Source organism: Paenibacillus sp. FSL H7-0690 (genome assembly GCF_037980415.1).
In the GTDB taxonomy this organism is placed as follows: Bacteria; Bacillota; Bacilli; order Paenibacillales; family Paenibacillaceae; genus Paenibacillus_AQ; species Paenibacillus_AQ odorifer.
Map to the genome: position 1 here is coordinate 1557132 of NZ_CP150281.1, position 115343 is coordinate 1672474.

Annotated in this window: 84 protein-coding genes and 2 pseudogenes (2 of these 86 cut by a window edge); 69 read left to right on the forward strand and 17 right to left on the reverse strand. The window is 44.6% G+C overall.

The window, feature by feature from the left end; translation table 11 throughout:
* Positions 1–872: the 5' portion of an endospore germination permease gene (locus tag MHI32_RS06970; RefSeq protein ID WP_340012073.1), read on the reverse strand. The gene continues 232 nt to the left of window position 1, outside the view; only the first 872 of its 1104 coding nucleotides appear in the window; the start codon lies at positions 870–872; its stop codon lies beyond the left edge, outside the window.
* Between the two features lie 145 nt (positions 873–1017).
* On the opposite strand from MHI32_RS06970, the gene MHI32_RS06975 reads away from it, so the two are divergent.
* From MHI32_RS06975 to MHI32_RS07050, 16 genes are all read left to right on the forward strand, one after another.
* The gene (locus MHI32_RS06975; RefSeq protein WP_076125412.1) at positions 1018–2532 is read left to right on the forward strand and encodes a spore germination protein; all 1515 of its coding nucleotides are present in this window, start codon (positions 1018–1020) and stop codon (positions 2530–2532) included.
* Positions 2529–3752 carry a Ger(x)C family spore germination protein gene (locus tag MHI32_RS06980; RefSeq protein WP_339190011.1) on the forward strand — a complete coding sequence of 408 codons (1224 nt, stop codon included), beginning with the start codon at positions 2529–2531 and terminating at the stop codon, positions 3750–3752. Before MHI32_RS06975 ends, MHI32_RS06980 begins: the two co-directional genes overlap by 4 nt.
* 6 nt (positions 3753–3758) lie before the next feature.
* The gene (locus tag MHI32_RS06985; RefSeq protein ID WP_076218299.1) at positions 3759–3989 is read left to right on the forward strand and encodes a hypothetical protein; all 231 of its coding nucleotides are present in this window, start codon (positions 3759–3761) and stop codon (positions 3987–3989) included.
* 239 nt (positions 3990–4228) lie between these two features.
* On the forward strand, positions 4229–5788 hold the full coding sequence (locus tag MHI32_RS06990) for a helix-turn-helix domain-containing protein (RefSeq protein WP_339190012.1): 1560 nt from the start codon (positions 4229–4231) through the stop codon (positions 5786–5788).
* The gene (locus tag MHI32_RS06995) at positions 5785–7575 is read left to right on the forward strand and encodes a sensor histidine kinase (RefSeq protein ID WP_339190013.1); all 1791 of its coding nucleotides are present in this window, start codon (positions 5785–5787) and stop codon (positions 7573–7575) included. Before MHI32_RS06990 ends, MHI32_RS06995 begins: the two co-directional genes overlap by 4 nt.
* Positions 7576–7759: 184 nt before the next feature.
* Positions 7760–9061, forward strand: coding sequence for an extracellular solute-binding protein (locus MHI32_RS07000; RefSeq protein WP_076125404.1), 1302 nt, complete (start codon positions 7760–7762; stop codon positions 9059–9061).
* A 228-nt stretch (positions 9062–9289) separates the two neighbouring features.
* A complete protein-coding gene (locus MHI32_RS07005; RefSeq protein ID WP_232061505.1) occupies positions 9290–10102 on the forward strand; it encodes a sugar ABC transporter permease in 813 nt (270 codons plus the stop codon).
* On the forward strand, positions 10102–10923 hold the full coding sequence (locus MHI32_RS07010) for a carbohydrate ABC transporter permease (RefSeq protein ID WP_036675882.1): 822 nt from the start codon (positions 10102–10104) through the stop codon (positions 10921–10923). Before MHI32_RS07005 ends, MHI32_RS07010 begins: the two co-directional genes overlap by 1 nt.
* Positions 10924–10960: 37 nt before the next feature.
* A complete protein-coding gene (locus tag MHI32_RS07015) occupies positions 10961–14032 on the forward strand; it encodes a glycoside hydrolase family 2 TIM barrel-domain containing protein (protein WP_340012074.1) in 3072 nt (1023 codons plus the stop codon).
* A gap of 157 nt (positions 14033–14189) precedes the next feature.
* Entirely contained in the window at positions 14190–14900 is a 711-nt protein-coding gene (locus MHI32_RS07020; RefSeq protein ID WP_076308038.1) for a lantibiotic protection ABC transporter ATP-binding protein, read from the forward strand.
* Between the two features lie 60 nt (positions 14901–14960).
* Positions 14961–15644, forward strand: a complete 684-nt coding sequence (locus tag MHI32_RS07025; protein WP_340012075.1) for a lantibiotic immunity ABC transporter MutE/EpiE family permease subunit — start codon at positions 14961–14963, stop codon at positions 15642–15644.
* A 2-nt stretch (positions 15645–15646) separates the two neighbouring features.
* Positions 15647–16408, forward strand: a complete 762-nt coding sequence (locus MHI32_RS07030; protein WP_340012076.1) for a lantibiotic immunity ABC transporter MutG family permease subunit — start codon at positions 15647–15649, stop codon at positions 16406–16408.
* Between the two features lie 15 nt (positions 16409–16423).
* Complete coding sequence (locus tag MHI32_RS07035; protein ID WP_076125504.1) at positions 16424–17083, forward strand: response regulator transcription factor; 660 nt, start codon at positions 16424–16426, stop codon at positions 17081–17083.
* Positions 17084–17184: 101 nt separating this feature from the next.
* Positions 17185–18447: a HAMP domain-containing sensor histidine kinase gene (locus MHI32_RS07040; RefSeq protein WP_340012077.1), complete on the forward strand. Its 1263-nt coding sequence runs from the start codon at positions 17185–17187 to the stop codon at positions 18445–18447.
* 289 nt (positions 18448–18736) lie between these two features.
* A complete protein-coding gene (locus MHI32_RS07045) occupies positions 18737–19510 on the forward strand; it encodes an SDR family NAD(P)-dependent oxidoreductase (RefSeq protein WP_036675873.1) in 774 nt (257 codons plus the stop codon).
* Positions 19511–20007: 497 nt separating this feature from the next.
* Entirely contained in the window at positions 20008–20367 is a 360-nt protein-coding gene (locus tag MHI32_RS07050; protein WP_036675871.1) for a hypothetical protein, read from the forward strand.
* A gap of 64 nt (positions 20368–20431) precedes the next feature.
* Here MHI32_RS07050 and nrdF read toward each other — a convergent pair whose 3' ends face one another.
* From nrdF to MHI32_RS07075, 5 genes are all read right to left on the reverse strand, one after another.
* Positions 20432–21391, reverse strand: a complete 960-nt coding sequence (gene nrdF, locus MHI32_RS07055) for a class 1b ribonucleoside-diphosphate reductase subunit beta (protein WP_076099522.1) — start codon at positions 21389–21391, stop codon at positions 20432–20434.
* 39 nt (positions 21392–21430) lie between these two features.
* Positions 21431–23515, reverse strand: coding sequence for a class 1b ribonucleoside-diphosphate reductase subunit alpha (gene nrdE / locus MHI32_RS07060; RefSeq protein ID WP_340012078.1), 2085 nt, complete (start codon positions 23513–23515; stop codon positions 21431–21433).
* Entirely contained in the window at positions 23502–23861 is a 360-nt protein-coding gene (nrdI, locus tag MHI32_RS07065; protein WP_036675861.1) for a class Ib ribonucleoside-diphosphate reductase assembly flavoprotein NrdI, read from the reverse strand. The genes nrdE and nrdI overlap by 14 nt, the downstream gene beginning before the upstream one ends.
* A 403-nt stretch (positions 23862–24264) precedes the next feature.
* Positions 24265–25914: a helix-turn-helix domain-containing protein gene (locus MHI32_RS07070; protein ID WP_340012079.1), complete on the reverse strand. Its 1650-nt coding sequence runs from the start codon at positions 25912–25914 to the stop codon at positions 24265–24267.
* A gap of 30 nt (positions 25915–25944) precedes the next feature.
* A complete protein-coding gene (locus MHI32_RS07075; protein WP_081383302.1) occupies positions 25945–27768 on the reverse strand; it encodes a sensor histidine kinase in 1824 nt (607 codons plus the stop codon).
* A 227-nt stretch (positions 27769–27995) separates the two neighbouring features.
* Between MHI32_RS07075 and MHI32_RS07080 the strand changes: the two genes are divergently transcribed.
* The 4 genes from MHI32_RS07080 to MHI32_RS07095 all read left to right on the forward strand — a co-directional run bounded on the left by MHI32_RS07080 (position 27996) and on the right by MHI32_RS07095 (position 38080).
* Complete coding sequence (locus MHI32_RS07080; protein WP_036675860.1) at positions 27996–29339, forward strand: sugar ABC transporter substrate-binding protein; 1344 nt, start codon at positions 27996–27998, stop codon at positions 29337–29339.
* A gap of 99 nt (positions 29340–29438) precedes the next feature.
* Positions 29439–30377, forward strand: a complete 939-nt coding sequence (locus tag MHI32_RS07085; protein ID WP_036675858.1) for a sugar ABC transporter permease — start codon at positions 29439–29441, stop codon at positions 30375–30377.
* Positions 30378–30392: 15 nt separating this feature from the next.
* Positions 30393–31232 carry a carbohydrate ABC transporter permease gene (locus MHI32_RS07090; protein ID WP_081383301.1) on the forward strand — a complete coding sequence of 280 codons (840 nt, stop codon included), beginning with the start codon at positions 30393–30395 and terminating at the stop codon, positions 31230–31232.
* Positions 31233–31381: 149 nt separating this feature from the next.
* Positions 31382–38080, forward strand: a complete 6699-nt coding sequence (locus MHI32_RS07095) for an S-layer homology domain-containing protein (RefSeq protein ID WP_340012080.1) — start codon at positions 31382–31384, stop codon at positions 38078–38080.
* A 167-nt stretch (positions 38081–38247) separates the two neighbouring features.
* On the opposite strand, the gene MHI32_RS07100 is transcribed toward MHI32_RS07095, so the two are convergent.
* Positions 38248–39084 carry an AraC family transcriptional regulator gene (locus MHI32_RS07100; RefSeq protein WP_051490882.1) on the reverse strand — a complete coding sequence of 279 codons (837 nt, stop codon included), beginning with the start codon at positions 39082–39084 and terminating at the stop codon, positions 38248–38250.
* A 180-nt stretch (positions 39085–39264) separates the two neighbouring features.
* Between MHI32_RS07100 and MHI32_RS07105 the strand changes: the two genes are divergently transcribed.
* From MHI32_RS07105 to sigK (MHI32_RS07125), 5 genes are all read left to right on the forward strand, one after another.
* Entirely contained in the window at positions 39265–40407 is a 1143-nt protein-coding gene (locus MHI32_RS07105) for a DUF2264 domain-containing protein (protein WP_076220723.1), read from the forward strand.
* Positions 40408–40480: 73 nt separating this feature from the next.
* On the forward strand, positions 40481–42289 hold the full coding sequence (locus MHI32_RS07110; protein ID WP_340012081.1) for a hypothetical protein: 1809 nt from the start codon (positions 40481–40483) through the stop codon (positions 42287–42289).
* 72 nt (positions 42290–42361) lie between these two features.
* On the forward strand, positions 42362–43498 hold the full coding sequence (locus tag MHI32_RS07115; protein ID WP_340012082.1) for a glycoside hydrolase family 88 protein: 1137 nt from the start codon (positions 42362–42364) through the stop codon (positions 43496–43498).
* 10 nt (positions 43499–43508) lie between these two features.
* A complete protein-coding gene (locus MHI32_RS07120) occupies positions 43509–45368 on the forward strand; it encodes a DUF2264 domain-containing protein (protein ID WP_340012083.1) in 1860 nt (619 codons plus the stop codon).
* Between the two features lie 207 nt (positions 45369–45575).
* Entirely contained in the window at positions 45576–46277 is a 702-nt protein-coding gene (gene sigK / locus MHI32_RS07125; protein WP_036675850.1) for an RNA polymerase sporulation sigma factor SigK, read from the forward strand.
* A 367-nt stretch (positions 46278–46644) separates the two neighbouring features.
* Here sigK (MHI32_RS07125) and MHI32_RS07130 read toward each other — a convergent pair whose 3' ends face one another.
* From MHI32_RS07130 to MHI32_RS07150, 5 genes are all read right to left on the reverse strand, one after another.
* Positions 46645–48210: a histidine kinase N-terminal 7TM domain-containing protein gene (locus MHI32_RS07130; protein ID WP_076125377.1), complete on the reverse strand. Its 1566-nt coding sequence runs from the start codon at positions 48208–48210 to the stop codon at positions 46645–46647.
* A gap of 409 nt (positions 48211–48619) precedes the next feature.
* The gene (locus tag MHI32_RS07135; RefSeq protein ID WP_076125375.1) at positions 48620–49609 is read right to left on the reverse strand and encodes a family 43 glycosylhydrolase; all 990 of its coding nucleotides are present in this window, start codon (positions 49607–49609) and stop codon (positions 48620–48622) included.
* Positions 49610–49638: 29 nt separating this feature from the next.
* Positions 49639–50472 (reverse strand): carbohydrate ABC transporter permease, encoded by an 834-nt coding sequence (locus tag MHI32_RS07140; protein WP_076125501.1) that lies wholly within the window; start codon positions 50470–50472, stop codon positions 49639–49641.
* A gap of 16 nt (positions 50473–50488) precedes the next feature.
* Complete coding sequence (locus MHI32_RS07145) at positions 50489–51385, reverse strand: sugar ABC transporter permease (protein ID WP_042185833.1); 897 nt, start codon at positions 51383–51385, stop codon at positions 50489–50491.
* 85 nt (positions 51386–51470) lie between these two features.
* Positions 51471–52808: an extracellular solute-binding protein gene (locus MHI32_RS07150; RefSeq protein WP_042185834.1), complete on the reverse strand. Its 1338-nt coding sequence runs from the start codon at positions 52806–52808 to the stop codon at positions 51471–51473.
* Between the two features lie 263 nt (positions 52809–53071).
* On the opposite strand from MHI32_RS07150, the gene MHI32_RS07155 reads away from it, so the two are divergent.
* Positions 53072–54136, forward strand: a complete 1065-nt coding sequence (locus MHI32_RS07155) for a GntR family transcriptional regulator (RefSeq protein ID WP_076125373.1) — start codon at positions 53072–53074, stop codon at positions 54134–54136.
* A gap of 789 nt (positions 54137–54925) precedes the next feature.
* Here MHI32_RS07155 and MHI32_RS07160 read toward each other — a convergent pair.
* On the reverse strand, positions 54926–58084 hold the full coding sequence (locus MHI32_RS07160) for an amidase family protein (RefSeq protein ID WP_340012084.1): 3159 nt from the start codon (positions 58082–58084) through the stop codon (positions 54926–54928).
* An 896-nt stretch (positions 58085–58980) separates the two neighbouring features.
* Here MHI32_RS07160 and sigK (MHI32_RS07165) point away from each other — a divergent pair.
* Positions 58981–59454 (forward strand): annotated as a pseudogene (gene sigK, locus MHI32_RS07165) (RNA polymerase sporulation sigma factor SigK); the annotation flags it as partial.
* Positions 59455–59865: 411 nt separating this feature from the next.
* Here sigK (MHI32_RS07165) and MHI32_RS07170 read toward each other — a convergent pair.
* Positions 59866–60831, reverse strand: coding sequence for a nitronate monooxygenase (locus tag MHI32_RS07170; protein WP_076219033.1), 966 nt, complete (start codon positions 60829–60831; stop codon positions 59866–59868).
* A 248-nt stretch (positions 60832–61079) separates the two neighbouring features.
* Between MHI32_RS07170 and MHI32_RS07175 the strand changes: the two are divergent.
* From MHI32_RS07175 to MHI32_RS07230, 12 genes and pseudogenes are all read left to right on the forward strand, one after another.
* Positions 61080–61397, forward strand: a pseudogene (locus MHI32_RS07175) (sigma factor); the annotation flags it as partial.
* Between the two features lie 504 nt (positions 61398–61901).
* The gene (locus MHI32_RS07180) at positions 61902–62060 is read left to right on the forward strand and encodes a hypothetical protein (protein ID WP_254847731.1); all 159 of its coding nucleotides are present in this window, start codon (positions 61902–61904) and stop codon (positions 62058–62060) included.
* Positions 62061–62316: 256 nt separating this feature from the next.
* The gene (locus MHI32_RS07185; RefSeq protein ID WP_248547962.1) at positions 62317–62931 is read left to right on the forward strand and encodes a Gfo/Idh/MocA family oxidoreductase; all 615 of its coding nucleotides are present in this window, start codon (positions 62317–62319) and stop codon (positions 62929–62931) included.
* 501 nt (positions 62932–63432) lie between these two features.
* The gene (locus MHI32_RS07190; protein WP_076125364.1) at positions 63433–64065 is read left to right on the forward strand and encodes a carbohydrate-binding family 9-like protein; all 633 of its coding nucleotides are present in this window, start codon (positions 63433–63435) and stop codon (positions 64063–64065) included.
* A 224-nt stretch (positions 64066–64289) separates the two neighbouring features.
* The gene (locus tag MHI32_RS07195; RefSeq protein WP_248547757.1) at positions 64290–65168 is read left to right on the forward strand and encodes an ABC transporter ATP-binding protein; all 879 of its coding nucleotides are present in this window, start codon (positions 64290–64292) and stop codon (positions 65166–65168) included.
* Positions 65165–67624 (forward strand): hypothetical protein, encoded by a 2460-nt coding sequence (locus tag MHI32_RS07200; protein ID WP_339172229.1) that lies wholly within the window; start codon positions 65165–65167, stop codon positions 67622–67624. Before MHI32_RS07195 ends, MHI32_RS07200 begins: the two co-directional genes overlap by 4 nt.
* Positions 67621–68313 carry a hypothetical protein gene (locus MHI32_RS07205; RefSeq protein WP_076302149.1) on the forward strand — a complete coding sequence of 231 codons (693 nt, stop codon included), beginning with the start codon at positions 67621–67623 and terminating at the stop codon, positions 68311–68313. Before MHI32_RS07200 ends, MHI32_RS07205 begins: the two co-directional genes overlap by 4 nt.
* Before the next feature lie 26 nt (positions 68314–68339).
* Positions 68340–68933, forward strand: coding sequence for an RNA polymerase sigma factor (locus MHI32_RS07210; protein ID WP_076125358.1), 594 nt, complete (start codon positions 68340–68342; stop codon positions 68931–68933).
* Entirely contained in the window at positions 68908–69885 is a 978-nt protein-coding gene (locus MHI32_RS07215) for a hypothetical protein (protein WP_340012085.1), read from the forward strand. Before MHI32_RS07210 ends, MHI32_RS07215 begins: the two co-directional genes overlap by 26 nt.
* A gap of 12 nt (positions 69886–69897) precedes the next feature.
* On the forward strand, positions 69898–70548 hold the full coding sequence (locus tag MHI32_RS07220; RefSeq protein ID WP_340012086.1) for an ABC transporter ATP-binding protein: 651 nt from the start codon (positions 69898–69900) through the stop codon (positions 70546–70548).
* Between the two features lie 438 nt (positions 70549–70986).
* Positions 70987–71328 carry a hypothetical protein gene (locus tag MHI32_RS07225; RefSeq protein WP_076221106.1) on the forward strand — a complete coding sequence of 114 codons (342 nt, stop codon included), beginning with the start codon at positions 70987–70989 and terminating at the stop codon, positions 71326–71328.
* A 413-nt stretch (positions 71329–71741) separates the two neighbouring features.
* Entirely contained in the window at positions 71742–72401 is a 660-nt protein-coding gene (locus tag MHI32_RS07230; protein WP_340012087.1) for a hypothetical protein, read from the forward strand.
* A gap of 55 nt (positions 72402–72456) precedes the next feature.
* Here the strand turns inward: MHI32_RS07230 and MHI32_RS07235 are convergent, their stop codons facing one another.
* On the reverse strand, positions 72457–72873 hold the full coding sequence (locus tag MHI32_RS07235; RefSeq protein ID WP_340012088.1) for a MerR family transcriptional regulator: 417 nt from the start codon (positions 72871–72873) through the stop codon (positions 72457–72459).
* A 120-nt stretch (positions 72874–72993) separates the two neighbouring features.
* Here MHI32_RS07235 and MHI32_RS07240 point away from each other — a divergent pair, with 120 nt between their 5' ends.
* From MHI32_RS07240 to MHI32_RS07255, 4 genes are all read left to right on the forward strand, one after another.
* The gene (locus tag MHI32_RS07240) at positions 72994–74043 is read left to right on the forward strand and encodes an NAD(P)-dependent alcohol dehydrogenase (protein WP_076185356.1); all 1050 of its coding nucleotides are present in this window, start codon (positions 72994–72996) and stop codon (positions 74041–74043) included.
* Positions 74044–74612: 569 nt separating this feature from the next.
* Positions 74613–76013 (forward strand): sugar ABC transporter substrate-binding protein, encoded by a 1401-nt coding sequence (locus tag MHI32_RS07245; RefSeq protein WP_340012089.1) that lies wholly within the window; start codon positions 74613–74615, stop codon positions 76011–76013.
* 85 nt (positions 76014–76098) lie between these two features.
* The gene (locus tag MHI32_RS07250; protein WP_340012090.1) at positions 76099–77016 is read left to right on the forward strand and encodes a sugar ABC transporter permease; all 918 of its coding nucleotides are present in this window, start codon (positions 76099–76101) and stop codon (positions 77014–77016) included.
* Positions 77013–77882: a carbohydrate ABC transporter permease gene (locus tag MHI32_RS07255; RefSeq protein ID WP_076125340.1), complete on the forward strand. Its 870-nt coding sequence runs from the start codon at positions 77013–77015 to the stop codon at positions 77880–77882. The genes MHI32_RS07250 and MHI32_RS07255 overlap by 4 nt, the downstream gene beginning before the upstream one ends.
* Positions 77883–78096: 214 nt before the next feature.
* On the opposite strand, the gene MHI32_RS07260 is transcribed toward MHI32_RS07255, so the two are convergent.
* Entirely contained in the window at positions 78097–79626 is a 1530-nt protein-coding gene (locus tag MHI32_RS07260) for a helix-turn-helix domain-containing protein (RefSeq protein WP_340012091.1), read from the reverse strand.
* Positions 79627–79821: 195 nt separating this feature from the next.
* Here MHI32_RS07260 and MHI32_RS07265 point away from each other — a divergent pair, with 195 nt between their 5' ends.
* From MHI32_RS07265 to MHI32_RS07350, 18 genes are all read left to right on the forward strand, one after another.
* The gene (locus tag MHI32_RS07265; protein ID WP_076125336.1) at positions 79822–80073 is read left to right on the forward strand and encodes a hypothetical protein; all 252 of its coding nucleotides are present in this window, start codon (positions 79822–79824) and stop codon (positions 80071–80073) included.
* 11 nt (positions 80074–80084) lie between these two features.
* Entirely contained in the window at positions 80085–81833 is a 1749-nt protein-coding gene (locus tag MHI32_RS07270) for a CocE/NonD family hydrolase (protein WP_076125334.1), read from the forward strand.
* Positions 81834–81850: 17 nt separating this feature from the next.
* Positions 81851–82234: a holo-ACP synthase gene (locus tag MHI32_RS07275; RefSeq protein WP_076125332.1), complete on the forward strand. Its 384-nt coding sequence runs from the start codon at positions 81851–81853 to the stop codon at positions 82232–82234.
* Complete coding sequence (locus MHI32_RS07280) at positions 82235–83239, forward strand: phosphate acyltransferase (protein WP_340012092.1); 1005 nt, start codon at positions 82235–82237, stop codon at positions 83237–83239. It begins immediately after the preceding gene.
* Positions 83240–83243: 4 nt separating this feature from the next.
* On the forward strand, positions 83244–84377 hold the full coding sequence (buk, locus tag MHI32_RS07285) for a butyrate kinase (RefSeq protein WP_340012093.1): 1134 nt from the start codon (positions 83244–83246) through the stop codon (positions 84375–84377).
* Positions 84370–85293 (forward strand): alpha/beta hydrolase, encoded by a 924-nt coding sequence (locus tag MHI32_RS07290; RefSeq protein WP_340012094.1) that lies wholly within the window; start codon positions 84370–84372, stop codon positions 85291–85293. The genes buk and MHI32_RS07290 overlap by 8 nt, the downstream gene beginning before the upstream one ends.
* A complete protein-coding gene (locus tag MHI32_RS07295; protein WP_218641635.1) occupies positions 85293–86771 on the forward strand; it encodes an FAD-dependent oxidoreductase in 1479 nt (492 codons plus the stop codon). The genes MHI32_RS07290 and MHI32_RS07295 overlap by 1 nt, the downstream gene beginning before the upstream one ends.
* A gap of 3 nt (positions 86772–86774) precedes the next feature.
* On the forward strand, positions 86775–88913 hold the full coding sequence (locus MHI32_RS07300) for an FAD-dependent oxidoreductase (protein WP_081386478.1): 2139 nt from the start codon (positions 86775–86777) through the stop codon (positions 88911–88913).
* 2 nt (positions 88914–88915) lie between these two features.
* Entirely contained in the window at positions 88916–90277 is a 1362-nt protein-coding gene (locus tag MHI32_RS07305) for an NADH-ubiquinone oxidoreductase-F iron-sulfur binding region domain-containing protein (RefSeq protein WP_076125325.1), read from the forward strand.
* A gap of 50 nt (positions 90278–90327) precedes the next feature.
* Entirely contained in the window at positions 90328–90771 is a 444-nt protein-coding gene (locus MHI32_RS07310; protein WP_076125323.1) for a hypothetical protein, read from the forward strand.
* Between the two features lie 40 nt (positions 90772–90811).
* Positions 90812–91780: a 2-keto-3-deoxygluconate permease gene (locus MHI32_RS07315; RefSeq protein ID WP_076125321.1), complete on the forward strand. Its 969-nt coding sequence runs from the start codon at positions 90812–90814 to the stop codon at positions 91778–91780.
* Positions 91781–91790: 10 nt separating this feature from the next.
* The gene (locus MHI32_RS07320) at positions 91791–92756 is read left to right on the forward strand and encodes a flavodoxin family protein (protein ID WP_076125319.1); all 966 of its coding nucleotides are present in this window, start codon (positions 91791–91793) and stop codon (positions 92754–92756) included.
* Between the two features lie 45 nt (positions 92757–92801).
* On the forward strand, positions 92802–93812 hold the full coding sequence (locus MHI32_RS07325) for a 2-oxoacid:acceptor oxidoreductase family protein (RefSeq protein ID WP_076218363.1): 1011 nt from the start codon (positions 92802–92804) through the stop codon (positions 93810–93812).
* 26 nt (positions 93813–93838) lie between these two features.
* Positions 93839–96145, forward strand: coding sequence for a thiamine pyrophosphate-dependent enzyme (locus MHI32_RS07330; protein WP_340012095.1), 2307 nt, complete (start codon positions 93839–93841; stop codon positions 96143–96145).
* A gap of 1099 nt (positions 96146–97244) precedes the next feature.
* Positions 97245–97982 carry a CPBP family intramembrane glutamic endopeptidase gene (locus MHI32_RS07335; protein ID WP_076276587.1) on the forward strand — a complete coding sequence of 246 codons (738 nt, stop codon included), beginning with the start codon at positions 97245–97247 and terminating at the stop codon, positions 97980–97982.
* 114 nt (positions 97983–98096) lie between these two features.
* Entirely contained in the window at positions 98097–99248 is a 1152-nt protein-coding gene (locus MHI32_RS07340) for a DUF4163 domain-containing protein (RefSeq protein ID WP_340012096.1), read from the forward strand.
* A gap of 396 nt (positions 99249–99644) precedes the next feature.
* Positions 99645–101042, forward strand: coding sequence for an MATE family efflux transporter (locus tag MHI32_RS07345; RefSeq protein ID WP_076302143.1), 1398 nt, complete (start codon positions 99645–99647; stop codon positions 101040–101042).
* A gap of 322 nt (positions 101043–101364) precedes the next feature.
* Entirely contained in the window at positions 101365–102171 is an 807-nt protein-coding gene (locus tag MHI32_RS07350) for an ATP-binding protein (protein WP_175619978.1), read from the forward strand.
* Positions 102172–102273: 102 nt separating this feature from the next.
* Here MHI32_RS07350 and MHI32_RS07355 read toward each other — a convergent pair whose 3' ends face one another.
* Positions 102274–103311, reverse strand: a complete 1038-nt coding sequence (locus MHI32_RS07355) for a LacI family DNA-binding transcriptional regulator (RefSeq protein ID WP_076125304.1) — start codon at positions 103309–103311, stop codon at positions 102274–102276.
* A 465-nt stretch (positions 103312–103776) separates the two neighbouring features.
* Between MHI32_RS07355 and MHI32_RS07360 the strand changes: the two genes are divergently transcribed.
* From MHI32_RS07360 to MHI32_RS07395, 8 genes are all read left to right on the forward strand, one after another.
* Positions 103777–104697: an ABC transporter permease subunit gene (locus MHI32_RS07360; RefSeq protein ID WP_076185370.1), complete on the forward strand. Its 921-nt coding sequence runs from the start codon at positions 103777–103779 to the stop codon at positions 104695–104697.
* 17 nt (positions 104698–104714) lie between these two features.
* On the forward strand, positions 104715–105596 hold the full coding sequence (locus tag MHI32_RS07365) for a carbohydrate ABC transporter permease (protein WP_036675818.1): 882 nt from the start codon (positions 104715–104717) through the stop codon (positions 105594–105596).
* Positions 105597–105657: 61 nt separating this feature from the next.
* Entirely contained in the window at positions 105658–107271 is a 1614-nt protein-coding gene (locus MHI32_RS07370; RefSeq protein WP_076193509.1) for an ABC transporter substrate-binding protein, read from the forward strand.
* Positions 107272–107328: 57 nt separating this feature from the next.
* Complete coding sequence (locus tag MHI32_RS07375) at positions 107329–108810, forward strand: glycoside hydrolase family 32 protein (RefSeq protein WP_340012097.1); 1482 nt, start codon at positions 107329–107331, stop codon at positions 108808–108810.
* 21 nt (positions 108811–108831) lie between these two features.
* Positions 108832–109707, forward strand: coding sequence for an ROK family protein (locus MHI32_RS07380; RefSeq protein ID WP_280752631.1), 876 nt, complete (start codon positions 108832–108834; stop codon positions 109705–109707).
* A 112-nt stretch (positions 109708–109819) separates the two neighbouring features.
* Positions 109820–113623, forward strand: a complete 3804-nt coding sequence (locus tag MHI32_RS07385; RefSeq protein ID WP_340012098.1) for a GH32 C-terminal domain-containing protein — start codon at positions 109820–109822, stop codon at positions 113621–113623.
* A 309-nt stretch (positions 113624–113932) separates the two neighbouring features.
* The gene (locus MHI32_RS07390) at positions 113933–114922 is read left to right on the forward strand and encodes a LacI family DNA-binding transcriptional regulator (RefSeq protein ID WP_248547745.1); all 990 of its coding nucleotides are present in this window, start codon (positions 113933–113935) and stop codon (positions 114920–114922) included.
* A gap of 21 nt (positions 114923–114943) precedes the next feature.
* A protein-coding gene (locus MHI32_RS07395) for a BadF/BadG/BcrA/BcrD ATPase family protein (protein WP_076125294.1) crosses the window boundary here: on the forward strand, positions 114944–115343 show its 5' end (the start). It continues 581 nt past the right edge of the window; 400 of the gene's 981 nt are visible here — the first part of the coding sequence; it begins with the start codon at positions 114944–114946; the stop codon falls past the right edge of the window.

Sequence of the window (115343 nt, forward strand, 5' to 3'; positions counted from 1 at the left end):
GCATAGTAATAAACTGCTGTTTTGAAGTACGTGCTGATAATCCATGCTGTAGCCATAAGCGCTTCAATACGTTGCAGAGAATTAGCAATATTAATTTTTTGAGCAAGAATATAAGCGGCATAAAATTGATGTTCAGAAGCGTAAACACCTAGAACGGTAAGGGAAAACAATAAGATGAGGTTAAGGCCCAGAGCTCCGATGATCAAGGCTATGAAAATATCCCGGCTTGTTTTGCTATTTTTCTGAGCATAAGGATATATCATTAGAAACACGCACAATTCGCCAAAAGGATAAAAAACACCATACATCAAAGTATGAAGCATGTCCGGTACTGGTGTGTTCAAGATGGGGTATAAACGTTCCATTTTGACATCGGGGGTCAGCAGGAGCAGCAGACCGATCAAAAAAACTGCAAATAAAGGGAAAAAAAGCTGAGCTGCCCGGCCCAATGTTTCTAGGCCAAGTCGTACCCCATATACCAGCAGGAAAATGGCCATGAAACGAATAACCCCACCGGGTGTTTTCTCGTAAATCTGTGTACACATGAAATCTTCAATTTCTCTTATGTAGGTGGAGGCAGCAATCAGGAAGAACCCTAAATAGAATAAGGCCACAGCAGTTCCGACCCATTTCCCTAAAATTTGTAGGCTAAGCTCGATAATATTCTTGTTGGGTTCAAGGTCTGCTAAGCAGAGTAACAGTTTTATGGTCACTAGACCCAAGGGAATACTAATCAAAGCAGCAATCCATGCATCTTGTTTCGCTCCTGATATCATTAAAGCCGGATACACAAGCGCCATATCCCCAATAAATGTGAATAGCCCGAGTATAATCATTTGATTGGTACTAATTCGATCTTTCTCCAAACTCATATACCCCCTCAAATTTATTGGACTAGTTTTAGTATGGTTGTAGTTACCAGAATTATGCCATCCCGATTTTTTAATCCGAAGGAATAATTATCATAATTAACATCAAACTATACTCATCTATCTATGGAGAAGTGGAGGCTGCATCATGAAAGATACGGAGATTGGTACATTATCAAGCCGGTTGGAAGTTAATATTGCTAATTTGTACCAATTGATGGGTGAAAGCTCTGATGTAGTGATAAAAGAGTTGCAGATAGAAGAGAACACTCATATTTCTTTGATTTACATAGACGGTCTTGTGGATACTCAGGTGCTGCATAATTCAATTTTGTATTCCTTGCAGGAACACATTCCTTACGAACAGCTGAGGGGGCTTTCTCCCGAGCAGAAGTTTGAGATGATTAAGAAACAGATATTAATAGCCGGCGATATAGCCGTCATTGACGATTACAGCCAATTTATTCATCATTTATTGTCCGGTAATATAATGCTGCTGCTTGACGGGTTATCCAGCGCTCTGCGGATCGGCTTACCAGGCTGGGAAGATCGTAATGTAGGGGAGCCTAGCTCACAGTCGGTTGTTCGGGGTCCAATGGAAGGATTCACTGAGAATTTACGGACGAATACGGCACTGGTTCGGCGAAAAATCAAAGATAGCCATTTATGGCTGGAAACCGTTCAGATCGGAAGGGTGACTCAAACCAGCGTATCCATTATGTATCTAAGTAACATCGCCAATAAGGAACTGGTGCAAGAGGTAAAGCGCCGTCTGAATAAAATAGATACAGACAGTATTCTCGAGAGTGGATATATTGAAGAGTTTATTCAAGAGACGGCAGTTACACCTTTTCCTACCGTATACAACAGTGATCGTCCGGATACGATTGCAGCGGGTATTTTGGAAGGAAAAGTGGCCATTCTTGTTGATGGAACTCCTTTTGTACTGCTGGTGCCCACATTTTTTGTGGCATTTTTTCAGTCAGCTGAGGATTATTACCAAAGGGCCGATATTGGAACATTGCTGAGATTAGTTCGTTTTATTTCATTTTTTATTACTTTGCTTGCCCCTTCATTGTATGTTGCGATTACTACCTATCACCAGGAGATGATACCGACCAATCTTGTAATCAGTTTAGCTGCCCAGCGGGAGAGTGTTCCTTTTCCTGCTTTTGTTGAGGCGCTGATCATGGAAATGACTTATGAGATTTTGCGGGAAGCCGGGGTGCGGATACCCAAAAATATTGGTCAGGCGATTTCCATTGTCGGAACGTTGGTGATTGGACAAGCCGCGGTAGCAGCGGGTTTTATTTCATCCGCAATGGTCATTATTGTATCGCTAACAGCTATTTCTAGTTTTGTTATTCCGGAGACAGGAATGTCTATTGCTGCGCGGATGATCCGTTTTGTGCTTATAGCTTTGGCCGGATTCATCGGATTATATGGAATTCTCTTCGGTATTTTCATCATCGTATTGCATTTGTCGAGTCTGCGTTCTTTCGGAATGCCTTATATGAGTCCGCTCGGACCGTATAATTCCAAAGATTTAAAAGACTCTATTTTTCGCTTTCCGTGGCCGTTTTTAAAGACAAGGCCTGCTGAGAATAAGACGCAGAACCTGTTTCGTCAAAGCACATCCAGTGATAAGGAACCAACCAAATGAATAAAAAATTAGCTAGAGGCGTTCTTCGATTAATGCTAGCTCTCCAATTTACGTTAGTGCTAAGCGGCTGTTGGGAAAGAAATGAGCTGAATGAGATAGCTTTTGTCTTGGGGATAGGGATTGACAAGGCAGAAAAAGGTTATACCGTTTCGATGCAGGTCGTTATTCCATCTGCGATTACCTCCCAAACGAATGGAGGAGGGGGAGGCAGTGGAGTCCCAGTGGTTGTATATAAATTTACTGTACCTACGTTTTATGATGCGCTGCGTAAGCTGAATCTGGATAGCTCTAGGTCAAGTTATCTCGGTCATATCCGGGTGTTGGTGATTGGGGAGGAGCTTGCCCGCACCGGAGTGGGTGAGATACTCGATGTATTTAAAAGAAGTCGGGAACCCCGGATGGATTTCTACGTTATGGTTGCCAGAGATACAACCGCCAGCAATGTCTTGAATGTCCTTACACCTATGGATAAATTACCAGCGAACAAATTATTTAGCTCCTTGGATAATTCTTATAAAGATTCAGCAAAAACAGTCGCTGTCACGCTGGATGATTTTATTGAGAATTTATTGTCTGAAGGCGAGAATCCTGTGCTAACCGGAGTGAAAATTATAGGCGATCCCAAAGATGGAGAGGACAAAAGCAATGTAGAGCGAACAATGCCTAAGGCAAGATTGGAATACCATACTGTAGCTGTGTTCAAAAAAGACAAGTTGATCGGTTGGCTAACCGAGGGAGAAACGATTGGTTACAATTATATCAACGATAAGGTAACCGCACATTCTGGCCCGATCGCAGGGGAAGACGGAAAGCCCATTGTAATCGAAGCGATCCAGGCTACAACTAAACGCAAAGTGAAAATCATTAATGGGGAGCCGCATATTTACCTTAGTGTTAAGACGCTTTGCAATATTGAAGAAGTGCAAAGTGTAGAAAATTTGGAATCGGAAAGGACTATAAAACGTTTGGAAAAGGAAACAGAGGAGCGGATTATAGAGCGGATGCAAAAAACTGTGGAGCATGTAAATGATCGTTTCAATGTTGATATTATGGGATTCGGACAATCGATCTACCATGCCAGCCCTAAAGCTTGGGCAAAGCTGCAGCAACAAAAGGGTGACGATTATCTTAAATCATTGCCCATCCATTACAAAGCCTCAGCAGTTATTAACCGCGTGGGTCTCACAGATAATTCTTTTCTTGAAAAAATCAAGGAGTGAAGTAAAATGCTAGTACTGTTATTCTTGGTGATTGCTGTAGGTTGTATGGCACTTGATTTGCCTAAATTAATGCGAAAGCGCCGAGTGCCTGATCTTAGCATATATTTTATTTTTTGGATTTTGGGTCTAGGTGCGACCTTCTGCTCGTTGTTAAAATTGAACATCCCCAGTCCGCTGTTTCTTATTATTTTTATCTATAAGCCAATAAATAATTTATTTGGATTATTGTTTCATTAACAAAAAAGCTGCAATTATCGCAGCTTTTTTTGTTGTATCATCTAGAAGTTATTTACTTAAATTTAAGAATATTTCATGGGATGAAAAATGAGAGGTTGACCATATTTGTCGGTGGGGCATATGATTTGGAATGAACAATTTTTAAGTAAGCTTACGGCTTTACTTGTCTAGAAGCTTGCTCCTTGTTGGATGTATTGTATACTAACAAATGGAAAGAAAACGGTTACAAGGGGGAAGAAATGAAACCAATATTCAAAATTATGATTGTTGATGACGAGATGCTAGTAAGACAAGGAATCAAACATCTTTTGGATTGGGAGAATGAAGGGTATCGAATTGTTGGTGAGGCTGCTAACGGGCTTGAAGCACTAAATATGATGGATGAGGTCAGTCCCCATATCATCATTACAGATATTGTTATGCCAATCATGGGCGGAGAGAAACTGGTTAAGATTGTTAAGGAGAAATACCCTCATATTGAAGTAATCGTCTTAAGTAGTTTCAGTGAATACGATTATGTCCGATCCACATTTCAAAGTGGGGTAGCGGACTACATTCTGAAGCCAAAGCTGGAAGCTGACTATTTGTTATCCATCCTAAATAAAACCACTGCTAAATTGGTAGGGATGGAGATGTCCGATCAAGGAACGGATCCTGGCGAAAAGCAAATTTTGCTAGTTATCGAGAAGCTTATGACCGGATATGAGTCTGGGCTTGAACCTGCTTTGCTTCATGCGAAGTTTCCACACCCACTATTCGCTTTCTTCGGAGCGGATATGAGACATATTAAAGATTCTGGGGATAGGTTAACTTTCACACAGAAAATAGAAAAAGGGCTTAGTACGCTCCCTTTGGGTGATACAGTGTTTATTCGGTTGAAGTTTGTCAATGATTCAGTTATTTATTTGCTTAATGCAAACCCGGAACAGTGGGACGAGCTTGTTATAGAGCTTCGATATCTGGTCTCGGAAATGGATCATTGGGCGAGAGAAACACATTTCGTTATCAGCCAAAGCTTTACGGATTTTAATAAGCTGGGAGAGATTTATCGAGACAATTATTTAAAGCTTACACGATACAGTTTCTACTTGCCGGATCGAAGCTTAATTGAAAACGATCATTTGCCCAGCCTTCCGAGAGCCTATCAGGAATATGATATGGGCGAATTAATGGAACAACTGAAACGTAAGCAATACCAGAAGGCATTTACTGGATTTCTGGAATATGTTCATCTCCGTTCGATGGATTATAGGACCGATATTTTCGAATTCAAATCGTTGTTGGGGAATTTCATATTTAACGTAGCGACCACACTTGGAAAAATGAAGTACGAGACTGGAGGCTTGGAGGCATCCAAATACGATTTCTTTCGAAAAATAGATGAAGCGATGTATGCCGGAGACGCAATTGCTGTTGCTGAAGCCTTTATTCGCGAAGCTGAACGTGCGATTGGTGAGACGAACCTAACGATCAATCCCAATATGACCCGATTGCTTGAATACATTCAGACTCATTACGCTGATCCCATCACGTTGACTGGGGTTGCACGGCAGTTTCATTTCAACGCTTCTTATTTATCGAGCCATTTCACTGCTCAGAATGGTGAAGGATTTAATGAATATTTGAACAAGGTCCGGTTGGAGAAAGCCATGGAGTTACTCGTGACGACGGAAAAAACAATTTCTGATATCAGCGCTAGTGTGGGGTATTCGGATCAGAGTTATTTTACTAAAGTGTTTAAGAAACAGGCAGGTATTTCTCCGAGCCAGTACCGAAGACGGGACGTAGAGCGACCATGATAGGAACTATCATTAACAAGATTAGAAAGCAGGGCCTATTTCTTAAGCTTTTTCTTGTGACCCTCATAAGCATTGTTGCTGTATCCCTGCTGACTTTGTCTATTACCATCCGTATGTCAGAAAATTTATTCTTAAAGACCTTCAGCATAACGAATGGCAAACTACTAAATCAGATGAAGACAAACTTGGAGTCCTACAACAACGTTGTAGCTACGGGTGCTACAATGACAGCTCAGAAAGGTGCCATCCGCAGCTATTTGTCTGGGGGAGAGACGGATTCATTGACACTCGCTATCAAAACCTACCAGATGACAGAAAGCATGCGGGCAGTCCGCTCCAACCTAAGTGCTTTTGATGTGGGGATTATGATTGTAGGTGCGAATGGCAGAAGTTACTCAACTGACCCTTGGTATTGGTCTGCTACTGCTGAAGAATTGAAGAACCACCCGATTACGAAAGCGACAGTGGCTCATCCGCAGCAAATTCTGTACCAGCTTTATCAAAAAGAGGATGGTCAAACCCATAAGAAAGAGATCTTGTTAGTGGCTTCTAAAGCTCTATTTGATCATTCGACCGGCAGTATCTATGGCACTATGTACATTGCAATTCGTGATAGCGATTTCAAGGCCTTCTATGCCAATTTTACGAGTGAAGGTAATGATGTTGTGTTGCTGAATGCAAAAGGGCAAATCGTATCCAGCAACAGGACAGAGCTGATTGGACTGAACGATCAACAGCTGCTTCAAGAAGTAGTTGATGAACAGAGCACAGGAGACAATGGAGAATCTGTCTATGTGATGGGGAATGAACGGGTAGTATTCTCGGAATACTTGCCTGAATTTGATGTTTATTTGGTGAATCTGATCGATAAAAAAGCTGTGACCGGGCAGATGGTTAATGCCAAAGCAGTGTCGTTGACGATCATGGCTATCGTAGCCATTTCGCTTATTATTGTATTTTTAATTACAAGGAAAATGACGAAGTCCCTGCGTGTACTCGTTGAACAGATGTCGAGTATTCCTAAGGGGGGATTCGATAACCACGTGGATGTCGCTACTAGTAGTTATGAAGTTAAGGAGCTAGGCAATGCCTTTAATTTTATGCTTGATTCCCTACATGATTATGTTGATCGGTTGATGGAGACCCAGAAGCAGCAGCGTAATGCGGAGCTGGCCGCCCTTCAAATGCAGATCAATCCCCATTTTTTATACAATACACTGGCTTCTATCAAATTTCTGGTGCAACAGGGCAACAAAGAAAAAGCAGCTGGCACGATAAATTCGCTAATCTCACTCCTGCAAAATACTGTCAGTGATGTTCAATCCACTATACCTGTTAGTCAGGAATTAGAATCGCTGAAGCATTATGTATATATCAATCATGTAAGGTACGGCGAGAAGATCCGCGTGAATTATTTTGTGGAGCCTGAAAGCTTGGATTATCATATGCCAAAGCTAATTCTGCAGCCTTTTATCGAAAATGCGTTCTTTCATGCATTCAATCTTAAAGATGAGGGAAGAATTCTAATCATGATCGCCGTTCAGGAAGATCAGCTTGTATGTGAAGTTGTAGATAATGGTGACGGGATGGACCTTGATCCTAATTTTCTGAAAGAAGAACAGTTGCCAGCCTCGAAGCACAAACGCCAATTGTTCTCCGGGATCGGTATACGGAATGTTGATGACAGAATCAAATTGCTGTACGGAGAGAGTTACGGTATTAACATTACAAGCAAACGAAATGAAGGTACGAAGATCATAATTACGCTTCCATTGTTAAAAGGCTAAAAAATTTACAAAAATCTAAAATTAGTACCAGCGTCGATCTCAGAGGGAAAATAGAATCCAATAATAACACCAAAGCTAACAAAGATACTGCCAAAGAAAGCGAATACAAAATGATAATATGGAATTGTAGCAGAGAAAACGCTTCCATCTTTATTATTTTACAGATTAACAAGGGGGTTACGAAGTGAAAAAATTATTATCCGTGATGCTGGCTAGTGTGGTTCTACTTTCGGCATGTTCCTCAGGTGGAACGAAAAACGAAACGGGCAACTCCGGAAGCGAAGGTAGCAGTAAGCCACAAGAAATCACAGTTTGGGCTTGGGACCCAGCGTTTAACATTGCAGCCATGAATGTTGCCAAAGAAGCTTATGCGAAAGTCAATCCAGACATAACGGTAAACGTCGTAGAGAACGCACAGGCTGATATCGTGCAAAAGCTGAACACAGGGCTGAACTCTGGATCTACGAAGGGTCTTCCTAACATTGTATTGATCGAGGATTACCGTGCGCAAAGCTTTTTACAAGCGTATCCGGATTCCTTTTATGAATTGACTGATGTTGTAAAAGCCGCTGATTTTGCGGATTATAAGATTGGCCCGACCAGTGTTGACGGCAAGCAATACGGTGTTCCGTTTGATTCTGGTGTGACTGGAATGTATGTACGGACAGACTATCTTGAGCAAGCAGGCTACAGCCTGGATGCACTACAGGATATCGACTGGAAGCAATATATCGAGATCGGTAAAGCTGTAAAAGAAAAAACCGGCAAAAGCATGATCACACTGGATCCCAATGATCTTGGACTTATCCGGGTCATGATTCAATCGGCGGGTGCATGGTATACAGGTGAAGACGGTCAGACTCCGACCATTGCAGACAACGCTGCTTTAAAAGAGGCACTTGTATTGTACAAAGAAATGATGGATTCCGGCATCGTGAAAGTTAACTCAGACTGGAGCCAATTTGTAGGCGCATTTAATAGTGGTGAAGTGGCAACCGTGCCGACGGGTAACTGGATTACCCCTTCAATTAAAGCCGAAGCTTCCCAATCCGGTAAGTGGGCAGTAGCTCCACTTCCTAAGCTGGCAGCAACAGCAGGCTCCGTCCATGCATCTAACCTTGGGGGCAGCTCCTGGTATGTAATGAATGTAGATGGTAAAGAAGCCGCTGCGGAGTTCCTTGCAAAAACATTTGCTTCTGATGCTGATTTGTATCAGACGTTGAATACAAAAGTTGGTGTTATCGGCACTTTAAAAGCTGCGGCAAGCGGAGAAGCTTATTCAGCAGCGGATGAATTTTTCAAAGGTCAAAAGGTTGTATCAGATTTTGCGGCATGGACCGAGCAAATTCCTAACGTCAACTACGGCATGAACACTTACGCAATAGAGGACATTATGGTTGTAGCAGTGCAATCTTATCTTGGTGGAAAAGATGTAGATACTGTTCTGAAAGATGCCCAGAAGCAAGCAGATACCCAAGTTCGCTAATCACACTTAGGCTGTACAATCTAAGCCCTTGCTTCTACTTCTCCTGTAAATTGGATTTCTACAGAAGGATGGGTAGCAGGGGCTTTCATCTCTAATAAATCAGACAGAAGGGTGTGAAGTGGAGTGGAAAATGTAAAGCCAGGGCTAAGCTCTCAAAGACATAAAAGCTCTAAGGGTCAACGGCAGATCCATCTGACAGGTTGGTTATTCGTTATTGTGCCGGTAATTATGATCAGTATTTTCTATTTCTATCCAATGATTCAAGCCTTAATTCTATCCTTCAAGACAGGTAGAGGCAACAATCTTCATTTTACCGGCCTTGATAACTATATTCGGCTGTTTAGCGACACCACTTTCCTTACAGCCGTCAAAAACACTTTTATTTACTTGATTATTCAGGTCCCAGTTATGCTGGTGCTGGCGCTCTTTATCGCTGTGCTGCTAAATGACGAAAGACTGAAATTTAAAGGATTTTTCAGAACGGCCATATTTCTGCCAACGGTAACTTCACTTGTAGCGTACTCCGTTGTTTTCAAGTACATGTTTGGAGCCGAAGGTATCGTCAATAAATTTCTGGTGAATCTGCATCTAATCAGCGAACCGATTCAATGGATTACTGACCCCTTCTGGGCCAAAGTCACTATCATTATCGCTATCACTTGGCGCTTTACTGGCTATAATATGATTTTCTATTTGTCCTCACTGCAAAATGTCGACAAATCAATATATGAGGCTGCTCATATAGATGGTGCGAGTGCATTTACACAATTTTTCAAAATTACAATTCCCCTATTGAAGCCGATTATCTTGTTTACGACGATCACATCGACCATTGGTACCCTTCAGTTGTTTGACGAGGTGGTTAACATCACGAAAGGTGGACCCGGCAATGCAACCATGTCGATTTCCCAATATATTTATAACCTTTCCTTTGAATACACACCTAACTTTGGATATGCTGCAACTGTCTCCTATTCGATTGTTGTAATGGTGCTCATTCTGACGCTTATTCAGAACAAAGTAGGAGGGGATAAGAGATAATGAAAACCAAACGCATGTTTACTTACGTATTTCTAATCATCGCTGCGCTGATCTCTATCTTTCCATTTATCTGGATGGTTATAAGCGCCACGAACCAGTCGGTTGATGTAACCAAAGGGACATTGCTGCCGGGTGCACATCTAGTGGAAAATATAAACAATCTATTTAGTTCAGTGGATATGTGGCAGGCTCTCTGGAACTCTGCAAAAATCTCTGTGGTGACTACTGTGCTTTCACTGCTAGTCGCATCGGCGGCTGGATATGGTTTTGAAATGTACCGCAGCCGGAGTAAAGATATCGTATTCAATATTTTACTTGCTTCAATGATGATTCCATTTGCGGCGATCATGGTACCTCTATTTCAAATGTTCGCAAAAGTATCTAGTGTAGTGCCTTTTCTGGGCATCGATACAGCATCGGCGGTCATTCTTCCGACATTTACAACAGCATTTCTAATTTTCTTCTTTCGTCAAAGTACAAAAATGTTTCCTAAGGATATGATGGAGGCTGGGCGCATCGATGGTCTTTCGGAATTTGGTTTGTTCTTCCGCATTTATATGCCAACGATGAAATCAACTTACGCCGCCGCAGCGATTATCACATTTTTAAACAGCTGGAACAATTATCTGTGGCCTTTGATCGTACTGCAATCACCAGAAAATATGACTGTGCCCCTTCTTATCTCGAATCTAGGTTCAGGTTATGCCCCTGACTATGGTCTGATCATGTCTGCGATTGTCATTACAACCTTGCCGACAGCACTAGTGTTCTTCATGATGCAAAAGCAATTTGTAGCTGGGATGACGGGTTCGGTTAAATAAGTTAGCGATCATGTTATGAATAGAGGAGGAAATATAGATGAAGCAGCAGGTTGAACGAAACCTCACTCCAAGTCTGGAATGGTTATCAGACCCTTCCATTTATGCAATAGGCAGAGTGCACGCGCATTCTGACCATCGATATTACCAAACGAAAAATGAAGCCGAAGCGCTTGGAGAAATGCCCTGGCGCCACAGCCTGAACGGCAGCTGGAAATTTAGCTATGCCCAAAATGCCATGGAACGACAGGTTCATTTTTATAAGGAGAACGTGTCTTGCAGAGGCTGGAAGAATATTAAAGTTCCCGGTCATATCCAACTTCAGGGTTATGGGCAGCCTCAGTACGTGAATACGATGTACCCATGGGACGGTCATGAGCATCTTAGACCTCCGATGATCTCTGAGGACCACAATCCTGTAGGCAGCTATGTCAAATATTTTGAAGTTCCTGCGGGCTGGGAGCAACGTCCGGTGTATATATCTTTTCAAGGAGTTGAATCGGCTTTTTATATATGGCTAAACGGGGAATTTGTTGGCTATAGCGAAGATAGCTTTACACCGAGTGAATTTGATTTAACATCGTACTTGACGGAAGGTGAAAATAAGCTGGCGGTCGAAGTCTATCAGCGCAGCACGGGGAGTTGGTTGGAGGATCAGGACTTCTGGCGCTTTTCGGGAATCTTTCGTGAGGTGTATCTATACACCGTGCCGGATGTTCATGTGCGGGATCTCCACGTTCAAACCGATTTGGATGAAAAGTTTGAGCAAGGAACGCTGACGGCTGTCATGCAATTGATAGGTAATTCTGCCTCAAAAGTGCTCCTTGAGCTAAAGGATAGAGCAGGTAATCTTGTAGCTAGTGGGGAAAGTGAAGTTTCAGGAGATTCCCTTTCGCTTACGCTTGCGGCAACAAAGGTGCAGCTGTGGAGCGCAGAAGCTCCTAATCTGTATACCCTTTACGTCTCTGTTTACAACGCATCCGGGGATCTTGTAGAAGTTGTGCCGCAAAAAATTGGTTTTCGGAAATTCGAAATGATAGATAAGATTATGCACTTAAACGGCAAACGTATTGTATTTAAAGGCGTCAACCGACATGAGTTTAATCCGCGCTTTGGACGCAGCATTACAAAAGAAGATATGCTATGGGACATAAAAACCTTAAAGCAGGCGAACATCAACGCTGTGCGGACCTCGCACTATCCGAATATGACGCTCTGGTATGAGTTGTGTGATGAATACGGAGTCTATGTCATTGACGAGATGAATTTAGAGTCGCATGGATCATGGCAGAAAATGGGGGCAGTTGAGCCGTCTTGGAACATCCCCGGCAATAAGCCTGAATGGCAGGATATCGTGATGGATCGTGCGATTTCCATGGTAGAGAGAGACAAAAACCATCCCTCCATTCTAATTTGGTCCTGTGGGAACGAATCTTTTGCAGGAGAAGTAATTTTGAACGTAGCCAATTATTTTCGAGAGAAGGATCCTACTCGTTTGGTTCATTATGAAGGGGTGTTCCATAACCGTGAATATGATGATTCGAGCGATATGGAAAGCCGCATGTATGCGAAAGCGGCAGATATTGAAAGATATTTAACAGAAGATCCGTTAAAGCCATATATTAGCTGTGAATACATGCATGCGATGGGGAATTCCGTCGGGGGACTGCATAAATACACAGAGCTAGAACAGAAGTATCCAATGTATCAGGGTGGATTTATCTGGGATTATATGGATCAGGTGATTATAAAAAATGATCGATACGGTAAGCCCTTCATGGCTTATGGAGGAGACTTTGATGACCGTTCAACCGACTACAACTTCTCCGGTAACGGAATTGTGTATGCGGATCGGAGATGGTCGCCAAAAATGCAGGAAGTGAAATTTCTGTATCAGAACGTCAAGCTGCTCCCGGACAGTCAGGGTTTTACAATCAGAAATGAAAACTTATTTGTGGGCTTGGATGCTTATGAATTACAATACGCTCTGAACTATGAGGGTAGGGTCATCCAGCGTGGAACTGTATTCGCTCAGGTTAATCCAGGCGAGGAAAAATATGTAGAAGTTGATCTACCCGATATCAAGAATCAGTCTGGCGAGTATAGCTTGGATGTTTCACTTGTCCTGAAGGAAGATTCATTATGGGCGAATAGCGGTTATGAAATCGCTTTTGGCCAGCATGTTTTTCAAGTGGCCAATACGTCAGCCGAGGAGTCTTTAACAGATGCTAAAATAACATCTGTCGTGAATGATTTTCGCGTGGTTGAAGGAGATGTGAATATTGGTGTACATGGTCGTGACTTCTCCGTAATGTTCTCAAAGCAGGCGGGCACATTAATTTCTGTTAAATATTCAGGACAGGAAATGATCTCTTCACCGCCGGCACCACTCTTCTGGAGAGCAATGACAGACAATGATAAGGGGGCAGGAATGCATTTCGACTCTTCCCCTTGGTATGCAGCAAGCTTGACCCGTAGAACGTTAAGCTTCGAGCTCGTGGAGGAGAAAGATCGTGCGACCGTGACTTACGTGTATAAGCTTAGTGTATCAGAGGAGGTACGTGTACGTGTAACTTACACAGTGTTCTCCGATGGAAGCATACAGGTGAAATCAAGCTACCATGGAGCAGCGGGTTTACCAAAGCTTCCACTCTTCGCTTTAAGCTTTAAGGTGCCAGCGGATTATCACCAGCTGAATTGGTATGCAAATGGGCCGGAAGAAAATTATATCGACCGTGCGTGTGGAGCAAGATTGTGTCGCTTCCAGAATCATGCGGTGGATAATGTGTCGTCCTATTTGGTGCCGCAGGAATCGGGCAACCGCACAGGTGTGCGCGAAGTATCCATTAAGAACGATTATGGTCAAGGCATTATAATATCGGCACCAGATACAGCCCCTGTTGAAGCCAATATCTCGCCTTACTCGGCAATGGAGCTGGAGAATGCGACACATCATTATGAGCTGCCGAACGTTCACTATACCGTTGTTACCATTGCTGGACGTCAAATGGGCGTAGGCGGGGATGACAGCTGGGGAGCTCCAGTTCTTGATGAATATCAAATCAATCCATCCTTAGATATGGATTTTGAATTTACAATTCGCAGAGCATGATGATAAAAATTCAACAGGCTCGGTTCAATGTTAAATTTGAACCGAGCTTTTTTTATGCTCGTTATAATTCCTTATAATTTGAGCTCAGTAAAACCTTATAAAGTCCTTAGATTTGCTATATATGATCAACGTATAGCAAATGAGAGGATGATATAGGATGGGAGAGTATATTTTACAAACTAATAATTTATCCAAGAGTTTCAGGGGGCAGCGTGCGGTTAGCGATATCAGCATAACCGTAAAAACTAATTCGATTTATGGACTGCTAGGCCCAAACGGCGCAGGTAAATCGACGACCCTAAAAATGATAACAGGGATTCTTCGAGCGACGTCAGGACAAATTTTATTTGACGGTCATCCATGGACACGTAAGGATTTACTACACATTGGAGCGCTGATTGAGTCCCCGCCACTTTACGGGAATTTGACTGCTGCCCAAAATTTGAAGGTACATACGACAATATTAAACTTACCGGATTCTCGGATTCGGGAAGTTCTTGAAATTGTTGATTTAACAACAACAGGCAAAAAAAGAGCGGGACAATTCTCTATGGGCATGAAGCAACGTCTCGGGATTGCGATCGCCTTGTTAAATCAACCTAGACTCTTGATTCTGGATGAACCGACAAATGGGCTTGATCCCATTGGGATTCAGGAATTACGTGAGCTTATACGCTCATTTCCTGCACAAGGGATTACAGTCATTTTATCGAGTCATATTCTTCATGAGGTGGAGCAAATTGCCGATCATATTGGGATCATTAGTAATGGTGTTCTGGGGTATCAGAATGCAATATATCCTGGTGATGATTTGGAGAAATTGTTCATGGAAGTCGTGACTCGGAACAGACAGGAGGTAACAAGATGATCCACTATCTGTTATCTGAAAATCTTAAATTCAAACGAACATTTTCGCGAAAATTGATTGTTGCGGTGCCACTGTTTTTTTCTTCTATTTTCATTTTTCACACAACAGAACCTGCAAACGGAAGACCACTATTTTATGGAAATGGTATTTAATTGGTGGCCGCTGTTATTCATGACCATAGGATCTGCTTTGTTGTCTACACTATCGAATAACAAGGATCGTAAGGCTGGAGGGTACCGTAGCTTAAGCAGTCATGGAATTAGTATCGCTAAACTTTGGCTCAGTAAAATAATTGTGGTGTCATATTATTTGTTGCTGTCTTCGCTGCTTCTTATTGCAGTAATGTACCTATCTGGTCTTTTGTTTCCTTTGGGTGCAGCAGCCTTATCTGAAATTACAACAGCTGCTATTGTTGTTTGGTTGACCTCTTTGGGGATGATTCCAATCTATCTATTCTTAGCCGAACAATTTGGGGCGGTAGTATCTATTCTTGCAGGTCTGTTTGGGATGATTGTGAGTGTACTAGCAGCGGATCAACCTTCATGGATTTATGTTCCGTGGAGTTGGGCTTTAAGGTTAATGTGTCCCATTGTTGGTGTGCGTCCCAATGGTGTGGCTCTTTCAGCACAGGATGCTCTAAGAGACTCTTCGGTTATTTTACCTGGAATTGTGGTGTCGCTGGTATTCTTTTTGGTGACCCTCACCTTAACTAGCTGCTGGTTTAGTAGAAGAGAGGTGCGATAGAGATGGTGATACTCCGACTATTACAAGCTGAATGGTTGATGACTAAGCACACTGCAATTCGTTGGTTGATATTCCTTGTTCCTGTTCTATATCCGATGATGGTACTTTGGTATTTTTCACAGCGTGCGGATCAGCTTCACATCTATGATGGTTATTTTTCATTAATAGCCTTTGGGTTGCCTGTTGGGATAGGATTATTCTCTGCTTTAATGAGTGGTTTAGAGGAGGGGGCAGGGGGATTCTATAATCTATTAAGTGCTCTTTCACGTCCGAAGTGTTATGTAAGAAAACTAGGGTTCATAATCTTGGCGATGATATGGATCGTATTCGGTTCAACATCAATTCTAATACTGGGCATGAAAAAAATTTTGCATATAGAGCGGATACAATATCTAATATTCTGGCAAGGAGCTTGTTGGGTAGTAGGCACTGCTCTAATCTTAATGATCTTTCATCTCATCTTAAGTTATGCTGGAGGCATGGGACTTTCTCTAACGGTGGGTAGTGCAGGTACGCTAATTGCAGCTATCGTAGGTGGAACAATTGTAGGCGATAAAGTGTGGTTATACATACCGTGGGCCTGGTCGATGCGGATGATTCAACTTCCCTTATTTTATGCTCAACCCAACGGGCTCATTGAAACGGAAGTATTGAAGCTGCAACTTATTCATTCCGTACCTGCTATACTTATTAGTACAATGGTAATGGCAGTGTTAGGCTTGATATGGTTTCATTACTTTCAGGGTAGGAAATCATATGAATAAATAGGAGTGAGGTCACTGGCTAATATTTTAATAATAGATGATGAACCTGATATTTTGGCGCTAGTAAATAATATTCTTAGCAAAGATCACCATAGGGTTACGATAAAAACAAGTGCACGACATATGCCTTTGAATGAGTACTCGACATTTGATTTAATCCTGTTGGACGTGATGATGCCAGATATCGATGGTTTTGAGCTCTGTACTCAAATCAGGGATATCGTAGACTGTCCGATTCTGTTTCTTACAGCTAAATCAATGGAAACGGATATTATGTTTGGACTTAGTGTAGGTGCAGACGACTATATCGTGAAGCCTTTTCGTGCAGGCGAGTTGAAGGCTCGGGTGAACGCTCATCTGCGGCGTGAAAATCGAGAGAAAAATCATATGTTAAGCGCATCTGGAGTGAAATTCAATCTCTCGGCAAAGGAGATTTTTGTTGATAAAGAGAAAATAAATCTCACTAAAAGTGAATATCAGATATGTGAATTTCTTGCTAGAAATAAAGGTCAGGTTTTTTCCAAAGAACAAATTTATGAATCGGTTTATGGCTATGACAGAGAAAGCGATAGCTCAACTATTACAGAACATGTGAAAAATATCCGCAGTAAGCTGAGTGCGAGGGAGGTTTCACCGATTGAAACCGTTTGGGGGATAGGTTACAAATGGGTGTGAAACGAATACGGCTCCGTACAGTCTTCATTCAATATTTATTATCATTAGGTGCGTGTACTCTATTATTGGCATTTCTGTGTTTAGGGGTATTTACTCTCTTAATGCAGTATGGAATGATTGTTCCAGCAAACCATACCGAGCAATCCATTGCAAAGTCTTGGGATGTTTTGCAGCGTGCGCCACAAATTACGGAAGAAATGATCCCTTGGGGAGCGGAATATGCGGTATTGGATCAGCAAAAGAACTATATTTCAGGAAATATTCCTAAAGAACGTGCTCTAGATATATTGCAGAAGAATCAAAGCAGTTGTAATCTTATGGGTACAAACTGCAGCGATGTGATTGAGCGGGAGCATGAGGTTATCGTACTGCAATATGCGATCGTACCGCAGTTCACCTCGAATTTTCTGCATAACACGCTGCCTAATCCGCAATTAACGCTATTGCTGTTTTTTGTAGTTCTGATGTTACTGGAAGTTATTCTGATTTCTGGATTTTTCGCTCGAAGACTGAGTCAAAAAATGGCTTCCTTGCAGGAAGCTGCACATCACATTGAAGCTAAGAATTTGGATTTTACTGTCGTGTATTCTGGGGTCAGTGAAATTGATGAGGTGCTATCATCCCTGGAACAGCTGAGAGAGGAATTGAAAAAGTCGCTAGAACAGCAATGGAATCTGGAACAAATGAAAAAAGAGCAGATTTCTGCGCTTGCCCACGACATTAAGACTCCTCTTACGATTATTCAAGGAAATGCAGATTTGCTGATAGACTCAGATTTAGCAGAGAATCAGCAAGAATATATAGGGTATATTTCCAAAAATGCAGATCAAATCGAACAATACATGGCAACACTCATTGAGATTTCAAATACAAGAAAACAAATTTCTCCCCGCTCTAAATGGGTTGCAACGGATGCCTTTATCCAGCAAATTCGTATGCAGTTAGATGCGTTGGTTGTCCCTAAGCGTCTTCAGATAGAATTTCACCAGGACAATAATCTGCCCCCTGAGGTGTTGATTGACGATGAGCTACTTCATCGGGCTATGATGAATGTACTCGCTAATGCGGTAGAGTATTCCCCGTATGAGAGTGTGATTTATTTGCAGGTTGAGGCAAAACAAGATCGGTGGAGTATAACGGTAACAGACAGTGGATCAGGATTTACAAGTGAGGGACTCCAATCAGCAGTTAAGCAGTTTTATCGAGGGGACAGTAGCCGTACCTCCAAAAGTCACTATGGATTGGGACTTTATATTGCCGACACCATTGTCAGGCAGCATCAGGGCAGTCTGCATATTAGCAATTCTACCCTCACGGGTGGAGGTCAAGTTCGAATCGACGTCCCAGTTCGTGGAGTTAGGTAGAGGTTTATTACACCTCTTAGAATAACATTGGATAAAACTTCTGGTTTATCTGATGAAATTCTAAGGGGTGTATTTTTTATGACGATCAAAACCAAATTCTCAATTGTTGGAAAAGTAGATTAAAATATTGATTGCTATATACAATTAAATACAATAAAGTTGTCATATAGAGGATAATTTTGTCGATTTTTCTGCAAAAATGTTCCAATCCACATTGTATCAGGTGACATTAGGGTCTATGAGGTTCAAATCCTCTTCCTGAAAAAGACATAAGAAAGTGGTGCGCATAATGAGTAGCAACAGATTTGAAAACAAAGTAGTTATTATTACGGGTGCTGGTACCGGAATCGGAAAAGCTACAGCATTGAGAGTAGCAAGAGAGGGTGGTACTGTAGTAGTTGCCAATCGATCAGATGCTGGCGCTAACACAGTCGAAGAAATCAAAGCTTTAGGTGGAGAAGCGCTGTTTGTGCGGTCAGACGTTTCAGTTGAAGCAGACTGCAAAAATATCGTAGATCAAACCTTAGCAGCTTATGGAAAGATTGATTGCCTTTATAATAACTCAGCAATTACAGGAGATAATGCGGATGTTACAGAATATGATCCGATATTGTTTCAAAAGGTGATTCAGACAAATCTTAATGGCCAATTCTACATGTTGCATTATGCATTACCACATATGAAATCCGGTGCTTCCGTTCTAAACTGTTCCTCCTTGCATGGTATTTTTATTGGGATGGCAAATGATGCAGCTTATTCAGCAAGTAAACACGCCATTGTGGGCATGACTAAATCGGTTGCTAAAGAAGTGGGTCACCGTAATATCAGAGTAAATGCTATTTGCCCTGGTCCTATTCCTACACCAACCATGAACAGATACGAAAAGTTGTTGTCTGATGATGTAGAGATGCTTCAATCTCTTATCGCTTCTGGAACGGCTTTGGGCAGATATGGTACGCCTGAGGAAGTAGCTGCTTTTGCATGTTTCCTTCTAAGTGATGAGGCTTCATTTATTACAGGTACAGCACATGTGATTGACGGGGGCTACTCCGCAACTAAGTAATTAGACGGATTAATTTACTTATATAAGCATTTAGTATTGAAGGCTTTGCGGCGTATTCCTGTTCGAATATCTATAGGATGAATGGACTGGAGTTGGAAGGCGCACGCAGAGCCTTTTTTAGTTGTTTCTAAACGATAACGGAATTACACAAGTGTGAATGAAATTAAGGCAAATATAACCATGGATATGTTGGAATTTGTAGAAATTTGTATTTTAATATAAATAAAAAAAGAAATTTGTCGATAATAATATAGGTAATAGGTATGAGTTAAAATATATTAGAAAGGATGTTGCAATAAAACGATACAGGAAATAGATGTCATTAACTATTGATTGTAACGATATGGCATCATTTAAACAAGGCAGTTTGTTCCAAACCCAGTTGCCAAAAGTAGAAGTTACTGAAAAGCCTGGGCAGAAATTTTTTGTCTGTTGGAGTTACATACATTACTTTCTATTATTAAAAAATAACTATTAAAACTTGGAGGAATACAATTATGTCATACACAATTAAATACAACAAAAGTGAAAACCACATCGATGTAGTATCTATCGATTTTTCTGCTGAGGATGTTCCAGGATACTTGAAAGATTTTGAGAATATCATGAAGCTTGTTAGTCCTAAATTTACAGGTACAACTGATGTAACTGAATCTGCAAGTGTACTTTCCCCTGAAGTTGCAGCAATGTTGGCTCCAACAGGTGAGATGGCGAAAGCAGCTGGCCAAGCAGGATGGGCTTATGTAACTAAAAACCCAATTTGGAAAATGCAATTGAAACGTATTTTTGGCAGAGATTTTGCTGATGCTTACGATACCTATGAAGAAGCTAGAACAGTACTGAAAAAATTGCAATAATCTAATAAATAGAGTTAGCAAAAAGTGCGGAGAGCTTTCTCCGCACTTTTTGTTTTATCTATATTTAAAATTGAAAATCTTCATCCTTCAGTGGCTCCACATTAAGCGCCCGGACATATCCGTTGCCTTTCTTCGAGAAGAAGTCATGCTGCTTGGTGTGGGTGCTGATCCCGTTCTGAACAATCGGGTTGATCTCTTCCTCGTCAAATAGCGGATCATGGCCCAGATTCATCATCGCTTTATTGGCATTGTATCTTAGAAAAGTCTTAACCTCGTCCACCAATCCGATAGGGGCATAGATCTGCTCGGTATAACGCTCTTCATTCTCATGCAGCAGTCGAAGCAATTCTACCAGCGTATGGTGAAGTTCGCGTTGCTCGTCTTCTGGGAGCCCGTCAAAGATCTCCTGTGCCAGCACGCCGACATATACCCCATGGATGCTCTCATCCCGTAGAATAAGGTCGATGATCTCACCGCTGCAAGTCATTTTGCCCTGCCCAGCCAGATATAGGGGATAGAAAAAACCACTGTAGAACAAGTAGCTCTCGAGCAGCACGGAGGCTGCCATGGCGAGGTACAGGTCTTTTGGTGAGTCTATGTTTTTGTAATATTGTGAGATGGTCTCCGCTTTGAACTGGAGGAAGGGGTTCTCTTCTACCCAGCGGAATACACTGTCGATCTCCTCTGTAGAGGACAAAGTGGTGAAAATACTGCTGTACGATTTGGCGTGAATTTGTTCCATCATACCCATGAAGCCCAGTACGGCTTTACGTTGAAGGCCTTCGACATGCTCCATAATCTGTGGCATTCCGACTCCGCCTTGAATCGTATCCAGCAGTGTCAGGCCGCCCAGCACCTTCATATAGGAGTCCTTTTCTTGCTCACTGAGCGTGAGCCAGGACATTTTATCATCGGATAATGGAATTTCATCGTCCGTCCAGAATTGCATAATGTTCTGATTCCAGAACATCAATGAGAAATCGTCGTCGGGACGGTTCCAGTTAACGGCTTGGATAGCGGTCATAATATTGCAATCTCCTTTTCTGCGGCTATAGCCTTCCTTTTAGATCGAGCAGGTGAGGCATTCCTCGACGGACAGCTTTTTGGTCCGGGTGTAATACAGCGACTTCAAGCCTTTATGCGCCGCATACAGGTAGGAGCGGGCCAGTTCTCTGGTGGAAACATCACTGTTAACATGCAGAACGGTCGAGATACCCTGGTCGATATGGGGCTGAATTTCCGCGATCAGATCGATTACCTTGAACTGGTCCATCTGGTAAGCCGATTTATAGAAAAACACATTGTCCGGCCGCAGGTACGGCATCGGATAATAAGTAGTTGAATTAGCATAAGTCCGAGTCTCAATCTGCTCAACAATCGGCATAACGCTTGAAGTGGCGTTTTGGATATAGGAAATGCTGGCCGTTGGCGCAATCGCCAAACGGTAAGCATGGTATAGACCATTTGTTTTTACCGCATCCCGCAATTGTTCCCAGTCTGCTGGGGATGGGATATAAATATCTCCGAATAACTCTTGTACCCTTGGGGTAACCGGGCGGTAATCAGTAGTCAGGTAACGCTCGAAATAAGCTCCCGTAGCATAATCAGAAGCCTCAAATCCATGGAAAGATCGGCCCGTTGCGGCAGCGATTTCCATGCTTTTCTCTAGCGAGTGGAAATTCATAGTCATAAAGAAGGTCCGGGCAAAATCGCGGGCCTGCTCGCTTTCATAAGCAATGTTGTTCTTAGCCAGATAGCCGTGCAGATTCATGACGCCAAGACCGACAGAGTGCATTTCCTTGTTTGCTTTGGCTACGCCTGGGGCATTGGAAATACTGGTCATATCGCTAACAGCGGTCAGGGCGATCATGCCCTCATGTACGGATTCACGGATTTTGCCATGTTCCATCACGTTAACAATGTTCAAGGAAGCCAGATTGCAGCTTACATCGCGGCGGATTGTACTCTCCTGTCCGTAGTCGGCAATCTCTGAGGTCTCCTGCAGCTGAAAGATTTCAGTACAAAGGTTGGACATTTTGATCTGACCGACGTTTTTCAGGGCATGGGCCGCATTGGCATTGCTCTTGTTCATGATATATGGATAGCCAGATTCCAGCTGGATCATGGCAATTTTGGTCAGCATATCCCGTGCGCTCATAGCTTTCTTCTTTTTGACACGTGGATCGGCCAGCAGCTTATCATACATGTCATCCAGATCCATATCGTCGAGATGCGTGCCGTAGGCTTTGTACACACTGTAAGGAGCAAATACATGCAGCGCTTCATTGTCCTTCGCCAGCTTATAGAAGCGGTTTGGAATAATCAGGCCGATGGACAGGGTTTTGAGTCTTGTTTTTTCGTCAGCGTTGATTTTCTTGCTGTCGAGGAATTCCAGAACGTCCCAGCCAAAAATGTTGTAATAGGCTGCTCCTGATCCTTTACGTTGACCCATCTGATCTGCATAGGAGAAGCCGTCTTCCATCAGCTTGAGTACAGGTATAATTCCCTTCGCAGCATCCTCAACACCCTTGATAGTTTCACCACGGGAGCGTAGCTTGGATAGGTTAACGGCCACACCGCCACCGATCTTCGACAACTGCATGCAGGTATTCAGCACATAGTTGATGGAATTGAGCGAGTCGTCCATTTCGATTAGGAAGCAGGAGACGAGCTCACCACGCCGGCTCTTACCGGCATTTAAGAAGGTTGGTGTCGCAGGTTGCAGGCGCTGTTCCATCATCGAACGGGCAAGTACCCCCGCAGTATCGGCATTGCCGCGTCCCAGGTGAAGGGCGACTGCCGCCACACGGTCCGGGTAATGCTCCAGATATTGTTTACGGTCATTGGTTTTTACAGCGTAATCCATGTAGAATTTCGAAGCTGCCATATAAGATGGAAAACTGAAGTTGTAGGCATGGCTAATCTGGTAGACTTCTTCAATTTCCGCCGTGCTGTACTGTTCGTAAAAATTCTCGTAGAAATCCTGTTCAATCATATAATCAACCTTGGCTTTTGTATTCGCAAAAACCAGACTCCGGCGCTCTACATCCCGCATAAATTCGGCTACTGCCTCAAGATCTTTGTCTAACTGAAAGAAGCCACTTTCGTCTCTCTTCATCAACATGTTGTTTAATTCAATATGCCGCAACCCGGCTCACCTCCTGTTTAATCCGTTCTACATCGCCAAATGTACCCGATAACTCAAATTTACCGATAACGGGCACGTTATACCGATCTGCAATCAAGTCCGCGCTGTGCGCGAACAGCTCGCCCCAGTTCTTATTGCCGCTGGCGGCGATGCCTTTCAGATTGGCATTATTGTTCTTCAAGAAAGTAGACACCTTTTCTGGAATCTGTCCAAAGCCGGTGGTATATGTAATAAGCACATAGGGCTCATCAATCGTCATATGCTCCTCAATCTGCACAGCCGGCAACTTAAGTTTGCTGATGAAGCGTCTGACATTTCCTGTTTTTGAATCATACGCGACTAGCATGGTGTCTGTCCCCCTGTAAATATTAAAAACTATTGAAAATAGTATGAAAACTGAATGGATAAGCTATAAATTCTGAAAAATCGTATCTATACTATATTTAGTGTGCGTTGTTTATTTTAATTACTATATGTTGAAAAGTCAATATAGGAACAGCAGTCTTAATAGCTGAGAAAGTGTCTCGTAAGCGGTTTTTTGGTAGACTTTTAGGGCAGAAAGACCGGAGTATTAGCATTTTGCTAGTTTAAAAATAAAAATAAAAAAATTGCAGGAATAAGGGTGATACTTAGGGATGCTGCTGAGGGTGATGGCAAGCCAATAAATCTGCAAGGAACAGAGCCTGCTCCTTGCAGATTTATTGGCTTTATTTTTGCGAAGTGGGATTATTCTTAATAATCTCTTGATCTCAAGAACGGTTGTTTACTCCGAGGCTTCGGTCAGGCGGTGAATCTGCTTTAAGTTGCTGCATGTATTCTCTGGGGGAAATTCCGGTTACCTTTTTGAAGACCTTGCTGAAATAGAAGGCACTCTCATATCCCAGCTTCTGTGAGATTTCGTAGATGCGACCTTCCCCGCGTGCCATCATTTCTTTGGCTGTCGTGATTTTGATCTCCGTGATATATTCCACATAGTTGACCTTGGCAACCTTGGAGAAAAGGTGGCTCAGATAGTTGGGACTGAAATTGAAGACATCTGCCACTTGATTGAGCGAGAGCTTAGTTCCGAGATTTCGTTTAATATACTCTTGGACATTTTTGACGAGCTGCTCCTTGTAGCTTTGTCTGCGGGTAGAGAGGATGTCCGAGCAACCGTCCCGGAACTGGATCAGCCAGCCGGCGATCTCTTCAATCGTATGCATCTGGTAGATAGCCCGGTAGCCCTCCGGTTCATTTTCGAAAATTTGCTCCACAATGTTCTCGCCGTCTGCGAGCAGTGAAGTGGCCATGTACAGAATGTTGCAGGCAGCATCAGTGGCGGGAACCAGCAGGTCGGCCCGGCCGTCGAAGATTTCGATCATTTTGGAGATAATGGCGTATAAAGCTTGGGTATCCATTTCTTCAAAAGCACGGCGGATCTCTGTACGCAATTCGGAGAAATCAAACAACAGATGATCCTGCTCCAGCGACTCTCCTTCGGCAAAAAACACAAACGACTGTGCTTTAACCGCAGCAGGAAGCGCTTTTCGGGCAGCGAGGTAGCTTTCCCGCAGCAAATAAGGATCCTCGACCGCAAAGCCGATCGCGCCGATGATCCTTACATTGAAGTAGTTATGGAGTATGGAGGCCATATGGGTCAATAGCATTTCAATCTCAGGCATCCATTGCCGTGAATCCGTCCCGTTGACGGGCAGGGTTACAGCAAAATTGCGCAAGTCCAGACTGCTCACATAACAAGGTCTTATGGAAGTAAGCGTATCTTTAGCCATTTGGACGGTACTTGAGCACAGAGCAACCATTTTATCGCCGCGGGGCGGGACACTGTCTGGCCCCAAAATACGGCAAGTGCAGACTAGATAAGCAGGTTCCTTGAGCTCAAGGTTTAAATCATCTCTCTGCAAAAGGTACTGGTTTTTATTTGCGAATAAGTTATTGAACAGGCGGATGAAAAATTTATCGCGTTGAGCTTGTAGATTGCCTCTATGAGCAAGCATGGGATAGCTGTCTAGGGTTTGAAAAGCCTCCAACTGGGAAATTGCTTTCCGAATGGAGGCATCAAGTGCCTCTGGTGTCAGTTCTAGCTTCACTAGATAATCTGTGGCTTGCACTTCAATCGCTCCACGCGCGTATTCGAATTCCTCGTAGCTTGTTAAGATGATGAACAGCGGAAGCCGGCCGTGTTTTTTGCGTACCGCATTGGCAACTTCTAAGCCGCTTTTAATTGGCATTTTTATATCGCTGATTACGATGTCAGGACGAAGGGTGTCAATCATTTCTTCCTCTTGAGCCCCGTTGTGTGCAATGCCGACAATTTCTATATTATATTGCTCCCACTTCAGCATGGACTGCAAGCCGATACAGACCAGCGCCTCGTCATCAGCAATTAACAACTTGATCAATTCCATCACATCCTTGCTTGATATGCTACTCTATTCCTTTTGCAGGAACGGCAGAAGAATCTTCATCCGGGTATATTGGCCCGACTCACTCTCAATCGAAAGACCGTAATTATCCCCAAATGCCAGGCGCAAACGTTCATTTACGCTGCGGAGTCCAATATTCTCGGGCATTTCTTTGCTTCCATTACCTGGATTCGACAGAATCGTGGAGATTTCTTCTTCCTTCATCCCTATACCGTTGTCTTCAATCGTAACTAGAATATCGGCGAATCCACTTTTGGCCACCTTAATGAGAATTTCTCCTCTGCCTTTGGGCTCAATGCCATGGAAGATGGCGTTCTCGACCAGGGGCTGGAGCGTGAATCGTGGAATTAGGCCGGTTAGCAGTTCCTCGTTGTCAATCTCCTTTACCATAGAGACCGTACTGCCATAGCGATATTTCTGAATTAGAAAATAATCATCCAGCAGGCTCAGCTCATCTTTCAACGGCATTAGTCTACGGTTGTCTTTGGCGATGCTGCGCAGCAGTCTGGATAGTGAAGTGGTCATTTCCGCGATGCCGGTAGCATTCTGAATTGTAGCCATCCATTTGATCGAATTCAGTGTGTTGTACAGGAAATGGGGATTGATCTGACTCTGCAGCATCCGGTATTCCAGCTCCTGCTTCTGTTTCTCGTCAGCGAGCCGGCTGTCCATAAGCGCTACGATATCTTGGGACAGGCGGTTAATGCCCCGGCCGACATCGCCAAGCTCGCTGTTCCATTCGATATTGCGGTCCAGCAGGAAATTGCCCTGGGCGATCTTATCAATCCGCTTCTTCAGTTTTTCCACCGGAAGACTGATGGTACGGGTCAGATACAGCGTAATGATAGCGCTTAAGACAATAACCAGGAGACAGACGCCGAGCATAACCAGAATCCATATATTTGTCTTGGGAGCGAACAGGTCATTGGATAAAGTCTGTGACAGAATGACTCCGCTGCGTACGGGATAAGATACCACGATATGGCTCTCTTTCTCGTCCTCGAGCTTGACCATGGATAGCTCAGTTTGCGGACCGACAGGTTTATCATTGGTATAGGCCACCGGTTCATACGGCTCTGCAATGGCGATGACCTGGTCGCCGATGAGCTGATAATGATGATTGCCGAGCGTCAGCAGCAGCCGGGAATTCTTCGGCAGGGAGTACCCTTTCAGCTTGTCGGTAATAACAGTGGTATTCGCTAACAGGTACACTGTTCCAACGCGGGAAGCTCCTTTGCCGTAAATAGGAAAAACAAAAGGAATTCCGTTCGTGTTGGAGAGCGGGTCCTTGATCACCCGGTCCCATTTCTCCTCGGCATCATTGCTAAGGCCGGTAATTTGACCGATATTGTGTATGGTAAGCGGAACAGAGGTGCCGGTTTTATCCACCTGCAGAAACTTTCCGTTGCTGTCCGTAACAATCAGACGGCGGGCATAGCTGTTGGAGCGGTTGTTCAGGAAGTCCTGCTGCATCGAGTTGAATACATTAACTGCTTCCTTAGAGCTAGCCTTAGGTGAGCTGAAGTAGTCTGTAATCAGGGTATTAGTAGAAGAGTTAGTGCTGCAGGTCATCGCCAGCGATGACAGATCAATTAAATCCTGTTCAATAATATGGGATACCAGCTGCAGATTGAACTCGGTCGCCTGGATGGTTGTTTTACGCTGATAATAAGTAATTAATTCATAGCTAAAAAAAGACAACAGCGACGCTATCAGCAGTGCGAATACGGCCATGAGCAGAATAATGCGACTTTTAATGGTGGATTTTCTTACCGTATTTAACACTCCTCTACAAAATGTGAAAACATATAAAGCGTTTTCATATACCATAGCATATTCCTGCGTTCCGATACAGGGGGAGGTACATAAGCTGAATATTTTACATGTTTTAGATAGAAAATTACAGGTTTGAACCGGAGCAGGGAAGAAGAACACAGAAAAGTGAATGAACTTTGTTTGATAATGCATGCCATTCTTGCGAAAAAAGCTATAAACTTTGAACTAAGCTCAGAAGAGCCGATCGTAGTTACACAATCAGAAGAAAAGGGGATATTTAAATGAAACTGAAAAGATTCTATGGCATAACCCTCGCCACAGTATTCTCCATGAGTCTGTTGGCTGGATGTTCTGGTAATAACAACAACGAAGGTGCTGCTGCAACGACAGCTCCAGCAACGGGGAATTCTGCAAACGCTTCCGCTGAACCGAGCCAGGAGCCTGTGACTTTGAAATGGGCCTTGTGGGATTGGGAAGCTACCGCTTACTACAAGCCGCTAATCGATGCCTATAAAGCTGAGCATCCGAATGTAACGATCGAATATGTCGATCTGGGGTCGACGGACTATATGACCATGTTAAGCACACAACTATCCGGTGGCGCAGATCTGGACGTACTTACAATTAAAGATATTCCGGGCTACTCGAACCTTGTGAAACAGAATCACCTGGAGCCGCTTAAAAGCTTTATGAGTGGCAACGCTATTGATCCTTCGGTATATGGAGGTACTGTAGAACAAATCGAAGTGAACGATGAGGTGTATGCGCTTCCTTTCCGCAGCGATTTCTGGATTCTCTACTACAATAAAGATTTGTTCGACAAAGCAGGAGTGGAATATCCAAGCAATGATATGACATTCGAGCAATATGATGAGTTGGCCAGAAAAATGACTTCCGGCAGCGGTTCTGAAAAAGTGTACGGAGCTCACTACCATACTTGGCGTAGTGCGGTTCAACTGTTCGGTATTCTGGACGGCAAGAACACTGTTGTTGACGGAAACTACGATTTCTTGAAACCAACCTATGAGCGGATCCTGAAAGAACAGGAAGACGGCATCGTAATGGATTACGCCACACTGAAGACTTCAAGTACGCACTATTCTGGCGTATTCTACAATAATTCCGTTGCTACTATGAACATGGGCAGCTGGTTTATCGCTACACAAATTGAGAAAGTGAAGAGTGGCGAGTCCCAATCGGCTAACTGGGGCATTGCGAAATACCCTCATCCGGATGGTGTGGAAGCCGGTACAACCCTGGGTACAATTACTTCCCTAGCTGTAAATCAGAAATCCAAACATAAAGAAGCAGCACTTGATTTCATGAAATTCGTGACTGGTGAAGAAGGCGCTAAAGTCATTGCTTCCACCGGAACCATTCCAGCGATTAAGAATGATGAAGTTATCAATTCCATTACTTCCATCGAGGGCTTCCCTACGGATGAGAACAGCAAAGCGGCACTGACTACTGTTAAGACTTATCTGGAAATGCCTATGCATGAAAAGAGCGCAGACATCGAAGTTATTTTGAATGAAGCGCATGACAATATTATGACTAAAAATGCTTCGATTGACGAAGGTTTGGATGATATGAATGCTCGCGTACAGCAGCTCTTGAATAATTAACCTTAAGAGAGCCGGTTCTAAGGGCGGGTGAAAGCCCGCCTTTTATATTAAAAAGTATAGATTTGTGGGGAAAGTTTTAGAAGGTTTGGAGGAGAAAGAATGCAGAACGAAACCATATTGGGTACAAAAAAGATCCCTAAACGTCATTTGTCAAAAGGTGTCCGGGAAAACCTGGTAGCTTACAGCTTCATTGCGCCGAACTTTATCGGATTTGCCCTGTTTACACTGGTACCTATGTTTTTTGCCTTTATCCTTGCTTTTGTGAAATGGGACGGGGCCAATCCAATGAAGTTTATCGGGCTGGACAATTTCACCCGGTTGATCAGAGATACAACATTTCACAAAGCATTATGGAATACCATTGTTTACACTATTGGCGTAGTACCGTTCACCATGATTGTCGCGCTGGCGCTGGCGATTCTGCTTAATCAGAAGATAATGGCCCGCAATTTCATGAGAACCGTATTCTTTTTCCCTTATGTAGCATCCCTGGTAGCCGTTGCTGCCGTATGGAACTTTATCTTCAGTCCTACGATGGGTCCGATCAACAATATCCTGCATACCCTTACCGGTATCCCGCTGGAGGATCTTCCCCGCTGGGCAGCGGATAAACACTGGGCGATGTTCACAGTAATACTGTTTACAGTGTGGAAAAACATGGGTTATTACATGGTTATTTACTTGGCAGGTCTTCAGGGCATCAACCCTGAATTGTATGAGGCTGCTGAACTTGATGGTGCGGGTGCGTGGAGAAGATTCCGCAATGTGACGGTCCCTCAACTGGCGCCTACCTCTTTCTTTGTTCTGATGATTCTAGTCATCAATTCGTTCAAAGTCTACGATATCTTTATCAACCTATTTGCCGGCGCCGATAACCAGTTGAATGATTCTACAAGGGTTATGGTGTATCAAATCTACAATACGGCGTTCCGCTCGCTTGATTACGGATATGCCAGCGCCATGGCCATTGTATTGTTTCTGCTGGTACTTGGCATCACCATCGTCCAGTTCCGCGGCGAGAAGAAATACGGACAATAGGAGGATTCAAAAGATATGGTTGGTAAAAGTAAAGGACTTCGAATCAGCATTATGGTTCTTGTGTATATTTTGTTGTTTGCGACAGTACTGGCGATGCTGGTTCCGTATATATGGATGTTGTCTTCTTCACTCAAGATGAACAAAGATGTCTTTTCCTTCCCAATGCAGTGGATTCCACAGAATCCGCGCTGGGAGAATTTCGCGGATATCTGGACACGCATTCCGCTGGGCCGTTTTATTTACAATACGGCGAAATTATCGATTATCGTAACGATTCTACAACTACTGACTTCTAGCTTTGCTGCGTACGCGTTCTCCAAACTGCATTTCCGGGGAAAAAACATTCTATTCCTTGGATATATTGCAACGATTGCGATCCCTTGGCAGGCTTACATGGTGCCGCAATTTATCCTGATGCGTTACATGGGACTTAACAACACGCATTTGGCAATCATACTGCTGCAGGCATTCTCGGCATTTGGAGTATTTCTGATGCGCCAGTTCTATCAAGGTGTTCCGGATGAATTATGCGAGGCTGCCCGTATTGACGGCTTGAGCGAATATGGAATTTGGGCGCGAATCATGTTGCCGTTGTCCAAGCCAGCCTTGTCTACATTGACGATCTTCACCTTTGTCGCTACCTGGAATGACTTCCTAGGGCCAATGATTTATCTGACAGATACGAAACTCAAGACTATCCAAATCGGACTAAGAATGTTCATCTCGCAATATTCCGCCGAATATGGCCTGATTATGGCCGCGAGTGTGGTGTCCATTATTCCGGTTGTAATTGTTTTCCTGGCTCTGCAAAAGTACTTTGTACAAGGTGTTGCAGCATCGGGCATTAAGGGCTAGAACCGTATTTGACCTGGCAGTTGCATGCTTCATAGGCTGCCAGGTTTTTTTATAAGTCAAAGGGGTCTGTATAACTCTAGTAATTATTCATTTAACAATAAAATGAATACGCTTTCTTTTATTATTGGCCATCAAAGGAGGAGAAGAGAATGAACAGAAAGTACTTTCGAAAAAGGCTTTTCTCAATAACGATGACTACTGCGTTCGTAGTTGGGATGTTTCCGGCATTCACTCTGCCTGCAGTCTCTGCTGCTAACGTAAATTCTATCTACGCTGCCGCCCATATGGGGGCTACAACAATTGCAGATACTACTCTGCCAGCCAGCATTGATATCGGAGGCCAGAGCACAGCAGTGAACTGGAATATTGGAGCAGATACCTTTGCCGTGCCATACGATGCCGTGACCGTCAGCGGTACAGCAAACGGGGGGCCGGTCGTAGCCAGTGTGGAAGTTATTCCGCCCGCAAGTAATCCGTTGGTTTACTTTGTGGATAGCGGCAGAGGGGGCGATTCCGTAGGCAACGGGCCTACTTCCTCGCCGCTGTACGAAGCGGTCCGCACGCTGAGCGGCAGCGATTTGCTCAACCAGTCACCCGACCAGAAGTATATCAGCGGTACGGCGGACTGGGGATTTGATGATTCCGTAAACAAGGTCAAGAATTCCAAAGACGGGGGACTTACCGATCCAGCCACCGATCCGTCCCTATGGACTGTCGGACTTCGTGCCGACCCTGCCAGCAATCATATCGTGTATAAATTAAAAGCGCTTGAAGCTGGAACCTATACGCTCAGCAGCGGTTTCCATGATTGGTACGGCAGCCGCTCCCGTGTAATACGTCCTCAGATCGAGTATAAGGATGCTATCGGGGCAACCAAGACGATCTTGTTTGAGCAGTTCAACACTAATGTGACTAAGCTAATTTCAGGCGAATTCACCATTCCTGGAGACATTGACGTTAGTAGTCCAATGACGTTGACTTACGCCTATGTTGCTGACGAAAAACCTATTTTGAGCTGGTTCGCCGTTGCCAAGGGCGGAATCAAGAAACAGATCGAAGAGGCTACACAGAGCGCAGCTTCTATGGTCAAGGTTCTGCTTGACGGCAACGATATCCAAGCTGACAATGTCAACGGCCTCACATTCAAGGGATTTGGCGTACTAAGCGCTAACAGCACCAGTGCGCTTTTGATGGACTATAAGTCAGAGCATCCAGAGGCTTATGCAGAAATGCTACAGATCTTGTTCGGTGGAGAACATCCGCTCATGACGCATGTGAAAATCGAGATGGGCAATGACCGCAATAACTCCACGGGACCTGACCCGGCGACTATGCGTACGGCCGATGAAGAGGCAAATGTTACCCGGCATCCCGGCTTCCAGCTTGCCGCAGATGCCAAGGCAGTGAACCCTGATCTTAAAGTGAGCATCCTGCGATGGAGTGCTCCGGCCTGGGCGAATAACAACGACAAAATCTATACCTGGTACAAAAAAACCATTCTGGCCGCTTATCGTGAATACGGTTATATGGCCGATTACGTTAATCCTTATATCAACGAGCACGCTCCAGATTTGGCGTGGACCAAACAGTACGCTGAGAGAGTCAAGACTGACAGCGAAGGCTTCAACAGCACCGAAGAGCGGGAACTGTACAACCGGATCAAGTCTGTGATATCCGATGAAGTCGGGATTGGCAGTTTCGGTGCCAGTATGGTGAGTGATCCTTCTCTGCGGGAAGCCGTGCCGATCGCTGGATACCACTACAACACGGACGACGACAGCGCAGGCAATTTCAAAAAACTTGCAGAACAATATGATATTGAGGTTTGGAACAGCGAGGCGCAGTCTACCTTCAGTAATTCCTCTTTCCGTCCCAACAACAATATGAAAGATCCTACAGTGGCAGGAACCGGCATTGGTGGTGTCGGCAGTCCGCTGGAGATGAGTAACACGATTATTAAAGGATTCGTTAACTCCCGCCGGACACACTTTATTTACCAGCCAGCCATTGGTTCCTTTTATGAAGGCGGACAATATTCCTTCAAGGAATTGGTCAGCATGCGCGATCCGTGGTCGGGATGGATTCATTATGATGCGGGTCTTGTCACTCTGCAGCATTACAGCTGGTTTGCGAATGTAGGCTGGGAGAACGAGGATAATACTGCTGGGATCTGGCGAGCGGTTCCTCAAGCCAGCTCTACAGGTGCGACAGGCACCAATCCGGTCAGCGGCCGCAACGGTTCCCCTAGCTATATAACCCTTGCAGCACCTGATAAAAAAGATTTCTCGACGGTTATCGTGAACGATAGCGAGTATTCCAAAATCTACAAGCTGCAGACAGTCAATATGGCTTATACGGGTAATCCATCCATGGAAGTATGGGAAACCCGTGCCGCTGATGCAGGAGAAGCGTTCAACAGCAATTATATGCAGTATCTCGGTGATGTCACTGCTGATGGCAGCGGGGTGTATACCGTTAAGGTTAAACCGTATTCGACCGTGACTGTGTCTACTTTGAAGAACAAGGACAAAGAAGAATATAATACACCGCTGCCTGTAGAAGGCGAGCGTACCGTACTAGATACTGATACTACAGGAGCGGGACACAGTACTGTGGACAACATTCTGTACGCTGATGATTTTGACTATTCCAAGCAGACTGTTGTGAAGATTGGTGCAGGCGGTCAATCTGAGGGTACCCAGAGCTATATCGAATCCCGCGGCGGTTCCCAAAGCGTTATCCCGCGTTATACCCATGACCGCAACGGGGCATTTGAGGCCTATCTTCCGGACGGTTCAGACAATTATGTCCTGCGGCAGCAGCTGGACACGGGAACCATGGGGCTTGGCGGCACATGGAACAGCGGAGATCCCGTAACGGCCATCGGCGACAACCGGTGGATGAACTACAAGGCCAGTGTTGATGTTTCGTTCGAAACAAACAATACTCAGGGCGGAGCCAATTATGCTGCGATAGGCGCCCGTTATCAGGGAGGTGGCAGTTCCCACTCCATAACCGGTACACCGTATGTGCTGAAATTCTGGTTCGACGGCGGCTGGCAGCTGCTGGTCAACAATAGCGCAGTTGCGAGCGGAAATGCCGCGAACGGTTCCGGCGGCGTGAAGATCGACGGATTCGATACCGCATATGACGCATGGCATAATATTGCCGTTCAGGTTGCAGGCGATAAAGTGACTGCCTATCTGGATGGGGTGAAGCTGGCTTCCTATACCGACCCTACTCCTGAATTGTCCGGCCGGGTAGATCTGGCCAGCGGCTACTATCACGTCCGCTTCGATAATTTGAAGGTGGAGAAGGTTGAGGGCTACACGCCGTATTATTCAGAGCTTCTAGACAATCTTGAGATGTATGACCTGGCAGCTGCTCCGAACCCTAAACTGATATATACCGGGTCGTGGAGCCATATAAATGGAGCGGGCATGTACATTTACCAGCGTTCTCTTTCTACCAGCCAGGCTGTAGACGCTGCAATGGAATATACGTTTGAAGGCACCGGACTGGATATTCTAGGAGCGAATAACGGATCGGCGAAGCTTGAGGTAACGGTGGACGGAAAAGTTATTGTTCTATCGGCTGATACATTAGCTTCCAAGGAGCTGTACCAGACGTACGCACTCCGCGGGCTTAAATATGGCCAGCACCATGTGCAGATAAAGGTGGTAAGCGGCACCTTGGTTGTCGACGCGGTGGCGGTTGTTTCCGGGGAAGTAACCGGTACTGTAGATACTGCTGCTCTTCAGGCGGCGGTAACAGCCGCGAAAGAAATGAACAAACAGGATGAATATTCGGACAGAGACTGGCAGCTCTTCGTAGATGCACAGAGCGCTGCACAGGAAGCACTGGATAATCCTATTTTATACAAATTGGATCAGGAAGGAGTTACTCAGCTTGAAGCACGCCTGATCTCCGCCCAGAACCAGTTGACTACGGGAGATATACGGGAGCTTGTCGCTCCTCAGGATTTGGCTACTTATGCTGGAAAACTGCCGAATCTTCCAGACAAGGTGGAAGCCACTCGGGCAGACGGATCCAAATTGCTGGTATCAGTAAAGTGGAATGTAAATGCGGCCAGCTTCAACAATCCGTATGAACGGGTAGCTGTAACCGGTACTTATGGAAATCTGAAAACAACTTGTTATGTGGAAGTGGTGCCGGAGGGGCTCTTATACTTCCTCGATGCTGGTGTATCGGTGGACGGTATCACGCCGCCGTATACGTTAATCAAGGATTTTGTAGGTGACAGCTTGCTTAATAACAAGGCGGATCAGCCTTCGACAGGCAATGGCGTATGGGGGCATACCAGTACTAAGTACCTCCTCAAGGGGCTTGGTGGCGCTGTAGTTCCTTCTGATAAAAGTCAGACAGGTGTTTATGGTTCCGATACAAAAAATAATCCACTTGTATACCTGCTCCCTTTGAACGCAGGCAAATATACGATTACGTCATTCCATCGGGACTGGTGGAACAACACCAACCGCACGATGGATATTACGCTCAGCTATATTGACGCTGAAGGGAAAGAAGTGACCAAACCGGTCCGAACCGGCCTCGTCGCAGGTCCTAATGGCGCTATGATTAACTATGACTTTTCGCTTCCGGTGAGCGGTAGTGTGAAATACTCAATAAACAATACGTATTCAGGCAATCAGGCTGCATTGATCAGCTATGTGGCTGTAGCTAGAGATAAAGCCAGCGTTGCTAATGAGCAGGCTGTAAATGAGGCTAAGAGTATCATAGAAGGTGCGGTATACAGCGTGCAGAAGGAAGCGGCAAACAGCGAAGAAGCTGTCCAGACTTGGCTGCTGCAGACGATAGGCGCTCTGCCCGGTCTCAATGATACCGGAGTTACGATCGGTGAGATTACCTTGTCTTCCTTCCAAGAAGCAACCGATGAGACTAACGGCAGCTTCAGCTTTACGGTATCACTGAGTAAGGGAGAGGCCACAGCGGACAGTTCGGTGAGCGGAACAATCAAGCTGCCGGAACCGGATACTGTTCAGCCTTTGATTACTCTGTTAGGTGATGCAATAGTGAATTTGCACATCGGTTCTGAATATACAGATGCAGGAGCGACTGCTTATGATGACAAGGATGGTGATATTACAGACCGTATAACTACAACAGTTAGCAGTGAAGTATACGGGTTGACTGCTCTCGATACAGCGAAAGCTGATATTTATACCTTCCATTATAATGTCAACGATACTGCGGGCAATGAGGCTGAAGAAGTGACAAGAAAAGTAGTCGTTGCACTTGATCCGGATGTAATGAAGCCGGTGATTACACTGCTTGGTGAACCGTCCATTCAACTGGAAAATGGCGCAAGCTATATGGATGCCGGAGCCACAGCGGTAGATGACCGTGACGGCGACATTACGGAGCTTATTATAGCAACGATTACGAAGAATGAGGAGAATGTGCTGGCACTGGACACTAAGGCGGCAGGCATCTACACCTATCATTATAATGTGAGTGATGCGGCGGGCAACGCGGCTATCGAAGTGACTAGAACCGTGACAGTGGGCGAAGCAGAGCAACCTCCGGTAGTGACGCCAACACCAACACCAACACCAACACCAACACCAACACCGACATCGACGCCGGAACCGGAGCCAACAACAGCACCAACATCTACGCCGGCGCCAACGGAAGCACCAGTGTGGACGGTAGCACCGACACCAGCAGTCATCCCGTCCCCAACGCCAACACCGCTGCTGCAGACCGAAAAGGTTCTTGATCGAAAGGATTTCACGGCACCGGTTGGAGGAGTAATAACGGTTCAGCTCACTGAAGCTACAGAATCCGTGCTCCTTCCAGCAGGACTATCAGGAATCATCGGAGAGAACACTCTACGTCTGGCTTGGAGTAAGGTTGCTATCGATCTGACCCCAGAAGTGCTGAAGAGCATTCAAGAAAAAGCTACTGGAGGTCAAACGGAGGGGGCGCGAATTAAGCTCTCAGCAGTGAAGGTATCCAGAGATGCTGTGGAACAGTTAATCAATAATCGGGCTGTTAATGGTTCCGTACATTTATCTGCGGCAAGTGATGTGATTAACTTCAGCTTGGAGGTTGTTGCTGCCAACGGCACTGCTGTAACGGTAACTGCTTTTGATAAACCGTTGACACTTACGTTCAACGTAGATCCGGATGCCAATATAAGCTTGCTCGGTAGCTACTATGTTTCTGCAAATGGTGCGCTTGAATTCATGGGCGGAACGTTGACTAATGGTAAATGGACTGCTGAAATACGGCATTTCAGCCAGTATGCAGTCCTGGAATACGATAAGCTGTTCACAGATGTAAGCAGTGACAGCTGGGCCAGCAATGTGATTAAGACCATGGCTGCGAAGCATATTATTGAAGGCATTTCCAGTACGGAGTTTAATCCGCAAGGGGATGTAACTAGGGCACAATTCGCTGCTATGATTGCACGCGCGCTTGGGCTTAAGGCAGGAAGCCATTCAACATTTGGTGATGTGGATTCCAAAGCCTGGTATGCCGAAGCCGTTGCAGCTGTTAGCGGAACGGGTATCGTGCTCGGACGCAGTGCGGATTCGTTCGCCCCGGATCAGAGCATTACCCGCGAGGAAATGGCTGTGATGATCGTTCGTGCTTATGAATATTTGCAGGGAAGCGAGACCAATGAACCTGCTGTAGGATCGTTCAGTGATTATTCCCAGATTCATGACTGGGCGAAGAACGCAGCAAACATCGCCGAACAGTCGGGACTGATCAAGGGACGCGGCAATAAGCAATTCGCGCCACAAGAGACGATGACCCGTGCCGAAGGTGCGCAAGTTATCTCCAATCTGCTGGGATATTTGTAAGTAGCATTTCAAAGAACCTGGCAGGCTGCATTAAGCGGGCTGCCAGGTTCTTTATAGATTTGGAGAGACGGGGGAGTGCTTAGGAAAACAGCGGCCGGAAGTCCAACTATTCACCGCAGTAGCGATTGCATCTTTTTTGAAGAATCCTTGAATTTGAGTTTTAAAGCTCAGCTTCTTTTACTATATTTTCCGGGTGGAATGCCCGTGATGTTCTTGAAGGTACGGATGAAATTGGCATAATCGTTAAAGCCGGACAGATAGCAGGTATCGGATACGGAGTTCCCGGCGGACAAGAGCTGCTTGGATAACGCAATTTTTTTGAGCAAGACGTAACGGTAGATGGTTCCGCCTGTCTGCTGTTTGAACAGATGGCTGAGATAATATTTATCGACGTTCAGTTCTCCAGCGATTTGCTCCAGTGACAGATTTAGATGCAAGTGGTTGTCGATATAGCTCATGGCTGATTGAATATGTGAGGAAATGATGCTGGGCACGGTAGATCGGGTGCGGCTGTACAGCTCATTGATGAGGACGAGGATCTGAACCAGGTAGGTCAGAGCCAGAACTTCACTCCCGTACTGCTGATTCTCTAATGTCTCAATCAGGCGGGAAGCAAGGACTGTATACTCTTCAATCAGCGGTTCATCCATTTGCGCGAGATTATGCTCTCCGGGCTGGCGGTTCTGGAAACAAGCGAGCAGATTTGTAGTTGCGGTACAGAAGGGATAGACAAGTGGAGCTTTGAAATGGATTGTCAACCGTTCATAGGGCTCCGGAGATAAATTGATGATTTTATGAATCTCGTGATTGTTGAACAAAAGGACATTGCCCCGCTGCAGGGGATAGCTGAACTGATCTACAAAACCGTTCACCTTGCCGCCCAAGAACAGGAAAATTTCATAGTGGTCATGGATGTGGAAATCCCTGGTAGGTGAGATCGGCGAATTTCCGATACCTGCCAAAATATCTCCATCGAACGGCTCATAATACTGGGCATGCTTCATTGGAACTGCCCCTTTCAGATTGATCACAATATACGCAATAAAACATCATTATTCGCAAAGACATTGCAATAATACAACACTAAACTATAGTAGAAGATTACGCAATATAACAAGATTCAGGCGTTAGGCAAGAGAAGTAGCTGTAGCTGATTAGATGCAATTGAAAGGGTGGAATTGTGCATGAATGGGAAGGAACAGCGTAAATACTGGCTGGATACAATGCTGCTGATCGGGGGGCCTGTGCTGAATGCTTTGGCTGAGCGGAAATTAAAGGAACAGTTGCCTACAAAGTTTCATAGTGACCGGAGCCAGTTTGCCCATTTGGAGGCTTTTGCTAGATTGGCATGTGGAATGGCCCCTTGGCTTGAGCTAGAGGGACTTGAGGGTGAGGAAGAACAGCTTAGAGCGCGTTATGCCGGGCTAATGCTGGAAGCCATTGATGCCGCTGTTGATCCGAATTCACCTGACTATATGGAATTCAAGGCTGAAGGCCAACCGCTGGTAGATGCGGCATTCCTGGCACATGCGCTGGTGCGTGCACCAAAGCAGCTTGCCGGCAAGCTGAGTGCGCGGGTCAAAGGCAATGTAATAACAGCGCTGAAGCAGACACGCCGGACAGCGCCAAGCGGCAGCAACTGGCTGCTGTTCAGCGCAATGGTGGAAGCCGCTTTGTATATACTTGGCGATCCTGAATATGACCGGATGCGCGTTGGCTATGCGGTCCATATGTTCATGGATTGGTATAAGGGCGACGGAGTTTACGGGGATGGCAAGGACTTTCACTGGGATTATTACAACAGCTTTGTTATTCAGCCGATGCTGGTGGATGTGGTAGCACTTTTTGAACAGGAGTCGGAGCAATATTCCGCATTGAAACCGCTGATTCAGCAACGGGCACAGCGATACGCTACTGTTCTCGAACGGATCATTGCACCGGATGGAACCTATCCCTTTATCGGGCGTTCGATCGTTTACCGTTTTGGGGCGTTTCAACTGCTGTCGCAGGCGGCGCTGCAGCATTTTTTGGAGGAAGCATTGCCCCCTGCACAGGTACGCTGCGCTTTGACAGCTGTGATTACGCGAATTATGGAATATCCGGGTACGCTGGATGAGTCCGGATGGCTACGTCCGGGGGTATACGGTTATCAGCCGGAGCTTGCGGAGAGCTATATCAATACAGGCAGTCTTTATTTATGCGCCTCCGTATTCCTCCCGCTGGGGCTGCTCCCTTCTGATCCATTCTGGTCAGGGGAAGAGATGAAATGGACTTCACTAAAAATTGCAGCCGGTGAGGATGTTATGAGAGATCATGCCTTGGAATAAAAAGTATTCAGCCATATTAGTGAAGAATAAGATGCTTCGCGGATCTGACTGACCTTTAAGGAGGAAAAAAGGCATGAATAAACAGATGCTTTTGGAAATAGTGCATGAAATGAAGCCAGTCGATCTGAGCTTGTATTATCCAAAGGGGGATGCGGCTGCTTTTTGGAAACGGGCGTTATCATCGGGAGTACTACAGGCAGATATCAGCGAGATCCGCGCGGAGGCGGTAAGGCTGGACGGGCAGTCTATACCTGAACTGTCGTATACGTTATTTTCCATTTATTCGCGCACGGGTTCGAGGTTGGAATATGAACGGGTCTATTTTGAACGGAGAAGAAGGCTGAATACTTATGTATTTCTGGCTTTGCTGGAGCCGGATCATCCGGAAGTACTGGAGAAGCTAGAGGACATCCTCTGGGCTATATGCGATGAGTACACCTGGTGTCTTCCGGCCCACCTCCCAGCGGATCATAATGCAGCTGATATCAACCGGTATATTGATCTGTTTTCTTCCGAGACCGGATTTACTTTAAGTGAAGTTTTACTTTTGCTCGGGGAACGACTTTCCCAGCTTCTGGGATCCCGAATCCACCATGAAGTAGAGCGGAGACTGTTTCGTCCATTTCTTGAAAATGGCCCTTATGATTGGGAGACAGCGCGGCATAATTGGGCAGCGGTCTGTGCGGGATCAATCGGGGCTGCTGCCTTGCTGTCTGTGGAGGACCCAGCCATGCTTGCGGATATTCTGCTGAGGACAGAGCGCGCCATGTTGTATTACCTGGAAGGGTTCGGTGAGGACGGTGCCTGTCTGGAAGGCCTTGGGTACTGGAATTATGGGTTTGGTTATTTCACTTATTATAGCGATTTGCTCTGTTCCAGAAGCGCAGGCAGACTGGACTGGTTCAAGCAAGAGAAGGTAGCGCAAATCGCGCGCTTCCAACAAAAATGTTTCATTGACGGAAGTCATGTAGCCAATTTCTCTGATTCAGTGCCTCAGGTGCTAGTACATATGGGATTGTCCCATTATCTGGCGGAAGTCTGTACGGATGTCGAACGCCCCCCATCCGCTTTGCGTGCTCCTTACACTGAAGATCATTGCGGCCGCTTTGCACCGGCTTTCCGCAATCTGATCTGGACCAGGGCTGGCAAGGAGGACGAAGCTTGGCGAGCCGCCAGCTATTATCTCCCTGATGCCGCTTGGCTTGTCTCGCGTCATGTGTCGGAGGCGGGTTCATTCGGATTCGCCGCCAAGGGCGGGCACAATGCTGAACCGCATAACCATAATGATCTGGGACATTTCATTCTGAGCGGCCGGGGAGAGATCTACGCATCCGATCTTGGAAGCGGAGAGTATACTGCTGATTATTTTGGGGCTGGCCGTTACCAGTATGACTGCAATGGATCGCAGGGTCATTCGCTGCCGATCATTGATGGCCAGTATCAGCTGGCCGGTCGGGCGTTCAGCTCCACAGTGCTGCATGCATCGGCGGAGGAGAATGATGTGCTGACACTGGATCTGACACAGGCGTATCAGGTAACAGGACTACAGTCCTTAATCCGTTCGTTCGTCTGGCATAAAGAGGAATGTCCACGGCTGGAGCTTACAGACACTTACCGGTATGAGGGAATTCCGGCGAGCTGGACGGAGCGGTTTGTCACCTGGCGTGAGCCTAAGCTTCTTCATCCGGGTACCTTGCTGCTGCCGGGGACTATGACTCGCGGCGTTGAAGTGACTTACGATTCACTGAAAGTTGAGCCGGAGATTACTGTGCATATGTACCGGGATCATTTTGGCATGGAGAAGCTCTGGTATAGTCTGGACTTCCATGTGCTTCAGCTTGGCGCGGTGGGCAAACTGGTATTCACTTTTCAATTTCTATAAAAGATGGGCCTGAGCTTATAAAAAGTCCTCTATCAGAGGGTAGAGGCTAATTCGAATAAAGGCGGGATTTAGATGAGTAGATTAGTAAAGCAAGCTTGGGTAGACGAGGCTTGGGGCAAAGCCTTGGAGAAGACTAGAACGAACAGTCGAAGAATCGGTGCAGAATTCCCCCATGCGAGTCAAGGCGGCAAATACGTGCTTGAAGCACCAAACTGGTGGACGGCTGGCTTTTGGCCGGGAATGCTCTGGCAGCTCTATGCTGAGAGTGGTGATGAGGATTTGAAAGCGATTGCTGAGCAGTGTGAGGAACGTCTTGACGAGGTGCTGGATGGTTATGTGAAGCTGGACCATGACCTAGGTTTTATGTGGCTGTTGACCAGTGTTGCGAACTACAAGCTCACGGGCAGAGAAGCATCACGAGTCCGGGCGTTGAAGGCAGCCAACTATCTGGCGGCCCGCTTCAATCTGAAAGGACGCTACATCCGGGCCTGGAATCCATGGAGTGAAGGCGAGGATAACAGCGGGGTAGCCATTATCGATTGCTGTATGAATACCAGCCTGCTTTTTTGGGCTTCCGAAGTAACAGGGGATCCACGTTATCGGCATATCGCTGAGGCGCATATGGATACGGTGCTGGAGCATTTCATCCGGCCGGATGGTTCGGTTTATCACATCGTCAAATTTAACCCGGAATCGGGCGAAGTGGTTGAAAAGCTTGGCGGGCAAGGTTATGCGCCCGAGTCGGCTTGGTCGCGCGGGGCAGCCTGGGCGCTCTACGGACTGTCATTGGCCTATCATCATACGGGCAAGCAGAGTTATCTTAATGCAGCCAAGCAGGTCGCGCATTTCTTCTTGACCCGTCTGCCCGAAGATCACGTTCCACATTGGGATTTCCGTGCTCCCGGTGAAGTTGGCGAGATTCGTGATAGCTCTGCTGGTTCCTGTGCAGCGAGTGGCTTGCTCCTGCTGGCTAGCCAGGTGGACGACTCGGAGGCTCATGTGTATCGGAACGGGGCTATAAGAATTACTGAATCCCTTTATCGGAATTATGGAACTTGGGACAATGCAGAAGAAGAAGGATTGCTGCTTCATGGTACGAGTAACTATCCTGAAGATCGGAATATAGATGTTCCGCTTATCTATGGCGATTTCTTCTATGTCGAAGCGCTAGCCCGGCTAAAAGAAGCCAGACCGTTCTACTGGGAATAGGGGGCATATAATGCAGACTGAAAAGACTTTTACGACTATTGCTAAAAATCCGCTAAAGACCCGGGAGGATCTGGTCTCTGCTCTTGAACAGCTTACAGATCCGCTTCGGCCGCTCTACAGCAGAGGCGGCGCACGGCTGGCAATCGGCGGAACAGGAGCCAGCTATTCAGCAGCAACTGCAGAAATGGAAGGTTTCTCCCGGGTATTGTGGGGCTTAGTGCCCCTGCTCATGGGAGGCGGAGAAAACGGGCTTTGGGATACTGTGCTGGATGGCATACGCCACGGCACGGATCCTGCCCATGAAGAATACTGGGGTGAAGTTCAAGATTATGACCAGCGTCTGGTAGAGATGGCGGTCTTCGGTTTCGCCTTAGCCGCCATTCCTGAACAGATCTGGTCACCACTTACCCAGAAGGAACAGGAGCAATTGTACAGCTGGCTGAATCAGATTAATTCCCATCCTTGCTATGACTGCAACTGGCTGTTCTTCAACGTGCTGGTTAATGTCGGATTCCGCAGAATCGGCCGACCCTACGACGCGGAGCAGCTAGAGAACAATCTGAAGCGAATGGATGATTTCTATCTGGGTGATGGCTGGTACAGTGATGGAATTAACGGGCATAGCGATTATTATGTTCCTTTTGCCATCCATTATTATGCGCTACTGTACGCGAAGCTGATGGAACAGGAGGACCCGGAACGTTCACAGGTGTTCAAAGAACGGGCCCGGCTTTTTGCCACCGAATTGTTGGGCTGGTTCGCTCCGGATGGATCTGCCCTTCCTTATGGAAGGAGCTTAACCTACCGCTTTGCCCAGTCTGCTTTCTGGAGCGCACTCGTCTATGCAGGCGTTGAAGTATTCCCTGTAGGTGTGGTCAAAGGATTAGTACTGCGCAATTTGCGCTGGTGGTTCAGCCAGCCGATCTTTGATGCCGGAGGCGTTCTGACGATTGGTTATACCTACCCCAACTTGGTCATGGCGGAGAATTATAACGCTCCCGGTTCGCCCTACTGGGCGTTAAAGACATTCCTGCCATTGGCTCTCAGCGCGGAGCATCCATTCTGGAAAGAAGAGGAACTGCCGCTGCCGGATATTCCTGCAGTTATAGTCCAGAAGCCTGCGCATCTTGTCATTGTCCGCGAACCTGCTTCCGGCCATGTGGCTGCCTTCAACAGTGGTCATCTATATACGAATGAACATACCCACACGTCTGCCAAGTATGAGAAATTCGTATACTCAACAGGCTTCGGGTTCAGCGTACCCCGCTCCGAATGGGGATTGTCTCAAGGGGCATTTGATTCCATGCTCGCTCTAAGTGAGAGCGGGGACAACTTGTATCGGGTCAGACGGCGGAATATGGAGTCAAGAATTGTGGACAATGTGCTGCACTCCGTCTGGAAGCCATGGACTAATGTGGAGGTTCGGACCTGGATCGTTGCTGGGCTGCCCTGGCATATTCGGATACACCGGATCGAGACCGGACGACCGTTGGACGCCGCAGAGGGCGGCTTCGCGCTTGGTCAGGAAGCGGGGGTGGAACAGCAGATCGGCCTTACAACCGCGGCAGTATCTACAGCATGGGGAACAAGCGGAGTCAAGGGTTTGATCGGTTACGAAAAGGCTGAGCTAATTTGGCCTAATGCCAACACAAACCTGCTTCATCCCCGGACTGTTTTGCCTACACTGACGACTTTCCTTGAGCCTGGAATCCATTGGCTGGCTTCGGCTGTATACGGTGATCCGTCGGGAGATTCTTGCGGCGGTATTATAGAACAATTACCTGAGTCTATTTTGAAGGTTACTTTTGATAAGGACATCATAAAGGTTCTTACGTCTAGTGAAGCGGAATTTATTATCAAAAGAGAGTGAGAATTACCGCTAACAACATTGTGTTAAAAAGACAAGTAATTGAGTAGAGTATGACTGATTTCTCGTATGAAAAATAAATTTCTGTGGTTGTACAATTTCCCCCGTACAGGCACTTCTAGGCGCACGCCCACATACAATAAGGATGACCATGAACCCGTAAGGCAAACAGATCGGTTTCATTGTACAAGTGCGGGAGGTGTCGCCAAGTTGCCTGGATTCTTAAGCACGATTGCGTTGCTGATCAAAGAACTGACGCTGCTGGTATCATACGTAAGGAATAATGCATTTCCACAACCGCTCTCGGAGCAGGAGGAAAGCCGATACTTAGGGATGATGGCTGAGGGAGATGCCAAGGCCCGCAATTTGTTGATTGAGCATAATTTGCGGCTCGTTGCCCATATAGTGAAAAAATTCGATAACACCGGAGAAGACATGGAGGATCTGATCTCCATCGGCACCATCGGCCTGATTAAAGCTATTGAGAGCTATCGTCCAAACAAAGGAACCAAACTAGCCACATTTGCAGCACGTTGTATTGAAAACGAAATTCTGATGCACCTAAGATCCTTGAAGAAGACTCGTAAAGACGTATCCCTGCATGATCCAATTGGGACGGACAAAGAAGGTAATGAAATTACACTTATCGATATCCTTGGTTCGGAAGCGGATGATGTTATTAAAGAAGTGGATTTGAAGATCGAGAAGAGTAAGATTTATCGCAACCTAGATATTCTGGATGACCGAGAGAAAGAAGTTGTGGTGGGTAGGTTTGGGCTGGATACAGGTGGAGAAGAGAGGACGCAGCGGGAGATTGCCAAGGAGTTGGGGATCTCGCGGAGTTATGTTTCGCGGATAGAGAAGAGGGCGCTCATGAAGTTGTATCATGAGTTTTATAAGGCGAAGCGGTAGGACTGATGACAATTACACAGTAATAATCCATTAATAATAAAACTTGAAAAGCGACTTGTCTAAGGATGAGTCGTTTTTTGTGTGGATAGGGTTCACCCTACTTATGATACGGTTCACCGTAACATCTATAGAGCGAAATACAGGTAATTCTCATACCTATACCGTTTACAATTCCTCTTTCTGTAAATTGCCTAATAGCATCACTAGCATATGATCCTTCAATATCAGAATAACTGACTGTTATATCCTGTTGAAACAGTCACTCATAAGTATATTTCTTCTTGATTGATAGGCATTTTGCTCTCAATCCACCAAGTTACTGAACTAAGCACGGCTCCGATGTACGCCTCTATTTTAATTTGCTGTACTATTCCACATATTCGTACTTTTCATTAAAAACCCGCACTTGATTTCGACCAGCTCTTTTGGCAGCATAAAGTGCTTCATCAGCTTTATGAAGAAGTTGATGGATTGTTTCCTCCACAGCTCCTGTCGTTACGGATACCCCAAAACTAGAGGTAATCGTTACCAATTTTTCATTTTCAACTAGAGGCTTCTGTTCAATGCAAAATCTAAGGTGATTAGCGAAGTTTTCCCCTTCCGCTAGTGTATAACCAGGTAAAGCGAGTACAAATTCTTCACCACCATATCTAGCAAATAGTATATGTTCTCCCATCTCAGCCTTACATATTTGAGCCACATGTACTAGCATTTGATCTCCAGTTTGATGCCCATAAGTGTCGTTCACTTTTTTGAAAAAATCAATATCAAATAGAATAATCACAAAGGATGATAATTCACCCTTTGCTTTCATTAAGCTTTGCTCACTTTTCTGGAAAAAGGCACGACGATTGTATATTTGTGTAAGATCATCATAATAGGCTTGATGCTCTAACTTTTGTTGTAATGTATGTAGCTCTGTTATATCCGTAAATATAATTAGTAAGCCAGAGTTATTATTAGATTGTTGAAGCATAGAAATACGTAGCTGATATATATAATTACCTTGATGAATCGTAACATTCAATTTATCTGAGATCGTATCTAATTGAACAGGGAATGATTGATCCGTTAGCATATACCAAACTTGATCAAATGGCTGCCCTAACGTTGATCGATCCAATTCACTAAACATACTTTTACAAGCTTGATTATATTCGATTAATTGATAGGTATCATTAAGCACAATGACACCATCGTTCATACTATTAAAGATCGTTTCCTTTGCAATTGGCATTATTGATAACATTCGAGAGGAGGTAATAGACCAAAGGTACAAAACAGAAGAAAACCAAATAACCATGGGTACAGGATCGATACCATCGGGTGTCACTCCTATGAATAATAAAAATGCAGTCATTATTGGAAGCAGTTGACCGCAGATGAGGGCAAATAATTGAGATCGATATACACTAACGGTTTCCTTCCAGCGTGAAAGCAGCAATAAGAGCGCAGCTAACATACAACAGAAAATGTAAATATTATGTACGGCAAACCATGCCCCATACTCAATCTCACTATATGGAGCCCCGAGCACCGAATGGATATCATATATTCTATAGTAAAAATGATGGGATTCATTAGTTACATTGATGAGAAAAGTAATACAAGGCATTGTAAGTAGCGCGATTATTCTTTTTCTCGTTATTTTATAACCCAAATATTGCATGACAAACATTAATCCTAACGGAGGGAAAAATGGCATCCCTGCATACTGTACAATATTCCAAAATCTAAGCTGTTCTAACGAAGTCGATGTTAAGCTAAAGGCATAACCAAAGCAATAAATCATTGAAGTTAATGTATTCCACATGAACAAATTAGCGATATTTGTATAATAATGTCTCCTCCAATAAGTAAAGACAAGTATAGACAAATTCAGAACAGCCGAAGTACAAACTAATGTTATATATGCTGCTAGCTTCGAATCCAATAGGTATACCCACTTTCATACAATACATATATTTACGTTAACACGATTAATATAAGATGTTGATTTGTTCCTTGAACCATTTACAGGATTCCGTCCACATCACTATTATGTCTGTACTACCCACATCGTATTGATTATTGCTTCATGAAATAGATTGTTTTTAACTTAGCATGACACTCATGACAGTAGCAACACATTTAGCCAATCAGTAATGCTATGATTACTATTTCGTCTATACCGATCACCAAATAGTTAGTACAACATTACGTAATTCATCACTTCTATTGCATTGCAAACAAGTACCCATCGATTGGATGGGTACTTGTTTTTATTTCTAATTATAAAGGCTTCCCCATGTACGACATAAGTCAACTAAATCCATTTAGAATTTTGTGAAGCGCTTGCAGATCTATTCGTATTGTACAGAACGTGCAAGTGCCGCAACAGAGCCGCGAAAATCAGGTCTGCCGTCATCCGTCCACAACAGCTCCGCTACAAATGTATGGCGATTCGGATCGTATAGCGGATCTCCTACAATATGCTTATACGTTCTTGCGTGGAACACAAACAGCGTCTTCTCGCCAGTCTCTGACACCGTGAAACTATTATGACCAGGACCATACATCGAGATGCTCTCATCAGTCGTGAGAACCGGTACTTTCGACTTGCGCCATGAGGCAGCATCGAGCAAATCCGAGTCCGCATCGGCTTCAAGCAAGCCCATGCAATAATTGAAATCAGTAGCGCTAGCAGAGTAAGTGAGGAATACCCGATTATCTTTGCGAACAAATGCCGCGCCTTCGTTCACTTTATACCCGATGATCTCCCAGTCATATTCGGGCATCGTAATCATCGTTTGCGCCCCAATCAACGTCCACGGATTGCTCATTTTAGATATGTAGAGATTAGAATTGCCTTCGATTTCCGGATCCTTTTGTGCCCATACGTAATAGAGGCTACCATTGTGCTCAAAGGTAGTGGCATCGAGGGAGAAGCTTTCCCAAGCGGTACGAACCTGTCCTCTTTCCGTCCAGCTGCCTTCGAGCGGATTTGCATTTTCATTCTCCAGTACATACATCCGATGGTCGAACAAGCCTTCTGTCGTTTCCGACGTATGCGCGGCAGCGAAATATACGTACCATTTTCCATCAATAAAATGCAGCTCTGGCGCCCAAATATTGGCACTAAGAATGCCAGTCTCTCTCTTTCTCCAGATCACTACAGGAGCTGATGTAATAAGCCCTACAAGGTCCTGTGCCCTACGGATTTCAATCCGATTATACTCTGGAACCGAGGCCACGAAATAATAATAACCATCTGAATGTCGGCATATAAAAGGATCAGCTCGTTGCTCGATCAATGGTTTAATGACGCGTAACTCCTCTTGTTGGACTCCCATCTTATCACCTATTTCATAAGTAATAGATACTAACCTTTAACAGCACCCGCAGTCATACCATCAATGAAATATTTCTGGAAAGCGATAAACAATATGAAGATTGGAATGATGGAGAAGAAGGAGCCCACGATCAGAAGGTCATAGTTATTCCCATAAGGAGTTAACAATGTTTTTAAACCGATTGGCAGTGTATATTTATTTTGATCTCCCAACACCATGAATGGCCACAATAGATTATTCCAGCTATTCATACCATTCAGAATGGCCATTGCCGCAAAGGAAGGCTTCATAATCGGCATAATCACTCTGAAATATATCGCATATTCGTTTGCTCCATCAACTCGCCCAGATTGAATAATTTCTTTTGGTATGCTTCTGAGATATTGCCTAAAGAAGAATATCGTCCCGGCATTAGCTATACCCGGCAGAATGATTGCCGAATAGCTATTCACCATTTGCAAATCATTTATTAAGCTGTACAAAGGAACCAGCAATATTTCAAATGGCACCATCATAATGAGCAACACACATATAAAGAGGAAGTTCTTACCTTTGAAATCATACGCTGCAAAACCATATGCAACAAAAGCGCTTACAAACAGTGTTAAAGCAACCTGAATGATTGTTAACGTCATACTGTTCCAAAACCATACAAAATAATCATGTTGTCCAGTGAATAAATAGATAAAATTATCAAAACTCATTATTTCAAAATTCAAACTTAAGTTAAGACCATATCTTATTAAAGCTTCACCTGGTTTAAAGGAAGAGAGGGCCACTGCATAGAATGGAACCATAATTATAACGAATAGTATAATAAAGGTACTAATTATGACTATTCTAGCAATTACGTTGTTCTTCATCTGACTAGTGTCCATTTTAATCCTCCTCCTTTTTGAACATTCCACTAAATTTCAACTGCGTTAAATTGATAATCATAGCAATGACTAATAGAACGATACCAACTGCTGCAGCGTAACCGAGCTTATTCTTCTCAATTCCTTGTCTATACAAATATCCGACTATAGTTAGGCCAATATTTTTCGGTGAATTGTTACCGTTAAACATCATTAAGCTCTCGGTAAACATTGCCAAACCTGCATAAACACTAATTGTCGTAACATATATCGTGGTCGGCTTCAATAATGGCATTGTAATCGATCTAAACTTCTGCCAAGCAGATGCCCCGTCAATTGAAGCAGCCTCATAATAATCATTGTCAATGTTTTTCAAACCAGATAGATAGTACAGCATATTAACACCTGTCCATCGCCAACATGCAAGAATTAATAGTGCAGCCATACTCCATTCTGCATCTTTCAAGAATTTAGTAGGCTCTACACCAAATAGACCTAGAAAACTGTTCATTAATGAACCATCCATTTCGCCGAATGTTAGGCGAAAAATAGTACCCGCCACTGCGACAGATGTCAATGCAGGAAGAAAGAACGAAGATTTAAAAAACTCCCTCCCCAGCATTAACTTACTGTTTATCATAACTGCAAATAACATTGGGAAAGGGATTAACAGCACTAAGGTTCCTAGCATGTATACAACGCTATTTTTAATAGCCGTCAAAAACACTTTATCTGTGAATAACTTCGAATAATTCGCTTCACCAACCCATTTTGGATCCTGTCCCAACATCCTATCTTGAAAACTCATTACGAATGAATTTACAAGTGGATAAGACCAGAATATCAAGAATATGATTATGAATGGCAACACAAATACATAAGGTGCAACCTTTTGAGAGTATACAAATTTCTTTATCATAATCCCACTCTCCCTTGACTATGACTAAACCTGCCGAGCACCATTCTTGCCGACAGGCTTAATCATAACCATTTACTTATTATTTTTATTTCAATTCTTGTTCAATTGCTGCCTGTGCTTCATCGAGAGCTTCCTTCACGTCTTGGCCATCTTCAAAGATCGCATTCAGAGTAACCGTATTGAGCACATTGCCGATCGTCGGTGAAGCTTTTACGGATTTGATAGCTCTAATTTCGTCTTTGATTTCATTCAAAGTATCAAATGCATTTGTTTTAAAATACTGGACGTATTCGTTATCTGGGTTTTTCGTTACAGCCTCATCTTTCCATACTTCCATATTGATTGGGTCAAATCCAAGTGTATTCCAGATTTCAGTAGTAGCTTCTTTCGAAAGCTTAGCAAAAGCTACAAACTCTTTTGCCAACTGAACGTCTTTACCAGTCTTAGTAACAACTGTGCCAGTACCGCCTAAGCCAACGGAACGAGGATTACCTTCTTCGAATACAGGCAATGGAGCAATTGCATACTTACCTTTAAGGTCCTTCATTTCGTTTACAAAGCGGGACATGTACCACTCAGGCATCAATGCGCTTGCGTAGTTGCCTTTGTTGTATTCGCCTTTTGCTTCTTCTGTGTCGGGTTGTCCGCCTGGGATCGTATGAATAACATTATTCTTCTGCAGGTCAACTAACATTTCAAACGCTTTAATCATCTCAGGGGAGTTAACTTTTGGATTGCCATTTTCATCTGTAAAATCAGCGTTTTGCTGAGCAAGTAACAGCGAGGCTTGCCACGTAGCGGATGTATCAGCAGTACCTAAGTACTTACCAGTCTTTTCATAAACCTTGATACCTGCTTGATTGTAATCTTCCCAAGTTTTGATCATCTTGTAGTCAACACCTGCTTGTTCGAGAATTTCCGTGTTGTAGAAAGCAAGCGTAGCACCTACGTGATAATCAAAGCCATAAACCTGGTCAGCTTTGGAGTAAATATCGACACGTGAGGGAACGACAACGTCTTTGTATGGTGCAAATACATCATTCAAAGATTCCAGTGGAACGTTGTCCCCTTCCAAGAATTTAGGGAACTGACCAAGCTCGATATCCGCAATATCAGGAGCACCTTTTCCACTTGTAACTGCCAATAAGAGCTTGTTGTGCATATCATCGTAAGGCATAACCGTTACATTCAACTTAATCTGTTTGTCTGGATTCTGTTGGTTCCATAACCCCAGCATTTTATCCAAATGCTTGCCATGCAAATCTACGAATGTCCAAAATGACATTTCTGTTGCATTCTCACCGGCATCAGCGCCTAACTGCTGTGTTTCCGTTGATGAACTGGAAGACTTACTACATGCCGACAAAACTAGTGACATCATAAGGATTGTAACGATGGAGATTAATGTAATGCGTTTTTTCATTTGTTCGTCATCCTCTCTTTTTTTGTTACTCATTTGAGATGCTGGGTGACTGGTCACTTCTGTTAATTTAAGCGGTTTCAATACGTCTCGTTACCAACCTTCTTAACATGATTCTAACCTTTCAATGAAAAGACACCTTCGTAATAAATTTCCTAATTCTGTATTGTAAGCGCTTTATAAATTGCATTATAATATATACGTAATATATTTTATATAACCAATTGATTATAAAAATCATTAAATTTTAAGGGAGATGTACTTATTTGAAAAAGCTGGTGCTCTACAAGCAAATTCAAGAAGATATTGTACAGAAAATTAAATCTGGGCAGCTTCGGCCAACGGACCGCGTCCCTTCTGAACAAGAATTAATGGACGAATTCAAAGTAAGTAAAATAACCGTCAAAAACGCCTTAACCCAGCTAGCTGACGAAGGATTAATTATACGCGTACAAGGCAAAGGCACATTCGTCTCTTCTAGTCTTGATGTTTCTAGCATTGATTCTCCATTATCTCCACACAGCGCGTCGTCCTTGCCGCTCATCGGCTTCATTATTCCGACGATGGTAACCCGTGTCATTCAGAAGCTCGTCGACTACACGGAACAATTCCTGTCTGAAGCTGGCCTCAGCATGGTACTAAGCATCACGCGAGAGTCCTCCTCTATCGAATCGAACGCCATTCGTACACTAACGGGGCTCGGTGTGAAGGGACTGATCGTTTTTCCAACAGAAGATGAGAAGTACAACGAATCACTACTGCGTCTGTCGCTCGATAAATTCCCATGTGTGTTCATCGACCGCTACCTGCGCAACATTGAGACATACACGATTACATCAGACAATTACGGCGGTGCGTATAAGGCTGTCTCTCATTTGCTATCCAAGGGTCATCATCAGATTGCGCTCATCTCACCTGAGAATGCCAATACAGCCATCGAGGATCGCACGCTCGGCTTCGAGAAGGCGTACACAGATCGAGGTATATCAATCGACAAGAGCTTGTGGTGTCACATCCCTCTCGACATTCTACGCGGTAAGCAAGCATTGGACTATGTAAGCGACTTCTTGCAGGGGCATAGTGGAATTTCGGCAGCTTTCTCCTTAACCGAAGAAACCGCACGCCTTACATCGGCCGCTATCAGCCGTCTCAACAATCACTCAAATATCGATTTGCTATCTTTCGATAATCCACATCTTTCATTCGTAGCTTATGTACAGCAGGATGAACAGGAAATGGCACGTACAGCCGTAAAGCTGTTACTTGAACAAATAGAGAATATATATTCACCTAAGAATGCCGTCATTCCCGTGCAGCTCATCTTCCCCTAACTATTTCATTGGACTTTATCGACACTCTAGGAGCACCTTCAGTAGAAGTTGTCTTCTTTTGCGTTCCAGCGCATAGAGTATAACAATATATCATAAAGGTGCTAGCGGCCAAAACGGGAGATTCGCTCCACTTTGTTACGAAAACCGCTGATTCATACGGATGAAACCGATCTTCGGGTCGGGGAGTGAGTGTCAAGGAATCTCAGAGCATGATGATCATGAAGGAATATTCAAATGTCTCCAGGAACTCAATGAGGAAATAAATATGAAAATGTTTATATGAGCAAATAATTTTCTAGGCGCTGGATGGAGTAAGATCGAGTAGGGATGACATGCCGAGTGTACCGACTTGTACATCGACCGAGCCCCCACCATAGTAGATTGTAAGATATTCATGCTGATTTGAGACCATATTTTATTCACGTTTTGTAGCCAACTATTTGTAGAATCTTTATAGTGATTATCGCCGCTGTAGCTTGCAGGAATAGTGTGATTACCAACCGTAAGATCTGACGCCTCATAGACCGCTAGTCCCCTAGCATACAGTCCCTAACTCTACTTTTCCGCCATAAAAAGTGATAGTCCCGCTAGGAACAAACGACTTACAGAGGGAACTTCTGCTATAAACGAGACCGTCTTTCCATAATCCGGAAAAAGTCTTTTCGCCCTACTTATGATACGGTTCATCGCACTATCTGTAACGGCAAGTTATAAGGCCATCCCTTTCGGGATGGCCTTTCCTGTAAACGTGGTTACTCGAGTACTCTGTCATTTTTAATTGAATTTCTTTTAATTAGTAGTCTCTAGTAATCTGGAAACAATTGTTGCAAACTCTGCTCTAGTAATATCTTTTTCAGGCTTAAATGTACTGTCTGCGTATCCTGTAATAATATTATTGGATGCGAGTGCATCAATGGAATCATAATACCATGCATTTCTTGTAACATCTTTGAATGATGTGTTTCCAGTACCTGTTAGCTTAAAAGCTCGAGTGATTAGTGCCGCTAATTCACCACGACTAATCTTCTCATCTGGACGGAAGCTTCCGTCACTATATCCGTTCATCAAGCCTGATCTAGCAGCTGCACCAATAAACTTATTCGCCCAATGAGTTGGAGATACATCTATAAAGTTACTTTCTTGTCCTTCAAGTTTCATGTGCGTTGCAATTACCTTGATGGCTTCCGCACGAGTCAAACCTGAATTTGGACGGAATGTTCCATCGGAATACCCCGTCAATAATCCCTTAGCAATTAGTGCGTCAATGCTTGTTTTTGCCCAATGATTCATGGTATCTACAAAACTAACAACTTTTGGCTTATCTGCTGGTGTTATTGTTTCTGCAGGTGCCGGTGTTTCTATAGGCGTTGTTATTGCTGGAGGTGTCACCGTACCTCCTCCAGTATTTGGATGGGTTGGTCCATTATCTGTGTTTGGATCAGGATTAGTAGAGTTTGAAACGTATTGAAGTGCTGGAGCAAATGTTGTAAGTAGTCTAGCTTGACTTTGTTGCTCAAGAGCGTAGCTCATGCCTAAAACTTTTGCATCGTCCCATGCTCTACCAACCAGTTGCATAGAGATAGAATATCCGCTGTCATTCGTTCCTACAGGAACAACTACCGTAGGTAGACCCATAGTAGAGGTTAATACGCCTGTGTTACGGTCTGAACTTAATTGAGAAGCTGCTGCGTCATTGTTATATACGTCACTAATAAAACCTGCATAAACAACAGCATCAACGCCATTCGCGTCCATCCAGCTTTTAATAACATCCTTATAGTCAGTTCTATACTTAATGTAATCTTGTACAGCCTGTTCAGTCATACGAGTTGGGGTACTATATCCTCTTTGATTATAGATAAGCACTTTATCTGAAGCTAGTACACTTGCTCCATCAATATAAGGGAAGTCCTTATGCAACTCAATATAACGTGCCCAACCTTCAGTAGATCCATTAATACCTGAAGGACGACTAGGGCCTGATGGTACAGCTGACATTTCAACCATAGTCGCACCCGCTGCTTGAAGCTCTGAGAACTTATCCATCACTGCCTGTCCAGTATCATCATCAGCATATGCAGATACAAAGGATGCAGGAATGTATCCAATTTTCTTTCCTTTCAATGCATTAACATCCAGAGATTCCTTCCAATCCACTGGACGCTTATGATCTGCATCAGCAGTGACTGTGAAAATATCCTGTGGGTCCGTACCCGTTGTAGCATTCAATATAATAGCTAGGTCAGTTACTGTTTTAGCAATGGGACCTGCATAATCTTGTCCCCAAGTGAGTGGCAGTACACCTGTAGTACTTGCCATACCGTCTGTACCCCGGAAGCTTTTTAAGCTAGCGCCTGTAGTTGGTGCATAGAGAGATACCCCTGTTTGCGATCCCATTGCTGCTGCTGCAAAATCAGCTGCAACAGATACTGCAGACCCGCCGCTTGAGCCAAAAGATGTTTTCGATGGATAGAGTGCATTCCATGTTTGCTGCCAGCCGCTTTCACTAAAACTTCCGCTGTTAGCAAACTCAGAAGTATTTACTTTACCAATAATTACAGCTCCAGCTTCCCGCAGTTTTTTCACTTGGAATGCATCAGAATCAGGCTGCCAGCCTTCAAGAGCTTTACTGCCACCGGTAGTAGGCATATCCTTTGTATCATAAATATCTTTTATCGCAATTGGAATACCCAATAAATCACCTTTTACACCTTGTGCACGGGCATCGTCAGCAGCTTTTGCTTGGTTAAGCGCAGTTTCAGATACATGCAGGAATGCATGGAATCCCAATTGTCCCTCATCGTATACCTTGATTCTATCTAAATAGGCTTGAGTAATTTGTACAGAGGTAGTTTTGCCAGTAATCATATCCTGTTGCATTTCTGCAATTGATTTATTCTTAACATCATACGGCGATGAAGTTACTAATTCTTTAGGCGCAGGAGCATTTGGTATAACCAGATGATCTCCAGTATCAAGTCCCTCTATAGCAGATATATCCCAGTTGCTAATTGACCGAATTTGTGCGTTTGTTAATCCTGTTACATCCAGCAGACTATTAAGTCCATCTAGCATAGCAACCAGATTTTTCAACCCTTCTTCACCAGCTTCTCCAACTTGTACATAATTTACTAGGGATTTCGATTCGCCCGGCCCAATATTTAGTGAATTAATGAACCCATAGAAATTCGCTTCATTTCCATACTCAGCTAAGGGTATTGTGAAGGGATCCTGTTGCTGATTACCTAGACCGGTTAATCCATTATCAAACGGCTTTGGAGATCCCACTGCAACGCCTAGCGGCTTATTGTTTTTGGCGCTACTATCTACAACAATCCATGAATCATCTGTAGTTACCTTTAGATCGCCTGAATAGGTTGCCTTAACTACTGAAGCATTTGTTGTTGTACCATATCCTAAAGAGCCACCGAATGATACATCAACTTTTATTGCCACATCATTTTTATTAGTGAAAGTATCAAAGAATCTCGTTCGATTATGAATAGTATCCACATACACCTCACGTGTTACTGTTACATTTCCTAGATTTACAGATTGAGCCGAAGTAAACTTATTAACGCCGTCATATTTCAAGTCAAACCCACGCATCATTTGACCATTCATCAGCGGAGCTGAAGGCGAGGACACTTTAACAAAGATATTGCCGAAACCTTGTACTTGTGTAGCACCAACTGTACGTAAACTTCCTGTGTCTAAGCTAGGAGCAAAAACATCGTGAATCTCCCATACTGTGCCACTTTCTGAAGTAACTCTAGTTAAAGCGTCAGCTGTTTGGAACGGAATTACACTCGTAGCAATAACAGATAACACAATTGAAGTAGCTATAAATTGCTTTTTACTCCAATTTTTTTTTGCTGGTGAATATTCAGATCGGGTGGAACCAGAATGCTCTCTTTTAGTTTCACGTAGACGTTTGAACTTATTCATGTGCGTAATCTCCTTTTCCTGTATGTATTTTATTATTTAATGTTAGGAAATATAACACTAGTATTTGTTTCAGTCAATGAATATTATAAATTTAATATATTTTGAGTTTGTGAAAAGGAAAAAACGGCTCTTTTAATTATTATGTGTAACGTATATGTAAACTATTGTGTTAAATAGATTACAATTTATGATAGTTTTTGGGGAATCCATTGGATATTGAGTATCATCATCTGGCTGAATCACCAAAAACCTTGAATTTCACTTATCTTTATGTGAATTTGACGAAATCAAAAAGAAGAGGAACAGCTAAAAATTAACGGAGAATATTATGTTTTTCATTTCATGAAAGTGGAAGATTCTATATCGGAGCATGGCATAAAGCAGAATCACTGATGATTCCAGATGCATAGCCGCAAGATCACTAATGGGCATCCTGAAAAGAGTAAAGTATCTGCTGGGAAAGAAGCCATAAGAATAGCCAGGTAGTGTATCTGGAATAAGTGGGATTTCATTGTGGAAACCACTTTAGCGGGTGGTAACGTTATAAGGTAAATGAGGATGCAAAGGAACAAGGCTTTGAAATTATTGTGTTTTATGTGGAACTAGCAGATGTTCGGCTAAATATTGAATGTATTGCTCTACGTGTGAAAAACGGTGGCTATCATATTGAAACCGAGGATATTATTAGACGCAATTTAACAAGTATGAATAATCTGATATCTTACTTAGAGTTGATTGATCAAGTAAAGTGTTATTTAAATGGATTACCAGGATGTACACAAGAAATCAATCGGAAACTACAAATTAAATATAATATGCAAAAGGAAACCAATTCGAATCAGAATCGATCGTAATTGGTTTATTTTTTGACATCACATCGTGCCCATAACCTCAAGGAGGATTTGATCTCCATCGGCACCATCAGTCTGATTAAAGCTATTGAGAGCTATCGTCCAAACAAAGGAACAAAGCTAGCCACATTTGCAGCACGTTGTATTGAAAACGAAATCCTGATGCACCTGTGTTCGCTCAAGAAAACACGTAAAGACGTATCCCTGCACGATCCAATTGGGACGGACAAAGAAGGTAATGAAATTACACTTATCGATATTCTTGGCTCCGAAGCTGATAATGTCATTAAAGAAGTCGATCTGAAGATCGAGAAGAGTAAAATATATCGCAACCTAGATATTCTGGATGACCGGGAGAAAGAAGTTGTGGTGGGTAGGTTTGGGCTGGATACAGGTGGAGAAGAGAGGACACAGTGGGAGATTGCTAAGGAGTTGGGGATCTCGCGGAGTTATGTTTCGAGGATAGAGAAGAGGGCGCTCATGAAGCTTTATCATGAGTTTTATAAGGCTGAGCGGTAAACTCATAATCACAAGGTAGTATCCGTTAACCGGCATACATAGAAAGCTTCAAGGACCATATTTAAATTTTTTAGAGAAGATATAGTTCAGCGAATTTTTGTATTAAACCAACTCATAAAAATACATGAGAAAGGGAGAGGGAAAATTGTTAAGTGGTGCTCTGAAGAGTACATATATCCAGTCAACTTTTGCGATTATCCTGGGGATTGGGCATATTGCATTTTGGCTGTGAAGATATTTAGCTGTTGTTGCAATTAAAAAGAAAGGTACGGAAATCTTTAGTTAAATACAACACAAAAGCTTATTAAATATAACTAAATTTGAGTATCAAGCGAAATAAAAAACCACTTATGCTCGGAAATCCCAAGCTTGCTTAAGTGGTTAATCGTGCTTTTGAATCTTATAACAACCTTAAGTTGTCGGGTTCAATGCCCCTTGATACTCATCCATTAAATTGTCGATAATCTGCTGTACGGACAAAATCTCTTTAATCTCATGAACTCTGGACCCAGCAAAAACCAATCCGTTCTTAACATCTCCTCTAAGGGAAGTGAGCAGGGATTCCATTGTACAGAAGCGATGTGAACAAACCTTTAGACAATTATAGCATTTGACTATCTTTAATTTGGCATCATCACTGATCCGGTCCGTAAAATCATTCCGAATCGCTCTACCTTCTAGACCCACAGTAGACTTGATTAGGACAGTATCTCCTTGCTGAGCATCTACATACTTTTGCTTGAAGGCTAAGGGAGCATCACACTCAAGGCTAGCCACAAAACGGGTACCCATTTGAACACCAGATGCGCCGATCCGAAGGGCTTTTGCGATATCATCCCCTGTTAGAATTCCACCCGCAGCAATAACAGGAATCGAAACGGCCTCTAAGACTTCAGGAAGGATATCAAACATGGATCTGTCTGTACCTAAATGGCCTCCAGCTTCGAACCCTTCCACAACGACTGCGGAGGCACCAAGTCTTTCGGAAATTCGGGCTAATTTGGCGGATGAAACAATAGTTACGACAGGAGTACCATATTCTTTACCCCAAGCATAAATATCTCTAGAAATTCCGGCTCCGGAAATAATAAAGTCAACCTTTTCCTCCAAAGCAATCTTCATTTTTTCGGCAAAGTCCTTCACTGCGAATAGTACATTCACACCGATGTAGCCATTTCCTTTAGAGAGTTCTCTTGTTTTGCGAATATGCATTCTCAGCTCATCAGGAGTAATCCCTGTACCAGAGATGGTGCCGATCCCGCCTGCATTGGCTACAGCAGCGGCTAGTCCACTTAAGGATATGCCTACACCCATTCCACCTTGAATAACAGGAACTCTCGATTTAATATGTCCGAATTGGATTGTTGGAAGTTTCAATTACACACCTCTTTTGCAAGTTGTTGACATTATTAATACTCCTCTAGAGTAATAAGATATATCGTAACACAGCTAATTCTTTCCCGGATGTGACTGTAAACATGCTCAAACTATGTTAAATATCATGTCTTTCAACTGTTAAGTTGTTGATATCAAGTGAAAATTTAAGAAAACGAAGTGACTATTAAAAAAAGGACAATGAATAACAAAAAAAAGAGCCATCCATCCGGTAAAACCTTCATACTTCTATCAACGCTTTTCTATCAAGAAAGTGGATTTTGACATCGTATCGTGTCCACAACCTCAAGAAATTCGATAACACTGGGGAAGACATGGAGGATCTGATCTCCATCGGCACCATCGGCCTGATAAAAGCTATTAAGAGCTATCGTCCGAACAAAGGAACCAAACTAGCCACATTTGCTGCTCGTTGTATTGAAAACGAAATCCTGTTGCACCTGCGTTCGCTTAAGAAAACACGTAAAGACGTATCTCTGCACGATTCGATTGGGACAGACAAGGAAGGTAATGAAATTACACTTATCGATATCCTTGGCTCTGAAGCTGTATCATGAGTTTTATAAGGCGAAGCGGTGAGGATATTAGATAATAACTTAAGATTCACTATAGAGTGTTTTAAAAGCGACTTGCAAAAAGGGAGTTGCTTTTTTATGTGCGCCCAGCATTGGCGATCTATAGGGTTGAAGTTCCGCATACATCGTACAAAAATGGCAGACCTTGCGGCAAGCGATAGAAGAAAGAACCTATGAACCGAGTCCCTCCCCTACATAGAATTAGAAGGAATAACGGAATCGTGCAAAAAGTAACTTTCTTTGCTAAATAAAAATATCCATCATTCTTATATAATAAAGGTGACAAGGTATCATAACAAGATGCAGGTTATTCTGTAGTAGTCCGGTATTGTACAAATGTAAGAGAAGTATATGCATGAAGAATGGTAAATCATCAATGCCCAAGAAGACTAGACGTTGTAAGGAGACTTCGGTTTCTCCCAACAAGGAGCTTGGATCAACATAAAATAACCTCCGCGAGTGAGAAGGATAGGATGGATGCATCATGAAAAGGTACGGGGCGGTCGTGATAGGCTGTGGTTATATGGGCTCTCTCCACTTGGACGCGATATCACGACAGGTGCGGGTCCGGTTGATCGGCGTGGCGGATTGGAACCGGGACAGGGCCTCCTTAGTGGCAAGCCAATACGGAGCTGAGTGTTGGGGCACGGATTACCGGGTCTTGATAGAGCGTGATGATGTGGATCTGGTCATTATCGCCACGTACCCGTCCTCCCATCTGGGGATCGCAAAAGATTGTCTCGCTGCAGGGAAACATATCCTATGCGAGAAGCCGATGGCGGGCAATGCACGGGAAACACAGGAATTCATGAAGCTGGCCCGTGGAGCTAAAACCAAGGTGCTGATCGGTCACATCCTTCGCCATAACACTACGTACCAGGCGGTTATGAAGATGATCCGGGAGGGCGCCATCGGCTTCCCTTTGGTCATCCGGCTATCCCAATTGAAGCCCTCCAAAAATTGGGCTTCCCACTTATCCCTGCTCCGGGACGTCTCGCCGATCGTGGATTGCGGCGTCCATTATATCGATGTGATGCGTTGGGCTACAGGGGCGGACGTAGTAAGCGTCAATGGGATCGGGCAGCGTCTCTACGAAGATGTCCCGCCGTATACTTACAATTACGGACTCATGACCCTCCGTCTGTCGGACGGCTCCATCGGCTACTTTGAGACAGGGTGGGGCAAGGGGCTTCCGACTGATAACCGGAAGGAATTTATCGGACCGGCAGGCCGGATTCGCATCATATACAAGAACGAACGACCGCGAGAGGATCAGCATCTGGGGAATCTGATCGAGGTCGAAGACTACCAGAAAGGAGCGGTCCGGCAGATCAATATGGACTTCTCCGTAAAGCCTACGGGTGCCCAGCTGGACTATTTCCTGTCCATGCTGGAGAACAACTTGCCCCCTATACCGGCAATGGAGGAAGCCTGCCGGGCGATGGAGATCGCTCTCTTAGCCGACCGGGCGATCCATGAAGGAATTACGTTACCTTGCGCGAAATAAGGGTTGACCAACATGGTGATGGTAACAGGGGATGAACCGGTGCGTGGTGTACACCTGCTGAGGAATAAATTGTCCACACCCATGCAAAGTACGGCAGCCGACATCAGTCAGTCGAACTGAAGGATGTATACGGTGCCGTCGGGTACCACCCGCTGGATCATCAACGGATTGCAGGGCTAGTAAGCTCCGGAGCCATATTCCGGGAGGTTCCATTCGGCGAGGTGAAGGTAGATTTCGACGCCTATTTCGCCGCATTGCAGGAGAACGGATACGGGGGGATCTGACCATCGATCGGGAAGTGGGGGAAGCGCCCGAGGGGATATAGAGTGTGCAGTTCCATCATCCGCCAATACAGGTAACGGCAGACGGCCGTGCGAAATTTCGGGGATCGAGACTGCGTATTGGAAAACCGGTAAGTCGCGGGTCTAAATAATCAAGTTAATTAATAGGGTTGTTTTGCTGTGTTAGCCTAGTGGGATTTCCAACCGAAGGGAATGAACCATGGAAAGAAAATTAGAAACCTTAGTGATTTCCCGCCTGATAAATCAGACGGATGTTTCAGTTACAGAAGATTTCCAGATCATTAAACAGTATCAATGGCTTAAAGGATATAACCCGGTCGTTACAGCAAGATTAAATTACAGTCAGGAGGATCTGAAGCTTCAGTTTAAGGTTTACGAACAGAATCCAATACGAACATATAGAAACATGAATGATCCTGTGTATAAGGATAGCTGCATCGAGTTCTTTTTTCAGCCTTCTCCGGATTCGGACCAGCGCTATATGAATTTCGAATTTAATGCGAATGGCGCAATTCTCTTGCAGATAGGAGCGGATCGGTATGATCGCTTCCCAATCACTATCAATCCAGCACTTTTCCAAGTCCTATCCACCACGGATCAGATTAATGATAAAGGGGAAGCGTATTGGGAATTAAGCTTTTCGATCTCATGGGCATGGGTACAATCTTATTTTTCGGATTTTCGGGCAGTGCCGGGAAAAAGGATAAGAGGAAACTTTTACAAGTGCGGCGATGAAACGGTTTATCCGCACTTTGGAACATGGAGCAAAGTTCATTCGAACAAACCAGAATTTCATAGAAGCTGTGATTTTGGGATTCTGTACTTAGAGTAACTGCGAAATGCAGGTTAATGAATAACTTCCGAAGCCGCATATACGGGGTTGGAGGTTTTTTTGTCGTAGTAGACACATCGAACAAATGTCATATTGGCAGCGCAAGGATACTATTATTTTAAAAAATCACCTGTTTTTTAAACTTTTAGAAGGGAGTGTCGTTATACTGTTCGACAATCTACTCGTGCGCACGGTAGTTGGCCAAGTACGAATGGAGGCAGGTAATGATGCATGTAGTTATCCAGCAATTGTGCAAAAAATATGGCAGTAAACAAGTACTGAACGGAATTAACCTGACATTGGGTACGGGTATGTTCGGCTTACTCGGTCCCAATGGGGCGGGAAAATCAACATTGATGCAAATATTGGCAACAGTAATACCGAAAACATCAGGGGATGTACAAATTGGACATTGCAAGCTTGGGCGGGATGAACGTGAAATTCGTGGCTTGCTTGGCTACCTGCCACAAGAGTTTGGCGTATATCGCAAGTTGACAGGCGCAGAATATCTCGATTATGTCGCGTCCATGAAGGGCATTACAAATGGAAAAGCCCGGAGGAAAGCAGTAGCCGAAATGTTGCGCCGAGTCAATCTGGAGGAGAAGCGCCATGTGCGTATAGGCAAATATTCTGGCGGGATGCGGCAGCGCATCGGTATTGCCCAGGCGTTGCTAGGTGATCCGCAGTTCATTATTGTGGACGAGCCTACGGCAGGGCTTGATCCCGAAGAACGCATGCGATTTCGTGATATGCTGACTGAGCTGGGTAAAGATCGTACTGTGCTACTGTCTACACATGTCGTCGCCGATATTGATAATAACTGTAAGAGTATGGCGATTATGAGCGGAGGGCGCATCGTATTTCACGGTACGCAAGAACAATTGCTCCAGCGTGTGCAGGGACAAGTGTGGACGGTCCAAGTGGGTGATGAGAAGCTTGCAGAGCTCAAAGAAACTGCAGCCATCGTGACTGCAAAGCGTTCAGGAGCCGGCTATGAGGCGCGTGTTCTTGCCAGTTCTGCCCCATTACCTGGAGCAGTCCAGGCAAAGGCAGGACTTGAGGACGGATATATCGCGGTCATGAGAGCGGGGAATAGCCAATGAGCCTGATTCGCTATTACAAAACAGAGTGCAAGCTACTGCTGCGTGGCCCAGGCTTGTATCTAATGCTGGCAACTGTGGTCGGCATCCTGTATTTGATGTTTCAGACCGCCGATGCCAAATTGGATCGTGCAGTATACGTGATGGATATTTCTGAGGTGTATTGCCTTGTAGCCCTCATTATTTTGCCTTTGCTGGCAACAGCGATAGCACGGCGGGATGAAGAATGGAAGACAGCAACCATGATGGCTACCTTTCCGTATCGAACATGGGAAATGGAGGCTGCACGCTTGCTCTGTGCTGTAACCCTTCCGTTAGCAGCTGCGCTCGTGCCGATGGGGGCTTATGTATGGTTGGTCGTAAATGATGGCATCTCATGGGGAATGCGTGAATGGTATACCTCTGCTGTATTGGCTTCCTTTGCCATCCCGATGTTATTTGCAACTGTAATTGCCTACTTAGTAGGTATCCTTATCCGCAAGCGATACAGTTACTTGATCAGCTTCGTCCTGTTGCTTAGCTTGGCAATTATTTTACCGGAATTTTTTAAGACCGATCGCCCTTCTTTTTCATTACCCCCTCATACGCAGATTTGGTTCGATTATTCACTAGTTAAATATATTGGTAAGTCTTACTCACGTATGTGGGGATTTATATATGATCCGGCATTTTGGCTGCATCGCGGCATCGTTGCAGCTTTAGCAGCAGGAATGGTCATGACTGTTCTACTTGTAGTATGTAGACGCAGGCGGGAACGGGTCAAGGCATGGCTGGTCTATCCCACGATGCTGATTCTAGGTGCAGCATTGTTATGGGCAGGTAGTGCGATGTACGGATACCTGCAGGAACGGGCAGATATTGCGGATGCCAATGAACGTTTCTATCGCGAACGTCTTACTTCAGCCAATGATATCACGCAACAGCGTGAATTGGAGCAACTGCTCGTTGCTGGAATTGCAGCGGGTAAATATTCGGAGGCGGATATTGAGGAAATGTCTCGGATCACCCTTAACACAAACGGGAATACCAGCAATCCGCTCTCGGTATCGCATATTAAAGATCTGCTTGTCGGAATGAAGTTCCAGGATCTACACATTAACAGCTACAAGCTGAAGTTGGAATTACTGCCGCGGCATGGGTTAGAAATACAGGCGACGATGCAAGCAAGCAATGGACAAGCGGCAACACTAGAGCGATTCCCAATCATGCTGCGACATATCTTTGATGTACAGGAACTGAAGGTGAACGGTGCTGCTGCTGCCTATGAGTGGGAAGAGGCTACAGATGTACTTTGGATCAAGCCTGCAACGGATGTTATGCCAGGGGAGCATCTGGAGATCGAGATGACATATAGAGGTACCCTAAATGATTGGCGGCATTATTATTCCGTCGCTCCTAGCAGGGATAGATGGGAGCAGATCGCTGTTGTCGACGATAACAGGATTTTCCTGCCAGCTTTCTATGGCTGGTACCCTGTTATCGGCAATAGCCGGCTATCGGAATTGCTTACCGATCACTACGAATGGGGGCGTCACGCTACAGATATTCTGGACACACAACTGCCGCGCCCTATGGCGGGCTTTGAAGTTGCTATCACAGGGCCAAGTGGCTTGAAACTGTTCTCCAACGCCTCTGTCATTACTAGTAAGATGGCTGGAGAGAAGGGGGCGACCATCACGCGCCTGGAGCTGGATGAAGCAAGCGGACTTACATTATTTGGGGGCGATCTGCAACTTGCAGAAGCGACGGCAGACGGCAAGACGTTGCGTCTGTTGGCATCTGGTCAATTGCCTGCCCGTTCTGTCGAAGAAGCAGCACAGTTCGCAGCCAGGCATTACGCCCAAGCGGCGCGTACTTTGAAAAAGTTGGATGGAGAAGCTGCAACGAGTTTTCCCCAGACGGTTACTATGGCACTTGCCGATTATCCGTATTATAGTTTGAATATGGTGAGTATGAGCACCCTTGGCATGGTAGATGCATCAGTTGGAGGTCCGGAAGCTCGCGATGTCCACTTTTTGTCTAAGGTGTCTGTGTCAAGTTATTTTGGGGCGGAAATTGATCGAGGGAAAAATGGGAATATCCAACTGAGAACGGGGCAGTACTGGCTTGATTACAGTGCCAAACGTAGAGAGATTAGAAATGCGAGAATGTTAAATTTAAACGCCCAATATACACTGAATAACTTTTTTCAGGCTTATAACGAGCTCAAGCTGGTCGGAGGGAAACTGCCAGATCGACTGTTCGAACCTGTTAGCAGCTATTTTTTGAACGGTACACCGAATCAGGTTTATGACCTTATGAATACCATATACAGCCAGTACGGTATTGAAAGTGTCTACGATGTCATCAAGCTTGTCTTTGACAGTATTGGCACAGAGCAGCTAATCGAGGACAGTGATGAACAAATGGAAGCGCTTCTGCGAGGCTATTTGCAAAGGAAAATGGAGGGAGGACAATGAAGGTTGCCCTCATTCTTTTGTCCCGTGCAAAATATGCTTGGCGCATCCTATGGGGCGGCTACTTGCTAGCTATAGCTATTATTGCGGCGCTGATAGCAGCTGGTTGCCTCATGCTGCCAATGATGATGCCCTCTCCTGGTTTTTATCATGTCAAAGTGGCTTTTATATTTGTGCTGCCTTTACTTGCGATTGCCTTGAGTGCTGCCTTGTTCGCCGATGATTTCAGTGAGGGTACTTTTGCCCATCATTTCAGCTATCCATATTCACAATTACTCGTGTTCGCCGAGCGAGGAGCGGTCGCTGCGCTATTGCTAGTTATCTATGAAGCAGCGTTGCTCTGGGCAATTGACCGCTGGGCGATCGTTTTAAGTACGGCACAACTAGCTTACATAATTAAACATAGCCTCAGTGTGAATATGTTCCTTGGCGGTCTGGCGGCATTGGGCAGTCTGCTAGGGCGCAATATGGCTGTCGGGCTAGGAGTGGGGGCAACGGTGTGGCTGCTGGAGTATTTTATGTCCAGTATGCCGCTCAATCGGTACTATTTATTTCAAGCCGTCTGGCCGGTGAGCCGGTTCACAGATAAATCGCATAACGCTATCGCATTATTTGCAGCAGCTGGAATACTGCTTTTCTGCTGTATGCTTCTATTGGGGAAAGGCAGAGGTTGGCTCGTGTGCAGGCAATAGTGCTGAGCGAGAAAGGAGAGAGTCAAGTGAACAGCAGGGCTGTTGTTACGGATGAGCAACTGCTCGAGCAATACAAGCAAGGAAATACAGCCGTGCTGGAGTTGTTCGTCTATCGGTATCATCAGACCATCTATGCGTATTTATACCGACTGACCAGCAAGCGTCAGCTCGCAGAAGATTTGGTGCAAGAGTGTTTTGTCAGAGTATTCACGGCTTTGCAAGCTGGTCGGTTGCCTGAACGGTTTCGACCATGGATTTATCGAATTGCGACGAACCTGTGCCGTGATGTATGGAAGTCCGGAGCTTATCGTTATGAAGTAGCGGCTAAGGATACCGGAGTGTATGATGCGGCAGATGGCGGTAAGGATACGGTAGCGTCTTTTTTAGACAAGCAATATGAGCGTGAAGCAGTCATTGCTGCCCTTGGCGCTTTGCCTGAGGAGGAGCGGCAAATTGTTATTTTGCGTTTTTATGAGGAGCTCAAGCTGGATGAAATAGCCGAGTTGCTGGAACTGCCGCTTGGAACGGTCAAGTCCAAGCTGTATCGGGCGTTCAGGCGACTGGCCCATACATTGCAGAAAGGGGAGGATCAGGATGAGTTACATATCCGGAGCCGGTAGCGCCGATAAGGCTAGTCGCGACAGTCAACTGCACAGGGAATTGCAAGAGCAGCGGCAACTAGAGGAAAAGGGTGAAGCAGCAGCGGATCGATGGGAGCATGACCAGATCGGAGCCGTATTCAGCCAACTGGATCGCTATACCGTCGATGGTCCCAGCGGCCAGCAGACGGAATCTCTGCTGGCGCTTGCCGCCACATATGCCACACAGCCTGAGTGGGCGGTTGCTGTACCCTCTTCCAAGCGAGTGGCAAGACATGACAGGCCTGGGCGGCAAGCAACTGTCGCTATATCTTTACCAGTAAGGCTTATGCAACGCATGGCAGCTCAGGTAAGGACGATGCATTGGCTGTTTTGGCTTACATCAGCGCTTATGATTGGCATAGGAGCAGTCGTTGAGGGGCTGTTAGCAAGTGAATGGTTCAGTAGCTCTGCCAAGCCGGATGTATTTTTATTTACGATTCTGTTGCTTCCTGTAGCTAGTGTGGCCTATTCACTCCGATCCATGCATACGCCAATGAGTGAGCTTGAGGCGACCTTTCCTGTTACACCCGTACAGCTTATGGTAGCCAGAATAGGAACCATACTGCTATATGACCTCCTTCTAGCGCTGTTGTTTTATGGAATACTCGTTATGACGGGTACCAGCGGTGAATTCGGATCTAACACTACTTTACTGATCACAGATCTATTACTGCCGATCTGCCTGAGCGCTTTTGCAGCGCTGGCTGCAATGCTTCGTTTCGGGACATGGCCTGGTACCGCGGTTGTGCTCGCAGTGGGTGTCATCCAGTTTTCCGCTGGCGAGAGGCTTGGCGTATTTCAATTGTTCAGCGAATACGGGTCCGAACACTGGCTTGCAAGCAAGCTTGTTGCTGTTAGTCTGGCAATAGCGCTGGGTGTTATAACAAGTATTTTGCTGCGCCATCGGCATTATTACAAGCAATATGGATAGGAGGGAAGAGTGGTGCGAGGAGCTGAGCTAAAACTTACCGCGGTTGAACTTCTTGCAGATAATGGTCACCTGCTGCTAGGGGATGTGAATCTGGCTTTGCCGCCAGGCTGGTATGGTCTGGAGGGCGCCAATGGCAGTGGAAAAACAGCATTGCTCAAAGCGATAGCTGGTCTATACCAGCCTGTACGCGGCCTGATTACCTATCAGCTTCATGGCGTGACGTTGTCAGGCAATGCTTTCAAGCCTTATCTGGGCTACAAGCCACAGCAGGCAGCGTACTATGACAATATGAATGTCGAGGCATACTTGCGTTATGTGGGTGAGATGAAGCTGATGCCACGGGCGACCATTGAAGAACGATCTCGTGAGCTATGTGAACGGCTCGGGCTTACTGCCGAGTGGAAGACGCCCATTCAGCGGTTGTCAGGCGGCAACAAGCAACGGCTTATGATTGCTCAGGCGATGCTTGCTGATCCATGGTTTCTGCTGCTGGATGAGCCTCTCTATGGCATGGATATCGAGATTCGTTTCCTGCTGCTAGACACGTTGTACGAAATGACACCTGGCACAGTCGCAATCTTTTCAGGCGCTTTGGAGGGCCTACAGGGAGGTTGGTTGGATGCTGTGATCAAACTTGAAAATGGTACAGCGGCGCTGCACTGATGCAGCGCCGTTTTCTATATTAAATCATCCTGCTGCGGCTGCGAAACTTGCCTGGCGGATAGCCAGACATTTGTTTGAACCATTTGCTGAAGGGGTGGATAGAGTCGGCCTCTAGCTGGCTGGCAATGGAGACTCTTCTACTCTTATCATTGGCAAAGAACGGGGAGTTTTGAACACAAATAAAATAATGAGAAGTGACAGATTGCTTGGGTAGTGTTGGGATAATATCAATAATTGGCGAACCAGCCGATGGAATCAATGGCGTGATTTTCTCTTTGAATGGAGATTTTTTGGTACCTTATTGTCAGTACAATCATACAGAGAAAAAAAGGAGGAGAACCCAGAATCATGCACACCAAGAATAAGGGGAAGTACAATGATTTTTCGAGATATTTACCTGGATAGCCAATTGTTGCGGAAGAAGACGAAACACTTCCCTTGGCTCATCCTGATTTGATGTTGTTTTTGCTTAACACCACAAATGTAATTGATAGTGTTGATTATAGACTGTTCAAAATAAAGGAAACAGCTATCGTTCAATTTTTTGTAACGGACGCATTTAAACAACTAGTGGAACTCCATGACCTTAAGGGCTTAGATTTCTCAGAGGTATACGATTCAGCTTTTACTGCAGAAAAAGAAGAAGAGCAAGAACGTAATTACCAAGCTGCCCTTGATTTCATAGAGCGCAATAAAGGAATTGAAGTTCATATGATGAGGCTCGTTTCCTTATGGAGCAGGAAAAAGTTGTTGCCAGCGGAAAGTGGAGAATGCAACTAGATGAGAATGGGGAGCTATGGCTTGCGAATTTTACACCTGATTTGATTTATTGCTGGGGCCAGCCAATTTATATTCCTCCTGTGTTAATGCTTTTTCAATGGCATGAAGTAGAGAAGTCTGAAATTAACTTATAGAACCCGGTGGAATGAAATATACTCTTATGAAGCTTTATCATCATTTTTAAAAGGCTAAGCGCTGAGCTTAAAGTCATAAGTTAGATCCGTTAACACTAAAGTTTTACAAAGGCGACTTATCTGCGGACGGGTTGCTTTTGTTTTTTTCAGTTCCCATCAAAACAATATAGTCCTGACCGATCTGCTTATCCAAATCATTGAATACTATCAATAAAGATAACCGTCAAACAATAGAATATATGATATAATGACGTGGTTGTTGTAAGGTGCAATTTTAATATGAAAAATAGGATGGGCAATATGAAGGGTTATCTTTATAACGTGGATAAAAAACGATTGATTATTATGGTTATCGGCAATGTATTTCTGGGCATGGGAATTAGTATTTTTAAGCTGTCCGGCATGGGGAATGATCCCTTTAGCGGCATGGTAATGGCACTTGCAGAGTGCGTGGGTATAACATATGCAAATTTTCTGATCTTGCTGAACCTGGTATTGTTTGTAATCGAATTCATCACCGGACGAAGGTATATTGGAGCAGGGACTTTTGTAAACGCAATCTTTTTGGGGTATATCGCTACGTTCTTTCATAGTACTTGGCTATCTCTGTTAGGCGAACCTCAGCTGTTATGGCAGCGGGTGGTCGTCGTAGCGATTGGCGTGGTGGTATGCAGTTTTGGGGTATCCCTGTATCAGACATCGGCTGTGGGAGTCGCTCCTTACGACAGCCTGTCCCTGATTATGAGGGATAACGTCCCGAAAATATCTTATTTTTGGCACCGGATGTTTACGGATGCTCTTTGTGCTTTGATTTGCTTCCTGGCAGGAGGCATTATAGGCTTAGGAACTCTAGTGTCCGCACTTGGTTTGGGACCCATTATTCATTTTTTTGATGTGAATTTTACGGAGAAGCTGCTGGCAAAAAAGCGTCCAAATTAAGAAAGGCGGGGCAGACCAATCTGCCCCGCCTTTTCTGTAATTTGAAGGTCCATTTTTAATGAGTAAATGCACTCTTAATGTTATTTTTTTTATGAACATCTTCCGTGCCGCTATCCAAGGCGGTCTTGTAGTAGAAGCATTTATGGTCTATGACTTCCATCGTTTTTCTCAATTCTTCCATCTGTGCTTCTACAGAAGCTTTCCGCTCCAGGAACATATCATATCTCTGCTGCAAGGTGGAGTCCCCTTCAGAGCACCACTCAATGAAATGTTTTATTTCCTTAATCGGCATCCCGGATGACTTCAGGCATTCAATTACTTTTAAAGCATCCATATCCGTTTCTTTGAAAATGCGTTTCCCGCTGGGGGTTCTTTCTATAAAAGGAAAAAGCCCTTCCTTGTCATAGTAACGCAGGGTATGTGATGTCATATTAAAATATTCTGCAACTTCACTTATGGAGTATGTCTTCATCATCTATCTCCAGTCTTAATTATATTTTATGCTTGACTTAGAGTTAACTTTAAGTAATAACATAGGTTTTGTAAAGTCGGCGTTACAGCTTTTTATATTAACTAGAAGAGAGGTTTCACTATGATAAAAGTAAATGCACGTGCTACATTCAGTCAGGAAGGCCCGTTCAAGCTAACTACAATCGAACGCCGGAATCTGCAGCCGCACGATGTTCTTATTGAGATTAAATACGCTGGCATTTGCCACTCGGATATTCATACAGCCCGCGGGGAGTGGGGACCGGTTAAGTATCCACTTGTTCCAGGGCATGAGATCGCCGGTATTGTCAGCCAGGTCGGTTCCGAAGTTACAAAGTACGCAGTCGGCGATCGTGTAGGGGTTGGTTGTATGGTTGACTCCTGTGGAGAGTGCAGTAATTGCCAAAAAGGTGAGGAGCAGTATTGCCTGAGTGGAAATACGGGCACCTATGGAGCTATCGACCGGCATGGTCACTATACTCAGGGCGGATACTCCACGCACATCGTTGTAACAGAAGACTTCGTGGTCCGGATTCCTGATGCTATTCCGCTTGACGCGGCTGCACCGCTTTTGTGTGCAGGAATTACCACCTATTCACCGCTGCGCCATTGGGGAGCCGCTCCCGGCAAAAAAGTAGCTGTAGTGGGTCTTGGCGGGCTTGGACACATGGCTGTGAAGATTGCTCATGCCATGGGAGCTGAGGTTACTGTGTTATCACAGTCACTGAAGAAGAAGGAAGACGGATTGCAATTAGGAGCGGATCATTATTATGCGACCAGCGATCCGGAGACATTTAAGCAGCTTGCCGGTTCATTCGATCTTATTGTGAATACAGTAAGCGCACAAATTAATATTGATGCTTATCTTTCACTTCTGGCATTGGATGGTACATTAGTCAATGTTGGTGCGCCCGCTGATCCATTGGCAGTTAACGTATTCTCGCTGATCGGCCACCGCCGTTCGTTTGCCGGGTCGATGATTGGTGGAATCCGTGAAACGCAGGAAATGCTTAATTTCTGCGCTGAACATAATATTGCTTCTGAAATCGAGGTCATTTCTGCTGACCGGATTGATGAAGCTTGGGAGCGTGTGCTTGCTTCAGATGTCCGTTACCGGTTTGTCATCGACATCAGCACGATGGGGAACGAATAAGAGACACCTTCATTCTTGACCTCGGTTCGTGTCCACAACCTCAAGAAATTCGATAACATAGCGGGAATTTGCTAAGGAGCTGGAAATCTCACGCAGTTATGTTTCGAGAAGAGAAAAAAGGCGTTGCTGCATACAGCAGCATATGTGTATAAATGCTAAATAGGCAGAGCAGTGCTTCTACCATTGGGGTAGGAGGACGGCTCTGCTTATTGTCGTTACTGCAATTGAATATTTTGGTTCAGCTGATTCTGCCGTTTTTATGAAAAAGCTGATTCTTTAAAGGTTGGAATTTTTAAAAATCAGGTTGAAAAATGCTATTTTCCCTAATAGAAAATCATGACACAATAACGATAAAGCGCTTACTTCATTAAAATATCCCAAGTTCATGAAGACTCTATACCACTTTTTGAAAATATTTACGATATTAAAAGTCGTATCTGCTGGCCGAAATTGCGGATTCCAAGCAAAGGTTGAAATTATTAAAAAAGTTGGTACTAAACGTTTAACTCAATAACTTAAGGGGTCAAACGGTTAGACATATCTATGTAATTATGAAGGGGGAGAGGGAAATGAAAGTAGGTAAAGCATTCGGGGCAGGTATTCTTTCAACTGCACTAGCGTTAAGTGTCATTGGCTGCGCGAAAGACGAGACAAACACAGTAACCAAGGCATCTGATGCACCCAAAGCATCTGAGAACGCAACCTCCAAGCCTGAGGGGAAGGTCAAAATTATCTATTCGATGTGGGGAAGTGCGGAAGAGGGAAATGTAACCCAGGGAGTGGCGGATAAGTTTAATGCTTCTCAAGACAGAATTGAAGTAGAAGTACAAGCAATTCCTTGGGAAAACTACATGACTAAGCTGAATACAATGGCTACGGCAGAGCAATTGCCTGATACAGGGATGCTAAGAGAAGATGGGGTCGTTCAGTGGTCTACCCAAGGCATGCTGAATGATGTAAATACAATGTACGAAGGAAGCGACAGCAAACCACTCGATAGCTTAGCCTACAAATATCAAGGGAAAACCGTAGCCTACGCGGCTGCTAATGAAATCTTACTCCTCTATTACAACAAAGATATGTTTGACAAAGCCAATGTACCCTATCCCCCAGCCGCTTTAGACCAAGCGTGGACATGGGACGAATTTGTAACAACAGCAAAGAAGCTGACCCTTGATAAAAATGGTAAACATCCTGATGAGAGTGGCTTTAATGAGCAGAGTATCGTACAGTTTGGCGCATCCGTTGAAAACTTACCATGGCAGCTTGAGACCTGGGCGCTTGGTAATGGTGGAGGGTTCTATTCGGGTGATGGGACTGAGGTGAGAATTGGAGAAGACGCCAGTATAGAGGGAATTCAGAAGGTTGCAGATCTTTACTTGAAGGATCATGTTGCTCCGTTGTCTGTCGGACAGACTGATGATGGCATTCAACGAACCATCATCGCGGGAACTGTTGCCATGGCTACTAACGGTGCGTGGAACGTGGGAACTAGTCTGAATACGGCCAAGAATGAAGGCTTGAACTATGGCGTTGCAGTATTGCCTTACATGAAGGAAAAGGTTACCCTCAACACGGGTGGCGCCAATGTCGTCTTCTCCCAGACTAAGCATCCAAAAGAAGCGATGGAATGGCTGAAATGGTACAACTCAGAAGAAAATAACTGGGGCCTCATTAGCTCGGGGATCTGGATGCCGACGCTGGAGAAGTGGTACACGGATGAGACCCTTACCCGTAAATGGGTCGAAAATCCTAACTTCCCTGTTTATGACGAATATAAATCTGCAGTAGTCGACTATGCGCAATCACCTGCTGTGAAGTCCGCAGCGTGGTTCTATACGAATCATACGACAGAGTTTAACACCTTGCTCGGGTCGGTTCTAGGGGATGTATGGACTGGAAAGACGACCGCTAAGGATGCTATTTCTAAAAATCTGGATGCGTTGAAAGCAGCCCATTCAGGCAATTAGTAAAGTCCGTAAAAGAATGGCCGCTGCCAAGCTCACACACGCGGCGGCCATATTATGATCTTCAGGTGGGGAGATAGAGATGGAAATGATTAATAAATCTCCGAAACGTCGTTCACGTATCCATTCAGGTGAGGCACGAGCCGCGTATATATTATTGATCCCTGCCTTCATTGGGCTGATCTTTCTAACGTATTTACCTCTTATTGGGGTGCTCGGGATCAGCTTAACGAATTGGACGGGACTTTCAGACCCCAAATTTGTTGGCTTCGAGAATTATATTAATCTATTTACCACTGATCCTTATATTAAAGATTCTATTATCGCTACGGTCTACTTTGCCGTCTTATCGGTAGTTGGAGGCATGATTTATTCACTTTTTATTGCGATGCTACTGAATCGTAAAATTCCGGCAAGAGGGTTTTTCCGAGCTGTGTTCTATGTACCGTACGTTTTGCCGGCAGCCGCAATATATGTAGGATGGTCCTGGTTATACGAAGCTAATTTTGGATTTTTTAACTTTATTCTCTCTGAGATGGGTTTGAACAAAGTTTCTTTTATCGCGGATTCCAGCTATGTCATTCCATCCCTATCCTTGATTTCGGTTTGGCTGTCAGGTAACTTAATTGTTATTTTCTTAGCTGGGCTGCAAAATGTTCCGGTCGTCTACCATGAAGCGGCTGAAATGGATGGTGCGAATGGATGGAAACGATTCTTGCATATCACTTTACCGTGCATGTCGCCCATTATCTTTTACAATTTGCTAATGAGCTTGATTGCCAATCTCCAAATTGTTACGCCGGCTCTTTCATTAACGAATGGCGGCCCGGGTAATTCTTCACGCTTTTTAACTTATCTGATGTATGATCAAGCTTTTGTAAATTATAAATTGGGGTATGCTTGTGCGACAACAGCCGTTATTTTTGTTATTCTTGCAGGCTTTACTGGTGTATTATTCAAAACCTCCAACCTATGGATCTTTAATGAAGGAGGCGATGACAAATGAGTGTAGCCTCATACGGAAGATTAAAGAGCAAAAAACGTAATAATCAATGGATGAACCTGATCTCGTTTGTCGTTGTTATTTTTTTTACTATACTCGTGCTCTTTCCAATCTGGTGGATATTTCGCACGTCGCTCATGTCGAATGCCGAGATATACCAATATCCGCCTTCACTGCTGCCAGGAAATTGGTTGTTTTCAAACTATGCAGAAACGCTAGAGATCTTTAAGTTTTGGAAATATTTATGGAATACTATGATTATTATTGTACCCGCCTGTCTGGCAGGAACCTTTACAGCGACTTTATGCGGTTATGCCTTTGCAAGACTGCGTTTTCGGGGCAAAAAATTGATTTGGGCTCTTTGTGTCGGTTCGATGCTTCTACCTGCCATGGTTACACTTATTCCGCTATATATTGGGTGGACGAGAGGCTTAGGAATTCATGACAGCTATCTGCCGTTGATTTTGCCTTATTTCTGTGGTGGCGGGGCTTTTAATATCTTTTTGATCAGGCAGTTTATCATGTCTATACCGAGAGAGCTTGATCAAGCAGCAACGATCGATGGCGCTGGATATTACCGCATTTTGTTCAGCATTATTATGCCGGCCATTAAATCTGCGATGATCGTCGTCGCATTATTTATCTTTATCGGTTTATGGAATGATCTACTTCAACAGATGATTTACATAAACTCAAGCGATAAGTATACGATAGCCTTGGGACTAACCGCCTTTAGAGGCCAACTAAAGCAGGACTGGTCGCTGACGATGGCGGCTACGTGTATGTCCTTTGCGCCGGGTGTCATTTTTTATCTGATTGGTCAAAAATATTTCGTAGAAGGAATCACGTTGACAGGACTGAAAAATTAGCTTCAATGGCTAAAGATAGCGCACTGTAATCTGCTCTGAAGTATTAATGGGGGCACCTTTCTGCTAAGGCTTAAGTTCCGAGCCCGGCGGTATAAGGTGCCCTTTATTTGTGCTGTAAAAGCTTCTACAGATTATGAATAAAGTTATATAGGTTTGCTGGGACGAGTCCTCTCTTTGAATTGGAACGTCCATACAAATTCCTCGAAGATTAGTTTTATTTATGTACTTCGTATTTTAAGTTCAGAAAATGAAATGTCAATTGCAGTTTGAGACGAATATCACCGTTGCTTAAGTCTAATTGGAAAAGCTCCCGGATCCTGTTGATACGATAGAACAAAGTGTTTCTATGGATAAAAAGTGCTTTTGCCGCAAGAGCTGGAGTGTCCACATACTGAAGATAGGCTTCAAGGGTAGGCAGCAAACTTGTTTTGTGGGTATGGTCATAAGCAATAAGCTTCTGAATAACCGGATGACAGAAATCAGCAAGATCATGATGTTCAGATATGATTTTTCCAATATGCTCACAGAGATAGTCCTCATACACATAGATTGACTTGTTAAAGTCAAGTTGGAGTCCTAAGTCGATGGCAGCCAGACATTGTTTGTAATATTTTCGCAAAAAATTTAATTGACTGAAGGAATCACTCATTGAAGCAGTCAGACTATTTACTTGCAGAAACTCCAGAATCCGTTCTTCTTTAGTAATTATTTCGTGGGATGAATCGGTGAGAGAGATTAGAAATACAATGCGCCCTTGAAAAACGATCCAACGGTTGTTTGGCAGGAATTGACTTAGATGCTGCGCGACCAGTTGAACTTTTCCCTCAAAAAAACCGTTGTTTTGGTCAATTAAGGTCAACACACGCAAGTTAGAGGACAGCGGCCACTCCATATGAGCCAAGCGCATTGCAATGACATTAGCATCATAGAGATCACCAGTAAGGAGTTCGGTAAGCAGAAAGCTATGAACCATTCCTTGATTGGATTTATAGAAATCACTCTTCTGCAATTCTACCGAAACCAGCTCGCAAAGAAATTTTACTAGTTCAAAATCAATATCAGTAAATTCACGATCAAGCTCCATAACACTAACCTGTGCAAATTCTATACCGTGGACGTACACAAAAGCTGTAATCCAACCGTTCTTGGTCTCGGGATCACGAGAGTAATAAGGAAAAAGAGCCATCCGGGTCCGCTCGTATAAATTGGATTTCTTCATGCTTTGAATATTTCGGTCAAGGACATAACCTAAGTGTCTCTGTTGTTCAATATCAGGTCGGCTGGGAATAGGTGCTTGACACATAGCAAGTAATTTATAGCCAGCATCAACAATGATAACCGGATTACCAAAGATGCGGGTGGCTTCATTCGTCATGTGCTGCAATCCTTTGTTGGAGTTAAGTGCGGAGATAAGCGTGTGCATATGCTCAATAAGCCGATTCTCATGAGCAAGGATAGTAGAGATTTTCTCTGAAAGATCCAGCAAATCCAGTTCATTTGGCAGAAGGGTAAGGCAAGTATAAGAATCAACAGATGCGTCACAATCCTGAATACAGAAAAGTGGGGTGTCTGTTGGAAAGTCCCTTGGTATATCTGAAAGCTTGCCTAAATAGGCAGTGTCAGTCTTGAATACGGAGCAGGGTCGCAGGATAGCAAATTCGTTAATCTCTTTGGTTTGTAATGCCTCTTCCGGCCAGGCAAGACAACAGTCGCTAAGTTTTCTGATGATCTTTTGAAGATTCACGAGAACAGCCTCCAATAGCACTAGGAACCTTTGTGCAATTTTACAAAACTTTGCTGAAATAACCGATCACGATTAAGTTGCAGCACATGGGAGATAACGCTCTCATTATATATACTGAAATTATCACATGCAGCAATAAATGACACTTTAGCTTGAAAATGTGTGATGAGCTGTATTTAACAAGGAGGGATTGTATTGGAATTACGTGAAGAAATTTATGCGAAGCTGGTGGAAAGAGCTTCGCCTTTATTCGGGAAGAAGCCGGAGGAATTGTCGGAAAGTCTTTCATTTACGAGTGATTTACAGGCAAAATCTGTGCATTTTTCGCAGATCACTACTTTCTTGGAGGACGCTTTTAATGTTGAAATTCCATATATGAAATTTCGCCGGAAACAAACCATCGCTGAGGCTGTTGATTATGTGCTGGAAATTTGCGAGAACGGATAAGGAGAAGGACAATGAACAAATTTTTTACAAAGAAAGAAATGTTTCAGGGCGAAGAGCTTGAGAGTATTTACCGTGTGGCCCGTCGGCCTGTTGATAAAGAGCAGGATATTGATCTTTCTGCAAGTGAAAATCCAATGGATGCAATGGGACAAGGTTTCTGTCCTCCCTTCAACCAAAGAACATACATTGCGGGTGAAGGCGTGATCTGTCAGCAAGACGTACCCGTTAAAATGCGTGACGGGGTGACTATCTACTGTGATATATATATGCCGGAAAACCGAATAGATAAGATTCCTGCACTAGTTTCCTGGAGTTTTTTCGGGAAAAGGCCAGGAGAAGGAATGAGTGAGTGGCAGATTATGGGCGTTCCTCCGCAGACCGTATCCAAACTCGCAAAGTTCGAGTCTCCGGACCCTATGTATTGGTGCCGAATGGGTTACGCCGTTGCCAACGTTGATACTCGCGGTGCAGGTCATTCCGAAGGTGATGTAAGCATGTTCAGTCGTCAGGATTGTGAGGATGGCTATGATTTTATCGAATGGCTGGGTGTTCAATACTGGTGTAACGGTCGAGTGGGTATGGGAGGAAACTCTGGTGTAGCCATGACCCAGTATCGTGTAGCAGCTTATCAACCTCCCCATCTCGCCTGTATAGCCCCGTGGGAAGGCACGACTGATGTGTACCGGGAAGCAATTTATGAAGGGGGCATCCCAGCACTTAGCTTCAATGAATTCATCGCAGCTTCGGTTACGGGGAATGGCGGTGTCGATGATCAAGTGGCTATGGCACGGAAATATCCTTTAATGAACGGTTACTGGCGTGACAAAATTCCTGATTTCAGCAAGATTACGATTCCGTGTTACTGTACCGCCGGCTGGAGTCATTTTCATCTGCGTGGTTCAATTCAGGGCTATCGTAAAATTAAGACGAAGCAGAAATGGCTGCGCGTACATCGCGATTTTGAATGGGCAGATGCTTATGATCCTTACAATCTTGAGGACCTGAAGCGCTTCTATGACCGCTACCTGAAAGACATTCATAATGGCTGGGAATTAACCCCCCGTGTCCGGCTTGATGTTATGGATGCTTTCGATTGTGATTACCAGGTACAGCGCAAGGAAAAAGGATTTCCTCTGGAGCGAACTCAATATACACGTTACTACCTGGATGCGGCCAGCATGAGCATGCAAGAAGGTCCTGTTTCTGCCGCATCCGAAGCAACTTACGACTCGGACAGTGGAGAAGCAATCTTTGATATGGAAATTAAAGAGGATACTGAGCTGACCGGTTATATGTTTTTACGGCTTTATGTTGAAGCAGCCGGGCATGACGACATGGATCTTTTCATTAATATTCAGAAGGCTGATGGAGAGGGCAATTGGATTCCCTGGCATGTACTGGATGAGCCGCATCCCGGAGCATGGGGTAAGATTCGTGTTTCGCACAGAGAGCTTGATTCAAAGCTTAGTACCCACTATCAGCCTGTGCTTTCTCACGAACGTGAGCTGAAGCTCACTGGGGGAGAGGTAGTTCCGGTGGATATCGAAATTGTGCCTTCCAGCCGGATCTGGCATAAAGGTGAGAAACTGCGGGTGCAGGTGGCAGGCCGCTATATCCGGGAGGGATGGTTCGAGCCTCTAGCGTGGGACACAGACAATAAGGGCAGACACATCATTCGCACTGGCGGGGAATATCAATCCTTCCTTCAGGTACCGGTAATTCCGCCACGTTATCAATCTGGTGAATATATCTACCGTTAGATATGGAGGAAAGTCCGATGATCGGTGTGGGGACAGATATCGTGAATTTTTCTCATCTGCGAGCCATTACGCTGGTGCAGGAAGATCCATTTATACAAAAAACATATACTCCGAATGAGATCGCGCAAGCTATAAGCCGTCCGGAGCCTTTTTATTACTATGTAACGCGGTTTGCCGGCAAGGAAGCGGTGTTCAAGTCTCTAGCTATCAGTGGCGAGGGAGTTAGTCTCAAAGAGATTGAAATCCTTAATGATGCCGAAGGGCGGCCTAATGTGATACTGCATGGGGAAATCGCCAAACGGGCGCTGCAAAGCTCATGTGCGCAAGTGAAAATTTCCCTTTCTTATGATACAGACTACGCGGTGGCCTTTGCCATAGCTGCAGATGGAAGGAGTATATAAATGAGCCTGCTGGAAACGCTCGAGCAAAAAGCACGTCTTCATCCCAAAAGGGTGGTTTTCCCGGAATGTGATAATGAAATGATTTTGAAAGCCGCCGCGGAGGTGGTCGCACGCAAGATAGGCCACCCTGTGCTAATTGGCAATTCAGAGAGTATCAGTGCGCGTGCGGTGGAACTTGGAATTTCGACTGAGGCATTCAGTTTCTTCAATAATTCGAATGAGCAGCAGTTAGAAGAACTCGCTGACGAATATACAGCCCGTTTTGATGAGTTGAGCAGAAAAGCGGTCCTGCGCAAGGCAAAAGATCCAGTAAACTGTGCGATGCTGCTGGTTAAGGCCGGCAGGGCTGATTGTGCAGCTGCTGGACGCGAGTATACTACGGCTGAGGTTATTGTGGCGGCTCAAAGCATTATCGGGATGCAGGAAAGCTTTAGCAGCATTTCAAGTCTTGGTATTGTGAATGTGCCGGGCTTTGAGGGTCCTGAAGGTCAGCTGCTTGCTATAGCTGATTGTGCGGTGAATGCCGCTCCCGATGCTGACGAACTTGCTGACATCGCCATATCCTCTGGACATACTGTCGAAACGCTGCTCGGCTGGGAGCCTCGTATTGCTATGCTTTCCTTTTCTACATGTGGCAGCACGGAGCATGAGAGTATTGATGTTATCCGCAAGGCAATCGATATTGTACATGGCAGAGTGCCGGACTTGAAGATCGATGGTGAATTTCAACTTGATGCAGCTATATCCCCAGGGGTGGCTGCAAACAAAGTGAAGCGTGAAAGTGATGTCGCTGGCAAGGCAAATGTGCTTATATTTCCAAATCTGCATGCCGGGAATATAGGTGTCAAGCTGATACAGCTTTTTGGTAAAGCCGATGCATATGGGCCTGTACTTCAAGGCTTTGCACAGCCGATCTGCGATTTTTCCCGCAGTGCTCCGCTTTCCGAAATGATGGGCAATATTATTATGCTAATTGTACGCGCACAGCATGGAAAGGAACTGTGAAGACATGGAAAGGATATATAAAATTTTTACGCTCAGCCCAGGCTCTACTTCAACAAAATTGGCGGTTTTTGAGAACAATACACAAGTATTCAAAGCGAATGTTGCCCATGACCCGGCAGTTCTAAAGACCTTTGCAACTATTGGCGACCAACTTCCTTACCGGCACGAGACGATTCTATCGGAGTTATATAAGGCTAAAATCAGCCTTACTGCTATGGATGCTTACGCTGCGTACAGTGGAGGTCTGGAAAGCATGGTTGGTGGCATTTATCCGATTAATGAAGCCATTCTTAAGCATTCCCGGGAGGGAAGAACGGTCAAGCATCCGGCAATTCTCGGCGCACAGCTTATTCAAGCATTCTCGGATGAATTTGGCGGAGCACCTGCATATTTGGTCAACCCGCCTGATGTTGACGAATATGAGGAGCTGGCCCGTTTTACAGGGATAAGGGGCATTTATCGAGAGAGTAGAGTACATGTGCTCAATCAGAAAGAAGTCGCCATGCGGTATGCGAAAGAACTACGCAGACCGTATGAGGAATGCAACTTTATTGTGGCGCATGTGGGCGGGGGGCTATCTGTTACTGCCCATAAGAAGGGAAGAATGGTAGACGGCAATGATGTACTAAATGGAGAAGGTCCTATGGCGCCGAATCGTTCTGGCTCAGTCCCTGCCGTCCCCATTATTGATATGTGCTTCTCCGGTGAATACACCCATCAGGAAATGATCCAGAAGATCAGCAAGACAGGAGGACTAGTCAGTCATCTCGGTACAGATAACACCATGGAGATCAAAAAAATAATTGCTAGCGGAAATACTTATGCGAAGCTTGTTTATGATGCTATGGCTTATCAGTTATGCAAAGCTGTCGGTGCTTGCGCAGCAGTTCTTCAAGGCCAAGTGGACGGGATCATTCTCACAGGCGGCGTCAGCAATGACCTCTATTTTACAGGTTTTGTGGAGCTATACTGTGGCTGGATCGCACCTGTTAAGGTGTACGGGGGTGATTTTGAAATGGAGGCACTTGCGGCAGGCACTGTGCGTGCTCTGAACGGTGAAGAAGAAACCAAAGTGTATACGGGTTATCCCGTATGGGAAGGTTTCAACAGAACAGAAACAGGAAAATCAAATGGATGATTTCTTGCAAAGCTTCATTAAAATCATACCCTCCATTCGTGCATCTGAAAGAATGGTCCTGTTGTCACAGCATATTCATGGAGAGCGGCTGGAAATACCTTGCGGTGAAAGCCACAGTGTTGAAGTTTGGTTGCATCGTGCCCAGCGGCAAAACTCGCCAGTACTTTTTGAGCTGCATGGCGGGGGGCTAGTGCTTGGCGATGCTGCCAAGGATGATAGCCTGTGCGAGGAAGTCAGAACTCTTATTGGCTGTCACGTAGTAGGGATAAATTACCGCAAAGCTCCTGAGAATCCTTACCCTGCAGCGCTAGATGACGTCTGTGGAGTAATGAAGTGGTTTGCCGAAAATGCTGAAAGCTTCAGTATGGACCCTTCACGGTTTGCAGTTATGGGATTCAGTGGAGGGGCGACTCTTGCTACAGCCGCATCAATGAAGGCAAGGGAACAGGATCGCTACTCTATTTGCTGCCAGATTTTGCATTACCCCTATCTTGATGCCGTAACTGATCCGGCAGCGAAGGAGCGCTGTTTGTCCGATATGGCCCCAGAGTTGATGAAAGCGTTTACTTTTCTATATTCAAGTGAGGAGCAACGGAAGGAACCCTATGTATCACCGCTCCATGCGCCTGAACGGTTCATTACTAATATGCCGCCGGTCATTATAGTACTTGCCGAGTGTGATGCGTTGTGCTATGAAGGCGAACAATATGCAATTCGTTTGTCCAGGGCAGGCGTTCCAGTCTTTATACGGCAGATGCAAGCTGCGCACCATGGCTATATAGAAGATGCTTTTAATAGTGCCTGTTATAACGAACTTCCCATAGATACAAAAGAAACCCATGCAATCAACTTCCGTGAGCTGGCAAATGAGGCGGTGGAATGGAGTGCGCAATGGTTAAGGATGTATTTAAATTAATGTTTTTAGGAAAGGAACTTTATATGAGACGGATCGAGACAGAAATAGTTGTAATTGCCGCAGGACCTTCCGGATTGGCAGCCGCTGCGCAAGCTGCTGAGAACGGAGCGAGGGTAGTAGTGCTGGAGAAAAACAGTACGGTAGGTGGCGCAGCAAATATGGGGATGGGACCTCTGGGGATAGGTACGCGGCAGCAAAAATCCATGATGGTAGATATCAGTGTAGAACGGGCCTTCAAAATGTTTATGGAATATACGCATTGGCGCGTAGATGCCACTCTTGTGAAAAGGTATTTTGAAAATTCCGCCAATACCATTACCTGGCTAGAAGAGATGGGCGTCCAGTTTGCTGGCGCATACAAATATTTTCCGAAATCTGAGCAGACCTGGCATATCGTAGCAGTGAACGGTGGCATTGGCCGCAATGGCGGTGCCATCATGAATAAAGCAATCATGGAATACGCACGTGAGCATGGGGTTGAGTTTTATCTTGAAACCCCTGCTCAGCGTATTCTTACAGATGGACAGGGCAAGGTCTGCGCAGTTATTGGCAGAGGGCCTGAGGGTGAAGAAACTGAGTTCAGATGCAAGGCTGTTGTTGTAGCTACGGGAGGTGCAGGTGATAATCCAGAGATGATTAAGGAGCGCACCGGCTATAGCTACAAGGAGGATATGTTCAATTTTGCAATACCCGGACTCAAGGGTGACGGAATTCGTATGGCCTGCGAGGCAGGGGCTGCGACAACCGATATGACTGTTGAAATGATCTACATTCTGCCACATTCGGATACCGGTCCGGATAGTGTGCCTGCCGTACTGATGCAACCTAACCTGATGGTGAATCAACTCGGCAAACGTTTTATTAATGAGGAAGAAATGCAGAACAATACCTTCACCGGCAACGCCATCGCTATTCAAAAAGGGCGTGTAGGTTATTCCATTATTGATTCCACTATTCTAAAGGGGTATAAGCGCAATGGTCTTGATGTCATAAACTTTGTGCATGACCCGGATGATGTCAGTGATTTTGATGAGGTCGTAGAGGATTACATCCTTCAGGGCAATCCGGACATTATCAAAGCAGACAGCATTGAGGAGCTAGCTGAAAAACTTGGGATCGTTCCAGAGGCTTTGCTCGATACAGTTGATGAATACAACGATATGTGTGATAGAAGTGATGAGCTCTTCTTCAAAAACAAGACTTATATGAAGCCTGTTGTGAAGGCACCCTTCTATGCCGGATGCTTTCGTCCCAGCGCGTATGGCACACTTGGCGGTATAAAAATAAACGATAGAGCAGAAGTGCTGGATAAGGAATGGTTGCCTGTACCCGGTCTGTACGCTGCCGGTACAGATACCTGTACCATTTACGGGGACAGCTATATGTTTCTTTTACCCGGAAACACGATGGGTTATTGCTTGAATACGGGACGTTTTGCTGGTGAAAGTGCCGCTGAATATGTGAGAGCAGAGGAATAAACGATGAAGGACGAACAAGTGACACTGGTGATTGACGGAAAGACCGTATCTGTGCGTACAGGTGGAACGATTCTAGAAGCTGCACTATCAAACGGTATCTATATCCCGAACCTCTGTTACCATGAGAATCTTCGTCACACTGCCTCCTGCCGACTCTGCATGGTGCGTCAGGAAGGGAAAAAGGGTGTCGTGGCTGCCTGTGCTGTAAAGGCGGAAGAAGGAATGGTCATTGACAGTAAGGATGCTCTCGCTGAAAACGTACGAAAGCTTTCTGTTGATTTAATGTTCAAAACACATCCAAGTGAGTGTACAGGCTGTCCAAAATTCGGACACTGCCAGTTCCAATCCATTTCCCAATTTGTCGGAGATACGGGGCGCCGCCTCCGGGCCAACCCGATCCGTATTGCTGAGGATGTCAGGAACCCGATTATTCTTCATGAAATGACCCGCTGTATTCTATGTGGAAGATGTGTGCGTGCATGTGAAGAGATGCGGGGTGTGGGAGCTATCCGCTTTGAGAAGGTTCAGGGCCGGTTGCAGGTTGTAGTAGATGGTAATTCCCTGCAGGATGCAGATTGCCGCTTTTGCAGTGCTTGTGTAGAGGTATGCCCCACAGGAGCTATTCGTGAACACGAGGCCATTACGCAGAAGATGACTGGAAAGTCCCGTACAGATGCCCTGGTTCCATGCCGGGCGGCTTGTCCTGCCCATATTGATATACCCAAATATCTGCGGTTCATACGGGAAAAAAATTATCCGGCTGCGGCTGCCGTCATGCGCGAAAAAGTACCGTTTCCCCACGCGCTCGGGTACATATGCACCCATCGCTGCGAATTGGAGTGTAAACGTAATTTTCTCAATGAACCGGTGGCCATACGTGACCTGAAACGCCATGCCTGCGAGCATGATGACGGTAGTTGGAAAACTCGTTCTTTCCAAAAATCGGCCACTGGCAAAAAGGTCGCTATTATTGGTGCAGGTCCTGCTGGTCTGACGGCTGCCATGTACCTTGCAAAGCTAGGTCATGAGATAACTATTTATGAAGAACGCCAAAAGGCTGGCGGTATGATGCAATACGGGATTCCACAGTATCGTCTTCCCCGGGAGATCGTTGACCGAGAAATCGGCATGATCCTGGAGTTGGGTGTGAAATTACAGACCGGTGTTCGGATTGAATTTCCGGCCTCCCTGATCTCAGAAGGATTTGATGCTGTTTTGGTAGCCGTAGGGGCTCATAAGGGAGCGCGTCTGCCACTGAAGGGCGCCGGGCTGGAAGGCGTATATACGAATATTGAATTTCTGCGCCAGACGGCAGAGGGGGAGGCTCCGACTGTCGGTAAGAACGTAATTATTCTGGGTGGGGGAAACGTTGCCTTGGACTGTGCAGGAATCGCAAAACGGTTTGGCGCGGAAACCGTTCATCTGGCTTGCCTTGAAAGCCGAAATAAGATGACCGCATCTCCTGAAGAGCTTCGCTGGGCTGAAGAAGAGGGAGTGCTGGTGCATAACAGCCGAACGTTTCTCGCCATTAACGGCAGCGGCGACGGTAAAGTGAACGGGCTGCGGATGGCAGAAGTGAAAGGCTTCCAGTTTGATGAGAATGGCAGGAGTGTCATTGATCTTATACCTGGCAGCGAAACGATACTCCCGGTTGATACAGTGATTTTTGCAGTAGGTCAAGGACCTGATTTGGTAGAGGGCTGTGGGTTAGCCCTTGGTCGTGGCAGCCGCATTGTTGTCGAAGCGAATAGCTGTGCTTCAAGCATTCCCGGTATTTTCGCAGCCGGAGACTGTGTAACAGGCACAGATTCAGTTATTCGTGCCATAGCAGGGGCGCGCCTGGCTGCTTCAGAGATGGACCGGTTTCTCGGCGGGGACGGCAATATTGAGGAAAATCTTTCACCGGAGCAGGCGGTTTGCCCGAGAATTGGTGCAATTAAAGGCATGAGTGATAGAAAGCGAAAGAAAACACAGATTGTTGCGCCAGAGGAGCGTTGCCAATGCTTTGATCCGATGGATCTGGGTTATTCTGAGGCGCAAGTACCGGATGAGGCGCAACGTTGTCTGCAGTGTGATCTGCGACTAGAAATAGCTGCGCAAAAATTTTGGAATGATTATTCGAGTGTTGCCAGAGGTGAATAAAGATGCCACATGAAGTCAGCCGAACTCCCCATTTTCTGTCGCCTTTCCCGAATGCTGAAGAGCCTGCTATTCAGGAGCTTTTGGAGAATAGGCTAGCAATTTCAGCTTCGGACGCGGCAGTAAGAATTAGAGCACTTGCATTGACGGATAAACAAGGAGTGCTTCTCGATGAACGTTTATCCGCAATCAATCCAGATGACGGGAGACCCGTATTAATCTGCTCTCTCGCACAGGAGTTAGATGGATTCACGGACTTTATTCTTGCGCATGTCGCGAGTCGAATAGCAGCAGGGCTGGCAATGGCTGCGAAGATTTGCATGGATTGTGAGATTCTGATCTATGCCGAGACAGAGGCGCAAGCTGAGATGTTGGCGGCACCGCTGCGTGAGATAGCTCCGGCCTCGCTTATATCAGTGAAGTACGGACCGGCTTCTCCTGTCCTGCGGGAAGAAACAGCATTATACAATGCCATAGACAATGGTGTAATACGTTGTGACTTATGGGTGAAAAGCTTCAGTGCCGAAGGCTGGCAAGGGAGACCTACCTTCCTGCTGGATGTGGAGACTGCGTACTGGATTTACGAAGGTGTAAGCAGTTCCCGCCGTCAGGAGAAATTAATAATGATTACAACAGATGAGAGAACCAGGGTTGTGGCAGTTGCACTTGGCACCCCTGTGTCTGCTCTGTTAGAGGAGCTTGAACTTGCGCCAGCCAAGCCCCTGCTGCTGGGTGGCATGCTCGGGCACTTCGCATCGGCTCCGGCCTTAACTTCGGAATTCATAAGCTATGATTCTGTTTATGACAGTATCCGAATCTTTACCGACAAGCACTGTATGGCAACTATCGCCAAAGGGTTACTTAGCGCTGCAGCGGAGACATCCTGTGGAAAATGTGTGATTTGCCGTGAGGGGAGCTGGCAACTCAAAGCAGTCTTCACTGATGTTACCGAAGGGCGAGCAAAAAAAGAGGATCTTGATTTAGTAACAGATATTGGCGAATTAATCGGAGCAGGATCTTTTTGCGCATTTGGAAGAAATATGGTGGGGCCGGCGTTATCTGCTGTTGCCTGCTCCCGTCTTGATCTTGAAGCCCATATTGTACGCAAGACCTGTCCGGCTTCGGTGTGTACCCATTTTCTTGCCTATGTCATTGATCCGAAATTATGCAGCGGCTGCGGGGAATGTCTTGATGTCTGCCCGGAAAATGCAATCCAAGGGAAATCAGGCTATATCCATATGATCGATCCGGCGATTTGTGAAAAATGCGGAAGGTGTACGGAAGTCTGTGAAGAGAATGCGATTGTCACTGCATCTGGTCGCATCCGTGTCCCCAAACAGCTGACCAGGGTGGGCAGATTCAAGTAAGTAACAGAAAAATGGAAAGAGCATGCCATATCGGCTGCGGGTGCAGGAAAATGAGTAAGACATATTCTTTGTATTTTAAGCTTGTGTTGAATCTTCCCTCTGCGGCGGCGATGTCGCTTGCAGCTTCCCTGATGAATGAGGGGATTAATGGACGAACATGGGTGTTCACCCTGGTTGGTTTCTCGCTGGCTTGTCTTATTAACGATTTTATTCCCTTGATGAGGATTAGCGACTGGTTTACGGGGCTTTTTGCTCTAAAGAAGGATTTACTGGCGGGTCAATGTGTCGGCTGTCTGCTAATAAACTTCATTCCTGTAACTGTAATCAGCGGAGTGATGGCTCTGCTTGGCACATCAAACCTGTCAGGCTTTCTCACCTCATTTACTGGGAATTATCCGGTGCTTTATTTGGTTTCCTATCTAATGACCATGATCATGACACCTCTAGCCAAAGCTGCCGGGAATAAAGCATGCGCAAGAGTAACAGTCAGATAGAGGAAGGACACGATTACTTGGAAGAAGGGAATCGCCGTACATGAAAATATTAGAGAGAATACAGGGAATATCAGGCGGAATGATGCTGCTTCCTATGGGAATCGCTGCAATAATGCATACTTTTTATCCGAGAACCTTGATGGTTGGCAATCCGTCCACTGCTGTATTTTCGAATGCGGGAACGATGACGATCGTGGGAATTCTGCTAGTATTCTGTGGTATTCAGTTCAAACCTCAACAGCTTGTGACAACTCTGCGGCGGGGCGGCATACTAGTTGCGGTAAAACTTGTTCTTAGTGTTGTTTTTGGGATCGTTGTTATGAAGCTTTTCGGTTTGGCGGGTTTTGGAGGAATCTCTACCCTGGCACTTGTGGCTTGCATCACTAGTTGCAATCCCGGCATGTACCTTGCGCTGATGGAGAATTATGGTGATGACACTGACATTTCTGCGTTTGCTCTGCTGAACCTTATCGGGCTACCGTTCATACCCGTCTGTATTCTTGGTTTCTCTTCCGGAAATGGGATTGACGCTCGAAGCATCATGGCTACTTTAATTCCGTTTGTAGTCGGATTTCTTCTGGGTATGTTTGATCCTGCTGTTCGTAATTTTTCCAAATCAGGGACCTCACTTATGGTGCCTTTTCTGGGGTTTTGCCTTGGGGCGAATATCGATCTCAAGAGCGCACTCAGCTCATGTGGGCTGGGGCTGATTTTGTTCTTGATCTTTACCTTGATTAATAACATCCCCATGTTGTTAGTTGACCGATTCTGTCTGAAACAAGACGGGCATGCTTCTGCGGCGATTTGTTGTGTAGCCGGGTTATCCATAACGGTACCTCAACTTATGGCAGAGGTCGATCAGGCATATCTGCCTTATGTTGAGAGTGCCCGCGCACAAATTGCATTCGCAGTTGTTGCCAGTGCAATTGTCACTCCAGTTCTTGTGAAAAAGCTGAAACGATCTCGTGGATCAGTTTCTGAAAATATGCTTAACAAATTCGAATTGTAGGAGGCTACTAATGAAAATTTTAGGGATCAGTTGCGGAAGAAGAATGAGCAATTCAGAAATCCTTGTTAAAGAAGCTTTAATGGGTGCTGAGGAGCTTGGTGCCGAAGTAGAACTTGTGCGTCTTAATGATTTACATATTAAACCTTGCACCGGTTGTAATGCTTGTGTAGTGAGTCTGCTTGAAAAGTGTGGCTCAGGAGACTGTGTGATAAAGAATGATGACTATGGATTTATTGATGAAAAATTAATGGAATGCGACGGATTAATCTTGAGCTCAGCCATTTATGAAAAGAGTCCTAACGGATTATTGAAGATTCTGAATGACCGGATGGGGCCTTCTCATGACATTGCTTTCCGGATGATTGCCAAGAAGCAACGCGAGGAAAGAGGGATTACTACCGGCAAAGGCCCGGATGAAAGAAGCTTTAAAACAAGAGTAGCTTCTCTTATTGCTGTAGGAGGAAGTGAGTGGGACACACTCGCATTGCCGATGCTCCACCTTTTTACGTTGCCGATGCAAATTAATGTAATAGATAAAATGCTGGTCAATTGGGTTGGCTTACCTGGAGCAGTTGTGTTCAGGGAGGAAGAACTTAAGAGAGCAAGACAATCCGGTCGTCATGTGGCTGAAACACTCATGAATCCAGATACGGAAGCGAAGTATATTGGCGAACCTGGTTTATGTCCAATCTGTCATTCCAAACTCATAGAAATCAGAAATCATGATGATAATTACCCAGCAATATGTGGAATTTGCGGGGTCAGGGGGACTCTGGAGGTGGAAGATGGCAAAGTAAGATTTGATATCGCCGAGGAAGATAGAGCACATTCCCATGTTCTAATCTCTGGAAAGCTTGGCCACGCAGATGAATTATATCAAGTTTCTTTAAAACGTAATCCAAAGGCTGACGAATTGCCTGAACGGTTGAAGAAGTACAAAAATTATTTAGCTTATTCCAGACCTGAACGGGATTAATGCTCTCAAGAGTATTACTAGTCTTCTAGTGAAAGGAGTTCATTTATGATTGAATTGCCACGAATTAACGGTCTCGGATTTTTTGAAATTCGACTGGAGTCTATTGGAGGCTTGGGAGCTAACCTGGCGGGTAAAATGCTCGCAGAAGCGGGAGTCGTCGGAGCGGGGCTGAACGGCGTAAGCTTCTCGTCTTATGGATCAGAGAAAAAGGGCTCTGCTGTAAAGGCCCACATCCGGTTCTGTGATTTAAACACGCATATCCGTGATACTTCGCCGGTAGAGCGTCCCCATGTGGTTGGGGTGTTCCACGAAGCGCTTGTCAAGACCGTTAATGTCACCAGCGGGATTAATGAAGACAGCACTGTTCTTGTGAACTCGGCCAAGACGCCGGAAGAACTCAAAGAGCTGCTGAAGATGAAAGCCGGAACCATTGCTGTGATCGACGCGACAAGCATCGCACTGAAAGAGAAAAACCGTGTAAACATGGCGATGCTGGGTGCCCTGTTCCGGCTCTGCCCATTCCTGGATACTGAAACGATGAAGGGCGTTATTGAGAAATCGCTCGGCAAAAAATATCCGCAGGCTGTACAATCGGCTATTACGACTTTTGAGCGCGGCTACAATGAAGTGAAGTTTATGCACTTCGAGCTGGAGGCAGGGGACAGCATGCCTGAATATGTGCGTTCCGACATTTCGCCGTTTGGCTATGAAACTCAGCCTATAGGCGGTACGATCATCAATCCGGGAAGCAGCTTTCTCAAGAACCTGAGCATTTCCCGTTCCGGAATGATTCCGGCTTATGAAAATGAGTCCTGCATTAACTGTGCACAGTGTGACACCGTCTGCCCTGACCAGTGTTTTGTGTGGGAAGAACGGCTTGACCGCAAGGGGCGCTCACAGATGTTCCTGCGGGGCATCGATTATCAATATTGCAAGGGTTGCCTGAAATGCGTAGGCGCCTGCCCGACCTCGGCACTCTCAAGCATGCGCGAGAAGGAAGGCTATGCCGACAGCCATACGGTGCATCATCCATTCGATCTCATCACGCAAGCGTAAATCTGGTTAGAAAGGCGGAATGAACAATGGCTATTGATTATGAAAAAGAAATAGGTTCTGCCAAAGTAGAACAGAAATTCCTATATGAATCAGGCAATGAGATGGCGGCCTATGCTGCGCATCAGATCAACTATCATGTCATGGGGTATTTCCCGATCTCGCCATCGACAGAGGTTGCCCAATTCCTCGATTCGATGAAAGCCAGCGGCCAGCATGACATTATGCTCGTGCCCTCAGATGGTGAGCACAGCTCGGCAGGTATCTGTTATGGCGCTTCTACAGCCGGCGGACGCGTATTTAACGCCACCAGTGCGCAAGGCTACATGTACATGCTTGAGCAGCTGCCTGTACAAGCCGGTACGCGGATGCCCATGGTTATGAACCTGATTTGCCGCTCCATCTCCGGACCGCTGAACATTCACGGGGACCACTCCGATTTGTATTTTGCACTCAATACCGGCTGGCCGATTCTGATGTGCCGTGACCCGCAGTCGGTCTACGACATGAATCTGATGGCACTGAAGCTGGCTGAGCATGTCAAAGTCCGCCTGCCGGTTATGGTAGCTTCGGACGGATATTTCACTTCTCACCAGAAGCGCCGCGTACAGGCTTTTGCGCACCGCGCAGATGTGCATAAATTCGTAGGCGAACAGCCGCCAGCCGGCTCAACCGATACCCTTGACCGCAACAATCCGGTTACTGTTGGTCCTTACATGAATGAACCGGATTATATCAATAATCGCTATCAGCAGTCTGTGGCCATGTACAATGCCGGTGAAGTGTTCGAAGAGATCGCTCAGGAATTTGCTGATCTGACCGGACGCCATTATGAGGTGATTGAGCAGTACCGGATGGGGGATGCCGATGTGGCTGTCTTCCTGATGAATTCCGCGTCCGAGATCATTAAGGATGTTGTGGATCAGTTGCGACTGCAGGGAGTCAAAGCCGGAGCGATTTCACCGAACATGATCCGTCCGTTCCCGCAGAAGCAGATCGCGGAAGCACTGAAGAATGTCAAAGCCATTACTGTTGGTGACCGTGCGGATTCCTTCGGCGGACACGGCGGCAACATGGTTAACGAAATCAAGGCAGCGCTGTTCACTTACGGGAATACAACGACTAAAGTCATCAGCCGGATTTACGGATTAGGCGGCAAGGACTTCTATGCTGAAGATGGCCATCATTTCTTCCAGCTGGCGTTGGATGCTGTTGTTGCTGACCGTGTTGAAGTACCGTTTGATTACTACGGCCACAATCCTGGTGAACCGGAAAAGGCACCGCAGCGCCTGCTTAAGCCGATGAATTTCGATTTGTTGAAGACGGGCCTCATTACTGTTACTAAAAATGAAGAAACCGGAAAGCTGGCCGTGAAGATTCCCCCGATCCGCAGTTTGATGAAGAAACCAAGACGCCTGGCTCCGGGTCACGGCACATGCCCGGGCTGCGGAATTTTCTCGGGTCTTGAGCTGTTCTTCAGGGGAATTGAAGGAGATATCGTTGCGCTGTACCATACAGGATGCGCAATGGTTACAACAACCGGCTATCCTTATTCGTCGCACAAGTCAACGTTCATCCATAACCTTTTCCAGAACGGTGCGGCTACGTTGTCCGGGGTGGTAGAAATGTTCTGGGAACGCAAACGCCGCGGAGAGCTGGATGGACTGGGCTTGAGGAATGACTTTACTTTCGTTATGGTAACAGGCGACGGAGGTATGGATATCGGGATGGGACCAGCCATTGGTGCTGCACTGCGTGGACATAAAATGATTATCATCGAGTATGATAATGAAGGTTATATGAACACTGGTGCACAGCAGTCTTATTCAACACCGCTCGGTCACCGGACTTCTACTTCAAGCATCGGCAAGACCCAGCAGGGTAAAGTCACCCAGCATAAAGATACTGCCCAGATCATGGCAGCCACTAATATTCCTTATGTATTCACCGGCTGTGAAGCCTATCCGCAGGATCTGCTCAAAAAAACAGCTAAGGCCCAATGGTACGCGCAGAATGAAGGTCTGGTCTACGGCAAGATTCTGATTGCCTGCCCGTTGAATTGGATGACCGAAGACAAGGATGGGACGGATATTGTATCCTTGGCGGTGGAATCCTGCTTCTTCCCGCTGTATGAAGTGGAACAAGGCACAACGACCATTACGTACAATCCGGAAAACAAGGACAAACGTATTGAAGTCTCTGCCTGGCTGAAGACGATGGGTAAGACCCGCCATCTGCTCAAGCCTGAGAACGAACCGGCTCTGCGCAGCTTTGAGAGCGAAGTTCAGCGCCGCTGGAGTCGTCTCAAAGCGAAACACGAGCATTCTGAATTGTAAATATAGTTTTTTAAACATTACACTTATCGATATTTTGATTCGGAAGTGGATGATTTGCTCAAGGGAGTATATCTGAAGATCGAGAAGAGCGGATACAGCGGGAGATAGCGAAGGAGCTGGGGATCTCACGGAGTTATGTTTCGAGAGTGAATTTAAGAAACAAAGTCTGGGAATAGATTAATACCTGTGAGGACAGGGGATTCGTCGGTTTACGTTACTTTATTTATATAGTGTAGAAGTTAAAAATCATGATAAAAAAGCAACTTATCTGCGGATAAGTTGCTTTTTGACGATACGTCATTCTTTAGCTAATTCGGCTTTTTTATTTATTCAGAGCGGTTCTGCTCAATCATTAGGTTGTACCTCTTCACAAGCAGCTTGTTGAAAAAATAAAAACATAACCCGTTAAGGAATCCTATTACGGTTGAACTGAATGCCGAGATTAGATATCCTTCATTTTCTACATTTGAAACAAGATTAATGACAATAATTGAAAGAATGAGACTGAAAGCAAAACCTCCCAAGGAGAAATATAACAAATTGAGTAGAAAAACTCCTCTTCGCTTCTTAATCAAGCTTTCAATAAAATCATTTAAATAGATAATAAGTAAAATACCATAAACTAATAATAGGGCAATAAGCCCATAGAAACCAGCAGGTGGTGGCTTATCCGCAAGAGCAAAAAAGATGACAGTCCAAAAAAAGAAGAATGTGAAGAAATTTATCGTTTTAATTTTTTTTAACAGCTTCAGGTCCATAACATTGGTAAACCTCGCTTTTTAGTTTTTTAACAAGAGAACTGTTTATTCTATTATTACCTGTCTATTTTATCAAAACAACATAATTATTTCTGAAATAGATTCATTTTTTTAAACATTTTCATGAATTTGCAAAATTAAGTGATGAATTAATTTCAGTTTATTCAAAACTTGTGTAAATATTGTAATTCTTTTCTGAAAAAATTGTAAATGTTTCAGAAAAAAATGGGAGTATAGTGTGATAGTACAAAAAACAGCTGACTGTATTTCTATTCTCCGCATCATTGGTTTTAGTATTCAGAGAGTATAGCTTTTCATTATTTTCAGGAAGGATTTGATTAATGATGAGTAAAAGTAATTTTTTTAGATTTGAGCGTAAAAATGATGATTTTCCGTTCTACAGTGAACTGCAATCCCCTACTCTAAATTTGAAAACCAGCCTAATATTTCTGATAGCTGTTGCTGCAGGTTTTGCATTGTTTCTTATTGGGTTTGGAGGTACTTATGGACATCCTTTTATAAATGTGATTTTCCCATTAGCAGCAGTTATCTTTGTTGCACGGAGTCAGTGGACATTACTTTTCAGAAAATTAGTTGCTAAAGATATTATATTAATTCTTGGGACGTACATTGTAAATCTTATTGTGACCTATGGTGTTGGTTTTATTATTACGAAATTATTTAATTTTAGTGCAAATCCAGTGAGTGAAGGATTCAATGGTAATTTTTCCGATACAATTACGACGTTCCTGACAATGCTCCCGATGCTGTTTGGAGAAGAATTAATAACGATCCTTCCATTCTTAGTCATTTTGTACTTAGGAGTAAAAAAACTTAAACTGAACAGAAAGTCTGCGATTATCTTAGCGTGGATTGTAGTATCCATTATTTTTGGCGCATACCATTTACCAACTTATAATTGGAATATTGCACAAGCCATTCTCGGTATCGGCATTGTACGGATTGTTCTGCTCTATCCATACATTAAGACTAAAAACATTTGGACATCGTTTATAGTGCATGTGCTAAATGACTGGACACTTTTTGGATTTGCCTTAATGGTTTCAATGCATCATTGATTAGCGAATTCCATGTAAAAATTGTAATCATTTTCTGAAAATACTGTAAACCATCCGGGAAATGACGGGATTATAGTGTGATAGTAAGAAAATGACTAAAAGGGGATCTTCAAAATGGAAACTCAAGTTAAAAAATTCACAACTAAAAAGCGGATGTCCGTACTTCTATTGTCAGCAGCACTGGCTGCAGTTGGCACAGCGGCGGCTTTACCCGTGTCTGTCGGATCAGTTCATGCTGCAGCCACTACTGCAACAATAACCTCCAGGGTGAATGTCCAGGTTAAAGGTAAAGCAATCGGGACTCAGGCTTTCCTAAGCCCATTAGGTAATACACTCATTCCGCTTAAAGACGCAGCGCAAGCATTAGGCGCAGCTGTTAAATACGATAACAAAAATCATAGTGTAGAGCTTACCCTGGGAGAGAATACTGTAAATTATTCACTGGATATCGACAGTGCACTTGTAAAGTTAAATGGAAGCGGTCTGGGACAAAGATACGAAGCTCAGGTAATCGGAGGAACTTCTTTTGTTGCAGTGCAAGCCTTGGTTGAACCTTTCGGATATTTGGCCCAATGGAACGGACAAACCCGTACTGTCAATATCACGAATGCAGGAATGAATGAACTGACTATAACTGCCGGTAAACTCCAGTCTTCTAATTCCCATAAGGATGTAACCATCAATATCGTATATCCAGTTGTATCGCAGCTTGCGAATCAAAATGCCGAAGCGGCAATTAATAAAGCGGTGAAAGCTCAGGCACAGAAGTTTCTAGATGCCTCGGAAAAACAACTGGCTAAGTCTGGTGCTCCAGCGGAAGGAGCGACATACGATTTCGAACTGGCCTACAAGGTGACTTACAATCAAAATGGAGTGATTAGCTTCCTGCTTACCAATTATCAATACCTCGGCGGAGCTCATGGAGGCGGCTCACAAACAGGTCTTACTTACTCTCTGCAGGATGGTACGACAATGAAGCTGGGAGATTTGCTGAAATCCAACAGCAATTACAGTCAGGTTATTAAGAAATCACTTCAAGAACAAGTCCAAAAAGGTACTGAGTCTTCTATCTACTCTATTGACCTGTTCAATAAGTTAACTAAAGATTCTAATGCATACCTGGATAACTTCTACTTGACTAATGCAGGATTCACTGTGTTTTTTGTTCCAGGTGATATAGCAGAAAGTGTTGTAGGCAGTCCTGAATTCAAATTCACATGGGCTCAGTTCCTTTTGAATAATGCGGATCCGTTCGCTGCTTATTAGGTCGGTTTTTGACTTCAATCGTTTTTTTTCATCGTTACTTTATCACAAAAGAGTTTTTTTAAAAGCAACTTGCCAACTGGGAAGTTGCTTTTTTTGTTGAGTTAAGTAGGGAAGACTAAATGATTGCCTAGCATTCAAAATTGACCATGTACCGGAAACTTGCGGAGCCGCGACCACTCCTGCTGCAGTTTTTTAATAGAATGGAAATGAGAGGGGGCTATTCCGGGGAGATTTATATAAATTCAAAGATAAAATCCTATATGAGATAGAAACAATCCTTTTTGCGGTAGTTGCTAGCCAACATGTCTTATAGACTAGTTAATGCAAGGAGTCCCGTATAATTTTTGAACGACGACTTTGCATATTCAGTCAAAAGAAGGAGAGAAAATTCATATTATGAACACAGTAACACAGATAAACAACAGCAAAGACAAGCAGACGCATTTTATTCTCAACGGTAATCTTTGGAATATTATGGTCCAGTTATCATGGCCCGCTATCATCGCAATGGTCCTCTATGGCTTAAATGCGGTTATTGCCGCTGTATTTGTGGGAAGATTTGTCGGAGAGGAAGCACTGGCTGGGGTATCGGTAGCTTATCCTTTAACCCAGATCAGCTTGGGACTGGGCTCCTTGATTGGGGTGGGTGCCGGTTCTGCTTTAAGTTTAGCCCTCGGCAGGCAGGACAAAGAAATGCAGAAGCGTTTGATGGGGAATGTTAATTATCTGTCCATCCTTGTAACGCTTGTCTATATGGTATTGGGTTTGCTTTTCTCTACACAGCTGGTGCGAATCATGGGAGGAGAAGGGGAAACTCTGGCTCTTGGAGACAGCTATTTTAGAATTACGGTGATTGGTTCATTTTTCTGGATTTATGGACTGGCTGCCAACATGATTGTACGTGCCGAAGGGAAAATGAAATCGGCAGCCGTGGTAATGGGCATTGGACTGGCAGTTGATGTATTGTCCAATTATATTCTGGTAGCCTGGCTGAATTTTGGAGTAGAGGGTGCTGCCTGGGCTACAAATATCGGGATGCTGGTCTACACCTTGCTGGGATGGATTTATTTTGGCAAAGGATTTGCCTCATTCCGAACGAATGTCTTCGCAATCTATCGGGATGCTGCCACAATCAAATCCATAATTGGTCTGGGAATGTCCTCTTTCATTATGAACTTTATGAATCTGGTACAGGCTGTTGTAGTATTTAATGCACTCTCGAGATACGGGACTACAGCAGATATTGCATTTTATGGAGTGGTTTTTCGTGTATTCACCTTCCTGTTGACGCCGATATTCGGATTAATGCGCGCCTTGCAGCCAGTCATCGGCATAAATTTTGGAGCAGAACAGTATGAGCGCGCCATCAAAGCCTATAAAATATTCACACTCGTTTCCATGCTGCTGACTTTGCCTTTCTGGATAATTTCCATGATCTCGCCGGCTTCCATTCTGGGGCTAATGCTGCCGGATCAAATCTTTAAGACCAGCGAAATGTTATATTTCCGGTTGAACATGGCGGTTCTGCCGTTATTGTCGCTCATTTTTATGGCCATGACCTTTTTCCCTGCGATTAATAAAGGGAAGCCGGCAGCCGTTATCGGCATCACCAGACAACTTGTTTTTTATGTGCCAGTGATGCTTGTTTTGCCAAGATGGTTAGGCGTCTCCGGAGTATATTGGGGTTCGCTTGTAATTGATTCTGTGGTTGTAGTGTGGACGGTAATCCTGGTAACTAAGGAATTCACCCGGCTCAGAGCTAAGTCCAAGCTAGCCAGGACTTACAATATGTGAAGGCAAGATGCTGGAACTTCTGCTTTGCCTGGATGGCCGATTTAATAGATATACCCTAAAAGAGCCTTGGAATTATAAAGGCTCTTTTTTGTGCTACTGGTTGACATTATAAACAAAAAGAAAGTATGATATTTTAAATCGTAATAATTACGAATAAAAACAATGTGTATTTGAATTGATTTGTGAATAATGAATGGTCACAAGCGGACTCTATCGTTCCTCACGAGAACTTCGAGCGGCAATTAGAGCAGGTTGAACTGGATTCAGAAAGGATCTTTTGGATTTCTTAAAAATAACCATTTTAAAGGAGCTTCAATAAATAATGAATAAAAGCAGCACCAATCAACGTCTACCCAGAGCAAAAGGGATTGATATGGGTACCTATTATACACCCAAAGAATGTGCCAAAAAGGTTAGACATCTCGTCCTACCCGATATGAATCGAAAGATTGTCGAAGAATTCATCACAATCTTAGGTATGAGGGAAAGATTTGAAGAACATCGAGTTCCCATTCCCAATAAAGTGGTTATGTATGGTCCACCGGGCACAGGGAAAACACTGACGGCATTTTATATGGCTCAAATGCTGGAGCTTCCACTTATCCTGGTTCGACTTGATGCAATTATTCACAGCCATTTGGGCGAGACTGGAAGTAATATCCGGAAAATATTTGAGTATGCCAAAGCATCTCCTTGTGTTCTTTTCCTGGATGAGTTTGATGCCATTGCAAGAACACGGGAGAGTAATGACGAGGTTAAAGAAATGGCTCGTGCGGTGAATACACTGCTGCAATGTCTCGATGATTTTGGTGACAATAGCATTTTTGTAGCAGCGACGAACCTAGAAAATGAACTGGATAGAGCTATTTGGCGAAGGTTTGATACAAAAATGATTTATGCTAACCCGGATGAATCAAGTAGGCGTCAATATGTCGAACTGTTAATTAATGACTTTGAAAGTGAAGCTGGGTTGATGGAGGAGGCATGCGAACGTCTTTCCGGTTGCAGTTTTGCTGATATTGAACAAATTGTCCTGAAAGCGAAACGTAAGGCGATTATAGAGCATTGTCTGCTAAAACGAGAGCATATTGTTCTATCCTATGAAGAATACAATCCTTCCTTAAACTAATTGTGGGGTTATAAATACAGGACATTGTAATTGGAACAATTCAACGAAAAAAAAGAACCCCAGCGACGGAATTTTTAATCGCTTGGGTTCTTTTTAAATCCATCAACTGATATTAGGTGTAGAGTCTCTTAGGATGAGTTTGGTATAAATATGAGAAACCTGATAGGGTTGCTTCGGATCATGAATTCGGGAAAGTAGCATTTCAGCTGCTTTGACACCCATCTGATTACTATAAATATGAACAGTGGTGAGATGGGGTTCTACAATGCTTGATTCAGGACCATTATCAAAACCACAAATGACGAGGTCATTAGGAATGGAAAGCATATTTTTGAGTGACTTCATAAAGGTAACCGCAATATAATCGTTAGCACACACGAAAGCAGAAGGAAGCTGATTGATTTGGCTTAGCTTAGCATCTGCCCACTCCGGACTCGAAAAAAATAGTCGATCGTCATCGAGAATACATTGTGAGAGATCGAGATGAATCCCAGATTCTATCAATGCGCGATTAAAGCCCACCCATCTTTCATTAAAACTCCTACAGTGATTATAGTCCCCGATGAACCCCAGTGATGTGTAACCGCCATCAATTAACTTTTTTGTAAGTTGATATGTGCTGTGTTCGTTTTCCATGAGAAGTACATCTGCTTGGAATTCAGGGTAGCAGATATCGGCAGAGCAGTCGATGAAAATAGTTGGAATGCCTAGACTTGTAATCAGCTTACTATATTCGGAATTGAACAACTCAATACAAATAATTCCGTCTACATTGGCGACATCAAAATTATTTGGAAGAGACAAGGACTCCTGATCAATGTCTCTTATAATGTGCATGGATAAATTATATCCTTCTGCACTGATTCGTTTCTCCATGCCACTGATCAGTTTCGATCCAAAGTGGGAAGTGTTAGGTAAGTTTTCTGTTAATAAAGCGATATTTCCAGAGTTTCTTGGTTGAACACTCTCGGTGTCCATAAAAGCAAATTGTTTATATTTTAACTCTATCGCTTTCTTTATAACCTTGTTTCTAGTTTCATCAGGTATACCATTCGTTCCATTTAAGGCTTTGGAAGCTGTATTTCTAGAGATTCCTAAAGCATCCGCGATGTCTTGTATGGTTACTTTTTCCCTGGCCATCTATGTAATTCACCTCTATATTCTTGTTCTTAACCTTCGCCACAAATAGTGTACTGTTTGGCATGATTCCAACTCTCTTTAATGTATATTAGTTTACTCAAAATAGCAATATGATATTTACAAATGCACAATTTAGTTTACATTTTATCAGCGAATAAATGTGCAAAAAAGGTATTATTATTTTCATCTTCATGAGAATATGTTGACTTTAAAGTATATAATCCTATTTAAATTGGCTGTATTTGTAATTATGTAAAATTATATGCATCATTTATGAACATAATGCTTTGTCATATGCACATAAATAATTTTACAAAATGTATTGACGAACGATTAAGTGTTTGGTAAATTGTAAAAGCAGCAGGACATAAGCCAATTGAAAGCCCTTACTGCATCAAGATATAAACATTGATAAGAACGGAGGTAAAGGCATTGCAAAACCTAATAGAAGCTGAACACAGAACAATGGTGACCAAACATAAGAGCTCCTTACTAGACTATCTAAAGAAATACTACTTTCTTTATATTTTGCTCGCACCAGCTGTGATCCTGACCCTGATTTTTAAATACGGTCCTATGTATGGTGCGATTATCGCCTTTAAAGATTTCAGCCCAATCAAAGGGATTATGGGGAGTGAATGGGTAGGCTTGTACAACTTCGAGAAATTCCTGTCATCCCCCAACTTCGAAGTTATCTTTATGAATACGCTTAAATTAAGTTTCTTCGGATTAATTCTGAGTTTTCCAATCCCAATCTTGCTTGCGTTGATGTTAAATCAAATTCGCCGTGCAGGCGTCAAAAAGAACATTCAGTTGTTCTTGTATGCACCTAACTTTATTTCTGTTGTCGTTGTGGTCGGGATGTTGTTTATCTTCTTGTCCCCAACGGGACCGATTAACCAGTTTTTTACGTGGCTTACAGGTGAACCAATCATGTTCATGTCTCGTCCGGAGTACTTCCGTTCGATCTACATTCTTTCTGATATTTGGACCGGAGCCGGTTGGGCATCCATTATTTATGTAGCAGCACTTGCTAATGTCGATCCTGAGTTACATAATGCAGCCAATCTTGACGGCGCTAATCTTCTACAAAGAATACGCCATATCGATTTGCCAACCATTCGTCCAATTATGGCTATCGTATTTATCCTTGCAGCTGGTGGGATTATGTCCATTGGTTTCGAAAAAGCCTATCTCATGCAAACGGCGATGAACTTGCCAACCTCAGAAATCATTCCGACTTACGTTTATAAAATTGGTTTGCAGTCGGGCGATTATGCCTATTCAGCCGCAGTAGGGTTGTTTAACTCTATCATCAACATCGTCTTGCTCGTCACCGTTAACTTCACCGTGAAGAAACTGAATGAGGGCGAAGGTCTTTACTAAGAAAGGAGCAACAAGCTATGCCCATTAAACATTCCGGATTAGATCGCTTTATCGTCGTGCTGAACGCGATCTTCCTGACACTGGCCGTACTTATCATTGTACTTCCTTTGATTTATGTAGTGATTGCATCTTTTATGGATCCATCAGTTCTGCTCAGTAAAGGATTATCATTCAACCTTTCGGACTGGTCATTAGAAGGGTATATAAAAATTCTTTCTAATCCGGCCATGATCCGAGGTTTTGGAAACTCTGTTTTATACTCTGTTTCATTTGCTATGCTTACCGTTCTCGTCTCAATCTGTGCAGGGTACGCACTGTCTGATGACAGGCTCAAAGGAAAAGGATTCTTCATGACCTTGTTTATTATCACCATGTTCTTTGGGGGTGGGCTTATACCTACATACCTGCTCGTTAAGAATCTTGGTCTGCTTGATACAGTATGGGCGGTGATCATTCCAGGAGCAGTCAATGTATGGAACATCATTCTCTCTAGAACTTTCTTCAAAGGAGTACCGAATGAAATGAAGGAAGCCGCTAATGTCGACGGAGCCTCGGAGATGCGAATTTTCTTCAGTGTCGTATTACCGCTCTCCAAACCGATTGTTTTCGTGCTCGCTCTTTATGCTTTTGTGGGCCAGTGGAATTCCTACTTTGACGCCATGATCTATTTAGATAATCCGAATCTTCATCCACTGCAGCTCGTGTTGCGGTCGATCTTGATCCAGAATCAGGTAGATCCGGGCATGATCAGCGATCAACTCGCCATGGCGGAAATGAAACGATTGTCTGAAATCATCAAGTACGCTGCCATTGTTGTTTCCAGTTTGCCACTTATTGTTATGTATCCGTTCTTCCAGAAGTACTTTGAAAAAGGTGTTATGGTCGGTTCCCTTAAGTAGGAAACAGGCTGCACATAGATAAAGATTAATTCATTCATATCTAATTTGGAGGTCATACCCTATGAAAAGAATTAAGAAATCAAGAGTATCAACGAAAGTAGCTTCTGCATCTGTACTTGCTTCGTTTATGTTCCTTACTGCATGCGGTGGCGGAGGAGGAGGGGGAAGTGCAGCTAGTAAAGAACAGGACGCCAGCGGTAAAGTAACTTTGAACTTTATTACGCAAAGCTCTCCACTTGCACCCGTTGATCCAAATGAAAAACTGATTAATAAGCGTCTTGAAGAAAAGACGAATGTTCATATTAATTGGAAGAATTTCACGAAAGACGTATTTGTTGAAAAAAGAAACTTGGCTGTGGCAAGCGGCGATCTTCCTGATGCAATTTTTAATGCGGACTATAGCGACTATGAGCTGCTCAAGCTTGCTAAAGATGGTGCCATTATTCCGCTGAATGAGCTTATCGAGAACAATATGCCCAACTTCAAAAAGGTGCTGGAAGAAGCACCGGAATACAAGAGTATGATTACGGCACCAGACGGTAATATTTATGCCTTTCCGTGGATCGAAGAGCTGGGCAATGGCAAAGAAAGAATCCAGGCTGTAGACAGTATGCCTTGGATCAATGTGGAATGGCTTGAGAAGCTGGGCCTTGATATGCCTACAACAACAGAAGAATTAAAAGAAGTATTAATTGCCTTCAAAACAAAAGATCCAAATGGCAATGGTAAGGCTGACGAAATTCCTTTGTCCTTTATTAACAAGCCTGGAGCAGAAGATCTGGTTTTCCTATTTGCTTCATTCGGATTGGGGGAGAACCCCGACCACGCGGTTGTAAGCAATGATGGGAAGGTAATATTTACGGCGGCACAAGATGATTACAAAGAAGCCGTTTCTTTTATTAACGAGCTGTATAAAGAAGGACTCATTGATATTGAAGCCTATACACAGGACTGGAGTACTTACCTTGCAAAAGGGAAGGATCAGAGATACGGACTTTACTTCTCATGGGATAAAGCCAACATCACTGGAGCAAATGACATTTACGAGGTTATGCCTCCACTTGCTGGACCAGATGGTGAAGTTAACGTAACAAGAACGAACGCGCTTGGTTTGGGCAGAGGTAAGATGGTTGTTACTAGCGCCAATAAGAACTTAGAAACGACAGCAAAATGGGTTGATCAACTCTACGATCCGATTCAATCTGTACAGAACAACTGGGGAACGTATGGAGACGATAAACAGCAAAATATTTTCGAATTTGATAAAGAAAAAGAAATGCTGAAGCATTTGCCGCTGGAGGGTGCAGCTCCTGTAGAACTACGTGAGAAAACAAGTGTCGGTGGACCCTTAGCTATCCTTGATTCCTATTATGGCAAATACACAACCATGCCGGATGATGCCAAAGGCAGAATGGATATTATCAAGAACATCATGGCGCCTAAAATGAAAGCAGAAAACGTAATGCCGAGTGTATTCCATTCTATTCAAGAGCTTGATCGCCTTACGACAATTGAGACGGATCTGTTTGCCTACGTGCTTAGAATGCGTACTGAATGGTACCAAAATGGTAAAGTCGAAGCGCAGTGGGATGAATATTTGAAAGAATTGGACCGTCTGGGCCTGCAAGAATGGCTTGAAATTAAACAAGGCGGCTATGACAGAGCAAGCAAATAATAAACTATAAATAATATGCGGTAAATGCCGTGTTCGGGAGTAAAGGAGAAAACAATAATGTCTACGATTGCGAAACAAAATTACCGCGGAGTGTATCATTTTTCCCCTAAGGAAAAGTGGATGAATGATCCAAACGGAATGGTTTATTTTGAGGGTGAATATCATTTGTTCTTCCAGCACCATCCAGGTGGAATGACTATGGGCGCTATGCACTGGGGCCATGCGGTCAGCAAGGATCTGGTTACATGGGAGGAGCTGCCTATCGCTCTTGCTCCAGATGAGTTAGGTATGATTTTTTCCGGCAGTGCCGTAGTTGACTGGAATAATACGACTGGATTTTTTGAAGATAAACCAGGTCTAGTAGCGATTTTCACACACCATTTGGATATGCCGGAAGGCAAGCCAGCCATTCAGCGTCAAAGCTTGGCTTATAGTAAGGATAACGGAAGAACCTGGACGAAATATGATGGAAACCCGGTGCTTGAACATGATACATTCATTGATTTCCGTGACCCGAAAGTATTTTGGAATAAAGATACTAATCAATGGGTGATGATTGTAGCTTGTGGTCAAACGGTGTGTCTATATCATTCTCCTGATCTGATGAACTGGACATTTGCCAGTGAATTCGGAGAAGGAATCGGTTCTCATGACGGGGTATGGGAATGCCCGGACTTGTTCCCGCTGGCCATTGATGGCGATCCTTCGAACACGAAATGGGTGATGCTAGTGAGCATCGGTGCGGATCCCGCTTTTGTGGAAGGATCAAGAACACAGTATTTTACAGGGGATTTTGATGGAGAAGTGTTCACGCCAGATGAAGATTCGATAAAAGTTCGCTGGCTTGATTATGGAAGAGATAACTATGCAGGTGTAAGTTGGTCCGATATACCGGCGGAAGATGGAAGAAGGCTATTTATCGGCTGGATGAGCAACTGGATGTATGCTAACAAGACGCCAGCAGAAGAATTCCGTGGCGCGATGACAATTGCAAGAGAACTTCAGCTCGAATCAAGACAAGGGGGAACCTTTCTTGTGCAGAAGCCGGTACAAGAGTTGGAATCAGCTCGTGTACAAGTCCTTTCTATAAAAAATGCAACGGTGCAAGAAATCAATACTCTTCTTAAAGAGATTCACTTGAAATCTTATGAGATTATAGCTGAGTTCGCTCGGGGTAAATCTGTAGGTTTCAAGGTAAGAGTTGGTGCGGATGAACAAACAGTGATCGGTATCAACGGTGAGACAGAGGAACTTTATGTAGACCGGAAGGCTTCGGGCCAGCATGATTTCCATGAACATTTCGTAGGACATCATTCAGCCAAACTCGCAGCGCTTGATGAGTCAAATGATCTCCGTATTTATGTGGATCGCTCTTCCGTTGAGGCGTTTAGTAATGGAGGTCAGGCAGTGATTACGGATCTTATATTCCCTGGACTAGAATCTAAAGGTATTGCTGTGTTTGCAGAAAATGAGAATGACTTGCTGATTTCCCTGGATATCTATGAGCTTACTCTCTCTGCTGAGCAAGACAAGAATTAGTCACCGAGAGGAGTCTTGTATATGCGTATAGGAGCGATTGAAGCTGGCGGAACGAAGTTTATATGTGGCATTGGGAATGAAAATGGGATCATTGAAGATCAGATCAGTTTCCCGACAGAACATCCTGAGTTGACGTTGCCCAAAGTTATTCAATATTTTCAAGACAAACCAGTAGAAGCTATGGGAATTGGATCGTTTGGTCCAATCGATATAAGCCCAGATAGTCCGACGTATGGTTACGTTACAACAACACCAAAACCAGGTTGGGGAAATTACGATATGCTGGGCACTTTGAAAAGAAACTTTTCGGTTCCCTTTGGCTGGGACACGGACGTCAATGCAGCGGCATTTGGTGAAGCCAAATGGGGCGCAGCCCAAGGGTTATCCAGCTGTTTGTACTATACAGTTGGCACGGGTGTTGGTGTGGGAGTGTATTCAGAAGGCAAACTTATTCATGGTCTTGTGCATCCTGAAGGGGGTCATGTTCTTACAAGACGCCATCCTGAAGATGAATTCCCAGGGGGATGTCCCTATCATGGGGACTGCCTAGAAGGGATGGCGGCAGGTCCTGCTATTGAAGCAAGGTGGGGGAAGAAGGGACATGAACTTCCTATAGATCACCTTGCATGGGAAATGGAAGCATTTTATATTGCGCAGTCGATTACGGGTGCTATATTGCTTAACTCTCCTCAGAAAATCATTCTGGGTGGTGGTGTTATGCAGCAGTCCCAATTGTTTCCACTTATTCGGCAGGCCGTGCTACAGAACCTGAACGGTTATGTCAGCTCAAGTACTATTTTGGAACACATAGATGAGTATATCGTTCCACCAGGACTAGGCCAACAGGCGGGATTATGTGGTGCTCTCGCTCTTGGACTCACAGCACTGGAAAGTTAGAGTTCTGCTCAATTGTAAAAGAATATAGAGAGGAGGTCAGTGCAATGAATTGGCCTCCTTCTTATTTTACAATAAAAGAAATGATTGATGATAGAAAAAGAGGGTGAAGAGGATGGTTAATAAGGGAAAAGTAATTTTATCCTTTCTCATGGCAACAGGATTTGTTATGACTTCCGCAAGCATATATGTAGCGAATCCCGGTACGGGTTGGGCTGCGCCCGCTGATCAGGAGGTAAGTAAACAAGCTAAGGAGGGGCTTTCTATTTTTGAAAGCGTAACCAAAACAAACACAAACTTGACAGGTTGGCAAATAAAAGGAAAAGGTAAGTTGGCGGATACTGTGGAAGGGATTTTACTGACTTCCGATCCACAAGAAAATGTAATGGCAATCTCCGAAACGGTGTCAGAGGATTTTATCTATGAAGCTGATGTCATGATCAAGGATATGCAAGCGGACGCGACCTTATTGTTCCGTTCTAATGAAGATGGCTGGGGTTCCCACATGCTCCAAATTGTTCCGAATGCAGGTATGATCCGCTTACGAGACGCAAGTGATGGTGAAGGGAAATTAAAAGAGGAGCGGAAGGTTACTGTTAAGGCAGAAGAGATCTATCATCTCAAGGTGAAAGCAGAGAGTTCATCACTGAAAGTATATTGGGACAATGAATATAAACCTGTGATTGAGGTTCAGGATGATGCGTATCGTACTGGTAAGCTGGGACTCAATGTATGGAATGGTTCTGTTTTGTTCCAAAATATTATCGTAAGCGACCTGAAAGGGAATTTGGGTGCTGTGGTTACAAATAAAGGACAATGGCAGCCTAATATCAACGGCAAGAAAGGAATGGTAGTAAACCAGAGTAAGTCACAGCAAATTTATAACAAACAAGCTGCTGATTTTGTATATGAAGGAAATCTATCTCTTCGTCCTGATTCTGTTGCAGCGCTCGCCTTTCGTTCATCGGCTGATGGAACAAAGGGATATGAAGCAGCCCTTACGAAGGAAGGAAATCAGGTTCGTGTAAGTCTGACGAAAGCTAACGGAACAACGATTGCAAGTTCACAGCATACCTATCCAAGTCAGGCCGGAGCAAAACATCATGTAGAGATAAAGGCGAAGGGAAACAGAATTCAGGTCTTTCTAGACGGATACACCCCGGCCGCAATCGATCTAACAGATGAAACCTATACCGATGGATATGCAGGAATCGTTGTTAAACAGGGAACAGCTTACTTTCAGGATACCTATGTGACGGATGCCAGCAATTATTATAGTGAAAAATATCGTCCTCAATACCACTATACGCCAATTCGTGGTTCTGCCAGTGATCCGAACGGACTTGTCTACTTCGAAGGTGAATATCATCTATTCCATCAGGACGGAGGCACTTGGGCACATTCTGTCAGTAAGGATATGCTGAACTGGAAGCGGCTTCCGATTGCGCTGCCGTGGAATGATCATGGGCATGTCTGGTCTGGATCAGCTGTGGCAGATTTGACGAATGCATCAGGTTTGTTCGGGGATTCAGGAGGTAAAGGTCTAATTGCCTACTACACTTCCTATAATCCCGATGGCCCGAATGGGAATCAGCGTATCGGTCTTGCATACAGCAAGGACCAAGGTCGTACTTGGGAATATTCCAAGACGCGTCCAATGGTTATCGGAAATCCAGGCGATAATGGAGGGGAGCCGGGAGGCTGGGATTTCCGTGATCCGAAAGTGATTCGTGATAATGACAATAACAGGTGGGTAATGGTTGTATCCGGTGGAGATCATATTCGTTTCTTTACTTCAACAAATCTACTTGATTGGACCCTAACAGATAGTTGGGGATACGGGGACTATGTTCGCGGCGGTGTATGGGAATGTCCGGATTTGCTTCAGCTTTCGGTAGACGGAACATCACAGAAGAAATGGGTTCTGATGATTAGTACAGGAGCGAATTCAAAAACAGGCGGATCAGATGCTGAATATTTTGTGGGTCATTTAACAGCGGAAGGTAAATTCGTTAATGATAATCCGGCAGGGAAAGTATTGCGAACAGATTTTGGAAAAGAATTCTACGCTTCAATGTCTTTTTCGAACATGCCAGATCATCGCAGCGTAATGATGGCGTGGATGACAAACTGGGACTATCCGTTTGCTTTTCCAACAAGCCATTGGAAAGGCGTACTGTCAATCCCAAGAGAAGTCTCATTAGTAACGACAAAAAATGGGATTCAGCTCGCTCAAAGTCCGATCAAGGAGTTGGAATCGCTGCGTAGTCAGCTGTATTCTACTGCTAACAAAGAGGTGAGTCCTTCTTCTCAGAATCTATTGAAAGGGGTTACCTCTGGTGCATACGAGATTGAAGCTGAAGTAGAAATTCCAGCAGGTAGTCAGGTTAGTGAATTTGGCTTTAACGTTCGTGTAGGGGGAAGTCAAAAAACGGTTGTTGGATATAAACCTGGTGAGGGTCGGATTTTCGTGGATCGGTCTGCATCTGGTTTGACGGATTTTTCGAGTCTATTTAGTACAAGACATGAAGCGGCAATGCAAACGGAGAACAAGCGAGTTAAGATGCGTATCCTTGTAGATGAGTCTTCTATTGAGGTTTTTGGCAACAACGGTAAAGTTGTTTTCTCTGACGTCATTTTTCCGGATCCAGCCAGCAGAGCTTTGAGTTTTTACACCAAAGGAGGCAACGTAAAAGTCGTATCTCTGAAGGTGAATCAGTTAGGCTCTGTATGGAATCAGGAGACGGGCTCAGCTACCAAGATAATGATGGATACAACTGATCGCGAACTGAGCAAGGGGCAAAGCGACATACTTTTGGCGATGGTAGAGAATGGTACCGGTAATGGGGCACAGCAGCTTAAATGGAATTCCAGTAACAAGGATGTTGTTGAACTAAACGTGGTGGATAAATCCCAGGCAACCCTTGTAGCTAAAAAAGAAGGCGAGTCTATCATTACTGTCTCTACTCCAAATGGGAAGACATCCGCTAGCTTATTAGTTAAGGTATCTGGGGGTGAATTTCATACGAACTTAAGTGGGTGGACTAAAGATCTATCTGCAGCCTCCTGGGTCATTGGTGAAAATGGGATTCGTGGAAATTACTTGAGTGACGCGAATTATATCGCAGAGAAGCAGGCAGGAGATTTTACTTATGAAGCAGAGATGATGTTAGGGAAATCCGGAGGAGCAGGCTCTATGTTGTTCCGTGCCAGCGAAGATGGACGCAGCGGATACTACTTAAATCTGGATCCGAATATGAAGTCCATCCGTCTGTTTTATAAAATCGACGGCCGTTTTGAAGAGCGTCAGATTCTAGCAAAAGTTCCGACGTTCATTCAGCCGGGTCAAACCTACAAAGTGAAAATCGAAGCGAAGGGCCCGCATATCGTGGTTTATGTGGATGGGCAGAAAGTGATCGACCTGCAGGACGGCACATTTGCAGAAGGCCGCTTTGGACTACATGTATTTGGCGGATATGCTTCATATCAAAACGTTAACGTGAGCGGAGAAACACCTGCCGATCTATACACTTCCAGTCTAGTAAATGCAGAACTACAGAAATCCCTTTATACAGCAAATCTCGCAAATGGTGAAGCTGTTACACTGAAGGCTGCGAATGATTTTACGGATCAGAAGTGGGTATTCGTGCCGACGGGGGACGATGCAGGCTCCTATTCTATTCGTACAACAGCCGGTCAGGCGCTTGATCTAGACACAGGGCAAAATAAAATTCAGTTATACCCTTATCTCGGATATAACAATCAGCGTTGGATTTTTCACAAAAATGATGATGGTACCGTAAGTATTATTTCTGCTCATCATAAGAAAGCGATGGAAGTATCAGCGGATGGGTCGACACTGTCCCTTAGCGAGCTTGATCCTACTCTTGATCGACAAAAATGGGTAATTACCAATTAACCTGAGGATGATAGAAGCAATGGAAGGGGGAATAGCGTGTCTAAAAAGCAACTTGTCTGCGGATGAGTTGCTTTTTGTTTTGGCTGCATTTTATGTATTGACGGATATTGGAAATGTAAGTAGAATGTAAATTAGTTAAAACCTTAAAACTTTTGTAAAGAATTTTGGTGTTCTTGATAAAGGCAAAGCTGACATTCAGTGTGCAATTTTCAATCAGAACATAGAAATATCACGAAAGGTAAGGTTTTTTTATTTACCTAAAAAGTTTAATCGTTTAAACTTTCGGGTGACGGAGGTATGGAAGCTAAGATGAATATACATGATGTAGCCAAAAAGTCGGGACTCTCTGTAGTGACCGTATCCAGGGTGCTTAACAATTTACCCTCTGTACGGGAAGCTAATAGACAGAAAGTACTGAAAGCTATGGAGGAATTAAATTATCAGCCCAATTCAGCAGCGCGGAGTCTTGTGAGAGGCAAAACGGGAGTCATCGGGATGTCGATTACCAACTTTAACGACTCTTTCTATGACCGGGTTATTCGCGTGGTGAACCGGAAGCTGGCGGCGCAAGGGTATTTTTTAGCCCTATCGATCGCCGAGAATGAGGATGAAGGCGATAATTTCCTGTTTCAGAAGGATCGCGTTGATGGAATTATCCTGTTGTCCCCACTTGAAGAAAAGGCCTATGTAGAGGAACTGAAAAGAAAAAATATTCCGTTTGTATTGCTGGATAACCAGTTTCAGCATGAGGATGTGCCTAGCGTCGTGGTCGATAACTATCAAGGCGGGTATGAGGCTACAAAGCACTTGCTCGATCTTGGGCACACTCAAATCGCCTATATTGGCGGCCCTTCGGTATTTCTAAGTGTAGCGGAGCGTAAGCGCGGTTATGTCCAAGCGCTCGAGGATGCCGGGTTAACGCCATTCGGAACGGAATACTGCAGTTTTACAGTAAGCGGCGGCTATGAGGTGGCCAAGAGATGGATCCGCGAAGATAAGCTGCCGACAGCTTTTTTTTCCGGGGACGATTTTATTGCTCTTGGAATGGTTCAGGCTCTCCGGGAAGAGGGAATTCGAGTACCCCACGATATCTCAATTGTTGGATTTGATGATCAGCAGTTCGTAGGTGAATTTTACCCGCGGTTAACGACGGTCAGACAACCTGAGGCACAAATGGGCAATATAGGCGTTGATTTACTACTAAAAATGATCAACGGGGAGGTGATGCCGCCCGCTGTAACGAAGCTTGCTCCGCAGCTACTCATTCGTGAATCCACCGCATCTGTTAGATTACCTTGAATTTTAGGAGTGAAATCATCCGTGAAGTATTTTTTGGGAGTTGATGCAGGAGGCAGTAAAACCCATGCAATGATTGCAGATGAACAAGGGAAGGTCATCGGAGTTGGCAAGGGTGGGATCGGAAATCATCAAATAAACCGTGAGCAGGCGGTGAACAGTTTGCAGCAGGCCATATCTGAAGCAATTATGGCGTCAGGGCTGACCAAGGATCAGCTGGATTACTCCTGGTTCGGCTTAGCGGGAGCGGACAGAGAGGCTGATTTCCGGATTTTGCGACCGATCATCAGCAGCTTTGATCTTCCCCAAACTGAGATTTCCTGCGACACCTGGATTGCCTTGCGGTCAGGTACAGAGAAGAACTATGGGATCGTGCTGATTTGCGGATCAGGCGTGAACTGTAGTGGTAAAAATCCGTTGGGTG

Coding starts and splice junctions, on each gene's coding strand:
- MHI32_RS06975 (WP_076125412.1), top strand. CDS start 1,018: ATGAAAGATACGGAGATTGGTACATTATCAAGCCGGTTGGAAGTTAAT.
- MHI32_RS06980 (WP_339190011.1), top strand. CDS start 2,529: ATGAATAAAAAATTAGCTAGAGGCGTTCTTCGATTAATGCTAGCTCTC.
- MHI32_RS06985 (WP_076218299.1), top strand. CDS start 3,759: ATGCTAGTACTGTTATTCTTGGTGATTGCTGTAGGTTGTATGGCACTT.
- MHI32_RS06990 (WP_339190012.1), top strand. CDS start 4,229: ATGAAACCAATATTCAAAATTATGATTGTTGATGACGAGATGCTAGTA.
- MHI32_RS06995 (WP_339190013.1), top strand. CDS start 5,785: ATGATAGGAACTATCATTAACAAGATTAGAAAGCAGGGCCTATTTCTT.
- MHI32_RS07005 (WP_232061505.1), top strand. CDS start 9,290: ATGATCAGTATTTTCTATTTCTATCCAATGATTCAAGCCTTAATTCTA.
- MHI32_RS07010 (WP_036675882.1), top strand. CDS start 10,102: ATGAAAACCAAACGCATGTTTACTTACGTATTTCTAATCATCGCTGCG.
- MHI32_RS07015 (WP_340012074.1), top strand. CDS start 10,961: ATGAAGCAGCAGGTTGAACGAAACCTCACTCCAAGTCTGGAATGGTTA.
- MHI32_RS07020 (WP_076308038.1), top strand. CDS start 14,190: ATGGGAGAGTATATTTTACAAACTAATAATTTATCCAAGAGTTTCAGG.
- MHI32_RS07030 (WP_340012076.1), top strand. CDS start 15,647: ATGGTGATACTCCGACTATTACAAGCTGAATGGTTGATGACTAAGCAC.
- MHI32_RS07040 (WP_340012077.1), top strand. CDS start 17,185: ATGCAGTATGGAATGATTGTTCCAGCAAACCATACCGAGCAATCCATT.
- MHI32_RS07045 (WP_036675873.1), top strand. CDS start 18,737: ATGAGTAGCAACAGATTTGAAAACAAAGTAGTTATTATTACGGGTGCT.
- MHI32_RS07050 (WP_036675871.1), top strand. CDS start 20,008: ATGTCATACACAATTAAATACAACAAAAGTGAAAACCACATCGATGTA.
- nrdF (WP_076099522.1), bottom strand. CDS start 21,391: ATGACCGCTATCCAAGCCGTTAACTGGAACCGTCCCGACGACGATTTC.
- nrdI (WP_036675861.1), bottom strand. CDS start 23,861: ATGCTAGTCGCGTATGATTCAAAAACAGGAAATGTCAGACGCTTCATC.
- MHI32_RS07075 (WP_081383302.1), bottom strand. CDS start 27,768: ATGGTATATGAAAACGCTTTATATGTTTTCACATTTTGTAGAGGAGTG.
- MHI32_RS07080 (WP_036675860.1), top strand. CDS start 27,996: ATGAAACTGAAAAGATTCTATGGCATAACCCTCGCCACAGTATTCTCC.
- MHI32_RS07085 (WP_036675858.1), top strand. CDS start 29,439: ATGCAGAACGAAACCATATTGGGTACAAAAAAGATCCCTAAACGTCAT.
- MHI32_RS07090 (WP_081383301.1), top strand. CDS start 30,393: ATGGTTGGTAAAAGTAAAGGACTTCGAATCAGCATTATGGTTCTTGTG.
- MHI32_RS07095 (WP_340012080.1), top strand. CDS start 31,382: ATGAACAGAAAGTACTTTCGAAAAAGGCTTTTCTCAATAACGATGACT.
- MHI32_RS07100 (WP_051490882.1), bottom strand. CDS start 39,084: ATGAAGCATGCCCAGTATTATGAGCCGTTCGATGGAGATATTTTGGCA.
- MHI32_RS07105 (WP_076220723.1), top strand. CDS start 39,265: ATGAATGGGAAGGAACAGCGTAAATACTGGCTGGATACAATGCTGCTG.
- MHI32_RS07110 (WP_340012081.1), top strand. CDS start 40,481: ATGAATAAACAGATGCTTTTGGAAATAGTGCATGAAATGAAGCCAGTC.
- MHI32_RS07115 (WP_340012082.1), top strand. CDS start 42,362: ATGAGTAGATTAGTAAAGCAAGCTTGGGTAGACGAGGCTTGGGGCAAA.
- MHI32_RS07120 (WP_340012083.1), top strand. CDS start 43,509: ATGCAGACTGAAAAGACTTTTACGACTATTGCTAAAAATCCGCTAAAG.
- MHI32_RS07135 (WP_076125375.1), bottom strand. CDS start 49,609: ATGGGAGTCCAACAAGAGGAGTTACGCGTCATTAAACCATTGATCGAG.
- MHI32_RS07140 (WP_076125501.1), bottom strand. CDS start 50,472: ATGAAGAACAACGTAATTGCTAGAATAGTCATAATTAGTACCTTTATT.
- MHI32_RS07145 (WP_042185833.1), bottom strand. CDS start 51,385: ATGATAAAGAAATTTGTATACTCTCAAAAGGTTGCACCTTATGTATTT.
- MHI32_RS07150 (WP_042185834.1), bottom strand. CDS start 52,808: ATGAAAAAACGCATTACATTAATCTCCATCGTTACAATCCTTATGATG.
- MHI32_RS07160 (WP_340012084.1), bottom strand. CDS start 58,084: ATGAATAAGTTCAAACGTCTACGTGAAACTAAAAGAGAGCATTCTGGT.
- MHI32_RS07180 (WP_254847731.1), top strand. CDS start 61,902: ATGCATCATGAAAAGGTACGGGGCGGTCGTGATAGGCTGTGGTTATAT.
- MHI32_RS07185 (WP_248547962.1), top strand. CDS start 62,317: ATGATCCGGGAGGGCGCCATCGGCTTCCCTTTGGTCATCCGGCTATCC.
- MHI32_RS07190 (WP_076125364.1), top strand. CDS start 63,433: ATGGAAAGAAAATTAGAAACCTTAGTGATTTCCCGCCTGATAAATCAG.
- MHI32_RS07195 (WP_248547757.1), top strand. CDS start 64,290: ATGATGCATGTAGTTATCCAGCAATTGTGCAAAAAATATGGCAGTAAA.
- MHI32_RS07200 (WP_339172229.1), top strand. CDS start 65,165: ATGAGCCTGATTCGCTATTACAAAACAGAGTGCAAGCTACTGCTGCGT.
- MHI32_RS07205 (WP_076302149.1), top strand. CDS start 67,621: ATGAAGGTTGCCCTCATTCTTTTGTCCCGTGCAAAATATGCTTGGCGC.
- MHI32_RS07215 (WP_340012085.1), top strand. CDS start 68,908: ATGAGTTACATATCCGGAGCCGGTAGCGCCGATAAGGCTAGTCGCGAC.
- MHI32_RS07230 (WP_340012087.1), top strand. CDS start 71,742: ATGAAAAATAGGATGGGCAATATGAAGGGTTATCTTTATAACGTGGAT.
- MHI32_RS07235 (WP_340012088.1), bottom strand. CDS start 72,873: ATGAAGACATACTCCATAAGTGAAGTTGCAGAATATTTTAATATGACA.
- MHI32_RS07240 (WP_076185356.1), top strand. CDS start 72,994: ATGATAAAAGTAAATGCACGTGCTACATTCAGTCAGGAAGGCCCGTTC.
- MHI32_RS07245 (WP_340012089.1), top strand. CDS start 74,613: ATGAAAGTAGGTAAAGCATTCGGGGCAGGTATTCTTTCAACTGCACTA.
- MHI32_RS07250 (WP_340012090.1), top strand. CDS start 76,099: ATGATTAATAAATCTCCGAAACGTCGTTCACGTATCCATTCAGGTGAG.
- MHI32_RS07255 (WP_076125340.1), top strand. CDS start 77,013: ATGAGTGTAGCCTCATACGGAAGATTAAAGAGCAAAAAACGTAATAAT.
- MHI32_RS07270 (WP_076125334.1), top strand. CDS start 80,085: ATGAACAAATTTTTTACAAAGAAAGAAATGTTTCAGGGCGAAGAGCTT.
- MHI32_RS07275 (WP_076125332.1), top strand. CDS start 81,851: ATGATCGGTGTGGGGACAGATATCGTGAATTTTTCTCATCTGCGAGCC.
- MHI32_RS07280 (WP_340012092.1), top strand. CDS start 82,235: ATGAGCCTGCTGGAAACGCTCGAGCAAAAAGCACGTCTTCATCCCAAA.
- buk (WP_340012093.1), top strand. CDS start 83,244: ATGGAAAGGATATATAAAATTTTTACGCTCAGCCCAGGCTCTACTTCA.
- MHI32_RS07290 (WP_340012094.1), top strand. CDS start 84,370: ATGGATGATTTCTTGCAAAGCTTCATTAAAATCATACCCTCCATTCGT.
- MHI32_RS07295 (WP_218641635.1), top strand. CDS start 85,293: ATGTTTTTAGGAAAGGAACTTTATATGAGACGGATCGAGACAGAAATA.
- MHI32_RS07300 (WP_081386478.1), top strand. CDS start 86,775: ATGAAGGACGAACAAGTGACACTGGTGATTGACGGAAAGACCGTATCT.
- MHI32_RS07305 (WP_076125325.1), top strand. CDS start 88,916: ATGCCACATGAAGTCAGCCGAACTCCCCATTTTCTGTCGCCTTTCCCG.
- MHI32_RS07310 (WP_076125323.1), top strand. CDS start 90,328: ATGAGTAAGACATATTCTTTGTATTTTAAGCTTGTGTTGAATCTTCCC.
- MHI32_RS07315 (WP_076125321.1), top strand. CDS start 90,812: ATGAAAATATTAGAGAGAATACAGGGAATATCAGGCGGAATGATGCTG.
- MHI32_RS07320 (WP_076125319.1), top strand. CDS start 91,791: ATGAAAATTTTAGGGATCAGTTGCGGAAGAAGAATGAGCAATTCAGAA.
- MHI32_RS07325 (WP_076218363.1), top strand. CDS start 92,802: ATGATTGAATTGCCACGAATTAACGGTCTCGGATTTTTTGAAATTCGA.
- MHI32_RS07330 (WP_340012095.1), top strand. CDS start 93,839: ATGGCTATTGATTATGAAAAAGAAATAGGTTCTGCCAAAGTAGAACAG.
- MHI32_RS07335 (WP_076276587.1), top strand. CDS start 97,245: ATGATGAGTAAAAGTAATTTTTTTAGATTTGAGCGTAAAAATGATGAT.
- MHI32_RS07340 (WP_340012096.1), top strand. CDS start 98,097: ATGGAAACTCAAGTTAAAAAATTCACAACTAAAAAGCGGATGTCCGTA.
- MHI32_RS07345 (WP_076302143.1), top strand. CDS start 99,645: ATGAACACAGTAACACAGATAAACAACAGCAAAGACAAGCAGACGCAT.
- MHI32_RS07350 (WP_175619978.1), top strand. CDS start 101,365: ATGAATAAAAGCAGCACCAATCAACGTCTACCCAGAGCAAAAGGGATT.
- MHI32_RS07355 (WP_076125304.1), bottom strand. CDS start 103,311: ATGGCCAGGGAAAAAGTAACCATACAAGACATCGCGGATGCTTTAGGA.
- MHI32_RS07360 (WP_076185370.1), top strand. CDS start 103,777: ATGGTGACCAAACATAAGAGCTCCTTACTAGACTATCTAAAGAAATAC.
- MHI32_RS07365 (WP_036675818.1), top strand. CDS start 104,715: ATGCCCATTAAACATTCCGGATTAGATCGCTTTATCGTCGTGCTGAAC.
- MHI32_RS07370 (WP_076193509.1), top strand. CDS start 105,658: ATGAAAAGAATTAAGAAATCAAGAGTATCAACGAAAGTAGCTTCTGCA.
- MHI32_RS07375 (WP_340012097.1), top strand. CDS start 107,329: ATGTCTACGATTGCGAAACAAAATTACCGCGGAGTGTATCATTTTTCC.
- MHI32_RS07380 (WP_280752631.1), top strand. CDS start 108,832: ATGCGTATAGGAGCGATTGAAGCTGGCGGAACGAAGTTTATATGTGGC.
- MHI32_RS07385 (WP_340012098.1), top strand. CDS start 109,820: ATGGTTAATAAGGGAAAAGTAATTTTATCCTTTCTCATGGCAACAGGA.
- MHI32_RS07390 (WP_248547745.1), top strand. CDS start 113,933: ATGAATATACATGATGTAGCCAAAAAGTCGGGACTCTCTGTAGTGACC.